This is a genomic window from Veillonella sp. AS16 (assembly GCF_000517785.1).
Classification (GTDB): Bacteria; Bacillota; Negativicutes; order Veillonellales; family Veillonellaceae; genus Veillonella; species Veillonella denticariosi.
Map to the genome: position 1 here is coordinate 1 of NZ_AZYX01000019.1, position 115,343 is coordinate 115,343.

The 115,343-nt window shown below is 44.3% G+C and carries 96 protein-coding genes and 1 other RNA gene (1 of these 97 running past the window's edge); 22 read left to right on the forward strand and 75 right to left on the reverse strand.

What is annotated here, in order from left to right:
- A partial coding sequence (locus HMPREF1521_RS09060) for a subtype B tannase (RefSeq protein WP_051435765.1) occupies nt 1-2,075 on the forward strand: 2,075 nt, incomplete at its 5' end.
- Between the two features lie 209 nt (nt 2,076-2,284).
- Here HMPREF1521_RS09060 and cysK read toward each other — a convergent pair.
- The 14 genes from cysK to HMPREF1521_RS06175 all read right to left on the reverse strand — a co-directional run bounded on the left by cysK (nt 2,285) and on the right by HMPREF1521_RS06175 (nt 15,958).
- Nucleotides 2,285-3,220, reverse strand: coding sequence for a cysteine synthase A (gene cysK / locus HMPREF1521_RS06105; RefSeq protein ID WP_038117152.1), 936 nt, complete (start codon nt 3,218-3,220; stop codon nt 2,285-2,287).
- A gap of 99 nt (nt 3,221-3,319) precedes the next feature.
- The gene (locus HMPREF1521_RS06110) at nt 3,320-3,769 is read right to left on the reverse strand and encodes an Rrf2 family transcriptional regulator (protein ID WP_038117155.1); all 450 of its coding nucleotides are present in this window, start codon (nt 3,767-3,769) and stop codon (nt 3,320-3,322) included.
- Nucleotides 3,770-4,106: 337 nt separating this feature from the next.
- Entirely contained in the window at nt 4,107-4,670 is a 564-nt protein-coding gene (gene ahpC / locus HMPREF1521_RS06115) for an alkyl hydroperoxide reductase subunit C (RefSeq protein WP_038117157.1), read from the reverse strand.
- 184 nt (nt 4,671-4,854) lie between these two features.
- Nucleotides 4,855-5,070, reverse strand: a complete 216-nt coding sequence (locus HMPREF1521_RS06125) for a hypothetical protein (RefSeq protein ID WP_038117161.1) — start codon at nt 5,068-5,070, stop codon at nt 4,855-4,857.
- Nucleotides 5,067-6,677 (reverse strand): CTP synthase, encoded by a 1,611-nt coding sequence (locus HMPREF1521_RS06130; RefSeq protein ID WP_038117162.1) that lies wholly within the window; start codon nt 6,675-6,677, stop codon nt 5,067-5,069. Before HMPREF1521_RS06130 ends, HMPREF1521_RS06125 begins: the two co-directional genes overlap by 4 nt.
- A 15-nt stretch (nt 6,678-6,692) precedes the next feature.
- Nucleotides 6,693-8,426 (reverse strand): arginine--tRNA ligase, encoded by a 1,734-nt coding sequence (gene argS, locus HMPREF1521_RS06135; protein ID WP_038117163.1) that lies wholly within the window; start codon nt 8,424-8,426, stop codon nt 6,693-6,695.
- The gene (locus HMPREF1521_RS06140) at nt 8,392-8,850 is read right to left on the reverse strand and encodes a DUF1934 domain-containing protein (protein WP_038117165.1); all 459 of its coding nucleotides are present in this window, start codon (nt 8,848-8,850) and stop codon (nt 8,392-8,394) included. The genes argS and HMPREF1521_RS06140 overlap by 35 nt, the downstream gene beginning before the upstream one ends.
- A gap of 52 nt (nt 8,851-8,902) precedes the next feature.
- Nucleotides 8,903-9,274, reverse strand: coding sequence for a GIY-YIG nuclease family protein (locus HMPREF1521_RS06145; RefSeq protein ID WP_369759699.1), 372 nt, complete (start codon nt 9,272-9,274; stop codon nt 8,903-8,905).
- Nucleotides 9,264-9,908 (reverse strand): peptidylprolyl isomerase, encoded by a 645-nt coding sequence (locus HMPREF1521_RS06150; RefSeq protein WP_038117166.1) that lies wholly within the window; start codon nt 9,906-9,908, stop codon nt 9,264-9,266. Before HMPREF1521_RS06150 ends, HMPREF1521_RS06145 begins: the two co-directional genes overlap by 11 nt.
- Before the next feature lie 231 nt (nt 9,909-10,139).
- Nucleotides 10,140-10,916, reverse strand: a complete 777-nt coding sequence (locus tag HMPREF1521_RS06155; RefSeq protein WP_038117168.1) for an HAD family hydrolase — start codon at nt 10,914-10,916, stop codon at nt 10,140-10,142.
- 8 nt (nt 10,917-10,924) lie between these two features.
- Nucleotides 10,925-11,161, reverse strand: coding sequence for a DUF1653 domain-containing protein (locus tag HMPREF1521_RS06160; RefSeq protein ID WP_038117170.1), 237 nt, complete (start codon nt 11,159-11,161; stop codon nt 10,925-10,927).
- Between the two features lie 65 nt (nt 11,162-11,226).
- A complete protein-coding gene (locus tag HMPREF1521_RS06165; RefSeq protein ID WP_038117172.1) occupies nt 11,227-12,300 on the reverse strand; it encodes an iron-containing alcohol dehydrogenase family protein in 1,074 nt (357 codons plus the stop codon).
- Between the two features lie 95 nt (nt 12,301-12,395).
- Nucleotides 12,396-13,733, reverse strand: coding sequence for a branched-chain amino acid transport system II carrier protein (gene brnQ / locus HMPREF1521_RS06170; protein WP_038117174.1), 1,338 nt, complete (start codon nt 13,731-13,733; stop codon nt 12,396-12,398).
- A 224-nt stretch (nt 13,734-13,957) separates the two neighbouring features.
- Nucleotides 13,958-15,958: a molybdopterin-dependent oxidoreductase gene (locus HMPREF1521_RS06175; RefSeq protein ID WP_038117176.1), complete on the reverse strand. Its 2,001-nt coding sequence runs from the start codon at nt 15,956-15,958 to the stop codon at nt 13,958-13,960.
- Nucleotides 15,959-16,538: 580 nt separating this feature from the next.
- Here HMPREF1521_RS06175 and HMPREF1521_RS06180 point away from each other — a divergent pair.
- The 3 genes from HMPREF1521_RS06180 to HMPREF1521_RS06190 all read left to right on the forward strand — a co-directional run bounded on the left by HMPREF1521_RS06180 (nt 16,539) and on the right by HMPREF1521_RS06190 (nt 20,949).
- A complete protein-coding gene (locus HMPREF1521_RS06180; RefSeq protein WP_038117179.1) occupies nt 16,539-17,678 on the forward strand; it encodes an Ldh family oxidoreductase in 1,140 nt (379 codons plus the stop codon).
- A 300-nt stretch (nt 17,679-17,978) separates the two neighbouring features.
- Entirely contained in the window at nt 17,979-19,616 is a 1,638-nt protein-coding gene (locus tag HMPREF1521_RS06185) for an L-lactate permease (protein WP_038117182.1), read from the forward strand.
- 145 nt (nt 19,617-19,761) lie between these two features.
- Nucleotides 19,762-20,949, forward strand: coding sequence for a multidrug effflux MFS transporter (locus HMPREF1521_RS06190; protein WP_038117185.1), 1,188 nt, complete (start codon nt 19,762-19,764; stop codon nt 20,947-20,949).
- Between the two features lie 477 nt (nt 20,950-21,426).
- Here the strand turns inward: HMPREF1521_RS06190 and HMPREF1521_RS06195 are convergent, their stop codons facing one another.
- The 22 genes from HMPREF1521_RS06195 to pduB (HMPREF1521_RS06300) form a co-directional block, all read right to left on the reverse strand.
- On the reverse strand, nt 21,427-25,683 hold the full coding sequence (locus HMPREF1521_RS06195; protein ID WP_038117186.1) for a 2-hydroxyacyl-CoA dehydratase: 4,257 nt from the start codon (nt 25,681-25,683) through the stop codon (nt 21,427-21,429).
- Between the two features lie 415 nt (nt 25,684-26,098).
- Entirely contained in the window at nt 26,099-27,217 is a 1,119-nt protein-coding gene (locus tag HMPREF1521_RS06200) for a 1-propanol dehydrogenase PduQ (protein WP_038117188.1), read from the reverse strand.
- Between the two features lie 11 nt (nt 27,218-27,228).
- Nucleotides 27,229-28,662 (reverse strand): aldehyde dehydrogenase family protein, encoded by a 1,434-nt coding sequence (locus HMPREF1521_RS06205; RefSeq protein ID WP_038117190.1) that lies wholly within the window; start codon nt 28,660-28,662, stop codon nt 27,229-27,231.
- A gap of 131 nt (nt 28,663-28,793) precedes the next feature.
- Nucleotides 28,794-29,060, reverse strand: coding sequence for a EutN/CcmL family microcompartment protein (locus HMPREF1521_RS06210; protein WP_038117192.1), 267 nt, complete (start codon nt 29,058-29,060; stop codon nt 28,794-28,796).
- Nucleotides 29,047-29,538 (reverse strand): PduM family microcompartment protein, encoded by a 492-nt coding sequence (gene pduM / locus HMPREF1521_RS06215; RefSeq protein ID WP_038117194.1) that lies wholly within the window; start codon nt 29,536-29,538, stop codon nt 29,047-29,049. The genes HMPREF1521_RS06210 and pduM overlap by 14 nt, the downstream gene beginning before the upstream one ends.
- 1 nt (nt 29,539) lies before the next feature.
- Complete coding sequence (eutJ, locus tag HMPREF1521_RS06220) at nt 29,540-30,376, reverse strand: ethanolamine utilization protein EutJ (RefSeq protein ID WP_038117195.1); 837 nt, start codon at nt 30,374-30,376, stop codon at nt 29,540-29,542.
- A 4-nt stretch (nt 30,377-30,380) separates the two neighbouring features.
- On the reverse strand, nt 30,381-31,010 hold the full coding sequence (gene pduL, locus HMPREF1521_RS06225; RefSeq protein WP_038117196.1) for a phosphate propanoyltransferase: 630 nt from the start codon (nt 31,008-31,010) through the stop codon (nt 30,381-30,383).
- Between the two features lie 6 nt (nt 31,011-31,016).
- Complete coding sequence (pduA, locus tag HMPREF1521_RS06230; protein ID WP_038117197.1) at nt 31,017-31,292, reverse strand: propanediol utilization microcompartment protein PduA; 276 nt, start codon at nt 31,290-31,292, stop codon at nt 31,017-31,019.
- A gap of 26 nt (nt 31,293-31,318) precedes the next feature.
- On the reverse strand, nt 31,319-31,825 hold the full coding sequence (locus HMPREF1521_RS09140) for a BMC domain-containing protein (protein ID WP_051435766.1): 507 nt from the start codon (nt 31,823-31,825) through the stop codon (nt 31,319-31,321).
- 70 nt (nt 31,826-31,895) lie between these two features.
- Nucleotides 31,896-32,744, reverse strand: a complete 849-nt coding sequence (gene pduB / locus HMPREF1521_RS06240) for a propanediol utilization microcompartment protein PduB (protein WP_038117198.1) — start codon at nt 32,742-32,744, stop codon at nt 31,896-31,898.
- 2 nt (nt 32,745-32,746) lie between these two features.
- Entirely contained in the window at nt 32,747-33,028 is a 282-nt protein-coding gene (pduA, locus tag HMPREF1521_RS06245; RefSeq protein ID WP_005385289.1) for a propanediol utilization microcompartment protein PduA, read from the reverse strand.
- 46 nt (nt 33,029-33,074) lie between these two features.
- Nucleotides 33,075-34,082, reverse strand: a complete 1,008-nt coding sequence (locus HMPREF1521_RS06250; protein ID WP_038117200.1) for a nicotinate-nucleotide--dimethylbenzimidazole phosphoribosyltransferase — start codon at nt 34,080-34,082, stop codon at nt 33,075-33,077.
- Nucleotides 34,083-34,100: 18 nt separating this feature from the next.
- Entirely contained in the window at nt 34,101-34,541 is a 441-nt protein-coding gene (locus tag HMPREF1521_RS06255; RefSeq protein WP_038117202.1) for a EutP/PduV family microcompartment system protein, read from the reverse strand.
- Nucleotides 34,542-34,554: 13 nt separating this feature from the next.
- A complete protein-coding gene (gene eutS, locus HMPREF1521_RS06260) occupies nt 34,555-34,917 on the reverse strand; it encodes an ethanolamine utilization microcompartment protein EutS (RefSeq protein WP_038117203.1) in 363 nt (120 codons plus the stop codon).
- Nucleotides 34,918-34,991: 74 nt separating this feature from the next.
- Nucleotides 34,992-35,714 (reverse strand): MIP/aquaporin family protein, encoded by a 723-nt coding sequence (locus HMPREF1521_RS06265; protein ID WP_038117204.1) that lies wholly within the window; start codon nt 35,712-35,714, stop codon nt 34,992-34,994.
- Nucleotides 35,715-35,724: 10 nt separating this feature from the next.
- The gene (locus HMPREF1521_RS06270) at nt 35,725-36,780 is read right to left on the reverse strand and encodes a cob(I)yrinic acid a,c-diamide adenosyltransferase (RefSeq protein ID WP_038117214.1); all 1,056 of its coding nucleotides are present in this window, start codon (nt 36,778-36,780) and stop codon (nt 35,725-35,727) included.
- A 27-nt stretch (nt 36,781-36,807) separates the two neighbouring features.
- Nucleotides 36,808-37,179 (reverse strand): glycerol dehydratase reactivase beta/small subunit family protein, encoded by a 372-nt coding sequence (locus HMPREF1521_RS06275; RefSeq protein WP_038117215.1) that lies wholly within the window; start codon nt 37,177-37,179, stop codon nt 36,808-36,810.
- Nucleotides 37,179-39,005, reverse strand: coding sequence for a diol dehydratase reactivase subunit alpha (locus HMPREF1521_RS06280; protein WP_038117216.1), 1,827 nt, complete (start codon nt 39,003-39,005; stop codon nt 37,179-37,181). Before HMPREF1521_RS06280 ends, HMPREF1521_RS06275 begins: the two co-directional genes overlap by 1 nt.
- An 18-nt stretch (nt 39,006-39,023) precedes the next feature.
- On the reverse strand, nt 39,024-39,545 hold the full coding sequence (locus HMPREF1521_RS06285) for a diol dehydratase small subunit (RefSeq protein WP_038117219.1): 522 nt from the start codon (nt 39,543-39,545) through the stop codon (nt 39,024-39,026).
- An 11-nt stretch (nt 39,546-39,556) separates the two neighbouring features.
- The gene (locus HMPREF1521_RS06290; RefSeq protein WP_105090747.1) at nt 39,557-40,255 is read right to left on the reverse strand and encodes a propanediol/glycerol family dehydratase medium subunit; all 699 of its coding nucleotides are present in this window, start codon (nt 40,253-40,255) and stop codon (nt 39,557-39,559) included.
- A 9-nt stretch (nt 40,256-40,264) separates the two neighbouring features.
- On the reverse strand, nt 40,265-41,926 hold the full coding sequence (locus HMPREF1521_RS06295) for a propanediol/glycerol family dehydratase large subunit (protein ID WP_038117220.1): 1,662 nt from the start codon (nt 41,924-41,926) through the stop codon (nt 40,265-40,267).
- A gap of 21 nt (nt 41,927-41,947) precedes the next feature.
- On the reverse strand, nt 41,948-42,649 hold the full coding sequence (gene pduB / locus HMPREF1521_RS06300) for a propanediol utilization microcompartment protein PduB (RefSeq protein WP_038117221.1): 702 nt from the start codon (nt 42,647-42,649) through the stop codon (nt 41,948-41,950).
- A 458-nt stretch (nt 42,650-43,107) separates the two neighbouring features.
- Here pduB (HMPREF1521_RS06300) and HMPREF1521_RS06305 point away from each other — a divergent pair, with 458 nt between their 5' ends.
- Nucleotides 43,108-43,998, forward strand: a complete 891-nt coding sequence (locus HMPREF1521_RS06305; RefSeq protein ID WP_038117222.1) for a PocR ligand-binding domain-containing protein — start codon at nt 43,108-43,110, stop codon at nt 43,996-43,998.
- A gap of 109 nt (nt 43,999-44,107) precedes the next feature.
- Here the strand turns inward: HMPREF1521_RS06305 and HMPREF1521_RS06310 are convergent, their stop codons facing one another.
- From HMPREF1521_RS06310 to HMPREF1521_RS06330, 5 genes are all read right to left on the reverse strand, one after another.
- The gene (locus tag HMPREF1521_RS06310) at nt 44,108-44,941 is read right to left on the reverse strand and encodes a MetQ/NlpA family ABC transporter substrate-binding protein (RefSeq protein ID WP_038117223.1); all 834 of its coding nucleotides are present in this window, start codon (nt 44,939-44,941) and stop codon (nt 44,108-44,110) included.
- A gap of 345 nt (nt 44,942-45,286) precedes the next feature.
- On the reverse strand, nt 45,287-46,600 hold the full coding sequence (locus tag HMPREF1521_RS06315) for a DUF389 domain-containing protein (RefSeq protein WP_038117228.1): 1,314 nt from the start codon (nt 46,598-46,600) through the stop codon (nt 45,287-45,289).
- A gap of 9 nt (nt 46,601-46,609) precedes the next feature.
- Entirely contained in the window at nt 46,610-47,647 is a 1,038-nt protein-coding gene (locus HMPREF1521_RS06320; protein ID WP_038117229.1) for a nicotinate-nucleotide--dimethylbenzimidazole phosphoribosyltransferase, read from the reverse strand.
- A gap of 289 nt (nt 47,648-47,936) precedes the next feature.
- Nucleotides 47,937-49,256 carry a dicarboxylate/amino acid:cation symporter gene (locus tag HMPREF1521_RS06325; protein ID WP_038117230.1) on the reverse strand — a complete coding sequence of 440 codons (1,320 nt, stop codon included), beginning with the start codon at nt 49,254-49,256 and terminating at the stop codon, nt 47,937-47,939.
- Between the two features lie 132 nt (nt 49,257-49,388).
- Nucleotides 49,389-50,561 (reverse strand): iron-containing alcohol dehydrogenase, encoded by a 1,173-nt coding sequence (locus HMPREF1521_RS06330; protein ID WP_038117231.1) that lies wholly within the window; start codon nt 50,559-50,561, stop codon nt 49,389-49,391.
- 155 nt (nt 50,562-50,716) lie between these two features.
- Between HMPREF1521_RS06330 and HMPREF1521_RS06335 the strand changes: the two genes are divergently transcribed.
- The 4 genes from HMPREF1521_RS06335 (at nt 50,717) to HMPREF1521_RS06350 (ending at nt 56,875) form a co-directional block, all read left to right on the forward strand.
- On the forward strand, nt 50,717-52,270 hold the full coding sequence (locus HMPREF1521_RS06335) for a hypothetical protein (RefSeq protein ID WP_038117232.1): 1,554 nt from the start codon (nt 50,717-50,719) through the stop codon (nt 52,268-52,270).
- Nucleotides 52,271-52,535: 265 nt separating this feature from the next.
- Entirely contained in the window at nt 52,536-54,818 is a 2,283-nt protein-coding gene (locus tag HMPREF1521_RS06340; RefSeq protein WP_038117233.1) for a ribonucleoside-diphosphate reductase subunit alpha, read from the forward strand.
- A gap of 116 nt (nt 54,819-54,934) precedes the next feature.
- Nucleotides 54,935-55,963, forward strand: a complete 1,029-nt coding sequence (locus tag HMPREF1521_RS06345; RefSeq protein WP_038117234.1) for a ribonucleotide-diphosphate reductase subunit beta — start codon at nt 54,935-54,937, stop codon at nt 55,961-55,963.
- A 105-nt stretch (nt 55,964-56,068) separates the two neighbouring features.
- On the forward strand, nt 56,069-56,875 hold the full coding sequence (locus HMPREF1521_RS06350; protein WP_038117235.1) for an alpha/beta fold hydrolase: 807 nt from the start codon (nt 56,069-56,071) through the stop codon (nt 56,873-56,875).
- A gap of 6 nt (nt 56,876-56,881) precedes the next feature.
- Here the strand turns inward: HMPREF1521_RS06350 and HMPREF1521_RS06355 are convergent, their stop codons facing one another.
- Complete coding sequence (locus HMPREF1521_RS06355) at nt 56,882-57,298, reverse strand: GNAT family N-acetyltransferase (protein WP_038117237.1); 417 nt, start codon at nt 57,296-57,298, stop codon at nt 56,882-56,884.
- Nucleotides 57,299-57,821: 523 nt separating this feature from the next.
- Between HMPREF1521_RS06355 and aroF the strand changes: the two genes are divergently transcribed.
- The 6 genes from aroF to HMPREF1521_RS06385 all read left to right on the forward strand — a co-directional run bounded on the left by aroF (nt 57,822) and on the right by HMPREF1521_RS06385 (nt 64,877).
- The gene (gene aroF / locus HMPREF1521_RS06360) at nt 57,822-58,838 is read left to right on the forward strand and encodes a 3-deoxy-7-phosphoheptulonate synthase (RefSeq protein WP_038117239.1); all 1,017 of its coding nucleotides are present in this window, start codon (nt 57,822-57,824) and stop codon (nt 58,836-58,838) included.
- Between the two features lie 17 nt (nt 58,839-58,855).
- Nucleotides 58,856-59,908 carry a 3-dehydroquinate synthase gene (gene aroB, locus HMPREF1521_RS06365; protein WP_038117246.1) on the forward strand — a complete coding sequence of 351 codons (1,053 nt, stop codon included), beginning with the start codon at nt 58,856-58,858 and terminating at the stop codon, nt 59,906-59,908.
- A 40-nt stretch (nt 59,909-59,948) separates the two neighbouring features.
- Complete coding sequence (gene aroA / locus HMPREF1521_RS06370; RefSeq protein WP_038117247.1) at nt 59,949-61,220, forward strand: 3-phosphoshikimate 1-carboxyvinyltransferase; 1,272 nt, start codon at nt 59,949-59,951, stop codon at nt 61,218-61,220.
- Nucleotides 61,221-61,337: 117 nt separating this feature from the next.
- On the forward strand, nt 61,338-62,432 hold the full coding sequence (aroC, locus tag HMPREF1521_RS06375; protein ID WP_038117248.1) for a chorismate synthase: 1,095 nt from the start codon (nt 61,338-61,340) through the stop codon (nt 62,430-62,432).
- On the forward strand, nt 62,419-63,558 hold the full coding sequence (locus HMPREF1521_RS06380) for a bifunctional chorismate mutase/prephenate dehydratase (RefSeq protein WP_038117249.1): 1,140 nt from the start codon (nt 62,419-62,421) through the stop codon (nt 63,556-63,558). Before aroC ends, HMPREF1521_RS06380 begins: the two co-directional genes overlap by 14 nt.
- Before the next feature lie 83 nt (nt 63,559-63,641).
- Nucleotides 63,642-64,877 carry a shikimate kinase gene (locus HMPREF1521_RS06385; RefSeq protein ID WP_038117255.1) on the forward strand — a complete coding sequence of 412 codons (1,236 nt, stop codon included), beginning with the start codon at nt 63,642-63,644 and terminating at the stop codon, nt 64,875-64,877.
- Nucleotides 64,878-64,929: 52 nt separating this feature from the next.
- Here the strand turns inward: HMPREF1521_RS06385 and aroD are convergent, their stop codons facing one another.
- The 3 genes from aroD to HMPREF1521_RS06400 form a co-directional block, all read right to left on the reverse strand.
- On the reverse strand, nt 64,930-65,724 hold the full coding sequence (aroD, locus tag HMPREF1521_RS06390; RefSeq protein WP_038117256.1) for a type I 3-dehydroquinate dehydratase: 795 nt from the start codon (nt 65,722-65,724) through the stop codon (nt 64,930-64,932).
- Between the two features lie 26 nt (nt 65,725-65,750).
- Nucleotides 65,751-66,980 carry an MFS transporter gene (locus HMPREF1521_RS06395; protein WP_038117257.1) on the reverse strand — a complete coding sequence of 410 codons (1,230 nt, stop codon included), beginning with the start codon at nt 66,978-66,980 and terminating at the stop codon, nt 65,751-65,753.
- Between the two features lie 158 nt (nt 66,981-67,138).
- Nucleotides 67,139-67,558 carry an Rrf2 family transcriptional regulator gene (locus tag HMPREF1521_RS06400; RefSeq protein WP_038117258.1) on the reverse strand — a complete coding sequence of 140 codons (420 nt, stop codon included), beginning with the start codon at nt 67,556-67,558 and terminating at the stop codon, nt 67,139-67,141.
- Nucleotides 67,559-67,702: 144 nt separating this feature from the next.
- On the opposite strand from HMPREF1521_RS06400, the gene HMPREF1521_RS06405 reads away from it, so the two are divergent.
- Nucleotides 67,703-69,070 carry an NCS2 family permease gene (locus HMPREF1521_RS06405; RefSeq protein ID WP_038117259.1) on the forward strand — a complete coding sequence of 456 codons (1,368 nt, stop codon included), beginning with the start codon at nt 67,703-67,705 and terminating at the stop codon, nt 69,068-69,070.
- A 148-nt stretch (nt 69,071-69,218) separates the two neighbouring features.
- Here HMPREF1521_RS06405 and HMPREF1521_RS06410 read toward each other — a convergent pair whose 3' ends face one another.
- The 3 genes from HMPREF1521_RS06410 to HMPREF1521_RS06420 all read right to left on the reverse strand — a co-directional run bounded on the left by HMPREF1521_RS06410 (nt 69,219) and on the right by HMPREF1521_RS06420 (nt 71,074).
- Nucleotides 69,219-69,977, reverse strand: a complete 759-nt coding sequence (locus tag HMPREF1521_RS06410) for a hypothetical protein (RefSeq protein ID WP_038117260.1) — start codon at nt 69,975-69,977, stop codon at nt 69,219-69,221.
- 233 nt (nt 69,978-70,210) lie between these two features.
- A complete protein-coding gene (locus tag HMPREF1521_RS06415) occupies nt 70,211-70,573 on the reverse strand; it encodes a MarR family winged helix-turn-helix transcriptional regulator (RefSeq protein ID WP_232203198.1) in 363 nt (120 codons plus the stop codon).
- Between the two features lie 93 nt (nt 70,574-70,666).
- Complete coding sequence (locus HMPREF1521_RS06420) at nt 70,667-71,074, reverse strand: polyketide cyclase (protein WP_038117269.1); 408 nt, start codon at nt 71,072-71,074, stop codon at nt 70,667-70,669.
- Nucleotides 71,075-71,356: 282 nt separating this feature from the next.
- Here HMPREF1521_RS06420 and HMPREF1521_RS06425 point away from each other — a divergent pair, with 282 nt between their 5' ends.
- Nucleotides 71,357-72,799 carry an amino acid permease gene (locus HMPREF1521_RS06425; RefSeq protein WP_038117271.1) on the forward strand — a complete coding sequence of 481 codons (1,443 nt, stop codon included), beginning with the start codon at nt 71,357-71,359 and terminating at the stop codon, nt 72,797-72,799.
- Nucleotides 72,800-72,899: 100 nt separating this feature from the next.
- On the opposite strand, the gene HMPREF1521_RS06430 is transcribed toward HMPREF1521_RS06425, so the two are convergent.
- From HMPREF1521_RS06430 to HMPREF1521_RS06490, 14 genes are all read right to left on the reverse strand, one after another.
- A complete protein-coding gene (locus tag HMPREF1521_RS06430) occupies nt 72,900-73,475 on the reverse strand; it encodes an immunity protein YezG family protein (RefSeq protein WP_038117273.1) in 576 nt (191 codons plus the stop codon).
- A gap of 208 nt (nt 73,476-73,683) precedes the next feature.
- Nucleotides 73,684-74,811, reverse strand: coding sequence for a cation diffusion facilitator family transporter (locus tag HMPREF1521_RS06435; RefSeq protein WP_038117274.1), 1,128 nt, complete (start codon nt 74,809-74,811; stop codon nt 73,684-73,686).
- A gap of 206 nt (nt 74,812-75,017) precedes the next feature.
- Nucleotides 75,018-76,088, reverse strand: coding sequence for an RluA family pseudouridine synthase (locus HMPREF1521_RS06440; protein WP_038117276.1), 1,071 nt, complete (start codon nt 76,086-76,088; stop codon nt 75,018-75,020).
- Entirely contained in the window at nt 76,088-78,676 is a 2,589-nt protein-coding gene (locus HMPREF1521_RS06445) for a 3'-5' exonuclease (protein WP_038117277.1), read from the reverse strand. Before HMPREF1521_RS06445 ends, HMPREF1521_RS06440 begins: the two co-directional genes overlap by 1 nt.
- A 15-nt stretch (nt 78,677-78,691) precedes the next feature.
- Entirely contained in the window at nt 78,692-78,943 is a 252-nt protein-coding gene (locus HMPREF1521_RS06450) for a hypothetical protein (protein ID WP_038117279.1), read from the reverse strand.
- A gap of 1 nt (nt 78,944) precedes the next feature.
- Nucleotides 78,945-79,541, reverse strand: a complete 597-nt coding sequence (recR, locus tag HMPREF1521_RS06455; protein WP_038117281.1) for a recombination mediator RecR — start codon at nt 79,539-79,541, stop codon at nt 78,945-78,947.
- Nucleotides 79,542-79,871: a YbaB/EbfC family nucleoid-associated protein gene (locus HMPREF1521_RS06460; RefSeq protein WP_038117282.1), complete on the reverse strand. Its 330-nt coding sequence runs from the start codon at nt 79,869-79,871 to the stop codon at nt 79,542-79,544. It abuts the gene before it with no gap.
- A gap of 101 nt (nt 79,872-79,972) precedes the next feature.
- Nucleotides 79,973-82,672: a DNA polymerase III subunit gamma/tau gene (dnaX, locus tag HMPREF1521_RS06465; RefSeq protein ID WP_038117283.1), complete on the reverse strand. Its 2,700-nt coding sequence runs from the start codon at nt 82,670-82,672 to the stop codon at nt 79,973-79,975.
- A 257-nt stretch (nt 82,673-82,929) separates the two neighbouring features.
- Nucleotides 82,930-83,029, reverse strand: an RNA gene (ffs, locus tag HMPREF1521_RS08895) — signal recognition particle sRNA small type.
- A gap of 459 nt (nt 83,030-83,488) precedes the next feature.
- On the reverse strand, nt 83,489-88,072 hold the full coding sequence (gltB, locus tag HMPREF1521_RS06470; RefSeq protein ID WP_038117286.1) for a glutamate synthase large subunit: 4,584 nt from the start codon (nt 88,070-88,072) through the stop codon (nt 83,489-83,491).
- A 185-nt stretch (nt 88,073-88,257) separates the two neighbouring features.
- Nucleotides 88,258-89,151: an RluA family pseudouridine synthase gene (locus HMPREF1521_RS06475; RefSeq protein WP_051435768.1), complete on the reverse strand. Its 894-nt coding sequence runs from the start codon at nt 89,149-89,151 to the stop codon at nt 88,258-88,260.
- A gap of 85 nt (nt 89,152-89,236) precedes the next feature.
- The gene (gene eis / locus HMPREF1521_RS06480; protein ID WP_038117289.1) at nt 89,237-90,430 is read right to left on the reverse strand and encodes an enhanced intracellular survival protein Eis; all 1,194 of its coding nucleotides are present in this window, start codon (nt 90,428-90,430) and stop codon (nt 89,237-89,239) included.
- 2 nt (nt 90,431-90,432) lie between these two features.
- The gene (locus tag HMPREF1521_RS06485) at nt 90,433-91,398 is read right to left on the reverse strand and encodes a DUF2156 domain-containing protein (protein WP_369759705.1); all 966 of its coding nucleotides are present in this window, start codon (nt 91,396-91,398) and stop codon (nt 90,433-90,435) included.
- 25 nt (nt 91,399-91,423) lie between these two features.
- The gene (locus HMPREF1521_RS06490) at nt 91,424-92,536 is read right to left on the reverse strand and encodes an efflux RND transporter periplasmic adaptor subunit (protein ID WP_038117291.1); all 1,113 of its coding nucleotides are present in this window, start codon (nt 92,534-92,536) and stop codon (nt 91,424-91,426) included.
- A gap of 226 nt (nt 92,537-92,762) precedes the next feature.
- Between HMPREF1521_RS06490 and HMPREF1521_RS06495 the strand changes: the two genes are divergently transcribed.
- The gene (locus HMPREF1521_RS06495; protein WP_038117299.1) at nt 92,763-93,614 is read left to right on the forward strand and encodes an aldo/keto reductase; all 852 of its coding nucleotides are present in this window, start codon (nt 92,763-92,765) and stop codon (nt 93,612-93,614) included.
- A gap of 158 nt (nt 93,615-93,772) precedes the next feature.
- Here HMPREF1521_RS06495 and HMPREF1521_RS06500 read toward each other — a convergent pair whose 3' ends face one another.
- The 3 genes from HMPREF1521_RS06500 to HMPREF1521_RS06510 all read right to left on the reverse strand — a co-directional run bounded on the left by HMPREF1521_RS06500 (nt 93,773) and on the right by HMPREF1521_RS06510 (nt 96,050).
- Nucleotides 93,773-94,111: a branched-chain amino acid transporter permease gene (locus HMPREF1521_RS06500; protein ID WP_038117300.1), complete on the reverse strand. Its 339-nt coding sequence runs from the start codon at nt 94,109-94,111 to the stop codon at nt 93,773-93,775.
- Nucleotides 94,104-94,769: an AzlC family ABC transporter permease gene (locus HMPREF1521_RS06505; RefSeq protein ID WP_038117639.1), complete on the reverse strand. Its 666-nt coding sequence runs from the start codon at nt 94,767-94,769 to the stop codon at nt 94,104-94,106. Before HMPREF1521_RS06505 ends, HMPREF1521_RS06500 begins: the two co-directional genes overlap by 8 nt.
- 114 nt (nt 94,770-94,883) lie before the next feature.
- On the reverse strand, nt 94,884-96,050 hold the full coding sequence (locus HMPREF1521_RS06510; protein WP_038117301.1) for an iron-containing alcohol dehydrogenase: 1,167 nt from the start codon (nt 96,048-96,050) through the stop codon (nt 94,884-94,886).
- A 279-nt stretch (nt 96,051-96,329) separates the two neighbouring features.
- On the opposite strand from HMPREF1521_RS06510, the gene HMPREF1521_RS06515 reads away from it, so the two are divergent.
- Complete coding sequence (locus tag HMPREF1521_RS06515; RefSeq protein WP_038117303.1) at nt 96,330-97,142, forward strand: MetQ/NlpA family ABC transporter substrate-binding protein; 813 nt, start codon at nt 96,330-96,332, stop codon at nt 97,140-97,142.
- Nucleotides 97,143-97,307: 165 nt separating this feature from the next.
- Here the strand turns inward: HMPREF1521_RS06515 and HMPREF1521_RS06520 are convergent, their stop codons facing one another.
- The 6 genes from HMPREF1521_RS06520 to HMPREF1521_RS06545 all read right to left on the reverse strand — a co-directional run bounded on the left by HMPREF1521_RS06520 (nt 97,308) and on the right by HMPREF1521_RS06545 (nt 104,764).
- Nucleotides 97,308-98,123, reverse strand: coding sequence for a nitroreductase family protein (locus tag HMPREF1521_RS06520; protein WP_038117304.1), 816 nt, complete (start codon nt 98,121-98,123; stop codon nt 97,308-97,310).
- A 413-nt stretch (nt 98,124-98,536) separates the two neighbouring features.
- On the reverse strand, nt 98,537-100,093 hold the full coding sequence (locus tag HMPREF1521_RS06525; protein ID WP_038117305.1) for a nitrite/sulfite reductase: 1,557 nt from the start codon (nt 100,091-100,093) through the stop codon (nt 98,537-98,539).
- A gap of 202 nt (nt 100,094-100,295) precedes the next feature.
- The gene (locus tag HMPREF1521_RS06530) at nt 100,296-101,687 is read right to left on the reverse strand and encodes a cation:dicarboxylate symporter family transporter (protein ID WP_038117308.1); all 1,392 of its coding nucleotides are present in this window, start codon (nt 101,685-101,687) and stop codon (nt 100,296-100,298) included.
- A gap of 156 nt (nt 101,688-101,843) precedes the next feature.
- The gene (locus HMPREF1521_RS06535; protein ID WP_038117310.1) at nt 101,844-102,569 is read right to left on the reverse strand and encodes a lactate utilization protein C; all 726 of its coding nucleotides are present in this window, start codon (nt 102,567-102,569) and stop codon (nt 101,844-101,846) included.
- A complete protein-coding gene (locus tag HMPREF1521_RS06540) occupies nt 102,569-104,014 on the reverse strand; it encodes a LutB/LldF family L-lactate oxidation iron-sulfur protein (RefSeq protein WP_038117312.1) in 1,446 nt (481 codons plus the stop codon). The genes HMPREF1521_RS06535 and HMPREF1521_RS06540 overlap by 1 nt, the downstream gene beginning before the upstream one ends.
- A gap of 12 nt (nt 104,015-104,026) precedes the next feature.
- Nucleotides 104,027-104,764 (reverse strand): (Fe-S)-binding protein, encoded by a 738-nt coding sequence (locus tag HMPREF1521_RS06545; protein ID WP_038117313.1) that lies wholly within the window; start codon nt 104,762-104,764, stop codon nt 104,027-104,029.
- A gap of 557 nt (nt 104,765-105,321) precedes the next feature.
- Between HMPREF1521_RS06545 and HMPREF1521_RS06550 the strand changes: the two genes are divergently transcribed.
- Complete coding sequence (locus HMPREF1521_RS06550; RefSeq protein WP_038117314.1) at nt 105,322-106,986, forward strand: S-layer homology domain-containing protein; 1,665 nt, start codon at nt 105,322-105,324, stop codon at nt 106,984-106,986.
- Nucleotides 106,987-107,080: 94 nt separating this feature from the next.
- A complete protein-coding gene (locus HMPREF1521_RS06555) occupies nt 107,081-108,517 on the forward strand; it encodes an S-layer homology domain-containing protein (protein WP_038117316.1) in 1,437 nt (478 codons plus the stop codon).
- A 228-nt stretch (nt 108,518-108,745) separates the two neighbouring features.
- Here HMPREF1521_RS06555 and HMPREF1521_RS06560 read toward each other — a convergent pair whose 3' ends face one another.
- Nucleotides 108,746-109,600 (reverse strand): hypothetical protein, encoded by an 855-nt coding sequence (locus HMPREF1521_RS06560; protein WP_038117318.1) that lies wholly within the window; start codon nt 109,598-109,600, stop codon nt 108,746-108,748.
- Between the two features lie 12 nt (nt 109,601-109,612).
- Complete coding sequence (locus HMPREF1521_RS06565; RefSeq protein WP_038117320.1) at nt 109,613-111,697, reverse strand: OPT family oligopeptide transporter; 2,085 nt, start codon at nt 111,695-111,697, stop codon at nt 109,613-109,615.
- A gap of 577 nt (nt 111,698-112,274) precedes the next feature.
- On the opposite strand from HMPREF1521_RS06565, the gene HMPREF1521_RS06570 reads away from it, so the two are divergent.
- A complete protein-coding gene (locus HMPREF1521_RS06570) occupies nt 112,275-113,630 on the forward strand; it encodes a lyase family protein (protein WP_038117321.1) in 1,356 nt (451 codons plus the stop codon).
- A gap of 99 nt (nt 113,631-113,729) precedes the next feature.
- Here the strand turns inward: HMPREF1521_RS06570 and HMPREF1521_RS06575 are convergent, their stop codons facing one another.
- Both HMPREF1521_RS06575 and mutY read right to left on the reverse strand, forming a co-directional pair.
- On the reverse strand, nt 113,730-114,911 hold the full coding sequence (locus tag HMPREF1521_RS06575) for a metallophosphoesterase (protein ID WP_038117323.1): 1,182 nt from the start codon (nt 114,909-114,911) through the stop codon (nt 113,730-113,732).
- Between the two features lie 171 nt (nt 114,912-115,082).
- Nucleotides 115,083-115,343: the end of an A/G-specific adenine glycosylase gene (mutY, locus tag HMPREF1521_RS06580; RefSeq protein ID WP_038117326.1), read on the reverse strand. It continues 807 nt past the right edge of the window; 261 of the gene's 1,068 nt are visible here — the last part of the coding sequence; its start codon lies off the right edge, out of view; its stop codon occupies nt 115,083-115,085.

Sequence of the window (115,343 nt, forward strand, 5' to 3'; positions counted from 1 at the left end):
CCCTCAAAGCTCAGCAGGAACAGCTGGCGGCTCAACAGGCTGAAGCGCAACGGCAGGCGGCCCTCAAAGCCGAACAGGAGCGTATCGCCGCTCAGCAGGCTGAAGCTCAACGACAGGCTGCACTCAAAGCCGAACAAGAACGTATCGCCGCTCAACAAGCCGAAGCGCAACGGCAGGCTGCACTCAAAGCCGAACAAGAACGTATCGCCGCTCAACAAGCCGAAGCTCAACGGCAAGCGGCTCTTAAAGCCGAACAAGAACGCATAGCGGCAGAAAAGGCTAAGACTGAACAAGAACGTCTTGCAGCAGAAGAAGCTGAAAAAGCCAAAGCTAAAGCTGCAGCTGCAGAGAAAACTAAAACGGAAGAAGCCGAAAAGGCTAAAGCTGCAGCCGCAGAGAAAGCTAAAACCGAAGAAGCTCAAAAGACCAAAACCGCCGAAAACGCGAAGGCTGAAGATACTCAAAAGGCAAAGGTTGAAGAACCTAAAACAGCTGAAAACAATACATTGCCTCAATCGTATGTAGAAAGCCGCAGCAAAGCTTCTACAAAAGGATCTGCTATAACGGACGAAAAGAATATACTTTCACAACCTATGGATCCGCCGTTGCAGGCAGATACATCCGCGAAGATCAACTTGACATTCGATGCCAAGAATTACGAAACCATGACGGGTACGGTGGATAACAAAACTATCACCTATCGTGCATTTGAATATATTCCGTATGTATCAAATCCGATTGACATCGATCAGCAATACCTCAATATCTATGTGCCGGAAGAATACTTTAACAACGATACGATAAACGGATATACGACACAAACGGCACCTATCTTTATGCCGAACTCGGTAGGCGGTTATATGCCAAGCCAACCTATGGTACCGAAAGCTGAAAATGGCAAGCCGAACAGTGCCCTTTACGCATTGTCCCGCGGTTATGTTGTGGCATCACCTGCTACGCGTGGCCGTACCAATAAAGCATCCGACGGTAACTACATCGGCAAAGCGCCGGCCGTTATCGTCGACTTACAGGCCGCTACGGCTTATTTACATGCAAATGATGCCGCTATGCCGGGTAATGCGAATCGAATCATCACAAACGGTACCAGCGCGGGCGGTGCAGTATCCTTATTGCAAGGGGCTGCGGGCAACAACGTTGACTTCCAGCCATACTTGCAAGCCCTCGGGGCTGCTACGGCACCGACCGATGTATACGCATCCTCTGCATACGCGCCGATTACAAACCTCGATGCGGCAGATATGGCTTACGAATGGAGCTATAACGGTATTACATCATTCGATAAAGTATCAATGGGCCAGGGCGAATTGCCGCAAGCCAATATTTCCGGTAACGCCGCTCCACCGAAACGTACAACGCAGCGTGTAACCTTAAATACGGATGACGTGGCGTACTCGAACTTGCTCAAGGAACACTTCCCTGATTACGTAAACAACTTGCAATTACGTGACTCCATAGGACGTGTCTTGAGACTCGACAAAAACGGTGACGGCAGCTTTAAGGCTTATGTGAAAGCTTTCATCATCGACGCGATTAATAAAGCGCAAGCTAATGGTACGGACGTATCGAAGCATACATATGTGATTCGAGATCCTAAAACAGGTGCTATTAAAGATATCAACTGGGAGGCTTACAATCGTTTTGTAAGTCGCTCGAAAGCACCGGGTGCATTCGACTCACGTAGTAACGACTCCGGTGAAAATAACCTCTTCGGTACAAGTACAAGCGATAATAATCACTTTACAATTACCGCCGCTCTGCACGATACGACATCCAACCAGGATGTATATGTAGAAAACGCAAAAATTGTTACCATGATGAACCCGATGAATTATCTCGGTTCACCTGCGGCAACAAATGCGCGTTACTATCGTATCCGATACGGTACAGCGGATAGTAACACATCCATGGCGATTCCGTTAATCATCGGCACGCGTGCACAAAACCTCGGATACAGGGTAGACATGGCGACGCCGTTCAACGTGGATCACTCCGGTGACTATGACCTGGAGGAACTGTTCAATTGGATGGATTCGATTGTGAAAAACGGTCGTTAACGGATCGCTGATCAAGCAATTATATAGTACATGAAAGTACATAAAAAAAGGACCTCCCTACGGAGGTCCTTTTCTTTCACTCACCAGTTTTTACAAACACTCATCACATTGTAAAAATATATAAGTCTCGGGATATTATATTTTTCAGAAATTATACGTTTATACTTTCAAAATATTACGTTACCGGAAATATTATACGTCCGAGACCATTATGCTTCCGGGAACAAAGGTGTCGACAAATAGCGTTCCCCTGTATCAGGAAGGATCACCACGATGTTTTTACCTTTATTTTCCGGACGTTTAGCCAACTCTTGAGCCGCCCATAATGCAGCACCGGAGGAAATGCCAACCAATACGCCTTCGGTATGGCCAAACGCTTGAGCCGTTTTGAATGCATCATCATTCGCAACCTGAATAACTTCATCGTATATATGAGTATCCAATATGTCCGGAATGAAACCGGCGCCTAAGCCCTGAATTTTATGAGGGCCCGGTTTACCATTCGATAACACCGCGGAATCAGCCGGCTCTACGGCGACCACCTTGACGCCCGGGTTCTGTTCTTTCAAATAACGCCCCGCACCGGTCAATGTACCGCCTGTACCGACACCGGCTACATAGATATCGACAGCACCGTCTGTGTCCTGCCAAATTTCAGGACCCGTAGTTTTATAATGAACTGCAGGATTCGCCTGATTTACGAATTGACCCGCTTCAATCGCCCCCGCCGTAGCAGTTACGATTTCTTTAGCCTTAGCAATGGCGCCCTTCATGCCGAGTGATCCATCGGTCAATACCAGTTGAGCCCCATAGCCGAGCATCAATTTACGACGTTCAATGGACATTGTTTCCGGCATTACAATGACTACCTTATAGCCTAATGCGGCACCTACGGCGGATAAGCCTATACCGGTATTGCCGGATGTAGCCTCTACAATTGTACCGCCCGGCTGTAATTCACCGGACTCTACAGCCGCCTGAATAATAGCCGCCGCGATACGGTCTTTCACGGAGCCGCCGGGATTAAAATATTCCAGCTTGGCAAAAATGTTAGACTCCGCCCCGACTGTTTTACCAAAGCGCGTAGCCGCTAGCAACGGCGTTTTACCGATTAATTCTACAAAAGATTTTGCGATATTAGACATAGTAATCACTCCTTATCTGACGCTATGAACTATGTAACCATACTGGTCATGTTACGAAATATTACGAAATATTATGAATTTAAATTAGAACTTTCTAAGCTAAATAGAGCCATCCCAGTTATCGTATTTAGTATCGAGTTTAGCGTAAGTCCCATCAATTACATCTTGAAGCGTTACACTGCCCAAATAATCGTGAATATAGTTTTGCAACCCGGCCCAGAATCCAACGGTCCGCTCATTGATAACCGCATCGGTAGAAACCCCTTCATCAAGAGTGGAGATAATCGCCATGGATTCCTCTGTGGCGAGTAGAATCTCGATTATGGTGTACTCCTCCGGGGCTTTGGATAGTCGATAACCGCCGTATTTCCCACGAATACTATCCACTAAATCAGCCGCCACTAATCGGGCTACAATGCCTTCCAGATATTTCTCGGATATGCCTTGACGCTCTGCAACGGATCGTAAGGATACAGGCTTCTCCTGCCCCTGCTCCGCCAAATCGATGAGTACCATCAACGCATATCGGCCTTTTGTGGAAATTCTCATATATTTTGCCTTTCTTTGTAAAAGCCAAGACGCTCTAATATATTTAAAATGTAATTCCTATCTACACTTTCAAAAACCTTGTATATTACTAGGAATTAATTTTATTATAAAATAACTGAATAAAAATTGCAAGAACTTATATAACACAAAAGGACCGACCCGAAGGCCAGTCCTTTTGCGTATAGTTTGTAGTTTGTTATATGAGGTTTACCATGATGAATTGGAGAGGGTTCATCAGGTTATTGGGACTTACCGGAATCGATAGGGATACGATCCGCGCCCGTAATATCATTTGAGGAGTTGTCTAAATGGTCTAGATAAAAGGTATATGAGGTAATTAAATTTTACCTACAAGATCAAGACCCGGTTTTAACGTTTCTTTACCCGGTTTCCAACGTGCTGGACACACTTGGTCACCATGTTTAGCTACGAATTGAGCCGCTTGTACTTTACGTACCAGTTCTTCAGCGGAACGACCGATACCCATATCATGGATTTCAGCAGTACGGATGATACCTTCCGGATCCACAACGAATGTACCGCGATACGCCATAGCGGATTCAGGATCAAATACATCAAAGAAATCAGCTAATTCATGTTTCTTATCAGCCAGCATGTAATACTCGATTTTATTGATGCTTGGAGAAGCATCGGACCATGCTTTGTGAACGAATTCGGAGTCAGTGGATACGGAGTATACTTCGCAACCCAATTCTTTCAATTCCGCATAGGAGTCTTGTACGTCTTCCAATTCAGTGGGACAAACAAATGTAAAGTCCGCTGGATAAAATACGAATACAGACCATTTACCCAATACATCTGCAGTGCTTACCTTTACCAATTCAGGTTTTTTGAAAGCATCAAGTGTAAACTCAGGAAGTTTTTTACCGATAATAGACATCATGTCCTCCTTGTATAAATTCCATTTTTAGTTAACATATTTACATTGATGTACTTATCATCAAATCTATATCTATCTTTGTCTATATAATAACAAAAATCATTTAATATTGCAAGTATTATTTTTAAATTTATCGATATATTTTTCTGTAACAGTTTTGACCGCAAAAAAAGAAGGCAGATGCTCATTTCTGAGCATCTGCCTTCTTTTTTCTTACCACAACATTCTTACTACTTACAATACTATGATCGAAAGCGATTAAGCCCGCTAAATTAGCAAGCCCGTGCCGCGCTATATAACCAGTTGTAGACTGTTCTTTACCCGATTTGCCATATACAAATTGTTCAAGCTTAAGTGCAGCTAATATAAATAAACCTATAATAGATATAATCTGCATCATTTTTTAAGTTCCAGGATTGCCTCTACAAAGCCGCGAAATAACGGATGTGCATTGTTCGGACGCGATTTAAGTTCCGGATGAGCTTGCGTCGCCACAAAGAACGGATGATCCTTTACTTCGATACTTTCCACCAAGCGGCCGTCCGGAGATGTACCGGAAATAACAAGCCCTGCATCTGTCAATTGTTGACGGTATTCATTATTAAACTCATAACGATGGCGATGACGTTCATAAATCAAGTCCTTGCCGTACACTTCATGAGCTTTTGTGCCCGGTTCCACCTTACATGGATAGATACCGAGACGCATGGTGCCGCCTTTTTTATCTACGTCAACCTGGTCGCTCATCAAGTCGATAACTTTATACTTTGCATGTTCATCGAATTCGCTGGAGGTTGCACCTTCCATACCGCATACGTTGCGGGCAAATTCCATAACAGCCGATTGCATACCGAGGCAAAGTCCCAAGTATGGAATCTTGTTTTCCCGTGCATACTGAATGGTACGGATTTTACCTTCCACACCGCGAGAACCGAAGCCGCCCGGTACAATAATCCCTTCTACCCCTTCAAATACGTCTGCAGGATTTACAGATGTGTCGTCCAACTCCTCGGAGTCAATCCAACGGATATTCACCTTTGTATCGGCCGCAATACCCGCATGGTCCAACGCCTCTACAACGGAAAGATACGCATCGTGTAATGCCACGTATTTGCCAACGATGGCAACGATAATATTCTTGCTAGGGTTCAAAATTTTATGAACCATGTCCTTCCATGCTTCCATGTCGCAAGGACGATCTTCAAGATCAAGCTTCTTGATAACGATTTCATCAAGGCCCTGATCCTGCATCATCAACGGTACTTCATAGATGGAGTTACACGTTTGATTTTCAATAACCGCTTCCTGTTCCACATCACAGAATAAAGCAAGTTTTTCCTTCATTTCATCAGAAATATGTTTTTCACTGCGGCATACCAAGATATCCGGTTGAATACCGATACTGCGCAATTCTTTTACGCTGTGCTGTGTAGGTTTGGTTTTCAATTCGCCTGCGGCATTGATATATGGCACCAAGGTTACGTGAATATACAGTACATCATTGCGACCTACCTCTTTTTTCACCTGACGGATGGCTTCCATAAAAGGCAAGCTTTCAATATCACCTACGGTACCGCCGATTTCGGTAATAACCACATCGGCATTATCCTCTTTACCTACACGGTACACACTTTGCTTGATTTCATTTGTAATATGAGGAATAACCTGAACCGTACTGCCCAAATAATCCCCTTTACGTTCTTTATTGATGACAGACCAATATACCTTACCGGCAGTAATATTGGAACGTTTGCTGAGATTGATATCGATAAAACGTTCATAGTGACCCAAATCAAGATCGGTTTCAGCGCCGTCATCGGTTACGAACACCTCGCCATGTTGATAAGGGCTCATCGTACCCGGGTCGATATTAATGTAAGGATCAAACTTTTGAATCGTCACATTAAATCCACGATTTTTGAGCAAACGACCTAAAGATGCCGCCGTAATCCCTTTACCAAGAGAAGAAACAACGCCGCCAGTTACGAAAATATACTTAGTTGCCATGATGCCTCCCACCTATTACATTTTTTCCGGAGCGGAAATACCTAAAATCCCCAAGCCTTGACGAAGAACGAGGGCAATCGCCGTAATGAGTCCAAGACGAGCTTGTTGTAATGCCGGATCCACGCCAATAATACGCCCTTGACGATAGAACGAATGGAACATGCTCGCCAAATCATAAAGATAACGGGCAATGCGATGCGGCGCACGATGTTCCGCCGATTGTACAACCTCTTCCGGATATTCAGCTAACTTTTTAATTAACTCTAATTCCATTTCACTTGTAAGCGTTGTGAAATCAGTTTGACTATAATCACCAAATGCAATACCGGCTTCACGCACCTGATTATAAATGCTGTGAATACGCGCATGAGCATATTGGATATAATACACAGGATTATCATTGCTGCGAGATTTCGCCAAATTAATATCGAAATCGAGTTGGCTATCGAGAGAACGCATCAGGAAGAAGTAGCGAGACGCATCGACACCGACCTCGTCAATCAATTCATCCAATGTGACGCTGTCGCCGCTGCGTTTGGAAAGCTTTACGAGTTCCCCGTCACGATATAACGCAACCATCTGTAACAACAGAATCGTCAATTTATCAGGATCAAAATCAAAAGCGGCCATAGCTGCTTTTACACGAGCCACATAGCCATGATGATCGGCACCCCATATATTGATCATCTCATTAAAACCGCGCTCGTATTTATTGCGATGATATGCGATATCCGCCGCCAAATACGTAGGAACGCCGTTATCACGAATAACCACGCGGTCCTTGTCATCACCATAGTCCGTGGATTTCAACCATAAGGCGCCGTCCTGTTCATAAATAGCGCCGAGATTTTTTAACTGGTCTACAGCATATTGAATTTCATTAGTTTCATGCAAGGTTCGTTCACTGAACCAATTATCGAAAGTTACGCGGAAATCTTTCAACGTCGCCTCTAAGCGGGCCAATTTTTCTTTAAGCCCCGCCTCTTTGAACAAGGCAATACGATCCGCCTCGCTCATCGCATTTAACGTATCATAACCCTCTCTATCGGCAATAGCTTTCGCCGTTTCGATAATATCGGGACCACGATAGCCGTTTTCAGGGAACACGAGCGCCCCTTCCGGAACGTTGAACTCCGGTATAGATCCGTCTTCATTGCGCTTAGGCGGGAACACTAAGGTAGCGCCCTGCAGCTCTTGAAAGCGATATTCAATGGAAATCGCCATATTATCAATCTGATTACCCGCATCATTGATGTAGTACTCGGACTGCACATTATAACCGGCCGCACGCAACAGATTAACCAAAGCACTGCCATATGCCGCACCGCGACCATGACCTACGTGCAACGGGCCTGTCGGATTCGCACTCACATATTCCACCTGAATTGTATCTCGTGCGCGTAAAGGCTGCATACCATACGTTTCGCCCGCATTCAAAATGGCTTTCAACGTATCGTATACCATATCGGATTTCAAGAAAAAGTTGATGAACCCTGCCCCGGCCACCTCCGCACGGTCAAGCCAGTCAAAATTCATATGGCTAATCAAAGCCTCCGCAATAGCACGAGGATTTTGACGAGCGACGCGTGCCGATTGCATGGCGATATTGGTGGAAAAATCACCGAACTCTTTTTGAGGTGGCACTTCGAGAACGATTTCCGGATAGTCTCCGGCCGGTAGTGCACCGCTGTTAATCGTATCTTGTAACGCCTGCTCAATCCCCGATTTCAGGATTTCCTTCATGTCCATGCTCTATATCCTCCCGCACGTCTATATCTAACTGATTATAAAACTGCCATTCACCTTCAACGGAAATATCATAGCCAAGATGAACATGACCGCTGCCATCGTGAAAGTCCACTGTTAATTCATGAGTGTTAACAGCCATATGCAGATCACCATATGGCGTTTCATAAATAGATTCTCGCTCTTCACCACGAATATATTCATGACGCATATTCACCGCACCCGTTCTGAGAAGCACGATGGAGTCATCATAAATTTTAATCGTCGTCTTTACCCCGTCCATGCCGGTCACGCTTGATTCTTCATAACGTACATACTGTACATTACCCTTTTCGTGCCACGTACCGGGCGAGATCAATTCAACTACGGTATCCTTGCCATCCATATCTCGTTGTACACTCTTTACGGACACCAGAACCCGCTTCATATCTCAACCTCCAAGGTAGTAATTAACTAATATATTATATCATAACTGCAGATTAATTTGTATCCTTTAAGAGTCTCAACTTCTGTGTCTTCGACATCCGTTTAATGGCGTATTCCCTACGTTGAGCCGCCTGTTTCTCGTGAAAGCTTTCCGCATACACCAGCTGTACGGGACGACGTCCACGGGTATACTTCGCACCACCTGGAACGATTCCGTTATGCGCCTCCAGACGATGTTTTAAATCCGTCGTCCATCCGCAATACAAGGAATCATCCGCACATTTTATGATATACACAAAATGTAAATTCGACTCGATCAAACTGTCACCGGACAGCAAAGCCTCACAATCAACAACGTCGCCACATATCGAGGTGCGTCCCGATTTCTCATCAACAACCGTTGACCAGACCTTTTTACTTGCCACTCTTTGCATCATCAGTAATCGGTTCCAAGGTGATGGAATTGATTACCACCGGCTGTACCGGTTTGTCTTTACTATCCGTTTTAACCTTGCCGATTTTCTCCACTACGTCCATGCCTTGCACAACAGTACCGAAAATGGTGTGCTTATTATCAAGCCAATCTGTAGGCCCTAATGTGATAAAAAACTGAGAACCGCCCGTGTTCGGACCTCTGTTAGCCATGGCGAGAACGCCCATTTTGTTGAAGTGCAGATCGTTGGAAAATTCATCAGGGATTGTATATCCTGGGCCACCTGCACCGGCACCCTCAGGATCACCGCCCTGAATCATAAAACCTTCGATAACGCGATGAAATGTAACACCGTTATAAAAGCCCTTCTTCACGAGATAGTCGAAATTCTTTACTGTAATAGGCGCCTTAGAGCCTAACAGGCGCACCTTAAACTGTCCGTAATTCGTATCAAATACGGCATATTCATCGGCAATCGGCGCATTGCTGAAATTCGGCATTTTTACGGTATCAGCCTGTACGGTATTTCCTTGTGGCTGACTCATCCCGCTCTGACTACCGCAAGCGGTAGTACCCAGCACGGCAATTCCCAACATAGCGCATAATGCCAAACGTCTCCAGTTCATAGCGTCTCCTTTTATATCAAACCGTTGCACAACGTGCACCTAGTTCTTTTATACTAAAATTTATAATAAATCGATATTCACACAGAAAAGCCGCTCAACCCGTGAGCGGCTCTTTTTTAGTATATCATGTTTTCAGAAAAAAATGGTTTAAATAAATATTAAATTTAACGTTTTGCTAAATCCGCATAGACCATTGCATTTTTCGTCTATCCAGCAATTCACTTAAAGTTATCAGTCAATCCATTTAAAATGCTTACATGCGTTATAAATCCCGTCCTTATCACAATCTGTCGTGATGTAGTCAGCCTTTTCTTTCAGCTCCGGCCGTGCATTTCCCATAGCGATGTTAAGCCATTCAGGTCTAAACATGGACAAATCATTATAACCGTCCCCAAACACGACAGCCTGGTTCGGCTTCATGTCGAAGTAATCCAACATATTACGAATGCCTAACGCCTTTTCCATCGGTTCATAAAGAACACATCCCTCACCGTAGCGAATGAGCTTATGCGTCATATGTTCAATATCCTTTTCCTCTTCTTCGCCTTCTTTAAAAAATACGTAGATCTTATAAAATTCATCTACACTGTGAAAGTCAAAATCAGGATCCACCGTCGTTTTAAATACATCCCAGTCGGGATGCCAATCGAGGATTTCCTTATAAGGCGTAATGCGCCCCAATTTATTACGGTCCGTAACAGCCCAGGGAATATTGTGAGATTCTAAGTATTCCAAATAATTAATACACGCCTCACGGTCCATACCGATCATGGATACAAGTTCATTATTTACGGTAATGCTGTGCCCTCCGTCCGCCACAAAATTCGTGAGACCCGCCCTTTCCGCAAAACGCTTAGCATCCACCTGAATGCGCCCCGTCGCCAATGCCACCTGATGACCGCGACGTTGAAGTTCATCCAGACAATATTGTGCACTGTCCGGGATATTGCCTGCCGGCCATACCGCCAAGGTGTTATCGATATCGAAAAAGAAAAATTTCTGTTCCACAGGCCCTCCTAATCGCGTCCGCTCATCAATTTAAAGCGTTCCCGTTGCTCCACTTCAGGATATTTTTCACGATCCACATCACTCAGAAACATCTCAAGAGGACGCACATACATATCGCGCTCATCATACAGCTTTTGATATACTACAAACTTTTCACCCGTTTCGGAATGCGTTGCCACATCCAGCACATAGTAATACATGCCCTTAAAATGTCGATATAAACCGCCTTTTACAATAGCTCTCATCATTAACCTCATTATATAGCAATATTATATAGCATATAGCAATGTGACAACTCGGCCTAAAATCATTATGATAACGACTCTATATATTCAATGGCATCTTTCAACATGTCTCTCGTAATTTCATACGGCGATATTACGATATCGCGAACGGACACGGCCTTTTCAACAATCTGCGGAATATGTGATTCATCAAGATCCAGCTGCGAAAGCTTCGTCGGCCATCCGATAGCTTTATAAACAGGCAACCATCGTTTTAATTCATCCAACTGTTTATCCACCGCAAACAAGATTAAAAGACCATAGGCCACCATTTCTCCATGCAAATGATGTTTCTCCGTTCTTTCATTCGTAGCGCAACCATAACAGATCGCATGAGCTATGTTGCTGTTATAGTCACCGGGCATGCAGCCGGATACGATACCCGTCGTGAAGATAACAGTCATCACCATCATATCAAAGGCTTCACTGCGGTGATGCGCCTCATTATCCTTATAAGCCTGTAATCCATGTGCCAAAATCGGTTCGCTACACATGGAGGAAAGTGTAAGCCCTAATTGCGTGTTATATACCTGTTCACGGTTTCGTGCCGACATAAGTGTTTCATAGTGCTTAGCGATGGTATCCCCCATACCGGCCCAAAGATAGCGGCTCGGTGCATTCACCAAAATATCCGCATCGATAAAACAATGCACCGGCGGATGATTCACAAAGGCTACGTCATCAAAGTTATGATCCGCCGTATATACAGCAACAGCTTCCGACGTAGCTGCACAAGTAGCAGCGATGGTAGGAACCGTAAAAAACGGTTTATCATCGAGTTCAATTGCCACCAGCTTCACCGTATCGATAGCCTTACCGCCGCCGACAGCAAAGAGAAAGTCCGCCACTTTCACCGAAGGCATTTCTGAGATTTCCTTGCTTCTCTGAAATGTGCATTCGCCACCGAATAAAATAACATCAAGAATCTTGATCCCGGCCGCCTTAAAAGCCGACTCCAAATGAGGTAACGCTGCAGCTAATGCCTTTTCACCACCGATAACCGCCACCGTGGATCCATAACGTTTTGTAAATTGAGAGATCAACGAAAATACTTCGTGACCGCCAAAACTGTAACTAGGTAAACAATGAGTACTACGCATAATGTTCTCCTTTCAAATGTCTTTCTATAGATTAATTATAAAAATTCCTCTATCCGAAATCAATGGATAGAGGAATTTTATTTGTCGCTATGAGATTACGCTTTCACAGAATCACTCACTAAGCCCTTGTGAATGAGACCTACGATAAAACCGAGAACTGCAAAGCTCACCCAGCCCATGCCGACCGATTGGAACGGAATATATTGAGTAAACAGATTTTCCAAGAAACCCGGTGCGATTCCTGCCGTTTCGAGGCCGCTCATGAGGGCCGAAATCATGGTGAAAGCCATGGTCCATGCATAGATACAACGACGACCGCCGAATACATTATGACCAAGCGCCAGGAAGATAATTACTATCGTCAACGGATATAGCAGCATCAAAACCGGAATAGCCGCACTGATGATGGTTTTCAAGCCGAACATACTGAACGCAAAGGCGGCGACGGAAAAGATGACTACATATAATTTATAACTGATCTTCGGAGTCAGCTTGTGGAAATACGTTCCGCAGGACGTAATCAACCCGATGCTCGTACTGAGGCACGCCAAAAGAACGATAATCGCCAATACGATTTCACCGAAATCTCCGAATAAATACTGGGAACTGACGGACAACACGGGGGCGCCCGTATCAAACAGACCGAAGCGTTCCACGCTGGTAGCACCGATATTGGCGATAAAGATGTATACCACGCCGAGTAATGCCACGGCAATAGCCCCTACCTCCATCACGGTTTTCGTGATGACGTCGCGAGAAGTAGCACCGCTGAGACGCACAAAGTCGATAACAAGAATGGCGAACACTACCGATGCGAGAGCATCCATCGTGTTGTAACCGTCAAGAAAGCCCTGCAATACCGCCGTCGGTGCATCACCATAGGCCGGTTGCGGCACACTATAGCCGCCAAGAGGAGTAATAAATGATTTTACAATTAACAGCAAAATAACAAGAAGCAATGCAGGTGTCAAAATATTACCGATACGGTTAACCAATTTTTGAGGACTGATGGATAACCATAAGGATAATCCAAAGAAAATAGCTAAAAAAATGGGTTCCATATTCATGTTCAAGCCTTCTGTAAAAGGCTTAATAGCAATTTCATAAGCAACGGTACCCGTACGAGGTATAGCAAACATAGGTCCGATACTCAAGTAAAGAGCAACCGTATATAGCAGTCCATAAATCGGATGTACACGGCCCGCTAATTCCTCTACATCCTTGCAACCGGAGTAACCCATGGCCACAACACCTAGGAGCGGCAACCCTACACCGGTCAATACAAAGCCGAGCAAAGCCCAGCCTACATTATCACCGGCATGCTGACCGAGCGCTGCCGGAAAAATCAAATTGCCTGCTCCGAAGAACAACGCAAATAACATCATGCCTATAGCCCAATACGCTCGGGTAGACAGATTACCTGTTCCATCCATAAAAATTGTACCCCCTTTAGGTCGTATATAATAATACTTTATATTATATACAATTAAGGGGGGTATACACAATATAAAATCATTTTATATGATGTGAATCCGGCAACCTTACTACAACTATTACGGAATTATGAAATTATATCTTTCACAACAAGGCACAGTACTCACCCGTATACTAATGATTCACAAAATCCTCAAACCAATCCATTATAACTTTTATTAAACTACTGTTTGCGTATAAAAACCTGCACATCATAAAATGTGCTGCCCCAGCCTTCATCGGTAGGACGATCGGCGGTCAATACATTAATTCCCGACTGGGGATCACTGCATTGAGATTGCCACCACACGCCAAGTGTCACCAACGTACCGAGTTGGACATCTTCATCATGATAAGCTTTAATCTTGACGGAGCCGCGCTGATTATAAATTTCCACCTCATCGCCGTCTTCGATACCATAAGCCTTTGCATCATCGGGATGAATCCGCAATTTCATCAACTCCGGATCACCAAAATCAAGCTCGCAGAAGCTGGAATCAAGAATTCGTATATCATTTCCGATAATGAGCCAGAACGGTGCATCATCACCATATGGAGACATATACCGGATTAAAGGCTCCATATCATTCGGATTGTATAATTCAATTTTACCTGACGGCGTTTTAAAATCGAGCTTATAATTGTCGGGCACCGTCATTTCTACGGGCTCTCCGTCAAGAATACGATTCTGATCTTTCACCGATACACGGTCCGACGTCCGCACGATGCGCTCAATCAGCTCCCGTTCCGTAAAAGTAAAAAATTCATCATCCAAACCCATACGACGGGCCAGTTCCGAAATGACCTGCCAATTGGAACGGGACTGGCCGACCGGATTAATCGCTTTATAGCCGGTACCGATTGTGTAATGTCCGTACGAATTATATATATCATCATGTTCAACCGACGACGTGGCCGGCAAAATAACATCAGCATATTTACAGGTATCCGTAAAGAACCGCTCGTGAACGACAGTAAACAAATCATCACGCATAAGCCCTCGACGCACTACATTCTGATCCGGCAATGTAATAGCCGGATTTGACGAGAATATATAAAGGCTGTGCACCGGTGTCCCTTTCGGTTCCGTCAACATTGAACCAAGCTTGATCATCGGCATGAGCCGTTTCGACGGAGCATTAACTTGCGGTTGCTGCATTACCTGTTTTCCCACAAACTTACTGCCGCCGGCACTGGATAGAAGACCGCCACCTAAATGCTGCCACGCTCCAATAACAGCCGGCAAAGCATTAATAATCCGACAGGTCATACAGCCATTCCCGTATCTCGACAATCCGCTACCGAGACGAATAAACGGCGCCCGCGCCTTAGCATACGCATGAGCCAACTCCGTCATACGCTCTATGGATACACCGCTGATTTCAGATGCCCTTTCAGGAGTGAAGTCTTTCAATACCTTATCGACCAGATCCGGATACCCCTGTACATATCGCTCAATAAATGTCGTATCATCAAGCCCATCGCGATGGATGATGTGCATCATGCCCAATGCTAGCGCCCCATCCGTACCCGGCTTCACATATACACATTCATGGGCCTGACTGAAGGTATATGTCTTATGCGTATCAATAATCCATACACGAGCACCCTTTTTCTTCGCCACGTTCACATCGTGCAGAATATGAACGTCCGTAGCCGAAGCATTAATCCCCCACAGTATAATAAGATCACTATGTTGTGCCTCTTGAGGTTTAATCGCTAATGTATCACCATAAACGGAACGAAATCCGGCCTGCTTTGCGGGCGAACAGATGCCTCTGTCCTGGTCCGTGGCCCCGATTCGACGAAAAAAATAATCTGCCGCAGCGCTTTGAACAATCCCCATTGTACCCGCATAGGAATACCGCAATATGCTTTCACTGCCGTAAGTCTCAATAGTCTGTTCAAAATTATCCACGATCATGGATAATGCCTCATCCCATGATATGCGCACATATTGATCCTCACCGACTCCCTTCCTGCCGATGCGCTTCATTGGATATCGGAGACGCAACGGCGAATGAATCGTCCGCTCGTAATGAACCATCTTCGGACACAAGGTGCCTCTTGTAAAAGCATGATCCTTATCGCCCCGCACGGATATTACCTTATCGTCTTCCACCGACAGGATAAGGCCACATGCATCGGGGCAATCATAAGGGCATACGGATTTATATTCTTTCATAATAAGCACCTCACTTATAAATTGTACAAACTATAGGATGTATATTTATATTATAATATAGGATTTATATAATAGGTGTAATCTTTGATACAATCCTGTTTCTTTCAGAATATACATCACGCACCGAAATGTATATCAATACATTCAGTTATCACATTATATATATTACCTCATCATAAAATGTGATATATAAATTTGAACAATTCAATATTTATCGATATCTATCCATTATCATTCTTTCTATAATATTGAACAGATATAGTAATAATGCCTATAAAAATTCTGTAATTTTATAAAAAACACGTCCATCGATGACTAAAAGTAATACCTATATGATTTTAGGTATAATCGGACATTATAAGAATGAATTACAGATTTTGTGATGAAAATCACCGTAGCTTATGCGTATTTAGTAATGTTATTCACTATGTAAAACTATTCAACATCACTTGTATCTGTGCTATACTGACAGTGTCATTTGAGAGGATATAGAGCTCACCGGACATCATGTAATGTTCATGGTTGTCGCGAAGCGGAGTTGGCTATATCAGGTACATTTTTCTGAAAAGAGGTTTTAACAATGGCAGACGCAAAAAACACTGTGTTATTCCCTTATGAAACACTAAAAAAATTAAGCATGGACGCTTTCCAAAAATTCGGTTTCACTGAAAAAGAAGCGGACATCATCCAAGATGTACTTTTAACTTCCGACTTGTTCGGTATTCAAAGCCATGGTATGCAACGTATGGTTCGTTACCACAAAGGTATCACTAACGGTTTGATCAAAATCGACGCTAAACCAGAAATTGTAAAAGAAACTCCAATCTCCGCAGTTATCGACGGTCATGACGGCATGGGTCAACTATTAGGCCACAAAGCTATGGAAATGGCTATCGAAAAAGCTAAAAAATCCGGTGTTGGTATCGTATCCGTACGTAACTCCAACCACTACGGTATCGCCGGCTACTATGCTAAAATGGCATCCGACCAAGGCTTAATCGGTTTCTCCTGTACAAACTCCGAAGCAATCATGGTTCCTGTATATGCTCGTAAAGCTATGCTCGGTTCCAACCCTATCGCTTGGACTGTGCCGGCTGATCCTGTTGACTTCTTCTTCGACTGCTCTACTACTGTTGTAACTCGCGGTAAACTCGAAATGTACAACAAAATGGGCAAAGCTACTCCAGACGGCTGGGCTGTTAATAAAGACGGCGTTCCTTCCACTGATGCAGCTGAAGTATTGGGCAACATCTCCCGTCATGAAGGCGGCGGTATCCTTCCTCTAGGCGGTGCTACTGAAGTTCTTGGCGGCCATAAAGGTTATGGTAACGGCATGATTGCTGAATTATTCTCCTCCATCTTGTCCCAAGGCGGCACTTCCAACAAATGTATGGTTGGCGGTAAATCCAATATCTGCCACGGTTTCATGGCTATCAACCCTGAATTCTTCGGCGACCCAGCTGAAATCAAAAAACACTTCTCTCAATTCTTACAAGAATTACGTGAAGCACCTAAAGCTCAAGGTCAAGATCGTATCTACACTCATGGTGAAAAAGAACACGAATCCGTTGCTAAAGTTAAAGCAGAAGGTATCCCTGTTCTTAACGGTACAATGCTTGAAGTTCAAGACCTTTGCAACGAATTAGGCCTTGATTTCAAATCCTACTTTGGCGATTATGTACCAGAAGCTCCTGCTACAATGTTCAAAGGTAACTACTAATACCTTAAGTTAGTATTGGCCCTGACACGGACATGTAGTTAGTACAGAAAGGGGACATAAACACTGTTTATGTCCCCTCTCTTATGTTTTAACCTCTCACAACGATGAGGTTAAAAATTTTTAGAGATTATATCACTTTTTGCGATAAGTATATCTATTAATATGTTGTAGTTTCTTATTTTTGCTGAACTTTTACAAAATTATATAATAGTATTTTACTCATCAAATAATTTGATTAACACTACATCGTCCTGTTAAGCATATAAAAATTTTTATTTTATCGAAAGGATGATCTTAGAAATGAGTGCTATCACCGTTTTGTTAGCGTTAGCGCCTATCATTTGGTTAATCGTAGCATTATCCATCTTAAAATTACCGGCATGGCAAGCAACCAGCGTTGCTGCAATCGGTTCTTTTGTTATCGCTATTACAGCATTCCAATCTGACCCATTCATCATGGTCACCGGTGCCCTTGAAGGTGCCGCATTGGCAATCTGGCCAATTCTATTAGTTATTACAGCTGCTATCTTCGTTTACAACTTGGTAGTATATACGAAAGCTATGGAAACAATTAAAACCATGCTTTCTTCTGTAACATCTGATACTCGCGTACTTGCATTACTATTAGCATGGGGCTTCGGCGCTTTCATGGAAGGTATGGCCGGCTTCGGTACTGCCGTTGCAATCCCTGCAGCTATGATGGTTGCCGTAGGTTTTGACCCGCTAAAATCTATCATTGCATGTCTCGTTGCAAACTCCGTACCGACTACATTCGGTTCCATCGGGATTCCAACAACTACATTGGCATCCTTAACAAACCTTGACCCGAGCCATTTGGGTACATTCATTTCCGTCCAATTATTCTTGCTTAACCTTATCGCACCGTTCTTCGTTGTTATGATCATCGGTGGCGGTATTAAAGCGCTAAAAGGCGTATTCCTTGTAACATTACTTTCCGGTTTAGCATTAGCGGTTCCCGAAACAGTAATCAATGCGGTAATGGGTCCTGAATTATCCGTAATCTCCGCATCCATCGTAATCATGGCGGTTATCATTATCTGTGCAAAAATTATGCCTCCTAATGATCCTGAATACGCGGTTAAACAGACCGGTGAAGTTCCTAAAGTTTCCGGTGGCGAAGGCCTTGTAGCGGCAATGCCGTTCATCTTAATCTTCGTATTATTGCTATTAACTTCCAAATTGTTCCCTGCGATTAACGGTCCGCTTGCATCCATTAAAACATCTGTACCTATTTACCAAGGTCCCGGTGCAAAACCTTATACATTCGTATGGATTGCAACTCCTGGTATCATGATTTTCATCGCTGGTATTCTTGGCGGTTTCATCCAAAAAGCAAAAGCCGGTGAAATCTTCGGTACATTGGGTAACACCGTTAAAAACTTGAAGTTTACATACCTTACTATCATCACAGTTGTTATGACTGCTAAATTGATGACATACTCCGGTATGACTGCAGACATCGCAAAAGCAATGGTCGCAGGTACAGGTTCCCTGTATCCACTATTCGCTCCTATAGTAGGTGCATTGGGTGCATTCTTAACGGGTTCCGGTACAAACTCCAACGTATTGTTCGGACCACTTCAAATCGCAGCTGCTCAAGGCTTGAATCCTACAAACTTCGAAGACCTAGGCTTCTGGTTGGCAGCTGTTAACTCCGGTGCAGCCGGTATCGGTAAAATGTTGTCTCCACAATCCATCGCCATTTCCATCGGCGCCGTAGGTCCTGCTTTGAAAGCATACCTAGAAAGCCATAAGGAAGTCAACGCTGAAGAAGCTCATAAATTAGAGCATGAAATCGAAGCTAGCGTTATCATGAACAGCGCATTCAAATACTTCCTCATCTTCATCATTATGCATGGTTGTATCTCCTACTTCGGGCAACATTTCATCCATGAAATTCATCATATGTTCTTCTAAACATATGAACAAAAAGGAACAGCTCCTACGAGCTGTTCCTTTTTTTGCTCAATCATGATAAAATATTTAAGTCAAAACATTACATGCAGTCTGCGAAGTGCGATTCGCAGGCTTTTATTTTTTCATTTTTATATAGGAGAATACTATGACTCAGCAAAACTCCACCAAGGTCTCCTTTATCCTTGTAGTCTTCCTCGGTCTATTAACAGCCATCACACCGTTGGCGACCGACATGTACCTGCCATCCTTACCGATTATGCCCGGCGAACTCAATACATCCGCCTCAAATATTCAGATGACCATCGGTATCATGACATTCGGCATCGCTTTAGGACAACTCTTCGGAGGCCCTATCAGCGATACGCTCGGCCGTAAGACACCACTTGTTATCGGAAACCTGTTATGCGTTATTTCCAGCGTTATCTGCGCCTATGCGCCGAGCATTGAAATACTGTTACTAGGGCGCTTTCTACAAGGTCTAACAGGCTCTGTAGGCGTCGTTATCGCCAAAGCCATCGCCCGCGACTTTGCATCGGGACAAGAACTGACAAAACTCTTTGCCTTGCTCATGATGGTCAACGGATTAGCCCCTGTATTGGCTCCGCTCATCGGCGGACAACTGCTGTTATTCACCACATGGCGCATGATTTTTGTCATTTTGGCGGTATTCTCCTTTATCTTATTGATAGGATCATTCTTATTTCGTGAAAGCTTACCGAAGAATCAGCGTGTTACCGGAGGTGTGAGCACAGCCTTAGCTAATTATGTCAGACTCATTAAAGACAAAGCCTTTCTGGGTCAGACTCTAATTCAATTCTTTGCATTCGGTGCCTTCTTTTCCTATATCTCTGGTTCATCCTTTGTATATCAAAATATATTCCATCTGTCGGCCCAGGAATTCAGTTACCTCTTCGGTATCAACAGCTGCGGCATCATCTTAGCCAGCTTCATCAGTGCTAAAGCGAGCAATATCATAACGAGTCGCCAACTTTTATCTTTCAGCCTTTGGCAACTCACCATCGGCTCCGCATTGTTTTTAACAGCCATGCTCCTTGAGTGGCCGCTCACCCCTGTAACAATCATCTTGTTCTTTACAGTATGTACGGTCTCCCTATTCGGCTCTGCATCATTTTCCATGGCGATGACAAAATACGGGAAGCTCGCCGGTAGCGCCTCCGCCATACTCGGCTTCGCAAGCATGTTCTCGGCAGGGCTCGTGTCTCCACTCGTGGGGATTGGCGGAGAACATACAGGGGTTCCCATGGGGATAACAATGCTGGTATGTGCAGCACTTTCCTTATTGTGCCTATATGGATTAGTAGAAAAAGAATAATCTCTTTTATACATTTATGTGAGCCCCACAATGGGGCCCGACTACAACAGAATACTATTAGTATATAAATAAGATACCCCTTTCCTTGCTCAGTACGTCACTACGTTCCGTAAAATCGCTTCGGAAATGGGTATCTTATTTATATTAACCTAACTGTGGAGGCGTCCCATTGAGGGGCTATACAGTTAAATTAAAATCGGCTATTTTTTTTACAAATAGACTAAGCACCATAACGGAAAGCGCATGCTCAACTGATTGTAGGGAAAAGAGATGTGGCATAGCCTCATCTCCTCCCTCTACCATCTACACTAGTTATATTTTCAATGGGACTGCTTCATATATACAGTTATAAAAAGAGACTACCTATACCGATGCGCGACTTAGCTCGCTTTGGAGCGCGGAGGTATAGGTAGTCTCTTTTTAATTAAATTATCGATATGTAACGGGACCCCATTGAAAATATAACGGAATACTCATTTACTCGAACATTGTCGACAATAGCAGTTTCAAGCGGTTTGCCTGGTTTACCGCACTGGAGCCCGGGTCGTAGTCGATGGCGGCAATGCGCACGTCCGGATAAGCGGCCGATAGTGTTTTCACCATCCCCTTACCGGTCACATGGTTCGGCAGACAGCCGAACGGTTGCAAGCACACGACCTGTTTAGCCCCCTTTTCAATGAGGTCAATCATATCCCCGGTAAGGAACCAGCCTTCACCGCATTGGTTGCCGAGGTCGATAAAGTGAGACGCTTCTTTCGCCACCTTCGTCATCCGTTGTAACGGATCAAAGTGTTTCGAGGCGGCAACAGCCTTCGCGTATGGCAGACGATACAATTCAAGCGCTTCACGAGCCAATGTACCGAAGAACCCGGACAACCATGTGCCGTCCAAATGCTTAGCACGATAGGTGCTGTCCATTGCACAGTACAGGAAGAAGTCGAGCAAGCCGGACGTAACGACTTCTCCGCCTTCTTTTTCAATGAGTTCATTGATATTATTATTGGCGCTCGGATGGAATTTAACGTAAATTTCCCCTACGACACCGACACGAGGTTTCTGCACCTTTTTATCAACCGGAAGATTATCAAAATCATTGATAATCTCCTTGATGTACTTACTGTACTGACGAAGACTGGCCGAAGTGATATTCTTACGGAGCTTTTCAACCCAGTAATTACATAATGCATCGGTCGAGCCCGGATTCGTTTCATACGGACGTGTAGCCAGTACGCATTGCATGAGGGCATCGCCGTATACGACAGCCTGAATCATGCGATGCAGGAAGCCCTTGGTCAATTTAAAGCCCGGTTGACGTTCCATATCGCTCGCATTGAGGGATAGAATCGGAACCTGTTTCATGCCCGCATCGATGAGGGCTTTACGCAAGTAGCCGATATAGTTCGTCGCACGACAGCCGCCACCTGTTTGAGAAATGATAACAGCTGTTTTATTCACATCGTATTTACCGGATAACAACGCGGCCATGAGCTGTCCTACGACGATAATTGCGGGGTAACACGCATCATTATTAATATACTTGAGGCCTACTTCGATATCGTCCCGAGTCGGAGCCGGCAACAAATCAAAATCATAGCCTTCACTCTGAAGAACAGGTTCTAAGAGGCTAAAATGCAACGGCGACATTTGAGGCACCAGGATTTTGTAAGTCTTGCGCATTTCCTCGGTAAACACGACGCGGTTATAATCATAAGCCGGCGTTTGGTCCACAACGACCTCTTCCGGAGCCTCAGGATTATGATGACGTCGCAAGCTGCGTTCCATTACAGATTGCAAGGAGCGCAAGCGAATCGTAACGGCACCGAGATTCGTGCCTTCGTCAATCTTCAACAATGTATGAATCTTATGTTTTGCTGAAAGTATATCTTTCACCTGATCGGCTACGATAGAGTCAAGGCCGCAACCGAACGAATTGAGTTCAACGATTTGGAATCCTTCCGTACGACTCACAAATTCAGCTGCACGATATAGACGACTATGGTATGACCACTGATCGACAACGCGCAGATGTTTAATTTCATTGCCGAGAGGTGCTACCCCATCCTCGGTGAGGACCGCCATCCCGAGGGATGTAATAAGTTCAGGAATACCGTGGTTGATACCGGAGTCCAAATGGTACGGGCGTCCCGCCAACACGATGGTCGGAATCTGTTCCGCTACGAGACGGGATACAGTTTTCTTTGTAGTTTCTCTGTACGAAGCCTTACACTTTTCCTGCTCTTCCCAGGCCTTTTCGACAGCATCGGCAATATCCTTTTTCTTGAAATCAAGGAAATCCAATGCTTTCACAAGGGCGGGAACAAGAGATTTCTTATCCGCCAACGGCAGGAACGGACTATGGAACGGTGTATCGCCGAGTACATCCTGCATGTTATTTTTAATCAGTTCCGGATAGGAAATAACCATCGGACAGTGATAATTATTGTCTCGGCTGAACTCCTTAGGGCCATGCTGCACACATGGATACCATATAAAGTCCACCTGAGAATTCGCCAAATCGCGAATATGACCGTGTACAGCCTTCGCCGGATAACACGCCGTATCGGACGGAATCGTATCGATAGCCTTGTTATACTGATCCTTGGTGGTGTAATCGGATAAGATGACTTCACAACCTAATGTATTGAAGAATGTGAACCAGAACGGAAAGTCCTCATACATATTGAGCACACGAGGAATGCCGACGCGCAACTTGCCTTCAAATTCCGGAATATTTTTCTTTAAATAGTAGTCGAAATAACGACGTAATTTGACCTCCACCAAGTTCGGCACCGGTTTTCGCGCCTCTTGAATCATATCGCCTGCACCGCGATCACAACGGTTTCCCGTAACATAGGTACGCCCGTCCGAAAAGGCATTGATGGTGAGCATACAGTTATTGGAGCACAGACCGCAATTGCGCATCGTCGTAGACACCTGCAACGATGCGAGGCCTTCACTATCGAGCAATGTGCTGTTCTGAATTTGGAGGTCTTCTGCCGTTTCAGCCGCAAGTAACGCCATCCCATAAGCGCCCATCAGTCCGGAAACATCAGGCCTGATTACCTCTACGCCCATCAATTTTTCAAAGGCGCGCAATACGGATTCGTTGTAGAACGTACCGCCTTGTACGACGATATGGTCGCCCAGTTCTTTAGGGTCTTTTACCTTGAGAACCTTGTAAAGGGCATTTTTAATAACGGAATACGCAAGGCCGGCCGCAATGTCCTGCACTGTGGCCCCTTCCTTTTGAGCCTGCTTTACCTTGGAATTCATGAATACCGTACAACGGGACCCCAGGTCAATCGGCAACGGTGCCAACAGGCCTTCCTTGGCGAACTGATCAATAGGAATGCGCAGACCGGTCGCGAATGTATCGATGAAAGAACCGCAACCTGAGGAACAGGCTTCATTCAATACGATGTCCTCGATATAACCGTCGCGAACTTTACAGCATTTCATGTCCTGTCCGCCGATGTCCAGGATAAAGGACACATCAGGGCAGAAGAAGCGGGCCGCCCGATAATGGGCCATCGTTTCCACTTCCCCGATATCGATACCGAGGGCACGTTTCAAGAAGGCTTCCCCATAGCCGGTAACACCGGAATGAGCGATATAAGCCTTCTTCGGCAACTGTTCATATATTTTTTCAATGATCTCTCGGGATTTTTCTAACGGTTTCCCGTGGTTAGGACCGTAATGAGAAAAAATGATTTCCTTATTGCTGTTAATCAGCACGACTTTCAGCGTCGTCGACCCTGCATCGATACCGAGATAACAAGGTCCTTCAGCATCCTCGATATTCGCCTTCGGCGTCACCGCCTTCGCATGGCGCGCACGGAATGCCTCCAGTTCCTGCTCATTGGCAAACAGAGGATCAATACGGTCCGTCGCTTCCATGGGCTCGCCGATAAGGTTACCGATTTCCTTCGTCAACTGACCTACCGTGATGTCGCGACAGTCTTCTTTCATCAACGCCGCCCCTAATGCGACGAAAAGCTCGCCGTTCTCAGGAATAATGCGATGTTCCTCATCAAGATTCAATGTATCGCAGAAGCATTGACGCAATTCGGACAAGAATGTCAACGGACCGCCGAGAAAGGCCACATTACCTTCAATTTTATGACCACACGCAAGACCGGCAATCGTCTGATTCACAATGGCTTGAAATACGGATTTCGCGATATTCTCATGAGATGCACCTTGGTTCAGCAAAGCCTGCACGTCTGTCTTGGCGAAAACGCCGCAACGCGCCGCAATCGGATAAACCGTATCGGCATTCATCGCCAACTGGTTGAGACCGGATGCATCCGTTTGCAGTAATGTCGCCATCTGATCGATGAAAGCGCCCGTACCGCCTGCACAGGAACCGTTCATTCGGTGCTCAGCGGTTTGACCTAAATAGGTTACCTTCGCATCTTCACCGCCTAATTCGATGATGACATCCGTCTGTGGATATAAAGCCTTAATAGCCCGCGTTTCCGCAATAACCTCTTGTACAAACGGTACACGCACCTTTTCAGCCATAGCCATACCGCCGGACCCCGTAACAGATACATGCACCTGTGCATCTTCATAGCCCACTTGAGCCTCTTGAAGCAAAGTATGTACGGTATCCAAAATATTAGCATAATGGCGAATATATTTTTTATACAAATAATTATCTTGTTCGTCCAATAATACGACCTTAACAGTCGTAGACCCCACATCAATCCCCATGCGTAGCATGTGTTGCATAGATACCTCTCTTTATGATAACCGTATGATTCAATCAAAATCATACTTTCTTACGTGAAAGTAGCGCATATCAACTACACCCTTACATATAATCGAAATTAAACGTAAGTAAGCTTTCACAGTAACACCTAACCTTCACAAGAACATCTAAAATTTTAAATATTCTATACTTATATTATACAACAAATCCAGCTAAAATCTAAGTTTTTCTATATTACAATGAGTTATAAAGAATATGCCTAATTTGATTTACAAAGCCAAATTTATTATAGGTTTTGTAAATTATTATATCATTATAATATAAAAATAGCGTATCTATTGATACCTTTAATTAATCTATAACAAAAAGAGACTTCAATGATTATCATTAAAGCCTCTTTTTAAATAATATTCAAAACATAATTTTACAAATCTTCTAAAGTACATTTTTATACAAACCAATAAGATCATTACGATTAGCAGGATATGGATTAAATCGATAACACATATCCTCTAATGCTCTATCTGCCATAAGTTCAAGCTTTACTTCAGACTGAACCTTATCAATCCCAAAATCGGTAAGACTCATTGGGCATTCTAAAGTATGCTGTAATTTAACAATCGCCATTAATAGAGTACCTATTTTATCCTTATCTGATATATCCGGAGATCCATAACCGAGTTTTATAGATAAATCTGCGTATTTCCGCATCACCGCTGAATTATGAGCACAATTAAAGGCTATTACATATGGTAATAACATACTATTAGCTAGGCCGTGCGGGACATGAAATTGTCCTCCTAGCTGATGAGCCATAGCATGAACTATACCTAATCCAGCCTTGTTAAAAGAAAGACCCGCTAAACATGATGCTTCATGCATAGACATTCTATCATGATCTGTTGCTGTTGATTTATAACATTTTGGTAAATATTCAAATACAAGCTCTATAGCCCTTTGAGCCAAAGCATCAGTAAAGTTATTCGCTTCTATTGCCACATAGGCTTCAAGTGCATGTACAAGAACATCCATGCCACTATATGCAGTAACATTTGGTGGAGATGTCTTTACGAATAACGGTGTTAATAAAGCTTCGTCAGGTAATACCGCATCATCAAGAAGTGGATATTTTATTTGTGTTTCACTATCTGTCAGAACAGCAAAAGATGTTACCTCTGATCCGGTTCCACTAGTAGTTGGAATGGCAATAAAGGTTTTAATGTCCATATGTCTAAGCTTACGCCCAAAATAAGCTACACCCTTACTCATATCAATGCAAGAACCTCCACCGATAGCAATAATTACAGTCGGTTTGACGCTGTCCATAAACTCGATTCCTTTTGCTACATGAGTAATCGGTGGATCAGGTACCACATCAGTATAAACATTCACCTTATTTTGGTCGTCCATAAGTCCAATCACATACAAAAGGTTTGGTGAGTCTTTCAAAAAGGGGTCACATATGATAAGAATAGATTCGTTATTAAATTCTGTAAGACGATCCAACGAATCGGCTCCTGCATAAATTTGCGTAGGAAATGTCCATTGATCCATATACTCACCACCTATCGTATATTAAAACCTGTCGTTAAACAACATCTACGACGGCGCGCGAAGCATCGAGCTGTGGTTGTCGATTCTCCAGTTGGCGTTGCAATAGTAAATGTAGTTGTCCCTTCCCCACTAAAGCCAAGTCCTGCATAAGATGGACCATTTTTAACAAAAATAGATGTTTTCATTTTCTGAGCCATCCGATTAAGTCGTTCCATATTTAGTGAATGCATTGTTGCAGTATGATGTAATCCAGCTTCTAACATTAGACAAACTTCAAGGCCTTCCTCAAAACTATCGACTGTAACAACTGGTAAAATCGGCATCAACATTTCAATAACTGCAAAGGGATGATCTTTTGGGGTTCTTATAATAATCAAACGAGGATCTCCGCTGTATGGAATTTGTGCCATATCAAGGATAACACTAGCATTCTTACCAACAAACTTCTTATTTGGTGTTCCATTTGGCAAGACTGTCAACTCTACCAAACGTTGGATATCTTGTTGATTTTCAACAAGAACACATCCGACTTTTACCATTTCTTGAACAAGTTGTGGTTCAATTTGCCGCATTGCAACTACGCTTTTTTCGGCGATGCAAAGAATATTATTATCAAGACTAGCACCTAGTACAATATCTTGAGCCGCCTTTTTAATATCCGCTGTTTCATCTACAAAAGCCGGCGGGTTTCCAGCCCCTGCGCCAATAACCTTTTTACCACTTTGGAGTGCTTGTTTTACAACGCCGGGGCCACCAGTAACAACTAATAAACTAACATCCGGATGCAACATCATCTCTTGAGCAGATTCAATCGATGGTTCATGAAGTGTGACAATGAGATTCTCAATGCCAATAGATTTTGTAATAATTTGATTTAATTCACTAACAAGTAATCTACTTATATTCTTTGCGCCTGGATGCACACTAAAGAATATAGCATTTCCTGCTGCCAGCATACCAATAGAATTACATATTAACGTTTCTGCTGGATTAGTGCTTGGTGTAATAGCACCAATTACACCATATGCGGACAATTCATATAAGGTCATACCATTGTCACCAGTTTCACATTCTGTAACAAGATCTTCTACACCTGGGGTTTTATCTAGTGTTAGGTTTAATTTCAGCACTTTATCCGCAACGCGACCCATTCCTGTTTCTTGAACAGTTTTCTGAGCGAACTCTTGTACTCGTGGGCGCATAGCAGTACGAATATCTGCTATTACCTTTTCACGAGTTGCCAAAGTGCACTCTTCAAAGCGTGCTTGTGCTGCTTTTGCTGCTTGAATCGCTTCATCTACCGTATCAAACACGCCTGGTTCAGCTTGACGACCTCCAGATACTTGTTTAATAGGTTGCGATGAGGCTATCTCTTGCTTTTGCCCCTGTAATACATCTATAACCATGGAGCGGATCATTTCTTTCAACTGTGTATTGTTTTCCATCATGAACCTCCATATAGGTTGCATTGCTGATGCAATGACCATGTCAACTTACGGTGTACACAATCAGGGATACATTCATGATGTGACACAATAACTAGGTTTAACTCTGGCACCAGCTATTTCCTATACAATTATTTTTCAAAACTATCAATAATACCCACAATAGCACAATCTACCGCAGTGCCTTTATCATCTTCGAAAATATGTCGTGCCGATGAGCCTCGAGTTAGAAGCACATATTCACCTTCACCAGCACATACTGTATCCACGGCGATTTCTATGCGCCCCGTCAACCCTTGCTCTCCATCAAGAATATCTACCATCATCAGTTTCATTCCTTTTAGAGATTCATGCTTTTGAGTAGATACGATACTACCCACCACTTTACCGACTTGCATACTTCTCGTTCCCTTCAATTATTGTGATACCTAAGCGCTCTATCTCATCACGAGCGGCCATGGTGAACCGTTGTCCCCTATATATGACGATAATAGACTGACTTTCACAAGATCGAATAAAAGAGGCCGTTATCCAAGCTTGATGACAAGCATATATAAGGCGACCAGATTTATCTAAAAATTTGATAGGCCAGTTTAAAATGACTGTTGGACTCATTAACGAGGTAACAGGAACTACAAGGCGTATTGTTACCTCACATTCATAAGCTAATGCACGGTGCAAGCAGACAATCCATGGCACCAATGTATCGCTCATTAACTCTCGTATATGACCATAATCTACACCAGTAAAAGAAATGAGTTGGTTCTGCAACAATATATGTTCATCATAGTTATTACACTCTGTGACAATAAAAGTTACCGTGGATGTCATGCGCTTTTCCAGGCGTTCTAGCACCAGTTTAACTAATGCATCCATATTACGGCTCACTTCCCATGGCAATTCCTAAGGGCGTTACAAATTCAGGATAAAGTGGCTTATAAACAGGCAGCCCTATATATTGACTGAAAGTTTTTGTAAACTCCTCAAAATTAGAAGCCCCACCTACAACAACTATAGGCGTTCCATTTTCATAGCCACCCTCTTGCAACGCATGCTTAGAAATAGCTGCCATTTTTTCAACAACAGGGCGTATCGTTGCATATACATCACGTTTATTTGCTTCGTTGCGCTTATAAGCCTCCGCTTCTGGGATAGAGATTCCATAAGCCCCGCTGATAACGAGATTCATATGGGTTCCTCCTGTAGGCTCATCTACGGTATATACAACTCGACCATCCTTTAAAATACTTATGCCCGTAGTACCACCACCGACATCGATAACAGCTCCATCTGTAATTCCTAGCACATTAGCAGCGGCTGTAGGTTCGTCTAGAATACAAGTAACTTCAAAGCCTGCACTTTCTAGCACATGACCTACCACATCTTTATTCTTGCCTATCGTTCCAGGTGGAACAGCTGCTGCGGCATATACAAGATTCGTACCTAAGGCTGTTTCTGCCTTAGACTTTAACGCTTGCGTAATTGTAACAGCTCCCACATAGTCAACTACAAGACCATCTCGAATAGACTCGTTGTATTCATAGGCGCCATATATAGGTTTACCTTTATCGTTAACCACGGATAGGACAATAGATGATGTACCAAGGTCAATACCTACACGCAAATTCTTTTGATTATGAGAACTCACTTGTTTGAATTCAACAAGTTCCGAGAACTCCTGCAATGTATTATTTACCTTTTTCAAGCCTTTCATCGTATCACCTACTTTGCTGTACAATTCTCGCCATCGTTGCACCTTGTACATTGGCAGCATTTGCCTCATCTGTATCAATATGAAGTTCTAGAACAAAGCCAGGTACGACCCGAACAATGACGTCACTAAATACAGTAGTGCGTTCAGTCGTTTGTAATTCAACATTTACGCTATCGCCGTCGTTTACATGGAACCGTTTTGCATCATTAGGCGACATATGAATATGACGCTTTGCAACGATACAAATCGGTCTTGTAACTTCACCATTTTCGGTACAAAGAGTAATCTCTACTGCCGATTCTAGATGACCAGATAACACAATCGGAGGCTTTATACCCAATGTACGAGCATCGGTCAAGGACACCTCCACTTGTGACTGCTTTCTAAGAGGACCTAAGACGCGGACATTCTGAATGACTCCTTTAGGCCCCACTAAGGTAACTGATTGTTCTGAAGCAAACTCTCCAGTTTGCTTCAAGTCACTTTTCTTAGTAATCGCCTGATTAGGAAATAATATATCCCAGTCCTCCTGACATAAGTGGACATGTCTATTGCTCACACCTACGGGAATAGACGATTCGAACATGGCTTCGATCACTTCTCGTACGATAGCACGAATCTGTTCCCGATCCATAAACTATTATCCTTTCTTCGGTAAGATTAATTCTACATCGCTATGAGGGCGTGGAATCACATGAGTAGATACTACTTCGCCCACTTTTTGTGCTGCTCCACAACCTGCATCAACAGCTGCTTTTACAGCGCCCACATCACCGCGAACCATTACAGTTACAAGACCAGAACCAATTTTTTCAGTACCTTCTAATGTAACATTGGCTGCTTTTACCATTGCATCAGCCGCTTCAATCGCGCCTACTAAACCTTTTGTTTCTACCATGCCTAATGCGTTATTCATGATAATCTCCTTTATTAATTACTACATTATTTCTTTTTAGAGCTTTTCTTTGATGCCGTTTTCTTCGTACCGGTCGACTTAGAACTTTTCGGTTCTATAATTGTAGATACGATTTCATCTAATACCTCAACAACCTGTTTATCTGATGCGGATTTTTCTTCCACAGGAGTAATAGCTTCTACTTTTACTGATTCATTATCTACAGTTTTCTTAGCTGCTTTTGTAACATCAGATATCTTAGCCGGCTTATCTGTAAAGTCATCATTAAAGGATTCTACTAAACCCTCTGCAGGTCGAGGAATTACTTTATGAGCTACATAGAGGTTCAAACCTTTTGTAATAGCTACACCAGTTTGAACAGCTGCTTCTACAGCTGCTACATCACCAGCAACCTTAACAGTCATCCAGCCAAGACCTCTTGCCTTTTCTATTCCTAACAGCCGTACATTTGCAGCCTTAACCATTGCATCTGATGCGGTAATAGCCCCCAGTAAACCAGCTACTTCTAGTAACCCTAGTGAATCTTTCACCATGCCACCTCCCGACGTCTATTTCTTTTGATAATTCGCACGTAGGATGCATACATTCCTATAACACGACTTATTAAATTATGTACGAAGGACCTATATTCTTAGGTGTACTTCCCATAGTTTCTAATAAGACTAATCCCACATCGCGTGCTGCTTTTACAGCTTGTTTAACAGCTCCTGAATCCCCACTGATTTCTAAAATAACTTCGTTGCACATAGCTGAACTCGATGGAGATCGATAACCTACCACATCTACATTAGCTGACTTAACTGCTGTATCCGCCATAACTACACCTATAGCCGCTGGTGCACCAACAATCAAGCCAAAGGCTTTGCCTTCTGGCGCACCAAATGCAGTGACTAAGGCTTCACCTGAACGAGCCGTATATTGAACCTCCACATGGCCTGCTTCATTCATATATACTTCGCTGAAAGTACGTTCCAATTCACGTAATGCTACTTCCACAGAACGTCTTACATCAGATACATCATCGCCACCAAATATGATAAGGGAGCCTGCACCGGCACCACCTTTCATATCACGGGCAAACTCAATGCTAACAATCTCTGTATTCGTCGCTTTTACAGCTTCATCAGCGGCCATGATTTGCGGCCCTGCACCTGTACGTGAACCTAAGATACCGATGGATCGATATGACTTAGTGAGCTTCATAGTTTCCAATACTTGACTGTCTACATTTGCAATTACGAGACCAATTGTATCGCCTGTTGTAGTACTACCTACGTGTTCAGTAATCATTGAAGTTTGTAGTTGATTTGTCGTAGATGAACTTACAGGTGACGAAGCATATACACAAGATGCATTACCTGTTGCACCTGTAGTTTTACTTAAATCAGCACCATCGATACGCATCAATACGCGCTTTAAGATCTCATCTACCATACTTTTAGTATCGGCCATAATTATTCACCCTTTGTTGGTAAAATACCCTCTACATCTTTATGTGGTCTTGGAATTACATGAGTAGAGATAACAATGCCTACGCGTTCTGCAGCAGCTGCACCTGCGTCTACAGCAGCCTTTACAGCACCTACATCACCGCGAACCATAACAGTAACAAGACCAGAGCCAATTTTTTCATTACCTACGAGTTCCACATTAGCCGCTTTAAGCATTGCATCAGCTGCTTCAATAGCGCCCACTAGCCCCTTAGTTTCCACCATACCTAATGCTTCTTGTGTCATCTGTTTTTCACTCCTTTTACAAAACATAGAACAACATTCACAAATTTTATTTTTCTAATAGTTCCACCATAGTGCCTATATTCATAAATGCAAAGTGTGCTGTTTTAAGAAGTTGTACCATTAGTACAGCACCAGTCCCTTCGCCTAATGCCATTTGACCATGAATGGGAACTTCATCAAGACGAATGTTTGCATAGGCTAATGCTGCGGCCATCCCTACTTCACGGGAATAATGAGATGGAATACCATATAATGGAGCTTCTCCATTCATTTGAGTAGCACAGGCCATTGCAACTGCTGTAATATATCCATCAATAACAAATGGAATATGTAAATCCGTACAAGCTACCATAGCACCTGTAATTGCAGCTATATCAAAGCCACCTACGCGGCTAATAACTTCTTTGGGACTATTCAAGTGACCCTTATGATGAGATAGTGCAATGCGTACAAACTCTCGTTTTTGATTCATGTACGCCTCTTCATCAGGGCCAGATCCCGGGCCTACAGTTATCCGTGGATCTAGTTTTGTAAGTCCACTTAAGACAGCTGCTGAGGTAGTCGTATTACCGACCCCCATTTCTCCAAAAGAAAATAGGTTAGTCCCCGATTCAGCATAATAGACAACGCGGTTATACCCCGCTTGGTATGCTAAATCAAATTCTTCATCGCCCATAGCGGCACCATCTAATATATTCTTTGTACCTTGAGCCACCTTTCGATCTATACCAATACCTTGTGGACAGGCAATGCCTACATCCACTACTTCATAAGGAATATGGTTAAAGATACAGTAATTAGCGACTGCGCTTTTACCATCAATCATATTCTGGGACTGTTTACGCGTAATCTCATAGTTATAACCAATTAGGCCATCCACAGAGATTCCGTTATCTGCAGAAAAGATTATATGCTGAGCATGAATCTCAGGCACCATATCTTGCCAAGCAAGACACATTTTTTTGAAATATCGCTCCCATAGACCCAAGCTTTTTGGAATGATCGCCTTATTTAAAATAAATTGATTAAGTTGTTCTTCAAAACCCCTATCCATGGAAAAACCTTCTTTCAACTAACCGTATATGTAGTTACATAAATGTTCTAACGACTCCTCATCGTGAACGGATATTTCAAAAATTTTAATGGCTCCCGCTAGTTTAAGATTGCGCCGAGGCGCCTCAACATCTTTTCCCGTATCCACCTTTGATACAACACCTATAACCTCGCGATTTAGAGAATTCCCAAAACTTGGTGGAAATATCGTTGTCATATCACCTGCTGGAATCATGAAAATCACTAAATCCGCATCATAGGCATGCAAGATAATTCCTCGATAGTAGTTAGGATTTTCCATATATTCTCCAGGAGTATCGATAAAATTTCCCACTCGTGTTATGGCTTGTGTCTTGTGATACGTAGCAGAGCCGTGAGTAATCGTATCTGCCAATGTAGTTTTGCCACAACCGCTGCGCCCTACAAGAAGGATGTGCTTTTCTTTCTTTTCGGTACTCATAATTACCCTTTCATTAAGATCTTGTTAAATCCGTCGGAAAAAATCCTAATATACGTTGCAACCCTTCAATTACACTACGCAATGCGGATTCAACAGCAGATACATCACCAGTTATGAGAAGTGCCCCCGAAAATCTATCGATGAAACCGATTTCGATATCACCAGATTTACTTGCAATATCGGCTGCAATAATGGTCCCTTCGCCAGGTGTTATGGTAAGAATCCCAATGGCATTGCGACCTTTTTCCTCGAGACCCATTTTTCTAAATAGATCCGGTTTAGGATTTGCAATAACATGGGCTATCGTAACCTGCTTTCCGGGTACAAATTCCTGTATGATGCGTTGCTTTGCATCAATTACCTCTTGAAAGGCCATATAATCTCCTCCTAATACAAAATCTATTATTCAAACCATAGTTCGGCATCATTTTGTGCACTATAGCAGTCTATTTAAGGTGCCACTAATTGGAAGAACAACACTGCTAATCCTGCACCAATCAAGGGTCCAACAAATGGTACCCACGCATATTGCCAGTTCGCTGTCCCTTTATTAGGAATAGGCAATATGGAATACGCTAAGCGTGGACCAAAGTCACGTGCTGGATTTAATGCGTATCCAGTAGTCGCACCAAAGGACATACCAATAGATGCTACCAAGATACCGATAACCATAGGTGCTAAACCATCCGCCATTTTTCCTAAGCAGAGAATAGCTAACATAAACATAAATGTAGCTATAATTTCGGATATCAAATTGAATGGTTTATTATCAATAGCTGGACCTGTTGCAAAAATCCCTACACAGTTCCCTTCATCAGGCCCCGTTACTTTAAAATGTGGATAATAGAACAGTGCAGCAATGGCGGCACCTGTAAAACCACCTGCAATTTGAGCTATAGACATTGGAATCACTTGATCCCATGGGAATGTTCCCGCCACAGCAAGAGCAAAAGTAACCGCTGGATTCAAATGACCAGGACCACCAAGTGTAATTCCTACATAGACACCAAAGGCTACTGCGAACGCCCATCCGAAAATAATATGTAACCAATTAGTACCAAAAATACTAATGATGGTTTTTTTTAGTAAAATTGATGCATTTGTACTGTTACCAAACGCAATTAAAACGGCAGTACCTACAAACTCACTAATATACATTTGTGTTACATCCATTATTTTCACCTCATTGAGTCAACAAAGATTGTAATGCGTGAGATGCAATGTCCATATCTTGTGCCACGGTACCACCGCTGATGCCTAGTCCACCGACCAGCTTTCCATCAATGATGATGGGATACCCACCACCAAAGGTGCAGATCTTACGATTTACCATGGATTCAATGTTAAATAAATCACCGTCAGGCTGTGCGCTTGGATGTATTTCATGAGTTGCTAATTTAAGCGCCACTGCTGTGTATGCCTTTGCCTGTGCGATGTCGTTGCTGATGAGCAATGCATCTGACATACGTTGGAAATACATTAATACACCGTTTGTATCAACCATAGATACAACGATGGGTACGCCTATGGACTGAGCATAGTCCATTGCCGCTTGTGAAAGCTTCGTCATAATATGCTCTAACACGGTTCCGGTTGTCATATAATTAACTCCATTTTCAGCATTATGCTCTATATGACCTAAGCTTTGATTTGTTTCTGTTAGTATTCCCAAATGACTATTTTCAACGCGCTCTGAAACGCATTCTACAATTGTTTCTACAAATTGTACATAATCTTCCAAGCGAGCCATGATATACAGCGCATCAGATAATCGATTAATAAATTTCCGAACCTCATCTCGGATAGGTTCCACAGAACCTAAGCTAATAAGCAACCGTTCACCACGACGACATATTGTGCGTGCCACATGTAGCTCTGCAGCAGACAGATAATTTCCACTTAATATAAAGCTATGTTGCTGTGGCAATCGCGTCGTATAGTCATCGATCATACGTTCCAAGTCACAAATATCTTGTTGTGAAATTAATTTACTACTTTCACTAAGATTTTCCACATGAGGTGTTGCTATCTCCGCACATAAGCGGAATAGCTGATGTTGTAATGTGTGTAGCACATGTTTATTGTCTGGGGAGACGACTATTTTCTCACATACACTAACCTGTGCATTTAATTCATCAAAGGTTCCATATGTGTCCACACGAAGTGAATTTTTAGGTACCCTCGTCCCATCAAACAAAGCCGTTGTACCTGTATCACCAGTTTTCGTATAAATAGCCATATGCACCACCTCTCAAGTTAGTTGTATTTAAAAAGCTACTTCCAATCGTTGATCTGAAACGAAAGGATTTCCTTTTACAAGGCGAGCTGCATTAACACCTAAGGTGCGTAAACTATCTGGATATTGACTATAACCGCTAAGTCGGTAGATAAATTGATAAGCTGGTATATTTTTATAGGTCAATACAATAGCCTGATCATCAACGCCAATACCTACAGACAAAGCCGAATTACGAGATGCTAAGTCAGCTAATGCCATATGGGTACCACTATGGGACTCAATTACCACAGGAAGACCTTCCTCTTCAATACCGTACAAGAGGGGTTTTAATACGTTCTCACTGATATGTTGTGTTGTATAAAGCAAGATAGTTGGCTTACTAATGATACTTTGATCCATCATGAGCCTCCCTTCTGCGCATAGGATAGAACAAGTCCTGTTGCTACCGCATTACGCGCTCCTTCAACACCTCGAATATTACCTCGACCAGCTACTAATGCATATTGTGAAAGTGCATCAGTCACAAGTTGAGGAATTTCAAAGTCTAGTGCAGAACCGCCTACAATAACTACGAATGGAATGTCTCGTACATTATGAGTGGGACTTACAGATGCCAAAGCACGAAGTGAATTTGTTACAAATACCCGTTTCTTTGCTGTTTGGCGTACGCGCTTAATCGTTTCTAATGGTATATCTCGTTCTACAGGAACGAGTCCATCAGGAGTGACGATAACTACACGACCAAATAATTCCGCAGATAGTGGTTCATCGAAAAATTGTACTGTACCATCTTCGTGACGAATATGATATACACTGAGTACTTGAGCTAATGGATCTCGCTTAATAGCTTCCGCAATATATGTATCTTCAAGACCAAGTTCAGAATTGATGAGCATAGCTACCATATTTCCTGCACCCGCAAGATGAATGGCCTTAATTTTACCTTCTTGGTTAATGATAGATGCGTCGGTGGAGCCTGCACCTAAGTCGAGTATAGCCATCGGTTTCGCTGTTCCTGGTGTTGTTAAGGCACCTAGGATAGCTGATTCAGCCTCTTCACCACCGATTTCAACAGGAACGCCTAGCTCTTTCTCCACCTGCTTCGCAATGATTTCCATTTGTAGATGATCTGATTTAACCATGGATGCAATGCCTACAGCTTGTTCCATAGAGAATTCACCTGCGAGTCCACCTTTTACATTAATAGGAACAGCCACATCTACAGCCAGTAAATCTTGGATATACACGTCTTGAGGTGATTTATTTGTCAATTGCGCCATAGTGAGACGAACCTTTTCCAGCATGCCCCCCACATTCGTACCTGCTTCGCCGCTAATATCCTCAATAGGATGAACAGATTCAAGGGTTTCCATGATTTTCTCCGCCCCAGCAGATACATCAACGGATACAGTTCGGTCATTACCCATAACAATGATGGAACCAGCCGGTATTACACGCTCCTTAACGTCCCCTGCAGGAGTTTTGATAACAACGGCGGAGCGATTGCCGATAATGGCTCTAGCAATAGGCACAATATTTTTTGTCTCTTCTGGTGAAAGCTCAAATACAGTAGCAATCCCATAAGGATTCGATAATTGTGATACTACCTGCCCTGGTTCTACGACCTCTACGGCAGAAAGCATGTCCATTGGAATTTTATCGATATACGCAACCTCGTCTACGATAGGAATTTTGTTATCTAATCGATTGTTGACGAGTACTCCATCATCAGCCTGAAGGATCGCAGCCCGAATATCATAACCTCGTTTACAATACGCATTGATAAGCTGTGCTACCAATTCAAAATCGATAATCTTTGAAACTACCACGATATATGGCTGACCTTGTGGCTTATCGATAAGCTGCTCAATGGGAACAGTATACCCTACGCCAAGGCCTAAGCCACCTGGTGTTTTAGGATTGTGACCTATCATAGTAGATTCTGTGATAATCGTTTCCGTAATAGTTTCCATGGCCACATCGCCAATAACTGGTGTAGCCTCATTAATGCGAACCAAGTCAATATCTCGTAATGTAAGATTAGCAGACCTGATTAGCGACTTGAGGGCATCCATGAGGCCCACGATATTTTCTCGTGTCCCTTTAATACCAGTTGTATTGGCAATCGCGGAAGATAAGAACTTTACCTCCCCATTGCTATGAATTTCGGCCAAGGCCGCTTCTGTTGTAGAATTTCCGATATCGATGCCAACAATTCGTTTCATAATGACATCTCCTATTGGTTAATTATCACCTTTCAGTTTTTTACGACGTTCGTAGTTTTCTGCAGCTTCTCGTACAAAGGTTGCACAAATTGGAGCTCCCAGCCCATCAAGTTCATTAGCAATATCCAATAACTCTTGTTTAGAGGAACGATATGGACGAAGTGCATTGTACATTTCAAGTAAGCGTTTATCACTAACCTTCGTCATTTCTGCAGCGCGAGAAAAGTTGAGTTCAATTTGATCACGTCCGCCAGCCTTAGCGATTTGCCCTTGAGCTTTCAAAATAGAAGGAGAAATTTTCAAATCATCCATTGTAATATGGCCTGCCATTACGTTATCCATTGTAATATAGCTTAGGTCACGACCTTGACCAAGATCAATCCATTCAGGATGTTTCTTCGCAATCGGGTAATCTTCGATTGTAACTACACTATCTACAGTAGTTGTTGTATGTGGAGTAGAGTAATGAGTAGTATTGCCCTTTGCATCTTCTAGTTCAGATACAATCTGCCGAATTAAGGTTTCTAATTCATTAGCCATAGTAAACCTCCTTATACAGTGACACGAACTTCATCAGCCGGCTTACCTTTTACTACATGCTTAGTTTCTTTAATATGAAGCAATGCAGACAATGCTTGGTATTTCGGTCGAGCCATTTGATCGTTCAAGGTGGGTACTGGTGTTGGTGATTCGCCCTTAGCGTATTTAGCAGCATTTTTACCGATAGCACGGTATGTTTCAGCCGTTAATAGTGGTGCTTGAGGGAATAATTCCAAGTTTGAAAGTGGTTGTAAGTCGCGTTGATGAATCAATGTTGTACCTTTAGATTGAATACCGATACATACACCAGATCCAGAAATAGAATCGCCTTCAACGGCTACGGCCGCTACGTCAGAGGATCGATATACACGAATCACGCGAGCTTTAAGTCCTTCCTCTTCAATGCCTGCTACCACTTGGCGAATTACTTCTTGATGCGGTACACCAACAATGGTTTGTCGTTGACTACGACCAAAGGCAGGGCCTACAGCAATAACTACTTCATCGGCGCTTGTACCAGCTTGTGCTGGGCCACCAGTTTGTAGCCAACTATCGTCACCAGTTGGGTCTTCATGTCTAGATGCCGCACTTGGTGCGGTGCTTTCACCAACATTAGCCTTGAATTGTGGTGCCTCATGAACACCACCCATTTCTTGTAATACGTCCAGGATAATAGAGCGTAATACATCTCTGTTAATTTCAGCCATCATGACACCTCCTTATATATCCCGTGGATCAATGGCATTTGGAATATCTTTAATACGTTCCCAATCTTCACCTTCCACACGATACCCTGTGCCAACACCTTGATAGTCATTTCTATTATTAATCGCAGAAATAACGTTGAAATCACGGTCAAAAATGGCCGATGTTTGTAAGTAATCGCCGGTGATTTTTTGTTTTAATAGACTCAAAACACTTTGTGCTACATCAGTATGACCTTCTTTAGCTAATCCTTTTACAAAGTCAACGCCTGTAACACCGCGATTCAACAAGTCTTGAGCCGCTTTAATATCTGCAACCTTGTCGCGAGGAGGCATATCTTTAGACCCATTCGCATAGGTAGCAGCCTCTACCTCTTGATCTGTAATTGGAGGCAAACCTAATGATTTGAACAAAGCTTGAAGCGCACGAGCAGCTTTATTTCGAACTTCCACCACTTCTTCTTCACGAGCAGGAATAAGACCACCATTTACCTTAAGGTCACGTTGAATAACTGTCCAGTCATCATAGTCCTCTGCATCCCAGTTGGAACCAGCAAACATGTTGTCATAGTTTGGTGTAGAGCTATAACCAGAGCAGATAAAATCAGTACCAGGTGCAAATTGCATCAATGTACGTGCTGTTCTGCGCAAATCAGAGTGACTGAATGTTTGGTCATTACTAGATGCACATTCAAGGTCAAGCATAGCTGCTACAAGATTTTCTGCTAATACAGCGCGGATACCAGAAGGTACAGCTGCAGGAATACCGATACAGCTTACAGAACCATTTTGGATACCTTGTACGCCAGCTCCTTTTGTAATGTATAAACAACGGATTTCAAGGTACAACATAGATTTACCTTCCGCTTGGCCCATTTGTACTTCAGAACCCGTACCAGAAGTGAAACGCATTTTTAGGCCCCGAGAAGCATAAGCAGATGCAAGGAAACCTTTAGACCAAGGTGTATCATCACCATCGGTAAATACGTCTTCAGTACCATATACGGAAATTGTTTCTGCGTAGGCTGTAAAACCACGCATGCCAAGTTCCAATTCTGTTGCTTCTTCCAAGGAGCATTGAGTCAATACACCTGGTCGACCACATTGAGAGCCTACAAGTAAGCTAATCGCATTTAGTGGTGCATAACGAGCAACAGCTACAGTGGTTTCTTCTTCTGCAAAACCACGAAGTGCACCTTCTGCTGCATCTGCTGCAATTTGTACTGGGTTATCGTTTACGTTCGTTACATGGGCTTGGTTTGCCATTGTACGACGAGCACGCATTTTTTGCATACATTGCATCATCTCAACAACGTTCATAGAACAAACAACTTCAAGCATTTTAGCAGGAGTAATAGATTTACAAATCTTAACGATTTCTTCACGAGGTACTGATGGTGTGAGCATCATATTAGCAATCTCTTTTGAGTCTTTTGACATTGCTTGTTGAGCACCATCGAGAACGATACCGTAATTTGCAATGAATGTATCGATAAGATCAAAGTCTTCGCGGCGTTTACCGTCAAGTTCAACAATACGGCCCCCTTCGATTACGAGGCTAGGTTTTGGATCTTGAGGAGATTCCATGGCTATAAAACCTTCCTCCACCCATTCCTTTACATAACCATCCTGATTGACCGGACGTTGACTTAAGACTTCGAAACGTTTTGATTTCATAGGGCATACCATCCTTTCAGATTAGATATAGGAAGGGGCTCCGTTCACTGGTTCGTCACCCATCGTACCGAGCAATTGTTTACCTACTTCACGAGCAGAGATAACTGCTTGTCGTACAGCCCCAGAATCACCAGAAATCTGTAAAATTACTTCGTTAGAATTACTTGTGCCTGCAGAAGGAGATGCATAACCAATTACATCAACATTAGCAGATTTAACAGCTACATCAGCCATGACTACACCGATAGCTGCCGGTGCACCTACGATAAGGCCAAATGCTTTACCTTCAGGCGCGCCAAATGCTGTATTTACTGCATGGCTGGCACGTGCTGTATATTGTAACTCAATGTGCCCCGCATCATTTCCATATACATCACCAAAAGTACGTTCCACTTCAGCTAGAGCTACTTCAATAGCACGTTTTACATCAGATACATCATCACCACCAAAAATGATAAGTGAACCATGTCCTGCACCACCTTTTGTATCACGAGGTAGTTCAATACTAACAATTTCAGTATTTGTTGCCTTGACTGCTTCATCAGCAGCCATAATATGTGGCCCAGCACCAGTACGAGCACCTAAAATACCAATAGATCGATATTTTTTCTTCAGTTGCATCGCATCTAATACTTGTTGATCTACATTAGCAATTACAAGACCTATAGTATCACCAGTTTTACTAGTACCTACAAATTCAGTTAATCCACATGTTATCGCCATAATACCCTCCTTAGCCATAATGAAAGTATTTTTCTATAGGGTTTTTCATTTGTATTTCATATATATACAACAAACCACCCCATACACTATATAACTTTATAGAGCATGCTTTGCTATTCAATCTCTGTCCATTGGGCTCAATCCTTTCTCAATTTATGTAACGACAGTATTTATCTACTTTTATTATAAAAATTTTGAAATACAACATTTTTATGTATATTCATAAAATGCAATTTTTCTATTACCAAAATACTATAATCCTGTTATACTTATACATATAAAGGCGAATAAGTATTAATAATAACCTAAGGTTATATGTATATGAATTTTAAGTGGCATATCACTTTTCTCTTTTCTTAGGCTTATAATTCCCCCTACTAAATAAAGAGTAGGTAGAGCTACTATAGCACAGTACGCTTACCAGACCTCTTAATATATTAGTGATTGGAGGTTTCCCTATGATTTGTACACAAGAAGATGCGAAACTTATTAACGAAATCATGCGTGATTTCACAAATATTACAAAAATTGCGGCTATATTTGTCAATAATCGAGGTAAAGTATTATCTCAAGAATATAATTTTTCACCATTTTGCAAAGTAGTAAGACGTAACCCAGCATATGCACGCCGATGCAATCAATGTGATCTATATGGTGGTTTAGATGCTACAAAAGAGTTATCTTCATGTCCATACCGATGCCATATGGGACTTATAGACTTCTCTGTTCCTGTTATGAAAGATGGTGCTATTTTAGGCTTTATCATGGCAGGCCAAGCAAAAACTGAAGATACTACAATTAAACCTATCTTGCCTACGCAAACAAATTGGCACGACAACACAAAACTTCGGACGCTTTACCAATCATTACCAAGCCTGACGGCAGAACAAATCTACAGTGCTACAAAGGTTTTACGTATTCTAGTTGCACACTTCTTTCCATTCAATGATTTATCAGTAGAAGAACTACCTTACGGGAAATTACCAAACTTTGTTGAAACAGAGCGTCCTATTAATCGTCCAGAAATACGAAAGGCAATCTTATACATAGAAAAAAACCTGAGTAAACGCGTTTCACTCAGGCGAATTTCAGAACATATTCATTTAAGCGAGTCCTATTTCTCTAAGATTTTTAAAGATGACACAGGACTTTCAGTAGTTCAATATATAACACTACTACGTATACAGGAAGCAAAAAAATTATTAGTATATTCCCAATTAACGGTCAACCAGATCAGTAAAACACTAGGCTACAACAGGACCAGTTATTTCTGTAAGATATTTAAAATGGCTACCACTGAAACGCCACATTCATATCGGAAGAAATATGCGAAACCAATTGATGCATAATATAACAAAAAGGTGTAACACCAATGGTGCTACACCTTTTTTTGTATCTATAAAGTTATGTCATAAGAGAGTATTAAATTTAATACATATATGTTATTACAATCATTGATTAGAACGCTGGGATGATAGCCCCTTTGTAATGTTCTTCAATGAACTTCTTAACTTCTAGAGATTGTAATGCTTTAGCTAATTTTTGAATAACTGGTTTATTTTCATCACCAGGGTTAACGGAAAGAAGATTTGCATATGGAGAGTCAGCTTTTTCTACGAACAAGCCATCTTTTGTAGGATTAAGACCAGCTGGTAATGCATAGTTAGCATTGATTACAGCTGCGTCTAAGTCTTGAATGGAACGAGGAATTTGGGCTGCCTCTAACTCTGTAATTTGGATATTTTTAGGGTTGCTAGTCACATCAAATGGTGTATTAGTCAAACCAGTTGGGTCTTTCAAAGTTACAAGACCTGCACTTTGCAACAAAAGAAGTGCACGAGCACTGTTTGTTGGATCAGATGGAATCGCTACTTTTCCTCCATTAGGCAAATCTTTCAAATCTTTGATTTTTTGAGAGTAAATAGCCAATGGTTCGATGTGAACTGGTGCAAAGCTTACGAAGTTTGTACCATGATCTTTATTGAAATTATTTTGGTAAGGCACGTTAGCAAAGAAGTTTGCATCTACTTCTTTACTGGACAACGCCATATTTGGTTGGATGTAGTCCGTAAATTCAATGATTTGAAGATCTACACCTTCCTTAGCCAATAAAGGCTTAATTTGATTTAAGATTTCAGCATGAGGTACAGGGTTCGCTGCTACCTTTAACACCTCTGCTTTAGAACTACCAGCACTGCTGGAACTTGTGTCATTTGTGGAAGATCCACAACCACTAATCAATAAGGACGCGCCTAATACGGCCGTCGCTGCTAATGCTAACCATTTTTTCATGTAATCCTCCTATCTACAATAAACACCTACATCTATTGACGAGGACTCACGCGTATACAACACACGTAGATCATGTATCTACATTTAATTATTTAATAATTTCGATGTTGTAAGTATAGCAATTTAAATCCTACTTGTATAATAGTTTTTATATATCAATTAATATAACCAAAATCTATAGCAAGATAAAAGTAATTACATTTAACTATGCCAAGTACATAAAAACGGTACTAAGATGATTCCCCATACTACTAGGTAATATACCTAATAGGTGAAATCAAACTTAGTACCGTTATAAATATTGCTTTATATAATAAACAATCTAATCAAAATCAAAAAATCAACTTATAGAGTTGACGTTGTTTGCTCGATAGAAATAGTTACAGGTGCTGATAATTTAGCCTCTAGCCAAGCTTTTATTCGTTCCAAATCTGCATCAGATACAGTGGACGTGGTATAGATAATCACCATATAGCGATTCGCTTTAGGCTGTTCTAAATTATCTATCAAAGGCATGCCTTCCACTTTACTTACAAATGGGAACAACGCCTTTGCTTCAGCTTCTGTCGTTTTCATAGTATTTATAGTTTCACTTACTAATTGATAAGTCGGCTGGTACAGATTACTCAAGTTTTTATATGTTTCAAGATTCTCTGAAGATTTATTCAAGTTCGTCTTATCCATAGTAGATTTTTTCTCATCTACGCTATTAACAAATCGTAATGTATAAGGCTGCAAGTACTCATCCTTCTGTAACTTGTCATCCAACTGGGCTTGCTCCTCTAAATTCACAGGAGCTCCTATAACTACTAAGTCTACTAGCTTATTCGTTCGATCCAATGAATAATCAATCACTTGTCGACGTCCATCTTGATTAATATCGTTCTTAATAAACTGCTCTATATGATTTGACTCAGAATACTTGATGGTCATATCATAGCCTGCATAAATACTTGGTATAGCCATAATAAGACCAATCACAAGAAATATTAGCTGATTACGACGAATAAGCTCTTCTGCTTGTTTATGGAATGGCAAACTATATACACCCTTTAAAACAATAAAAGATGCAAAGAAGATAAAGAATGCATTTATAAAGAATAGATAGCTAGCCCCAAAGAAATAGTTCCAATTTCCATTAGCAAGTCCAAATCCTGCCGTACATAGTGGTGGCATAAGTGCAGTCGCAATCGCAACCCCTGGTATAACATTATCTAAGGTCTTACGCGTTTGCCCAATAATCCCGGCTAACCCACCAAATATAGCAATGAATACATCAAAAATACTCGGTTCTGTACGCGCTAATAGTTCAGATGTAGCCGTCTGAACGGGAGAAATATAAAAATATAAAGTAGATGCCAAAACAGCAATCATAATCTGTAAGGACAATCTTAAAATAGCACTTTTCACAACTGTAAAATTAAGCGTAGCAAAGCCAAACCCAGTTGCTAGAATAGGTCCCATCAACGGCGATATAAGCATAGCACCAATAATAACTGCTGTACTATTCATATTCAACCCAATAGAGGCAATAAACATAGAGAGGATTAGGATAACCAACGCAGGACCCTTAATCTTAGCCCCACCTATCAACCTTTTAGCAATAGTTGCATCATCAGCTCGCTCAAAATGTATATCAAAGTATTTATTTATTTCCATTCTTCTTCCTTATAATTTCATCAGCTCTGCAAAGGTGCCCACATTTACAAACATATGCTGCGTTGTTTTTAGCATTTGCACCATCAAAATGGCTCCTGTGCCTTCTCCCATCGACATTTGTGCTTGAATAGGAACCATGTCTTGAGTGATTCCCACCTCAGCTAAAGCGATTTCCGTACCTTTTTCTTTAGAATAATGCGATGGCAATGCATAGTCCTTAACACGAGCGTTTATGTGCGTTGCACAAGCAGCTGCCACAGATGTTATAAAGCCGTCAATAATAAAAGGCTTTTCAAAATCTACACAAGCTAGCATTGCACCAAGAATAGCAGCAATATCAAAGCCTCCTACATGAGCTACGATTTTACGAACTCGGTCAGACTCATGTTCAGAAACTATATTGTTCTTATGATGCTCTAAAACAGACCGAACAAAATCAATTTTATGCTTCATCAGCTCTGGTTTGTCTGACCAGGAACCAGGACCTACGGTTTCCGTTGGCTTAGCTCCAGTTAATGCAGACAAAACACAAGCAGAGGTTGTTGTATTACCCAAGCCCATTTCACCAAAGGAGAACAGATTGATTCCTTGTTCTACATAATGTTGAATCCGTTCATATCCAGCTTGAAAGGCGCTATTAAATTCATCCTCAGCCATGGCAGGATGGTTCAAAATATTCTTTGTACCCTTCGCTACTTTGCGATCCACACCAATACCATCATCTGAGGCAATTCCTACGTCTACAACCTCATAAGGAATATTGTTAAAGTTACAAAATTGTGTAGCCGATGAACGCCCTAGTAACATATTACGAGACTGCTTTTGTGTCACCTCGTAGTTATAACCTACATAGCCTTCCATGTTACAACCATTATCGGCAGAAAATATGATATGCTGTGGTCGAATTTCACCATTAATCTCGCCCCAAGCCGTGCAAATTTTGCGAAAATACATTTCCCATAAACCAAGACCTCCTGGGATGAGACATTTCGGTTGAAGAAATTTATTTAATTGTTTCTCTATAGGTAATACTGACTTATCTTTCATTCTAATCTCTAGTCCGCAACTAATATGCCAACTAGCCTTCTGTTAATTCGATATTATTCTATATGAAAGTATAACATAAATTACATATCTAGTAATGTGACTATTGTTAGTTTTTAAAAATATAATTTAGTTTTGAATTTTAGTCTTTTAGCATCTATATTTTTAGTTAAAATTATCATTATATCATTACAATCAATCTAGCAGATAAAAAAGGTTATCCCCTCACAGGATAACCTTTTATTTGAGTTATATAATTAAGTATTTTCTTAAACTTATCTAACCTACGAAATTAAGCACCTTGGAATTGTGGCATATCATCACCACTGGAGTCGTCCAATTTACCCTGAAGGTCATGGTCAACCATGGCACACACAGATGCATCAGACCAAACGTTTTCAGCAGTTTCAATCATGTCGATAATCGTATAGATTGGCAAGATGATACCCAGCAAGCCGATTGGTGCACCGATGGAGCTCATCAAGGACAAGGTCAAGAAATAGCAGCCCATTGGAACCCCCGCATTACCGATAGCGGCGAGAACAGCAATAAATAGCCATGCCACCATCGTACCGATAGTCAACTCAATACCCGCATTTTGCATTACAAACAGGGATGTAACGAGAATGAAAGCTGCACAGCCGTTCATATTGATGGTTGTACAGATCGGCAATACGAAGCGCGCCACTGCAGGATGTGCTTTCAGGTTATCCTCGGCGGATGCCAATGTTACAGGCAATGTTGCGGCCGATGATTTTGTAAATAATGCAACCGCTACGGCCGGAGACATCTTGCGAAATACGTCAACCGGGTTTAAACCGCGGAACAGCAGGAACAACGGAATTACGATAAAGAATTGAATCAAGTTCCCGCCGATAACAACAGCAGTGTATTTGCCTAATGCACCTACGATGACACCGGCTTCGATTTGTGCGGACAATTGCCCCGCAAAGGCAAGAATACCGATTGGCAACACATAAAGCAACGCTTTAATCAAGGTAAACAATAATTCCTGTAAACCGAACAAGACTTTCAATACCGCCTCGCGACCTTCCGTACGAGGCATAAAAGCAAAGGCCAAACCGACAGAAGCGGAAATGAACATCACGGACAATACATTTGCCTGCAGGTACGGTTGCAAGATATTGTTAGGGATTACGGATAAAAAGTGATCGTAATACGTTACGGCGCCCAATTTTTCAGGCACCTGAGCCGCCCCTGCGCCGATTACATCCAATGGTAAATTACCCGGCGCAATCCAGAGGTACAAGCCGAGACCGACGGCGGCGGCACAAATTGTAGTCAACAACGTATAAACCACAGCATGACCGAAGATACGGCCCGTATCCTTTTTAGCGCCCAGCATAGACAATGTGGTAATAACCGCTAATGATACGGTCGGTATCGCAATAAACTGGAACAACCGCGTAAACACAGCGGCAATGAAATTGAAAAGATCATTGAGCACAGGAATATGCTGCCAGCCCAGAATCGCGCCAATGATGAGCGCCCCCATCCACAAGATAAACTGGCGCAACTTACCTTGGCCTCGGCTCTTTAAGGTAATCTCCTGCGCTAAAGCATCAACTTTTTTATTATTCTGCTCTGCCATAAAACACCTCACAATAAACTACTAAGGGAGACTATAAAGCTCCAATCCTATAAACCGGAAAACATAAATTTTTCGGTCTCTTTGTAAAACCTATTATAAAGATATGCTTTAATGATGTCAATAATAACAAAATCACATCATTTTCTCATACAACATTTCAATATCCTCACGGCTCACATCAGCCATAGTATTTGCCAGATTCCCCGCCGCTACGACGTATACATTATCGACGAGCCAGGGGATATCCTGTTTGGTAAATCCTAGTTTCGTAAGGTTCGTGGTTAAGTCCAGCTCATCCACCACGCTTCGTAATGCCTCACCGAGTTCAGATCCGTCCCCATGATTAAAAATACGTGCTAAAGCGCCAAATTTCTCCGGATTCCCGTTCCATGTATAGTCCACCACAACAGGTTCAATCACGGCCAGACCGACGCCATGCGTAATGCCTTTAAGGCCACTGGCCGGATGCTCCATGCCGTGTCCAAGTGTTACACCGGCCGTATTGATGACCATACCGCCGATCGTGCTGGCAAGGGTCACCGATTCCCACGCATGTTTACATTGTTCATCAGATAGTGTACCGGCCTGTCCGTTAGCAACGGCTTTCACATGACGATAAAGAGGCACCAGGCATTGTGCCAACAATGTTACCGCATGGTGTGCCAACGCATCCGTAAAAGGCTGCGCCGTTTTCGATGTGTACGCCTCGATATTATGACACAACGCATCAAATCCGACAGATGCCAATACATGCGGCGGCATCGTTCCCATTACACCGGGATCCACTATGGATACCTTCGGTACGATGGCATTGCAACGCAAGGATTTTTTATCACCCGTCTCCGGATTCGTCAATACGCCAAAGCCGTTCCCTTCAGATCCAGTGCCACATGTCGTCGGGATGACTACGAGGGGAAGTGCATTCTCACTCGTTTTCCGATTGAAAATATAATCGTTAATATCCCCGTCGTTCACCGCCATGAAGGCAATGCCTTTCGCACAGTCCATGATAGATCCCCCACCGATAGCGAGGACCATGTCACATCCTTCAGACTTGGCTAATGCGGCGCCGTCCAAAGCCGTCGTTGTCAACGGATTAGCATCGACCTTGTCAAACAGTACATGATCAATATATGCCGCATCAAGCTTTGCCACTACGCGGTCATATAAACCGGACTTTTTGGCACTGGTCCGCCCCGTCACGATGAGTGCTTTGTTGCCGTATGCTTTCACATACTCGGAAACACTGTCCACCTTATTCCAACCGAATTCAATATGCACCGGCAAAAAATATGAAAACTCCATTGCGCTACCTCTTTTCTATTAACATCCATGTCTTACCGCTATTGTAATGTAATTCACTATACATGTAAAACCTCAAAAATCTCATAGGACTTTCACCACAAAACAAGTATACTATGTATAAGCGGGAGACTATATGTTTAGAAGGAGAACAACCTATGAAATTTGCACTGACGCATTTATGGTCATCATTGAAAAACCTGGCAAAAGATTCGCCCCTGTTATTAATTCTGATCATTCTGTTTTCTTGCACGCCGTTCTACATTAATACTGACTGGTTTGCCCAGATAAATACTATATTCTACATAATGTATTCGGTCATCATCATATTACAATCATATATAACGCGCGAACGAAGGTATTCCCTATTATTCACCATAGTCAGTATTATCATCGCCGCAGGATTACATACAATTTATAAAACATACCAGGATATACCTGGCATTAAAATGGCCATTGAAAACATGACAGCCCTCTGGCTGTATTCCATGATTACCCTCTATTTCACGTCCGCCGACGGCCACTATATAGGGGAAATCATCAATCGGCTCAAGCGTATCGGTATCACCATCGTTTCCTCCCTGCTGTACAACATCATCATTGCCATGAGTTTGTGGTTCTTATATATCATTTTAGGCGATGTCTTTCCCTTTAAGGAGACCACGTTCAAGATATTGGTATCAATCAACCTGTTTATCTGTACGACCATGATCTGCTCGTACAGGGAATCCCCTGAAGGTCCTCCCGAACCGGGTTCATTCTTTACCGTTGTGTTCGGCGTTATTATCCCTAAGGCGTCAATCATAACGGGCATCCTTGCGAACATCTATCTAGTTTTAATTCTGTTGGGTCTTCGCGATGACACGCGATTCCTCTACACGTATTATCCGTATGTGTCGCTGTTCTATCTGTTCTACTTGGCCAGTTTCAGATCTACTGAAAGAAGCAAAACACAGCAGCTACTCTGTTTCTTTTTCATTACGTTGACACTGTTGTGCTTATGCCTCATCGGCAAACGCGTTATTAATGAACCTGTGCTTTGGCTCAACACGATTTACGTTGCCGCCTTCAACTTGATTTTCCTCGCCTACAACCTCTATTCCCTTGTAAAACGATTAACGCCGTCAGTACATACGTCTATCATGGCACTCGCGTTAGGGGCTGTCCTCTTAATGCCTGCTATCGGTTACACATCCTATATGGAATTTACCACCTACGATTACGATGGTGAAAGCTGGCAGCCGCATCTGGATATTGCCAGAACCTTCTCACCGGATTACAGTGCCTACAAAGTACAAAAAGACGATGAAATGAAAACGAAACAGGAGGAATCTGAAAATACGATCAAGCTGCAAACAATCAACTTCAAAGCGATTGAGCAGCCCGAGGTTGTTTCCATCGGGGACTACAATAATTTCATTTCCCATAAAGAATTAAAATTATATGAGCCCACCACACGTACAGCGGAAACAGCTACTGTCGACTTCAGTACAATCAAATTCAATCTGGTCAATGACGGGAAGGATTTAGAGGTATTTTTACCGAACGGCATCATGGAAACTCACCATATCTATGATACGCTCCTTACTGTCGACAAAAATTCTACAAAACCGGTCGTCATCGAAGGTACCGACTATAGACTTTATATCTATTCCTACTTCTTTAACGAGTACGGAACGCGTAGCATTACATTTAATGTACTATACAAATAAATGATTAAGTGATTCTACCTGACATTCTCAATCCATATCGATTACTGTGAATTAACTTTATTGATATTTTTCTAAATGTCAATATTGAATATATAGAATTTTTTCGCTATAATCGTAACATACTGTATAAACCAAATAAGAAAACTACCATATATAGTAGTTTTCTTATTTTTCTGATTAGACTTTCATTAAAGATAGTTTATATTTTTCAGTCTAATCTTATGTATGCTTTAAGTAACAGTTTTAAGACGTAAGGGGAACCATAATGGAGATTATGATCAAGAAACGGGATGGCCACGTCGAGCCGTTATCCGTTGAAAAAACAAAACGCATGATTGCCTTCGCATGTTTGGGGTTGGACTCTTGTGATCCGCTTGAGCTGGAAATGGATGCGAAATTACAGTTCGTTGACGGCATGACCACCAAGGAAATTCAAAAAACGCTCGTTCAAACGGCCATCGAAAAGGTTATCTCAAAGAAAGATGACGGTTTCGGCAATCAAGTCAACAAGATGAATCAGGATTGGCAATTCGTGGCGGCGCGCCTCTTCTTGTTCGATCTCTACAAGGAAGCTGCTATCACACGCCGTTACAAGGCATTCGGTTACGGCAACTTCCCGAACCTCGTGCAAATGTTGGTGGATGAGAAAAAATACGCCGACTTCTTCGTTACGGAATATACGCCTGACGAACTGCAGGAATTGGGCGATTACATCAAACCGAAGCGGGATTATCTCTTTAACTATGAAGGCCTTAAATTATTGGCGGACCGCTACCTGGTGAAAGGCTTCAACAAGGAAATCTACGAATTACCACAGGAGCGTTTCATGGCTATCGCCATGCATCTTGCACTCGTCGAAGGCGACAAAAAAGTAGAATATGCTAAGAAGTTCTACGACTTGATGAGCCAGTTAAAAATGACGACGGCCACCCCTACATTGGCAAATGCGGGCACGCCGTTCCATCAATTATCCTCCTGCTTCATTTCCGGTGTAGATGATAATTTGTGGTCCATCTATGATGTAAACAGCAAATTCTCCCGCGTATCCAAGCACGGTGGCGCCCTCGGTATCTATCTCGGCAAAGTTCGCGCATTGAACTCCGACATTCGAGGCTTTAAAAACTCCTCCGGCGGCGTTATCCCTTGGATTCGCCTATATAATGATACGGCTGTTGCCGTAGATCAGTTAGGCAAACGTAAAGGCGGTGCAACGGTAACGCTCGACATTTGGCACAAGGACTTCTACGAATTCGTAGAACTTCGCACGAACAATGGCGACGATCGTCGTAAGGCTCACGATATTTTCCCGGCCGTATCCATTCCGAACATCTTCATGGAACGCATGATAGCACGCGAAAACTTCACGCTCTTCGACCCTCATGAAGTATTGTCCGTAAAGGGTTACTCCCTCGAGGACTACTTCGATACGGATGACGAAAAAGAATTTACGAAACGCTATATCGAGTGCGAACAGGATCCCAACTTGCACGGCATCGAAGTGCCGGCGCTGGACATGATGAAAAAAATCATGCGTTCCGCCGTTGAAACGGGTACGCCGTTCATCTTCTTCCGCGATACGGTAAATGCGGCAAACCCTAACAAGCATGCGGGCATGATTTACGCATCCAACTTATGCCATGAAATCGCTCAAAACGTGGGCTTTACAAATCTCAATGAAGAAATCATCAACGAAGACGGCAGCATCACGACGAAAACAAATACGGGCGACATGGTAACGTGTAATTTGAACTCCATCAGCTTGGGACGCATTACGGATGACGAATTGGAGGCGAACATCGCCCTTCAGATCCGAATGCTCGATAATGTTATTTCCATCAACCAGGCACCGGTACCGGAATCCCGCATAACATCCGATAAATACCGCGCCATCGGCCTCGGTACATCCGGTTATCACCACTACCTCGTCAACCACAAGATTCAATGGGAATCCGACGAACACATCCAAATAGCGGATAAACTCTTCGAAGACATCGCTTTCTATGCGATCAAAGCGTCTATGGAACTGGCAAAGGAAAAAGGTGCCTACCCTGCTTTCAAAGGATCTGAATGGGAAACAGGCGAATACTTTACACGCCGCGGCTATACATCCGACCGCTGGAAGCAGTTGGCTAACGATGTGGCTAAATACGGCATCCGCAACGGTTATCTGATGGCGGTGGCCCCTACGGGATCCACTTCGAACATCGCTAATACCACGGCCGGCATCGACCCGATTTTCAAGAAATTCTTCATCGAAGAGAAAAAAGGTTCTTTCACACCGAAAACAGCGCCGGATTTGAACAACGAAACATTCTGGCTCTACAAAGAGGCTCATACAATCGACCAGCAATGGTCCATCAAGGCTTGCGGCGTTCGTCAACGTCACATCGACCAGGCGCAGTCCTTTAACCTGTATATCACGCCGCAAATGAAGGCGAAAGAAATCCTCGACCTTTACATTGAGGCCTATAAACAGGGGATTAAGACGATTTACTACATCCGCAACCAGTCCCTTGAAATGGACGAATGTACGAGCTGTTCTTCTTAATTGATCAGCACCGGTTTCTGTGAAAGCCGACGTTCTATCGATGCTTTCACCCATACTATAAATCTGATGACGACCTATATTTCTATAGGTCGCATCGCTGTATACAGGAGATTATCATGGATAAAAAACTCATATTTAACGAAAACGGCGACCGCGGCACACAGGCCATGATTGGCGGCAACACGACCAATCTGCGCGAATGGAACCGCATCAAATACGACTGGGCGAACCAAATGTATCGCACCATGCTCAATAATTTCTGGATTCCTGAGGAAATTTCCCTGAATGAGGACGTAAAACAGTTCCCATACTTAACGGACAATGAACGTCGCGCCTTCGATAAAATCATTTCCTTCCTGAATTTCCTCGACTCCATTCAGTCGGAAAACCTGCCTAACTTAAGTCGCTACATCACGGCCGCCGAAGTGGCATCCCTCTTGAACATACAGGCGTTCCAGGAGGAAATTCACGCGCAAAGCTATTCCTATATTCTAGATACCGTGACAAATCCGATTACACGCGACAAGATCTATGACGAATGGCGTACGGACAAGACTCTGCTCGCCCGTAACCGCTTCATCGCCGACGCATACCAACGCTTCAGCGACGATCCGAGCGAAGCAAACCTTATTCACACGATCATTGCGAACTATATCTTGGAGGGTATCTACTTCTACTCCGGATTCAGCTTCTTCTACACCTTGGCACGTCAAGGCAAGATGACCGCTACATCCACAATTTTTAAATATATCAACCGCGATGAAGTGACGCATCTTGTATTGTTCCAAAACATCATCCGCGAGTTGCGCCGTGAACGCCCTGATCTGTTCACGCCTGAACTGGAAGCAAAAATTACGGACATGATTCGACAAGGTGCGGAAAATGAAATCGAATGGGGTCAATACATTACGGACGACAAAATCCTCGGTCTCAACAACGTCCTCATCGAGCGCTACATCAAATACCTTGCGAACATCCGCTTAGAAGCGATCGGTTTGCCTCATCTATATCCTGAAATCAAGGAAAACCCTATGGAATGGATTGAAAGCTTCTCCAATTTGAACAGTACGAAAACGGACTTCTTTGAAGCGAAAGTGACAAATTATACAAAGGCGGCGGCATTCGATTTTGACGATTTAGAATAATATAGTCCATTTTCCCATAATTAAACACTTATTAATATAATCAGCATATTAAAGATAAATTAAGCACATAACTACAAGAACGCAGATAAATATATCGAGAAAGACATGAAAGAACACATACTACACACAAAATGGGGTTCTATATATTACTGGACCAATAATCTATGGCAAACAGATAAACCGACTATTTTCTGTCTTCACGGATTGACAGCGGATCATACTATGTTTAATCAGCAATTTAGTTTCTTCAATGCCTCTTATAATATGATTATATGGGATGCACCAGGACATGGTAAATCAAGACCTTTCGCTCAATTCTCCATGGATATTGCGGTAGAAATCATATATTCCATTCTACAAAAACACAATATCTCACGATTTATTGCCATAGGGCAATCATACGGCGGCTATATTGCTCAAGCGCTTATGTGTAGATATCCTGATATAATCAGTTTATTTATTGGTATTGGAACTTCTCCTTACGGTACAGATTATTATAGTAAAATGGACTTCTTTTTATTGCGCAATATGAAGTCAATTATAAAATTCTATCCATGGAAAACATTAAAAACAGCGGCCGCAAAAAAGGCCGCTGTTACAAAAGACGGATATGATAATATGACTCAAATGATCAGTATTTTTTCAAAAGGAGAATATTCGGAACTATTGCAGCAATATTATAATGCAATGATGGTAGATAACAGAAATCTACATATCACCTGTCCTGTTCTTATTATGATAGGTGAACACGATAATCTGGGCAAGGTAAAAGAATATTGTCATAAATGGCACAAAAGAACCGGATTCGATTTAGTAATAATTTCTCATGCAGGTCATAATGCCAACGTTGACAACCCAACTGAAGTAAATAAAATTATCAATAATTTTATAAAACAGTCCCTCCACACATAAATTCCCCTACAACTCTTTTCTCATCAAAATATGCGGACATCCTTCATCGAGGTATGTATCGCCCTCCGCTACATATCCCAAGGATTCATAAAACGGTTGTGCCTGCACTTGTGCGGACAATGAGCATGTTTTATAGCCGTCTCGGCGCATGGCCCGTTCCGCGGCTTTCATAATTTTCTCGCCCAGATGTTGGCCTCGATGGATTTTACGCACCGCCATTCGTCCCACATGCGCTTCTCCCGGTTCCGTCCCCGGAAAAAATCGACAGGTGCCGACCGCTCTGCCGTCACTCCACAGGAGAATGAATTTAGCTATTGCATCAATTTCATCGAATTCCTCTTCGAAGCCCTGTTCTTTTATAAACACGTCTGTGCGGATCTGCTTAATATCATCGTTAATGGTATCTAAAATCTGAATGATCATAAATGTTCCTTCTCGTATAACGTCCCTATGAAATATGTACATGAAAGCAGTAACATATATGTTAAGTAAAATATAGGTTAAGTAAAATAAATACGCCCGATAATCATAACGTATTTAACGCATCAAAATACACTATTTCTATTATAGCAAAGTCAATATGGCTTTCACATTAAATTACATGCTGCATAGTATATATTCTTGCACGAGTTTTTTAAAAGTTAGATGAACTTTAATTTTTAGCTTGCATATTATTCTCAAATGGGTTTATACTGTACTCAATAAATTTAGAAAGGAGCAACTAACGATGATTAACCAAATCAACGCAGCAAAACAATACTTTTATTGGTTCTTTATCCAGCGTACGGGTAAAGAACTATTTGAGCTGCACTGATTTAGATGTCATCATTGGTGGCTTGGAATAGTTAAAAGGGCTACCCGTATTAGATATACGGGTGGCCCTTTTTATTTGCCATCCCGTATGGTTAGCCCTACTATTCACTGGTAGTCGATAAGGAGGTTTATCATGATTATTACATTGAAACAAAACGCAGCAGCGGAAGAAGTATCCCGTTTACGCAGTGAATTAGAGGAACAAGGCTTCATCATCCATCCTGTAGAAGGTACTCGTTACAATATCCTGGGTCTTATCGGCGACACGGCATCTCTCGACGCGCGACAGATTGAATCTCTTGATTTTGTAGATAAAGTAACGCGTATACAGGAACCGTACAAAAAGGCAAATCGCAAATTCCATCCGGATGATTCCATCATCAACGTTGGGGGCGCCCTCATCGGCGGCGGTCACTTTGTCGTAATGGCGGGGCCTTGCTCCGTGGAAACTCCGGAACAGGTATTAGAAACCGCAAAGGCTTGTAAGGAAGCGGGTGCCACGATTCTTCGCGGCGGAGCTTTCAAACCGCGTACATCCCCATACTCCTTCCAAGGCATGGGCCCTGAAGGTCTCGAATTACTGGAGCTTGCTAAAAAAGAAACGGGGCTACCTATCGTTTCGGAAGTAATGGACATCTCCCAACTGCAATACTTCGACAATGTGGATATGCTTCAAATCGGTGCACGTAACATGCAGAACTTCACACTACTTAAAGAAGTGGGCAAAATGAAGAAACCGATTTTGTTAAAACGCGGTTTGTCCGCTACTTACGAAGAATGGTTGATGGCTGCCGAATACATCATGAGCGAAGGAAACGAACAAATCGTCCTTTGTGAACGCGGTATCCGTACATTTGAACCTAAAACGAGAAATACATTGGATGTGACGGCCATTCCGATGATGCACGAGCTGTCCCACTTGCCGATTATCATGGATCCGTCCCATGCAGCGGGCATGAGCCGTATGGTACGACCACTTTCACTGGCATCCGTAGGCGGCGGAGCGGACGGACTCATGATTGAAGTACACAACAACCCGTCCAAAGCATTATGCGACGGCCCTCAGGCGTTACGTCCCGATCAATTCAACAGCCTGATGAAAGAGATACAGGCATTACACAACGCATTAAGAGAGTGCACCAACTGCTAAATCAGAAAGGATTTCCTATGTTTCGCATCCATATTAACGCGTCCGAACCGTATGACGTGGTTATTGAAAATAATTCATTATCGCACATTTCAGACTATATTCGCCCCCTCAAGGAACCGTGCCGGGCCATCATCGTCAGCGATGATAATGTGGCCCCCCTCTACCTGGAAATGGTGAAAGCCAACCTCACCGAGGCGGGATACAACGTATGTGAGTACGTATTTCCTCACGGCGAAGATGAAAAAAATGCAACCCGTCTCGTCGATTTGGCAGAGTATATGGCAGATCAGTCCTTAACGCGCAAGGATCTATTAATCGCCTTGGGCGGCGGTGTCGTCGGCGATATGGCGGGCTTTGCGGCGGCCACCTATCTACGGGGTATCGATTACGTACAGGTACCGACATCCCTGTTGGCTGCGGTCGACTCCTCCGTCGGTGGCAAGACAGCGGTCAATCTGAAAGCCGGCAAAAACCTCTGGGGCGCTTTCAAACAGCCTATCCTGGTATTATGCGATCCGACGACGCTCGATACATTACCGCGAAAAGAATGGATTAATGGATGCGGAGAAATCATCAAGTACGGATTTCTCGACGTACCCGGTCTGTTAACACAATTGGAGAACAAACCGCTGTTAGAAAACCGGGAAAAGGCGATTGATATCATTGCCCGCTGCGTACAGGCAAAAGCGGATATCGTCGAACAGGACGAACGGGAATCAGGCGTACGGGCCTTACTCAATCTGGGGCACACCTTCGGTCACGGTATCGAAAAGGCGAGCCATTTTAAAATTCCTCACGGAAATGCCGTAGCCATCGGCATGGTCTTAATGGCACAGGGGGCCGTACATCATGATGACCTCAATCCTACCGTCGTAACGAAATTAAAGAACCTGTTAACGGCCCATGAATTACCTACAGAAACAACCATTACGGCAGATGAATTACTGGAAGCGGCCAAACATGATAAAAAAAGTCAGGGAGACACTATCAAAATCGTCGTTCCTACCGACTACGGTCACAGTAAGCTCAAGGTGGTTACGCACGAAGAACTCAGAGGTTATCTTATGTAACAGATGTTAAATATGATGTATTATCTACAAAGGAGATACCATGTATTCCGTAACGAACACCCTCTTGCGAGGTACCATCGACTCCATACCGGCTAAGGCGCACGCCCATCGGGCGCTCATATGCGCCGCATTGGCACCGACACCGTCTACAATTTTATTGAGCCGTACCTCAAGGGATATCGATGCTACGATGGATTCATTACGCGCCCTCGGTGTCGATATAACCTATAAACAGCAAATCGTTACCGTCAATCCCAGTCCGCCCCCTGCAGCAGGCAAAATACTGCCCCATGAGTCGGGTACCACGTTGAGGCTCCTATTGCCGGTATCCTCCTCTCTGTGCGCTACCGTGGAGGTCGATGCGAAGGGACGCTTGCCGGAGCGCCCCCTGGAGCCTTTATTAAGCGAAATGAAACGTCACGGTGTGCATTTCTCAAAGGATGCGCCGCCATTCACGATGAAAGGTCTCCTCAAAGGCGGCGATTTCAGCATGGTCGGTGACGTGAGCAGCCAGTTCTTCTCGGGATTACTGTTAGCCGCTCCTCAACTGGGACATACGGCAATTATATCAACCACACCTCTACAGTCGCGGGATTATGTGACATTAACATTGACGACGATGGCGGATTTCGGTATCACGGTTAAACATCAGGAGGCAACAGCCACGCAGAACGAGACTTTCACCATCAATGATATGTCTACATTCATAGGACGAAACCATTATCAGATTGAAGGTGATTGGTCCAATGCGGCTATTTGGATGGTCGCTGCGGCCATGACAGGCGAGTCCATTACGATTACGGGCATGAATCCGGACTCCGTACAGGCGGACCGCCGCATCATGGATATCATCACCGCCTCGGGTGCGACTATTACATGGAACGGCTCAAATCTCACCGTATCGGGTCGCTCTACTGCGCCGTTGACGGTCGATCTCGAACAATGTCCCGATTTATTGCCGGTTCTGTCGGCCCTCGCCTGTTCTATCTCAGGTGAAAGCGCCTTTATCAACGGTGCCCGACTGCGCCTCAAGGAATCGGACAGGCTGAACGCGGTGGCAAAACTCGTGTCCGATTTAGGTGGCACGGTGCGCCAGGAAGGTGATAATATATATATTACAGGTACAGGAATCCTCACAGGAGGCCTTGCGGACTGCGTCAATGATCACCGCCTCGTCATGGCCGGCGCATTGATGGCGCTCATCAGTACGGATTCGGTACGGCTCAAAGACAGCGAAGCCATCACGAAATCCTATCCAGATTTCTTCGCGGACTGGAATCTCTTGGGCGGTTCGGCTACGCCGATCTGTTGAACTCATTTTAAAGTGCAATTGAAAAACACGGTTTACCATAGAAATACTCTGTCAATTACCCGAATTTCAATCACCTCATTTCAATATAAATGCTTTTCAATCACATCAGGAGGACATATGTCATCGAGTTTCGGTAAAACAATTCAGGTATCCACCTTCGGTGCCTCCCACGGCTATGCCATCGGCGGTGTCGTGGACGGTCTGCCTTGCGGCTATCACATCGACAGGGATGAACTGCAGGCATTTCTGCGCCGTCGTGCGCCGGGGCAAAACCAATTACAGACGCAACGTAAAGAGGCGGATGTACCGGAATTTTTATCGGGTCTCGTAGATGATATGTTGAGCGGCTCCCCGCTGGCCTTCATGATTCGCAATACATCACAGCACTCCGGCGATTACAATAATTTACGGGATGTCCCTCGCCCGTCCCATGCCGATTTTACAGCCCGCATACGCTACGGCGACAAGGTGGATATGCGCGGCGGCGGACATTTCTCGGCCCGTCTCACGGCACCTCTTTGCGTTGCCGGCGGCATTGCATTACAGTTGCTCGCCCGGAAAGGCATCCGCATTCACGGTCATCTAAAACAGGTGGGCACCATTCAGGATTCACCTGTCGACATGGTACACCCCGATATGGACGCCCTCGCTCATATTGCATCTGAGCCGATTGCCATGCTGGATGAATCTAAACGACAAGAGGTTGAACGTCTCGTACTGAAACTAAAAAACGAAGGCGACTCCACCGGCGGTATCGTCGAGGTCATAGCCACAGGCTTATCTGCAGGGTTGGGAAATCCGAATTTTGACGGCGTTGAAAACCGCCTGGCCCGCGTTATATTCGGGGTGCCTGCCATAAAGGGCATATCATTCGGAGGCGGCTTTAACATGTGCTCCGCCTTAGGGTCCGAGGTGAACGATGCTTTCACCATGAACGGCCATACCGTAACGACCACGACGAACAACAGCGGCGGCATCCAGGGCGGCATTACCAACGGTTTACCGCTCATCATGCAGGTGGGCATCAAGCCGACCCCGTCCATTTACAAGGAGCAGCACTCCGTGTCATTATCAAAAGAAGCGGACACACTGCTCACCATAAAAGGGCGCCACGATCCGTGCGTAGCATTGCGCGCCGTGCCCGTCATCGAAGCCGTTACGGCCCTCGTACTGTTGGATTTCCTAGGAGATATTGACCATGAACTTAGATGAATTACGCGTTAAAATCAACGATATCAACGAGCAGATGCTGAGCCTATTCAAAGAACGCATGGCGCTCTCCAAAGATGTGGCGAAGGCAAAAAAGGAAATGAACAAGGCCGTATACGATCCGAAACGGGAACGCGATATTTTAGACAAGGTCACGTTGGAAGCGGGCCCGGACATGGATCTGTACGCCCGTCGATTCTTTGAATCTCTCTTCAGTTTAAGCCGCACCTATCAGGCGGAACAGTTATTCCAAAACACGGAATTCACGCAGAAGATGAAAGCCGCCGTCGAGGCATCCCCTACATTACCGCCGCAGCGTGGCAGCGTGGCCTGTGCCGGCGTATTCGGCAGCAACGCCCAGATGGCATGCGACCGCTTGTTACCGCTCAGCCAGATTCATTATGTAACGGGATTTCATGCCGTATTTGATGCGGTCGAATCGGGCGAATGCGAATTCGGCGTGTTGCCTATCGAAAACAGCTCCAACGGTTCCGTAAAGGAGGTATACGACCTCTTGGAGGAACATAAATGCTATATCGTACGCGGCACACGCCTTTGGATTTCTCACGACTTACTCGTAAAAAAGGGAACTCAATTATCCGATATTCACACCATCATTTCACACCCGCAAGCACTGGGGCAATGCAGTCAGTACTTGGAAACCCTGTCAGGTGTTACCCTGCGTTCCTTTGATAATACGGCACGTGCCGCACAGCTCGTAGCCGCCAGCGATGATCCGGGTGTAGCCGCTATTGCGGCGCCGCAATGTGCGGAGCTGTACAATTTAACTCCGATTGCTCGCAACATTCAAAACAGCGACAATAATTATACGCGGTTCATCTGCATCAGCAAAAACTTTCATGTATACCCGGGGGCCAACAAGATATCCGTGGTAACCTCGGCAAACCATGCGCCGGGAGGGCTCGGAGCCTTGTTGACAAAGTTTGCCAATATCGGTGTCAACTTGACGAAGCTTGAATCAAGACCGATCGTGGGTCATAACTTCGAATTCCTCTTCTACCTCGATTTGGAAGCCTCCTTGGCGGATCCGAAGGTGCTGTCCGTCCTTGCGGAACTGCACACATCACAGGATAAATTCCGCCTGCTCGGAAACTATCCGGAAAATTAACGCATACAATAACCAAAAATGGCTAATAGAGGTACTAGTCTCTATTAGCCATTATCTACTTATAAACCTGATCAGGAGGTCCTATGAAATTCGGTTTACTCGGCCGCACCTTGAGCCACAGCTATTCCCCGCGCATTCACGGGGCATTGGGAAACGACAATTACGAATTATTTGAACGCGAACCCGGTGAGCTGCGGGACTTCTTTAATGACCCCGATTTACAGGGCATCAACATTACCATTCCCTATAAAATCAACGCCCTCGAAGCCTGCGCTGTCGTAGATCCTCGGGCGGAGCGCATCGGATGCGTCAATACCATGGTGCGCCGCGACGGACGTTGGCATGGATACAATACGGACTATGACGGATTTGTGTTCACATTGCAGCACGCAGACATCAATGTAAAAGATAAAGAGTGTATCATCCTCGGCGACGGTGCTTCATCCAAAACGGTTCATATCGCCCTCGATGATTTAGGGGCCCGCTCTATCATCCACGTATCTCGCCATGAACCGCCATTCTATGACGATATCGATCAATTCAAGGACACCGCTCAGATTATCATCAACTGCACGCCGGTCGGCATGTATCCGAACAGCCCTCAGACGCTGATTGACATAACGAACTTCACGGCCCTCACCGGCGTGGTGGATCTCATCTACAATCCGCGCCGCACCGTGCTCCTGTTGCAAGCTGAGATGATGGATATTCCTTACAGCGACGGCCTGCCGTTTCTCGTGGCACAAGGCGTTGAGGCGGCCAAGCATTTCCAAGGTGAAAGCTTCGGTTCCACAGAAATTGAACGGATTTTACGCGATATACGTCACGAAAAGGAAAACATCATCCTCATAGGTATGCCCGGTGTCGGTAAAACGACGATGGGCAGGGCCCTCGGCAAGGCTCTGAATCGCAAATGGTTTGATGCAGACAAGGAACTGATAAAGGAAATCGGCAACATTTCCGACTATATTACAACTCACGGAGAGGAAGCCTTCCGAAAGGAAGAAACAAAAATGCTTGCCAAATTGGGACAACAAACGGGACTTGTCATCTCAACAGGAGGCGGCTGCGTTACGGTACCGCAAAACTTCACCCATTTGCGCCAAAACGGCCGCATCTACCAACTGACCCAACCGGTCGAAAGACTTTCCACGGAAGGACGTGTGCTCTCCCAGGGCGGTATCGACCGATTGCGCGAATTGGAGTCAGTCCGTACACCCATGTACGAGGCCTTCGCACAATGCATCATAAAACACCGTCGCAATATACCGGAAACGGTAAAGCGTATCATAGAGGATTTTGAAGCACACCTGCTCTAGAAATCTTCACACAAGATATAAATATATAAAAAGTCGGCTTTCGCCGACTTTTTTAATGCACTTTTATGCGTGTATGTTGTTGTTCATCAAAGACTCCGTCCACATCAATGATATCGAGGATACGCTTTAATGCATGTACATCGATTTGACCAGGTGCGGATGTTTTTCCTGCGGCGGCGAATGTCATGGCGTTGCCGAACAACGCCCCTGCAGTACGTGTCACAGCCCCCAAGGGACCCATCGCGATAGTAATGACGGGATCCGCCGGATAGAGAGCTTTCACCTCGGCCGTCGCCTCCAAAAGGGTCAACACATCTCCCGTTGTATGCGGCATAACCGCAATTTTAGGCACATCCGCCAACAGTTCTTTCATTTGCAACAATCGATTGACGATAACCTCACGGGATGGTGTTCCGTTGAAATCGTGATTGCTCATGACGACCGTAACGTGATGCATCTTTGCAAATTCAATAGTTTTCAGCATGCGTTCCTGATCAAGGAAGAATTCTATATCAATCGCATCGACGAGCCCCGTCGGGATGAGCCGTTCCAACATGGTGAAATACGCCTCTGTCGAAATAGCGCGCTCGCCCCCTTCCCCCCTGGTACGCCACGTAAATAGGAGTCCTCGACCGTTCAGCTGAGGTTTGACGAGCATCAGCAGTTCAATGATGGCATCGATGGAGTCGGCCCGTTCATAATAGTCAATGCGCAGCTCCACCACATGACATGGCGCCTGGCAGGCCAAGGCCGTCGCATCCAAAATATCTTTCATAGTCGTACCCACAACGGGCACGCAAATTTTTGTACCCCGTTCACCGAGTACAACTTGACCGATACGGGCCATAGTAACTCCTTTCCGCCCCACAGGCATCAATCATGACGCGCCGATAATCGTCGCGCCTGAAAGCCCAGGTAGAGCAGCAATAATCCGGTAATGCTGAACACATAAGCAATACCCATATATGTGGACACAACGCTGGCAAATACAGGTCCGACCATGGAGCCGAACTGCTGTGCCGTCGTGGTCATGCCGAACATCCGCCCTCTGAAAGCCGGCGCCGTGTTGAGCGTTACCGCCGCACTCAGGGACGGGTTGATACCTACGATAAAGGAACCGATAATTACCTGTAAACTACCGAACCACCAGATACCGACAGGCAAACTTTGCAGTAATAAAACGATGCCGCTACCGATCATGCAGTAAGAAATTGTCTGAAAGTACCCTTTTCGCTCACCGATACGCACCCAGATATTCGTTGTCAAAGCCCCTGCCAGTCCACCGATACTGAGGATGGATCCGGCGATTATGGCGGCCCCTTCCATCGTTCCCTGCATATCACCTACATAGAGCGCCAAAATCGGCTGCAACATCATGATAGCGCATTGCATAAAGAAAAAAATCCATAATAATCGCACCAGCACAGGTTGCTGTCGTACAGTTTTAAAGTCATCGCGCAAAGACGTCGTTTTAGGTGCGGATTTACTGTCCCGTACATCATCATTCTCCGCCTGTACCTTCGGTTCTTTCACAAAAAGCCATACGGAAACGGTCGCTAAGAATACGGCCACACCGGACACGTAAAATACGGGCCTCATGCCGACGATGCTTTCAACAGCACCGCCCAAAAACGGTCCCACTACATTGCCGAGAATAAGGCCGGTCTGAAATATGCCGAGAGCACGGCCCACCTTTTTCTCGTCCACGCTGAGGGACACCATGGTCATCGCCGCCGGATAGAATCCGTTCGCAAAGCCCTGAAATGCACGGCCCAGCAAAAGTTGATACTGATCCGTCACCATCCCGATGAGAAAATAAGAAATGGCAATAGCAAAACCCGCACGAAGCGCCATCATCTTCTTTCCTTTATTGTCGGCGATTTTACCCCAAATAGGAGCCATAATGCCGGCAATGAGGAAGGTAATCCCGAACACCCATCCGGACCAGAGCGCCACATCACCCTTCGGCACGCCAAGTTCCAGGAGGTAAATCGGCAGGAACGGAATAATCATGGTATAACAGATGGCGAGTACCGTCATACTGATGGTGATAATCCACACATTGCGCATGCCCCCTCGAGCATCTTGTTCTGTTGAATACATAGTGCCTCCCTACTCCATGCACATATAAAGAAGAGCCGCATAAGAATACGCGACTCTTAAGATCTGACAGCCAAACAGTCAAAAATTTAACCCGCATGTATACACACGCTATACCGACATGTATCTACATGCCATTAATGCCGTCATTATGACTTCCTTTATTGATACGGAAGCTTTTGATCCATCACATCTTGCAATGAAACCCGCTCCATTACATGACGGAACTCGTCCTGCAGATATTTCCAAAGCGGAGCCGTCAGACAGTCGTTGAACATCGGACATGGTTCCACATCATCATCCAGACAGGATACGAGGGCAATGGAGTCCTCGGCAGCATATAAAATTTCATATACATTGTATTCGGACGGCGATTTTACCAAACGATATCCGCCATATTTGCCGCGTCCGCTCTTAACGAGGCCGGCCGCCGACAGGCGAGATACAATACCTTCTAAATATTTATCGGAAAAGCCTTGACGTTCTGCGATTTCACGGATGGACACATTTTTCTCCACCCCGTGCTCCGCAATATCCGCCAATATCCGTAAGGCGTAGCGCCCTTTTGTAGATATTTTCATAACATAACCTCTAAATCGATTAAAATATACTATTAGTATATCACAAATTCATACAAAAATTGTTGGGAAATATGGTACACTATAACTATATCGAAATATTTTATTAATGTATTGTTTTAAATTTCATATGGGGGATGTTATCTGATGTTAGATAAGCTTTTTCAACTTAATGAGCGCAATACTACCGTCAAGACCGAGATTCTGGCGGGTATCACCACGTTCATCACCATGGCGTACATACTCTTCTTGGCGCCAAATATTTTAAGCCTCGCCGGCATGGATAAGGATGCGGTTCTCATCGCCACAGCTTTGGGTGCCGGACTCGTAACGATCGCCATGGGTGTTCTGGTAAACTATCCGATTGCCCTAGCTCCCGGCGTCGGCCTCCTTGCCTTCTATTCGTTTACGGTCGTACTCGGCATGGGTATCTCCTGGCAAACAGCGTTAGGTGCCGTCTTCATTTCCGGCCTCGTATTCCTCGTGCTCACCTTGACGTCGGTGCGTCAAATGATTGTCGAGGGTATTCCGGCCTCTATGAAAGTAGCCATCACGGTCGGTATCGGTCTCTTCATCGCCATCATCGGCTTAAAGCTATCCGGCTTAATGGCCATTTCTATCAGCTTGTCACCGAACTCATTGGGACAAGTGGTTCAAACTCACGGTAACTTAGTGCCGCCGCCATCAGAAGCGCTCCTCACATTGGGCAATCTGCATAGCGGAGATACATTGCTAGCCCTCTTCAGTCTAATCTTTACGGCTCTATTAATGGCTCGCCATATTCAGGGATCCATGCTCATCGGGGTCCTCGTGACGACTATTATCTCCTATGCTACGGGTCTATCCACATTTCCGGACAACTTCAGTCTTCTCGCTTTACCTGATTTTTCCAAAGCGGCCTTCTTTGAACTGGATATTCCCGGTGCCGTGCACATGGGGCTCATCACCATTATCTTCTCATTCACGTTCGTAGAATTATTTGACTCCATGGGCACCCTCATCGGTACCGCAACGGAAGCAAAAATCGCCGATCCTAAGACCGGTACATTCCCGGGTCTCGGCAAAGCGATGACCGTCGATGCTATAGGTGTCAGCGCCGGCGCTCTGCTCGGTACTTCTACGATTACCGCCTTTGTTGAAAGTGCCGCCGGCGTCGGGGCCGGTGGTCGCACAGGCTTAACAGCGCTTACCACGGGCATTCTCTTCTTACTTGCGCTATTCCTTGCGCCGTTGGTATCTCTTGTACCGAATGCGGCAACATCTCCCATCCTCATCCTCGTAGGCGCCCTCATGCTGGGCGCTATCCGCAATGTCGAATTCGATGATTGGACGGAAGCATTCCCTGCTTTTCTCGTTATCGTATTGATGCCGTTCACATACAGCATCGCCAACGGGATTTCCGCAGGTCTTATCGCATACCCGCTACTAAAAATCGCAGCAGGTCGCGCTAAAGAAGTTAACTGGATCATGTACGTATTAGCAATACTCGTCATCATTCGATATGTATTTTTCTAATATGTAAACACAACAAAGAACCTACCCTTTTACATCACAATTAATCGTATGATGAAAAGGATAGGTTCTTTATTACATATTCATATTTATTTAGATATCTCTACGATAAGATTAAAACTCTTATGTCATGTCATCTCAACTTATACTATCAGTAAAGTTTCTCTACCGGTTTGATTACATCCTTCAAATCTTTGAATAAAGTCACCTTCGGCTTAGCATCCAAATTCGGCCTCATCGGAGCCCCCAGCAGATCATATCGATCCAACGCAATATCTTTCATAGCGCCCACGTAGTCAATAAGATTTTCTACGTCCTGTTGTATCATCGTTTGTTTGAAGAAAAACATATATGCTCGATCATTATGCATCCAATAAGCACGGCGAACCATTTTCTGTTTATCGTCTCCCTCTAACGTCACAATATAACCTTTAGATGACGTATACGTCCAAGTTCTATCTCCTTCAGCGTGAGGATTATAATTCATGTCACTCAATACATCATCTGCAGATAGCCCCATTCGATATATGATATCTTTATTAATCCATTTTTTTTGTGTCACAGTGGCAAAATCCCCGGTCATAGTCTCAGAATTCGAAAATTTGCGATACTCAATTTCGAGAATATGATATTTTCTTACCTTCACCTGCACCAACTTATAATCTTTCGGAATAAATTGAGGTACATCTATAGCGTATGGCAAGACCTGCCAGGCATACCCCAAATTCGGCAATATGGTATCGCCTTCATTCAGATTATAAGGCCATTCTGATAATGATGTGGTTTCCTCCGCAATCGCCACCGGATGTCCGGATGCGACATCATGTTCCCCTGCGGCCGATGCCGCCAGTACGGCTACGGACAACAGTGCAGATGTCCATAAAACACGCTGCACCAATCGTTTCTTCATATGATTCTCCTATATAAAATAAGATCTTACTACGTGCCTCTCTCACACAATAGTATATTTTCTTATTTATATCAGAAACAACAAAGATAATCCGTATCTTTAGCTACGTTGGTATAACTTTTATAATTCAGCTCCACCAAATAAAATACCCTTTGATGCGTCATCAAAATCTATAGCCATGCGATCCTGATGTCTCATATCCACCTCCACGGAAATTATGGATATAATATTCCTTATTCTTCATTTAATTTAGTAAGAAACTCATTAAAACGATTTTCATTGTTTTTCAACTTTCCGAAAAAGAGTTCATCAATCTGCTCAACTATCGGAACCGCTTTTTGTAATATCGCTTCTCCCTTTTCATTTAATATAACCGCTTTTGCTCTTGTATCTCTAGAATGTTCTTTTCGCTTTACAAAACCGTGTTTCTCCAATAAACTCAATATTTGAGATATCGTCATAACATCTATTCCTGAAAGTTTTGAAATCATGACTTGTGTAACTTCGTTATCATGTTGCGATAGATAAGCAAGAGATGTTAGAACAACAAATTGAGGATGTGTTAAATTCAAATTTTTTAACTCTTTTTTTATCATGAAATGCCATTTATTGTACACCCTCATGAACAACAATCCTGTTGACTTTTCTGAGTTATCTTTATACTTTGATACAAACAAACAGCAGTCACCTTATCTTTCTAAACAATTTTTTAGAATGAATATAGATTGAGGAACATCTGAAAAAACTTGACTTAAAAATTCCAAATGTTGCTTATCTTCACTTTCTAAACTTACAGTATGTTTTACAGTTACACTTCCGTCATGATTATCAATTATTTGATGCCCGAAAACGATATCGCCAAACGGAGTTCCAGTCTTATCCCAAAACTCTTCAAATGGTTTGACAAGGGTAAGTTGATATTCCATTGGAGGCATCCCTTCAAGCTCCATAGTTCCATGTGATCCGGTCTCAAATTTACCATTTAATGTAATATTTTTTAAATCTTCTTCCCAATCATACCATTTTTCAATATTTGCATAGTACTCCCAAACCTTTTCTTTTGCTGCTTTTATTTTCAAACTGAAACTGAATTCCATTTTATTTCCTCCTTTTATTATAAGTGTACTTATTATAATTTATTTTATAATATTCGTCAATATATTTTCATTTTGGAGGATTATTCTTTTGATTTTATAAATGAATAGTATACTTTCATCACAAAAATATCGCCTTAATTTGTCTACTGTAAAAATACATTTGACATCTTACAATAGATACTGTATGATAAGACAATAGTTTGATATGTCCCATACATTGTGAAAGCTATGGCCCTCCATGGCTTTTTCCATTTATGGGTAGTTTAGAAAAGAGGTCTTATTATGTCTGATACGCACCAGTTAAAACGGGGTCTTAAGAATCGACATGTACAGTTGCTCGCCATCGGCGGCGCCATCGGTACAGGTCTATTCTTGGGCTCCGGCCGCGCCATTCATCTGGCGGGTCCCTCCATCGTATTCGCCTATCTCATCACGGGTATCATCTGTTTCTTTGTCATGAGAGCCCTCGGCGAATTACTGTTGTCCAACCTAAATCATCATTCCTTTATCGACTTTGTCGAGGAATATTTAGGTGATCGCGCAGCATTTATTACAGGATGGACTTACTGGTTCTGCTGGCTGTCTCTGGCCATGGCGGATTTAACTGCGGTCGGTCTTTATATGCAGTACTGGATACCTTGGATGCCTCAATGGATACCGGCACTGATCGTCTTAATCGCACTGCTGTTAATGAATTTAACAGCAGTAAGACATTTCGGCGAAATGGAGTTCTGGTTCGCCATGATCAAGGTCATTGCTATCGTATCGCTCATCATAATCGGTATCATCATGATCGCCACAGGCTTCTCGACCGATGCAGGTGTTTCCGCATTCAGCAATATGTGGAACTACGGAGGATGGTTCCCGAACGGAACCATGGGCTTTATCCTGTCATTCCAGATGGTCGTATTTGCTTTCACAGGTATTGAACTGGTCGGCCTAACGGCAGGCGAAACGGAAAATCCTGAAAAAGTCATCCCCATGGCCATCAACAATATTCCGTTGCGCATTATCCTGTTCTATATCGGCTCTCTAGCCATCATCATGAGTATTTACCCATGGACCGCCGTTAATCCCGCTTCCAGCCCATTTGTAGCCGTATTTACGGCGGTAGGAATTACGGCCGCTGCAGGGATTGTCAATTTCGTAGTTCTCACATCCGCCGCATCGGCGACGAATTCCGGCATTTTCAGCACGGGCCGTATGATTTATGCCCTCGCAAAACGCGGGCACGCACCGCGTTCCATGCGCCGTCTCACACATAGCAGCGTTCCCTACCAGGCGACGATCTTTTCCGCATCGGTATTGCTCATTACGGTCGTATTGAATTACGTAATGCCTGAAGCGGTATTCGTTATGATTACATCGATTTCTACATTCTGCTTCATCTTTATCTGGTCCATGATGGTCATCTGTCATCTCAAATATCGTCAGAGAAATCCTGAACTGGCGGCACAATCTAAATTCAAGATGCCGTTATATCCGTTTATTAACTATCTGATTCTCATCTTCTTTGCATTCATTCTCGTTATCCTCGCCCTCAACGAAGATACACGGGTGGCACTGCTCTTTACACCGATTTGGTTTATCATCCTCTGGGCATTCTACTCCATGCTCAATACGGATGATAAGGACTCTCTCGAAGAGGAATTAATCGACATGGCAGGCGTCAAAGAACATTATAGAAAAACATCCAATGATGATCACGATGATTATGTAATTTAAGAACACGACGATTATGTAATCTGAAAAGGAGCCTCCATAAATCGCAATTATGCCGAATAGGCACGAAGCGAATGTATGGAGGCTCCTTTAATCTGTTTTTTTACTTTACATCAGGAAAGGTCTCTGATTCATATTGTTGGTAGTACAGCATAACATTTGCAGTATCTTCACCGTAATTTAACCGCGTTTTAGTCCGTTGACCACTTTGAGTAATGATAATATCGATTGAGGACGGCAATTCCTGACCGCCCTTTTTTAAATGCGTATATAGATTCTGAAGATCCTGCACTTGACGTGAGGCTCCTGTCAGATAATTGTTTTTCGATAGGCCCGTATTCTTAAGTGTTTGACCGCTATAAAGCTGACCTGTTCTGTCCGTAAAATAGAAACGGACAGCACCCTTATCCGCTGATAGAACAGCCTTTATATAAATGGTTTTCCAATCTTTCTTAATCATCAACTGTGTGGATTCCGCTAATTTAGCGACTAACTTCTGTGTTTTTTTATTAAACTCTCTGGAGGCCCCGTTATTCTGACGGATCTCATCATTAAGAGGAACTTCAATCGTCGCCATAACAGGCTCTTCCTGCTGTACCTTTTTCGCATCTGCCGGTTGAACACATACAGTACCGACAACGGCCAACACTGCTAATGATGTTACAACTAACTTCTTCATTATAGGCTCCTTGTACATAATACGGAACTAAATTATATTTTACAAAATATATTATATTCATTTTATATTCATAAATCAACCCCTAATCTAAGAAAACATGTATAATCGCTTTATGCCCATACAATATCCATATATGATTAAATTCCGACCAGTCGAAAAGAGACCGTACAGAATACCTTCGTAGTATTCCATACGGTCTATAAATATTTTAATTACTGAAATCCGCATCCACAACGGCGAATTGCGTATAGTCAGGGTATCTCTTATGTAATTCTTCTTTAATTTTCTCTAATGTACCATGAGGATCTTCTTCATCAAAGTTGAAGATAACGTCATAATAAATAACTTTCTTTTCCTGCTGTACGTAAAAAGCGTGAACCTGCACAACATTCGTATAGAGACTCAATACCTTATCCAGTTCTTTTTTAATTTCCAGAACCTCTACACTCGGTTCATTTTCAGCATACACACCGACGGTCATGGCGATGCCGAATTTATTATATAAATGAACTGCAATCCCTTTTGTTAAAGGATGAATTTCACCTACCGTCAAATTCTCCGGCAAAGAAATATGTACAGACCCGATTGTTTCCCCCGGGCCGTAACTGTTGAGCACCAAATCGTATACGCCGCCCACTTGAGGATGTTGCGCAATGGTTTCCTTAATTTCACGAATCAGCTCATCATCGGCACGAACACCGAGAAGATGGTTATACATGTCCCGCAAAATATCAAAGGCCGCTTTCAAAATGAAAAGAGAGATAATCGCCCCCACGTATCCCTGAATATCGATATTTAAGAAAAATACGAGACCGGCGGACACCAAGGTTGCAAAGGTAATCACCGCATCAAAAAGGGCATCCACGCCGGATGCTATGAGCGCACCGGACTGATATTTCTTACCTTGCCCCTTGATGTAATACCCCATTACAACCTTCACAACGATTGCGGCGGCGATAATCGCCAAGCCGGGAATATCGAAGGTCGACACCGCAGGATGAATTATTTTTTCTATCGATTCCTTAAGCGATCCGATACCGGCACCGAGGATGATAAACGCGATGGCCATCGTCGTCATATATTCAATGCGACCATGACCGAACGGATGCTCCTTATCCGCTTCCTTCGAAGCCAATTTCGTACCGATAATCGTCAATACCGACGAAAGGACATCCGTCAAATTATTAACCGCATCAAGTATAATCGCAATAGAGTTCGATGCGAGTCCGACTATCATCTTAAAAATAACGAGAATAACATTGCCTATAATCCCTTTGATGCTGGCCAGCGTAATCCCCCGATTACGTGCCGCACCGGCATTTTCCTGTAAAATCATAACTATACTCCTTACATTTTATATAATCCCAAATGAAATCTAACAATATAGATGTATTTCTATATACATTATATCTTATCGATTATCATTTGTCACTCATTTTTAGTAAGAATATTTTAAAAATCACTTGATTTTACTGAATTATCAATAATTCTCATTTATCAATTAGATGATTGATGAATATATTTTGAGACTATACTTACAAACTAAGCGGTCACGGTAATTCGTTCTCCGGTCCGCATATGTGTAAATACAATTTTCTCGGCACGCAACTTGAAAGCAGTTCCTGTCGACGTTGCACCGTACAGCGTATCCCCTGCAAGAGGGTGTCCTATATGACTGAAAGCCACGCGAATCTGATGTGTTTTTCCCGTATATAAGCGCACAGATACCTCCGTATATGCATCCGGCAAACAGTTATCCACCACATTATCCACAATTGAACCTGTTTTATCCACATTTCGGTGTGCTATATCCACATTTTCATCTACTCTATCCACAGGTTCTTGACGGTTATTCACAGAGTTATCCACAAATTGTGACGCACATCTGTGCAGAACGATAAAATCGGTGCGCGTATTCTTTCCGTTCGGACTGACTTCATAATGAATGCCGTCAGAGGATTTATCCATAGGAAATTCAAGAGAGCCGGAATCATCGGCTATAATACCTTCCACAGTGGCAACATACCATTTTTCAAATACATCACTATCCATCTGCTGTTGATATAAGCTTTGCGCCAGACCGCTCTTAGCGATGACGATACATCCCGTCGTATCCCGGTCAAGGCGATTTAAAAAACGTACTTTTCGTTTGATACCGTGCGCTTTGAAATAATGAGCTATCCCATTCGCAAGTGATACCTGCCCCTTTGAATTCACCGTCATCCCTGCAGGCTTGTCCACAACGAGCAAATCATCGTCTTCATACAAGATCACTAAGTCCATAGAAACCGGCTCGTAATCGATTTTCTCCTTCGCCATGGCAATCCGGATTTCATCACCTGCAGCGACCTCATCCCGGGGCGTAGCTTTATGTCCGTTGATGTGAATGAGCTTTTCTTCAAAAAGTTTCACGATGGACTTACGCGGGTATTTCGTATCCAGCAGACGACCTAGAGTAACAGTATCTATAACATCTGTCTTATTATTACCAACAATACCGGCATCATTTACAGCATGATGTAAATTGTCTCTGTCACCATAGGACGATGCCTGTATATCCGCTGTACTGACAGCCCATAATATATCATCGGGACGATGAGTTTTTCGCGCCATTAACTGCTCCTTTCCACGAGATCCGCATCTGTCGGCATATAATTCAGCAATATGCTCGGTTGAACGCCACGACCCCGCTCATTTTCATGTTTATAAGTGATGACCAGTTCCCGTTTCGGTCGCGTAATCGCTACATAGAACAGGCGTTTCTCCTCATCTTCACGACCTTCGTCAACAGCAAAAGGACTCGGGAATACACCTTGATTCATCCCCGCCAGGAATACGTAATCAAACTCGCTGCCCTTTGCCTGATGAACCGTGATAATCGGAATCCGCTCATCATTTCTCACCTGTTGAGCCGGCTCACCGGCCGTAAGGGCCGCCATCTGCAGAATCTGATTCAATCGCGCCAATCCGGGCGGTCCGTCATAATCGGCGTCCAGCTTTTCCATGATGCGGTATAAATCTCGAATATGCTCCACCTTGGCCGCTTCTCCATGAGATTTATAATATTCAAGAACGTCCATATGATTCATGATATACGCCAAGAGTTGTGTGGGGATCTCCGTCAACGCCTTGCGGCGCAATGTCGCCATTTGCGAGGCGATATTGGTGAAAGCCGCCTTATACTTATTGATTGCCACCATGCGTCCCGTCGTGGTAGGCATGATGTTTTCTTTCACCGCATAGATTAAAAGCTGAGCCGTCGCCAGAATATCATCCATCGCATTATGTGTCGGCTCATGATGAATAGGAAAATGAGATGCCAGAAACCCCAGCTTATGGTTCGAAAGATTCGGATAGAAGCGCCGGAATATATCCAATGTATCATACACGGCCTTGAACTCGGGCTGACCTAAATTATGGCGGGCCAGTTCATTCGTAAAAATGCTGATATCGTAATTCACATTATGTCCCACGATAACGGCATTTCTGGAAAACTCCTTAAATGCGCCAAGAACGGTTACAGGATCTTCGCCATTCTCCGCCAAATACACATCGGAAAAGCCGTGAACCTCTTCGGACTGCCCTACCGGCCGTCCCGGATTGATAAAGCGCTCAAAGGTCTCTAATACATGCCCCTCCTCGTCAATGCGAATCGCCGCGATCTGTATGATACGGTCCTGCGTCGTATCCGTACCGGTACTTTCAACATCGAACACGATTACTTCTCGGCGCTCTAAACCTTGTACGAGCTTGGCATACGGTTCATCTTCGAAAATAGGCATATCCATAAAATCCGTTAACTTTAAGCCTACCTGCCTTGTTTCAGGGCTTTCGATAGCGGCGATACGATTATCGCCGATGCCCGCCACATATCGCTTGATAATGCGCTTGGCGCTGACCGAATCATTAGGATTCATGAGAAGCTTGAAATAGGCCATCACATCTTTAATTTCCTGTCTGCGGAAGAATTTATACTCGTCGATAATCATAAATTGACGTCGTTCCGCTTCCGGCTTCTCCGCATTGAGCCTTTCAAAGGACGAACTGAGGCGTTGCGCCGTCTTATTATCCCGCACGAGGACACCGATATTCGCATCCTTCGGCAACGCGCAGATGGACTCGTAAATATATCGCCCCTCCTGATACTGATTTTTACAACCCTTGATGAGCACAGGTTTACCCGTGCTTTCACTATTGGCACGCGGCAGCTCATTATAGACAGAGCCCACTAAATCGGGGAACATGGCCTGTAATGTCCTGAAGGCCATCGTAAAGAGCGTCCGATTCGACCGATAATTCTCGTAGAATATGATTTTCAAAGGCTTAAAATCTTCATCGAACCGCTTTAACAGGCGGAACGGGTCTGAACCGCGCCATTCGTAAATAGTCTGAAAGTAATCGCCGCATAACAGCACGTGACTGCCTTGCCACAGCATTTCAAGAACCTTATACTCCAAAAGTCCCGTATCCTGCATTTCATCAACCGAAATATAGCTATAACGACTGCGCCATCGCTCGCGCACCACAGGATCCTGAAAGAGGCGATGTACGCCGCAGATAAGGTCCGTAAAATCCACACCGTGAACGGCACGTAAACTTTCATCATAAGCACTCAACCATTGATGACCTTCGGCCCAGAATAGCGACAACTCATCGTAGAGAACCTTATTAAAGCTGCTGAACTGCGCCTCTACGGCCTTATAATTCTCCGTGCGGAGGCGATAAATCGTATTCTTGTAATCCGCCGCCGTATCATCCGTATAAAATCCGTACAGCGAGCGGTATTCTTTCACCATAGCGATTACATTGGCGAAATTAATATCCCGCAGCTGTTTCGGCTTGTACGGCCCGTATAATTCCTTGCAGTCCTCTTCATCAAATATGGTCACATCCGTATATAAGGACTCGTTTCGCTTTCCTTCCTGCTGCAACACGAAAAAGCAAAAGCTGTGGAATGTACTAATTTCCACAGCCTTTGCGGGGCTGCCTACAAGGGATCGGATGCGGTCCTTCATCTCATTGGCCGCCTTATTTGTAAAGGTCATGCACAAGATGTTATCCGCCTCTGCAAAGCCACCTTCAATAAGATGCGCCACCCGATAGGCAAGTGTATTCGTTTTTCCCGTCCCCGCGGACGCCAACAGGAGGATATTCCGTTCTACCTCATCAATAACGCGTTGTTGCTCACGATTGATAATCATAGAATCCTCCCCATTTTATAATAAGCCGTACCATAAAGCGGCAATAACCATCGGTATAGGTCCTAAAATAGCCGTCAACACCCATACGCCCCAACCGATATCCATCGGGATGTGTAGGACATTAACGCATACCCAATAGGTAGCAAAGCCTGCTATCACGTTGAAAGCAACGCTCTTAATCGTAAAGAATGCCACTTTAAAAAGAATATAGGCCACAACGATTGAAATTACCACAGATATAATCGGCGATGCTAATAGCACTTCCATATTATCCTTTCATTTCCTGACGGTTTACAACGGCACCGCCAAGAGTTAACTCATCGGCATACTCAATATCGCCGCCCACAGGAACACCGCGTGCGATACGCGTTACCTTGATACCGCTCGGCGCCAAGAGACGCGCCAGATAGAGAGCTGTCGCTTCCCCTTCCACATCGGGATCCGTAGCGAGAATCACTTCTTGCACCACGCCATCCCGCAAGCGGGCAATAAGTTCTTTCACGCGAATATCGTCGGCACCGATGCCCTCCATAGGGGACAAGGCGCCTTCCAGCACGTGATAAAGGCCCTTGTAATCACCGCTGCGCTCGATGGCGATGACGTCACGAGATGTTTCCACCACCATAATCGTCGTCCGGTCCCGATTCGGATTGCTGCAGAACTCGCACGGATCCTGTGCAGATAAATTAAAGCATATAGAACAGTGTCGCGTAGCGCCCTTCGCTTCGACGATGGTTTCCACAAGACGATCCACCTCCTCCTGAGGCATCTCCACCAAGTGATAAGCCAATCGTCTCGCCGACTTCGAGCCGATGCCCGGCAAACGGCGCAACTGTTCTACAAGCCGTTCCAACGCATTTGTCATTTAAAATAAACCTGTAGGCAAGTTAAGACCGCCCGTCACTTTGCCCATTTCCTGCGCCAAGAGATCATCAACCTTTTTACCGGCTTCATTTACGGCGGCCATCACCAAATCCTCAAGCATTTCCACATCCTCCGGATCTACGGCGGACGGATTCAATTTCAAGGATTCGATGATCTTTTCACCATTCATGACAACCGTAACGGCACCACCGCCTACAGTCGCTTCTACAGTGCGGGTCTTTAGCTCTTCCTGCATCTTCTTCATATCGTCCTGCATCTTTTGGACTTTCTTCATCATGCCCGCCATATTGCCCATACCTTTACCAAACATTATGTTCCTCCTTCCGGACTTCATCGTCCTCATTACAATCGGATTCGCTCGTCGGAATACCGTGAAAGCATTCCTATCCAGTCGAACCGGTCCTATCTATACTATTCTTCAATGACCTCGACGATGATGTCGTGATCTTCTGATAACTTACCTAATGTTTCCGCCAATAAGGGATTCCTTTTTTCCTCATCGGTCATATGCTCCGGGTCCCACGGATATTCCCGCGCCACCTCTACACTGTCAATAGGCTCCACCTCTACGGTCTTTTGTGAAAGCTGAATGTTTTCACCGTTCGCCGATAGCATTTTATCCCCGGCGAAACCAGACGCCCCGTTACCGTTTGCGGCTTCCGTTACACGGCTGCCGCGCTCAGGCTTTAGGACAGTTTCCACCTCGATATGTGCACCGCTGTCCATAGGCCGTTCCAGCACTTCACCGTCATCACTGATAACGGTGACACCGGCCAAGTCATGAGGCGGCACATCATCTAAGGACGGTATATACTCCTCATCCAGAGATTCAATGGGGATACCATCAAAGGAACTGACAGGTATATCGTCCTCAGAACTTTCCGGTCTCTGAGAATGTCCATCAGTGTTAACACCGTTGGAATTATCAACCTTTTCAGCTTTATCCGAACCATCGGATTGAGGTTTTTCATCAAACCCCGTTACATCTACATGCCGTGACGAAACCGGCTCTGTCGCCGATGATAAATCAGCGGCTTCCTGCAGTACTGCCTTCGGCTGTTGTTGCACACTGCTTGCACTTTGCTGCTGTTGTGCGCTATCGGCACTTTGCTGCTGTTGTGCGCTATCGGCACTTTGCTGTTGTTGTGCGCTGTCGGCACTTTGCTGTCGTTGTGCACTGCCAGCCCTTTGCTCTCCTCGTGTGCTGCCGGCACTTTGCTCTCCTTGTGCGCTGCCGGCCCTTTTATAATCTTTATAGGCCTGTGTGAGTGCATCTACAACCTCGACGCGAACGGCATATCCCAGCATATACGCAAATGCATCGGCCACCTCGGCAAGATTGTTTTCATTGCTCAATACATTGAGATGCAATTTATTTTTAAAGGCCATAACCGCTTTCGTCGAATCCACATAGACCAGCTGACCTTGCCCCAACACGGTTGAAGTCATATTGCGATTGCTGTCCTTTAAATACTTGATAACATTGGCCTGTACATTCCGATACTCCTTAGCGGACAGGATATTATCGCCAATAACCGCCTCCGTACTGATACCGGAACTATTTTTCCGTCCCGTCTGACTCTTACTTGCCGCTATCGGGCTCCCCGTCGGAGGCACCATTCCAGGAGGCGGAGTCATGCCCACCGCTCCATGAGGTGGAGGAGTCATCCCCACTATACTGCAAGGTGGCAATGCAGCCCCCGGTCTACCATTCAAAGGTGGCGGAACAGCACCGACTCGGCCTTGTGGAGGTGGCGTCCGCCCTACATCAGGTATAGTCACCGGATCCATAGCGGATGCGGACATACCATTATCACTATGATAAGCCTCTACAGGTTCTTGCAAAAATTCTTTACCCATAGGGTTTTGAGACGCTACAGAATCGAAAGTTCCATATGTCGGCATAACGGGGACCGCAGGCCCTCTCTGCTCCAACCGGGCCATTCTGTTAAGTAAGTCTTCACGCTCGGTTCGTTCCGCCGATTCAAGAGCATACACGCGCTCCTCTAAGCTTTCATCGACACCGCCTAACTGCGCACAAAGAGCAAGAAGCCCCATCTCAATGATGGTTCGCGGATTATCCACCTGTTTTGCGTCATTCATGATGGACTGAGCGCTGCGGATATATCGATTGAGCCGATTAAAATCTATGGACTCGGCCTGTGCCGAAAATTCACCCTTGAACGCATCATATACCTTTAATTCATCCGCATCAGGAGCCACCTTGCCCACGAGCAGGGCCCGCACATGCTGAATTAAAGCCTCCATAATCTGCGTTGCATCACGACCTTCCGAAATCGCGTCCTGAATATAGGACAACAACTTAGGCCCGTCACCATTCTGCAGGGCATCGAGGAAGCGAATAATCCATTCCTTGCTGACGAGACCGATGAGCTCCTCTACAACTTTCGGTGTAATGTCACCGGTCGCCATACCTGCACATTGATCCAGGATGCTCAACGCATCACGCAAACCGCCGTCCGCATGCACCGCAATAAGCTGTGCCGCCGCCGGTTCAAGGCCGAAGCCTTCTTTATCCGCCACATAGGATAAGCGCTGTGCGATATCATCGGACGTAATTCGTCTGAATGTATACCGTTGACAACGGGATACGATAGTAACCGGCAATTTTTCAATTTCCGTAGTGGCAAAGATAAACATCACATGTGCCGGAGGTTCCTCAATGGTTTTTAACAACGCATTCCATGCCTCCGTCGTGAGCATATGGGCTTCGTCGATAATGAATACCTTTTTGCGCCCCTCAACAGGCATAAATTTGACGCTTTCACGAAGAGCACGGACCTCATCGATACCACGATTCGATGCGGCATCGATTTCAAGGACATCCATGGACTGACCGCTCAAAATTGACTTGCAGACACTGCATTCATTACAGGGGTGATCCGTCGGACCATGTTCGCAGTTAATAGCACGCGCAAAAATCTTCGCCATACTCGTCTTACCTGTCCCACGCGGACCGGCAAACAGATACGCATGGGCCACCTTATCCTCGCGGATAGCGCGCATCAACGTATCCGACACCTGATTTTGTCCCACTACATCGGTAAACGTCTGCGGACGGTACTTGCGGTATAATGCGATATACGCCATGAGAACACCTCCTTTCGTATAATGTGAAAAAACATAAAAATAACATACAAAAAACATCAAAATAATATAAAAAACAATACTTTATTATACCATATAAATATAAAAGGCGGGCCGTTTTCAAACGACTCGCCTGAGTTAGATGTCATAAGTCTATCAATGATTTATTCATTGATTTCCAATATGCCAATATGATTGATTCTATATAGCGACATATAAAAAAGCGACCTTTCGGTCGCCCCTGCAATATTCGATCACGACAGCCCCCGGGGGCCCCGTGGCACATGAAAGTTACCGCTTAGTGCTGCTACCTCTCAGTCCTGACACGATTCACAGGCCTCCATTGCACGGGCCCGAGAACTGCCATGATCCAATATTGCAATATAAATATTATACATTACGCAATACAGGAAGTCCAGTAAGACACATTAACCTCTATCCACTTTTCATAAACCTTTATATATCGCTTTTTGAGAAAAATCAATTCAGCTATACTATATTTGAGAGTCATCAACGTGAGTTAGGTTCATCACCGAAAGGTGGTGATACTATGAACAATTATGAAATTTCTATGATTTTAATTTCTCTATTGTCATTAGTAGTATCCATCATTACTCTTTCTAAATAGAGTAATGAAAACGCCTAACGTAAAAGCATTCGCAGTGCTTACACGTTAGGCGAAATCATGTTTTCTGAATTCAGATGAGCCTAACGCCACCACACGTTATGGCTCTCTTTATATTTATATAGTAACACATACTCAATATAATCGCAAAATTACAATAGTTAAATAAGTAATATCAAATTACCCATTTTTAACTACTTCGCATATTTCTCTTTAAATGCCTGTAATTGTGCTTCTTCAAGGGACAATCCTTGGCTCAAGAATCGTTCAATCGCCGCATGCATTTCTTCGTATGCTACAGGTACGACCTTCGTAAAACGACCGGTATAGGTATTCCAGTTTTCCAGAATGTGACGGCCTTTTGTGGAGCCCGTATGCAACACATGTTGTTCCACCAGTTCCTTGATGCGTTTTAGATCATCATTATTGGCAGAACGTAATTCTACAAGGCCGATATTGACATAGCGTTCATCGCAATCGAGGATATACGCATAGCCGCCGGACATACCGGCGCCGAAGTTACGGCCGATGTTACCGAGCACGAGGACTTCACCGCCGGTCATGTATTCACAACCGTGGTCACCAAGACCTTCTACAACGGCGGTGATACCGCTGTTACGTACGGCAAAGCGTTCACCGGCCACACCGTTGATATATGCGGTACCCGACGTGGCGCCATAGAAGGCCACATTACCGATAAGGATATTTTCATCCGCTTCAAAGATTGAATTTTTAGGCGGATAAACCGTAATCGTACCGCCGGACAAGCCCTTGCCGAGATAATCATTCGCATCCCCTTCAAGTTCAAGGGTCATGCCTTTCGGGATAAAAGCACCGAACGACTGCCCCGCAGAGCCTTCGAAATTCAATTTGATAGTGTTGTCCGGAAGTCCGCTTTCACCATATTTACGAGTCACCTCGGACCCCACCAACGTGCCTACGACGCGATTGATATTGGTGATGGCCAATTTTGCGCGAATCGGTTTCTGTTCCTCAATGGCAGGACGACACATACGCAAGAGCTTGGACATATCCAAGGTGCGTTTCAATTCATGATCCTGGTCAATCATATGCATATGTCCTACCGATGCATCAATGTACGGACGGAACAGGATGCGTTTTAAGTCAACGCGGGACAATTTAAAATTATCGCCTTGCGATTTCTGGCGTACGAGATCGATACGACCGACGAGTTCGCGTACGGAGCGAATCCCCAAGCGCGCCATGATTTCACGCAGTTCGCGCGCGATGAAAAGCATCAGATTCTCGACATACTCAGGTTTACCCGTAAAGCGGGCACGCAATTTTTCATCCTGTGTCGCTACGCCGTAAGGGCACGTGTTGAGATTACATACACGAGCCATTTTACATCCCACGGCTACGAGCGGCAATGTGCCGAATCCGAAAAGCTCCGCCCCGAGCATAGCCGCTACGGCCACATCGAAGCCGGTCATCAATTTAGAGTCCACCTCCAATTGAACACGATCGCGCAAACGGTTGAGCATCAGTGTCTGATGGGTTTCTGAAAGGCCCAACTCCCAAGGCACGCCGGCATGTTTCACGGACGTACGACCTGCCGCACCGGTGCCGCCGTCATAACCGGAGATCAGGATATTATCCGCTTTTGCCTTCGCCACACCGGCGGCAATAGTGCCGACACCGGCTTCGGATGTCAATTTAACGGAGATACGGGCATCTTTATTGATGCATTTCAAGTCATAAATCAGTTCAGCCAGATCTTCGATAGAGTAAATATCGTGATGCGGAGGCGGAGATACGAGTTCAACGCCCGGTGTGGAGTGACGAGCCTTCGCAATTTCAGGATATACCTTCTTGCCCGGCAACTGACCGCCCTCGCCCGGTTTCGCCCCCTGGGCGCATTTAATTTGCAATTCTTTTGCATGGATCAAATAATTCGCCGTTACCCCGAAACGTCCCGATGCGATCTGTTTTACTTCGGAGTTCATGCTGTCCCCGTTCGGCAACGGTTTAAATCGCGCCACATCTTCGCCGCCTTCACCGGAGTTCGACGTGGAACCGAGACGATTCATGGCAATCGCAATCGTCTCATGCGCTTCCTTACTGATGGCGCCGTAACTCATCGCACCCGCTTTAAAACGCTTAACGATGGATTCTTCGGACTCAACCTCTTCAATAGGAATACCGCCGCCTACAGGGTAATTCAATTCCATCAAAGACCGCAATGTAACGTGGTAATCGTTCCGAATCGCATTGGAATATTCCTTGTACTTCGCATAATCGTTGTTGATAAGGGATTCCTGCAGCAAATCGATAGTCTTAGGGTTGAACAAATGCTCTTCCCCGTCTTTCACAGGACCATACCAGCCGCCCGGTTCAAGTACTTTTTCTTCCGATTTGAAAGCACGGTTAAAACGCTCCAATGCTTCATGCGCTACCCCGCCGAGGCCGATACCGCCGATGCGGGTCGGCGTATTCACGAAGAATCTGTTGATAAAGTCCGAATTCAAGCCGAGGGCTTCAAAGATTTGCGCCCCGTGATAGGAACGAACCGTGGAAATCCCCATTTTGGACATAACCTTCATGATACCGCCTACGGCCGCTTTGATATAGTTCTTTTCAGCCTCTTCAGCCGTAATATTGCCGAGGCGTTTACGGGCCTGTAAATCACGAACCGTTTCAAGCGCCAAATACGGATTGACAGCCGTTACGCCGTAACCGATCAATGTACAGAAATGATGTACTTCACGAGGTTCACCGGATTCCAGGATAAGCCCCATCTCCGTACGCAACACCTTGCGGATCAAATGATTGTGAACGGCCGCTACCGCCAGCAAGGCGGGAATCGGTGCATGATTTTCATCAACGCCGCGGTCGGACAAAATCAATACATTCTGATCCGTACGCGCCGCTTCTTCCGCCTTTTCGCATAATTCCAGCAATGCATCACGGAGGCCTTCCGCACCTTTGGACGGGTCGAATAGAATCGACAAGGTCACGGATTTCATGCGACGACAATCAAGGGCCTTAATCGATGCCAGTTCCTGATTCGTAAGAATCGGCGTGCGCATCGATAACGCATAGGTACCTGCTTTATTAGGATCCGTTAAGTTACCTGAATTACCGAGCATTACGCGCGTAGATGTAACCATTTCCTCCCGGATGGAGTCAATCGGAGGGTTCGTTACCTGCGCGAACATCTGCTTGAAGTAGCTATACAACAATTGCGGCTTATCGGACAGAATCGCAAGCGGCGCATCGGCACCCATAGCGCCTACAGGGTCCTTGCCGTCTTTCGCCATAGGTGCGATCATGCGTACAAGGTCTTCCTGTGTATAACCGAAAGCCTGTTGCTCCTTAAATAAGTCATGTACGGTAGGAATCGCGCTTTCATCGGCCTGAGTAATTTCAGACAGATGAATAACATGTTCCTTTACCAATTCATGGTATGGAAGTTCAGTAGCAACGCGCTGTTTAATTTCTTCATCGGAAATAATGCGTTGTTCCTCCGTATCGATAAGGAGCATTTTCCCCGGTTCCAAACGCCCTTTTGCACGGATATTTTCGGCATTTTCATTTACGACGCCAACCTCGGACGCCATGATTACACGGTCATCGGTGGTCACATAGTATCGAGCAGGGCGCAAGCCGTTGCGGTCAAGAACACCGCCGATAACGGTACCGTCCGTAAAGCCTATCGCTGCAGGGCCGTCCCACGGCTCCATCATAAAGCTGTTGAACTCGTAGAAGTCGTGTTTTTCCTGGCTCATGAGATTGTTGCGTTCCCAAGGTTCAGGGATCATCATCATAATCGCATGAGGCAAGGAACGCCCCGTCATGTGAAGGAACTCCAATGTATTATCGAACATGGCCGAATCGGAACCGCTGTCATCTACAACGGGAAACACCTTTTTAATATCCGGGAACAACGGAGATTCCGCCTTGCCTTCGCGGGCATTGATCCAGTTTACATTGCCGCGAATCGTATTGATTTCGCCGTTATGCACGAGGAAGCGGTTAGGATGCGCCCGAGCCCAGCTTGGGAATGTATTCGTGCTGAAACGGGAGTGAACCATCGCCAACGCCGATGTGAAATCAAGATCGCTCAGATCGAGGTAGAAATCCCGTAGCTGCCCCGGCGTCAACATTCCTTTATATACGATTGTCTTGGACGACAGGGACGCAATATAGAAGTCGCTGGATAATTCCTTGCTCAACGGAATGATACGCTTTTCAGCCACCTTACGGATGACGTACAGTTTGCGTTCGAATTCTTTATCATTCATTACATCCAGGCCTTTGCCGATGAGGATTTGAATCATCCACGGACGGATGAGCGCCGCTTCCTGACCGACTGCGGAGGAATCTACAGGAACTTCACGCCAGCCGAGCACGATTTGCCCCTCTTCGCGTACAACCTCTTCAAAGATACGCTTTTGCTCGTTACGAAGGCTTTCATATTTATGAGCAAAAACCATACCGACGCCATAGGAGCCGGCCGGCGGCAAATTAATCCCCAGCACTTCGCATTCACGTTTGAAGAATTCATGGGGAATTTGCACCAGAATACCGGCACCGTCACCGGTATCTTTGTCCGCACCGGCGCCGCCGCGATGTTCGAGTCTCTCCAAAATCCGCAAGCCGTCATCGATAATATCATGAGATTTCTTACCTTTAATATTAACGACGAAGCCCATGCCGCACGCATCCTTTTCAAATCGGCTGCTGTACATGCCATTGGCCTCCATGTTCGCCTGCTCTAATCGCTGCTGTTCAATTGTGCTCTGTTTCATATCCATAACGTGCACCCCTTCGTATATCACTTGATTAATCCCAAGCACTGCGGTATCGTTCCGTTCGGTCTTGGTGAAAGTAAAACTACAAACCATTCTGTAAATTGAAATTCTATAGAATTTTTTGTCTATGCACAGTATACCACTGTCCATTGGGAAATGATAATATAAAAAAAACATGGTCTATGCATTCAACGCATAGACCATGACTTTTTATCAAGGTTGTTTTTTGTATACAAAGGCGCATCACTCAAAATCGTTACCGCCTCATTCTTACCATACGGCACAAACGTTAATTCCGATGCATGCAAGCATTGTCTCGTATAAGGTTTAGTACGGGTGCCATACATAGCGTCCCCCACGATGGGATGACCCAAATGTGCCATATGAACACGAATCTGATGGGTTCGCCCTGTGAGCAGTTTAAATCGCAACAAGGTATGATTTTCTTCATAACCCAATACGGTATATTCCGTTTGAGCAGGCTGTCCGAATTCATCGATAATACGGCGATTATCGAATACAGGATCTACACCTATCGGAGCATCTACAGTACCGGATGTATCAATATGTCCCTCCACAATACCCGTATATATCCGCTCAATACGTCCCGCTTTCAATTCATCAGCATAATACTGCTGAGCGGTCTTCGTCTTGCCGAACAAAATACATCCCGATGTATCGCGATCGAGGCGATGGACGGGCCGCACCTTATGAACTACACCTTTTTTAGCGTAGTATCCCGCCACATAATTGCTCAATGTAGAGGACTTTGTCTGTCCCGCCGGATGGACCAGCATGAATGGAGGCTTATCGACTACAAGAGTATGCTCATCCTCATAAAGTACAGTGAGAGGCCCGTTTCCTGCCTCTACACCGTAAGCCTTGTCCTGCGGCAGTTCAAGCGTAATGACATCACCTTTTTTCAACAAACGCTGCGAATGAGCCACACGACTGTTAACTTTCACCCGTTTCTTGCGAAACAGCATCTGAATATCGCGGGACGACAGAGAAAAGCGATCTTTTACATATTTAGATACGGTCAGTTCCGTCGGTTCCTTTACCGTATAGGTTTTCCAACTCATATAGACTCCATGTAGCAATTTAATTTACATCGTACAGAGAATAATGCACATAATATATCAGATATATTATGTGCATTACCGCATATTACCACCATTCGTTGATATATGTTTTTTGTATCGGATAGAGAATATCGAAATAATCGAGCCATTCCGCTCCGCCTTCCAATTTTCCTTCAAAGGCGAGATCGCGGGCGCTCAATGTGCCCATAAGTAATTGACTCAAAGCTCCCACCTCTATGGTGATATCACCCTTTTCATCGACTACTTTGCTGAGTTTTTTCACAGACGGAGTCAATGACGCTCCGAACTGAACCTCATACAGTCCTTTATTCCAAGGGCAGAGAGAATCTTTCACAGCAAAGGTGAGGGAAATGGGCATCATCACCGCATCAAGATTGACAGGGATTGCTTCAAGCGCCGTTTTCACATCTACGATACGGCTCATCATGTACGGCATCGTCGTATGGCCCGTTTTACCGTCCGGATAGAAGCGGTAATACGTATCATGCAGGCCTTCATTCCAGCGAATCGTCGTACCTTGAGAACGATGGTTATAGAAATAATTCAGCAATGCCCGTTGAGCACGACGCGTAGTGTATACAAATTCCGTTACGGGAATTTCAGGCTGACCCAAACGATACACCGCATACCCTTCAACGATGCCTTCATCGTTATGAACGACGGCCATATTGACACCTTCCGCAAAGAAGCTGCCCAACAGACGCGTCCATTCCTTTTCACCGCGCTCCGCATAGCCGCAAAGCCCCTTAGTATACGCTTTATATACGGGATCGAGCAAAGTCCATTGATCAACGCTGTTGAGCAATCCGAATTGCAATGATTTGTCCGTCAAAGGACGCAACTCTTCAAGCGGCATGGTCTGTACCCACTGATGGGCGTACAATTCCCAGCCGTACTGTTGATAGAAAGCCGCCTTCGACGGCATCAGAATGGTCATCGCCTGACCGCGTTTACGCAGTTCTTCAAGGGCTGCGGTCAGCAAAGCACCGCCTACGCCGCCCCTGCGAGCAGCGGGATGTGTCGCCACACCCACCATGTAACTCGTCGGCAATACGGCACCGCGAACATTGAGATTGTATTGTCGCAAGTGAACCGTGCTGAGCAATTGCCCCTGCTCAACACCGATAACCGTATTCTCCGGTTCATAGCAATTAGAAAAATAATATTGAAAAAAAGGATCTTCCTTCGGTTCAAAGCAGTACGCCCATAGGTTCTCTACATGGGGCGTATCCTGAGCCGTAGCAATTCTAAACTCCATAATTATTTACCGCCTGTCGCATTGTCCGCTTCATTCGCATATACCGCATCATACTTTTCCGCAAAGTGATCCGGATTATAAGACTCTTTGGCCTGACGTAAACCCGGCAAGCCCATATCCTCTTCACGATTAATAAATTCAGTATCGCTGAATTCATGACGAATGAACTCGTTATTGATCGCCTGATATAGACCGCGAATATCCGGATTCGCCTTTTCAATATGAATAAGCGCTATCTTTTCATTCAATAATTCACCGATGCTGAAAGCTTCAACACGTCCGAATAATTTGATGGCACCGCCTTTTAGGCCTAATACATCCCAATTGTCGAAAAGCAGATTGATAGCTGACAATTCGTCCTCGATGCCTTCTTCATGATGGGTTTCCACCCAGGATTCCGCTGTTTCACGGCATAACGGAATGATATCTTCCGTAATCGGCACATACTCATAATTAGAATATTGCATACGGAACTGATTCAAATGATTTTTCTTCTGTCGGAATTTCTTGCCCGATAAATTGATGAGGTCTTCCGTTTTATAAATATATTCGTAATTATCGCGGTCCGGTGTAAATTCATATCGCCCCGGACAGAGTTCCTCCATCCGTTCTTTCATAATCTTGCTGATACCCTTAAAACGGAATGGCAAATTGTTTTCTACAAACCACTCTTTAGCACGCAATAATCCGTCTAAAAATTTAGCGTCCTTGCCGGCGAACGGAGGCAACAGAAACGGTTCGCGCTTCCCGCCGCCCTGAATATACAACACGCCTTTTTCTTCAGCCCAACGAATCCCGTACGGATCCTGCCACATATATAATGTGGTAAAACAATTATCCGACGCTTCATAATGATGTTGCTCAAAGTATGAGTCAATCAGCGGCTTATCACTCAATTCAAAACGTTTAAATTCTAAAATAATAATCCCTCCCGTCAAATAGCGCCCGCGGCTTATGTAATAATTCAATTACATAATGACCACAGACTTCATGTTATATTTTTACGGATTCGCCCAACTCAAAGGTTCCGCCGGTTGTAATAACCCGGTCCCCCTCATTGAGCCCCGAAACGATAGCGACTGTATCATCTTCAGTGATACCGACCTCGACGACACGAACGTCAACGGTGTTATTTTCCGTCACCACATAGACATATTTACCGTCCTGATTCTCTCGAATTGCCGCAGCCGGCACTGTGAGCATTTTCGCTTTCACGTCGGATTCTATCACCAATGTATAGAATTCACCGGCTTTAATGAGGCCCTTATCATTGTTGAAAGTAGCTTTTACCAGCACGCTCGGTACCGATTCCGGCTGATTCGTATCTATATACGTGAGCTCGCCGGGTATTTCCTGGTCGCCCACCTTTAAAAATACCTTCATACCGTTTTTCGCGTCCGCACCGGACAATTTCATCGCCGCATCGCGCGGAATGCTGAGGGATGCCACCATCGGAGTCGTTTGCTGAATCATCATAAACGGACGGTCCGCGATTGCCATCTGACGATCTTCATTATAAATAGCCGTTACGGTTCCCTCCATCGGTGCCACAATCGTAGACGCCCCGATTTGAGCGGATACCTGTGCGATTTGCGCCTCTATAGCGGCCGTATTGGCACCTCCACCACCGCCGGACGAAGTAACAGTCGTCTGTGGTTGAGACCGCTCTACAATACGGTCATATTCCTTCTGTGTAATCACACCCGCTTCACGCATACGCTGTGCTTGCGCCAATTGTTCACTCCCGACGGATGGAGCCGTCGTCGTTGTTGTTACAGCCGGCGTATATGACTGAGCTTGTGCCAATTGTTCCTGAAGGGCCGCTAACGATTGTTGCAATGACGATGTATCCACGGTCGCCAAGGTCTGTCCCTGCTCGACGTGGTCGCCTACTTTCACAGCATATACGACCTGCCCCGTTAAGGTCGGCGTTACCGTCGCCTTGTTCAAGGCTGTTACATTCGCGTCATTATGTATCTGTAAAGGCATATCCTTATATGTCACGTCCGCAACGGATACATTTTTCGCACCGCAACCGGCAATGGCAAGCGCCATACATACAACACATAAAATAGCCAGTACAGAATATATACGATTTCGTTTCATTCTGTCACATCCTGTCTAATATTGATTTTTATCAATATCTTAGTATATCACAAATTCGATTAGAATTATATGAAAGTCCGGTCACTTTCCCTCCACAGCATCAGCTGAAATTAATTTGTTATAATACTTTTGTTATAATACTAATAGAATCTAAAATATCAATATCAAAGAATCAAAGACTATACCATTCACATACTCAATCATACTCAATATAGAGGAGGTTCCCATGGAAGAACGCATGGATTTTAGAATTTTAAATAACGGCAGCTTCATTCCATCTATCGGTTTCGGCACATACAAAACAGGAACGGCCGATGAAACGGAGCAAGCCGTGGCAAATGCACTCTCCGCAGGATATCGCCTGCTCGATACGGCGGCATACTACGACAACGAGGAGGCCGTCGGCAAAGCCATCAAATCATCCGATATTAAACGGACCGATATTATTATCTCCACCAAGATATGGCATTCCGATGCGGGCTACGATAATACGATGCGTGCCGTTGAAAGTTCTCTGAAGAAACTGGATACCAACTATATCGACATCATGCTCATCCATCAACCGATCGGCGATTACTACGGATCATGGCGCGCCATGGAGGAATTGTACGATCAAAACGTCTTGCGCGGACTCGGCCTTTCCAATTTCTACGAAGACCGCCTCATCGATCTGCTCTATCACTGCAATATAAAGCCCGTAGTAAATCAGATTGAATGTCATCCGTTCAACCAACGCCAATCCCTCTTACAGGTCATGAGAAAACATCAAGTTGTCGGCATGGCGTGGTCTCCGTTCACAAGGGACAGACAGCCGATTTTTGACCATCCGATTATCAAAAGTCTCGCTGAAAAATATAATGTCACAAAACATCAGGTCATCCTCCGCTGGCACATCCAGCGCGGCATCATTCCACTACCGAAAGCAAGCACATTAAGCCATATAGAATCTAACTTCGATGTGTTCGATTTCAAGCTCACCAATATCGACATGGACGTAATGGAACTGTTGGATCAGCGGGCATTTTTAGAAAATCATCATACCGTAGAAGGGCTTGAGCGGATTTTAAAGCTTAAATAGATTTTTACTTATGATGACCTGCTTTCCTATCCGAGCACTATTACAAAACTAATAAACTCCCCCTTCCGTCAAGCCTATTAATAGAAAAAGAACCGACTGATATTCAAAATACTTCGACTCCAAGAAGCGCATAACTTTATCAATCGGTTCTTTTTACGTTATTTCGGCACATTAAATACGAGTTGTATAAGCACCATGTAAGTAATAGTGCCCGCCACAATGGAAAGGAACATATTACGCTTCCACAGGTGCAACACCACCGTAATCATAACAGCGATAAATTCCGGTATGCCGTATGGATAGGAAAGCACTTCGGTTTCTTTCACAGTATAGACCACAAGCATACCCATTACGGCAGACGGCAAGGCTCGTCCCAAAAACAGAACAAACGGTGGCGCCGTCTTGCCGGGCGGGAATATGAGAAAAGCGCCGAAGCGGGTCAATAAGGTACCCGCCACAACGATAGCGACGGTCATAACCATTTCCATATCAGTCAAGGCGCACACCTCCCCACTTATACGCCACATAGCAGACGATGAGCATCGCGGTCATCGATAATAGCATAAATGCCGATTTACCAAAGAGAATCAGCATTACGGCAGCTACCGCGGCACCACACAAGCCAAAGATTTTAATGGTCCTGTTTTTAGCGTTTAACAGCATTTCTAAAAAGACCACGATAAACAGTCCGGGCAGAACGAAATCGATACCGCGCAAATCAACGGCGGACAATAAATTTCCAAAAAGTCCACCGACAAAGGTGCTGAACACCCAAAAAACATAATTCAGCCAGGACACGTGAAAGTAAAACCACTTTTTATCCACATCGTCAGGTAATGTTGTGGTCGCATTGATAGCGAAACTTTCATCACACATCCAGGCCACCGTAGGGAACCATTTCCACCCCATATCTGTATAACGCTGTAACATCGACAGGCCGTAGAAAAAGTGACGACCATTTACAAACATGGTCAACAAAAACGCATTAAACGGATCAAAGCCGACCATGAGCATTCCGATGGTAACAAATTCCATCGAGCCTGCAAAAATAGTTGCCGCCATAACGGGCGGAACCCACCACGGAAAGCCTTGACTCGTCGCATACAGCCCGAATCCGAGCCCGATAAAGAAAAAGCTGATACCCATGGGAATCATAATGGGCAGCGCAAAGGAAAAAGGACTGCGTTTTTTCACAGTCACCCTATGATGTTCATCAGGCTGAGATATATTCATCGACTCGACTCCATTTTCTTAAAACACAAAATACTATTACAAAGCACGTTTCAAGATTTCCCGCGCCACATCCGGAGTAATGTCACCATGTTCGCCAAGGGCTACCATTCCATGCTCTTCCAGTTGTTTAACGATGCGTTCAATGGACGTTTCGTCCAAATCATAATCTTTCAAATGTGTAGACACGCCGAGCGATTCAAAGAACTCGCGGGTCTTCGCGATAGCCGCATCAGCCTTTTCATCCTTCGTCCCCTCGTCGATATGCCATACGCGCTCCGCATATTGAGCCAATTTATCGAGCTTGTCCGCCTTTTTCACCGTTAACAGTGCAGGCAACACGATTGCCAGTGTTATACCGTGGTCCAAATGATATGCGGCGGTCAATTCATGTCCGATGAGATGTGTCGCCCAATCTTGCGGCACACCGGCACCGATGAGGCTGTTCAGCGCCAAGGTCGATGCCCACACATGATTCGCTCGAACATCGTAATTATCCGGTTCTTCGACGGTTTGACGTCCGATTTCAATCATGGTTTGCAAAATACCTTCCGCAAATCGATCCTGAATGCGCCCGTCCACGGGATATGTCAAATATTGTTCCGTCGTGTGTACAAACGTATCAATAACACCGTTTTTCACCTGTTTCTCCGGTAATGTGAAAGTAAGTGTCGGATCGAGCATGGAGAATTTTGGAAACACCAACTCACTGAACACCGGAAATTTACCGTTTCCATAGGTGATAACGGCGCCATTATTCATTTCAGACCCCGTTGCAGGCAGCGTCATAACCGTTCCGAACGGAACCGCTTCAGGCACCATAGACATCGGTACTGCAGGAACCCCTGCTTTCAATACGTCCAGAACAGGTCCGTCATACTTTGCCCCTAACACGATGAGCTTCGTCGCATCCACGACGGATCCGCCCCCTACGGCGAGGACAAAATCGATATCATTGTCCTTGATAAAAGCAACCGCCCGTTCACACGTTTCAAGGGACGGATTCGGCTCAATGCCGCCGAACTGTTCCACCTTGCGATTACCAAGTGCCTTTATGATTCGATCAATAAGGCCGCTGCGCACTGCAGAACCGCCGCCGTAAGTAATTAAAACATTGGCATCCTTCGGCACCAATGTATCCAATTCACCCAATCTATCTTTACCAAAAACAATATGTGTAGGATTGTAGAAATCAAAATTAAACATAGGCCCTCCTAAACATCGTATAAAAATCGTTATATAAATAAGATTAAATATTATTGCTCCAAACGGCCAAAAATACCCAAAATATTTATAGGCATTACATTATATAGTATAATGCATAATGATCTATAACTTTCAGTATATCATAGTTCAATAAGACCACTATGCATTATGTCATAACTAAAATCTATAGCAAACAGGTATATTTTAGTCTATATACAAGAACCCATTTCAATGATAGGATATAAAAAAATAATCTATTACAGAAAGGGATATGTATATATGAAACTCAAAAATTTACTCGCGCCTGTCCTCATCGGCATTTTAGCATTCGCCATTGCGGGATGCGGCAGCAACGAACAATCAAATACGCCTAAAGAAATCAAAATCGGAGCTACAGCCGGGCCGCATGCGCAGGTAGCCGAGGCGGTGGCAAAGGAAGCAAAGAAACAGGGTATTGATCTCAAGGTAGTCGAATTCTCCGATTACGTAACACCGGATAAGGCACTTGCGGACGGAGACATTCAACTCAATGCATACCAGCATCAACCGTATCTGGAAAACTTCAATAAGCAAAACAATACCAACCTGGTTCCTATCGGTAAAACGGTGTCACTGCCAATGGGTCTATACAGTAATTCCGTGCACGGCGTAGCGGATGTACCGGAAGGTGCCATCGTAGCGATTCCAAATGATCCGACTAACAGCGGCCGCGGTCTTGCATTACTCGCTAAGGCGGGTCTCATTACATTGAAAGACGGCGTCGGCTTCAAAGCGACCGTAGCGGACATCACTTCAAATCCTAAGAAACTTCAAATTCAGGAACTTGAAGCGGCTCAATTGCCGCGCAGTCTCGACGATGTCACAATCGCCGCTATTCCGATGAACTACGTTCAAAGCGCAGGCCTCAATGTAGATAAACAGGGCTTCTTCTGGGAAGGGAAGGACGAACTGTTAACAATTATAGTTCTCGCCGTTCGCGAACAGGACAAGGATAATGAAACCTACAAGAAAATTGCGGATATCTATAAATCCGATGCAATTAAACAGTTCATCAAAGATACATTCAAAGGATCCATTACATCCGCCAACTAAGCATACTCCAAAACACTAACACTATATACGAAGAGGGCTGTACGCTCAATATGTTTTCATCATATCGAGCGTGCAGCCCTCTTATTATGAATTCCGAATTCATTCCGGATTATAGGCAAAATCAGTACCAAATATTTATTACCTATTACCTATTATCTATAATCTTTATTCTTCTGTATCGAATGTGACCTCTAACGGTTGTCGTTCAACAATATTGCGATATCGCACTTTAGGATATCCCATCAGAACAGCACCGGCAATGACCTTATCATCCGGTACACCTATCAATTCCAGCAACGGCTCATACTCCGCTTCACCGGCGTGTTCAAAGAACCCCGCCCAGCACGTCCCGAGACCGACAGTCGGCGCATATAATTCCGCATAAGATAAACAAGAATGCCCGCTATCATGAGTTCGGTGTACATCTTTTTTCGACCCTATGGCCACCACCAATGCCGGAGCATCCCGCAGGATATAATCCTTGCCCTTATCCACTTCGGCTTGGGCCGCTCTAGCGTACAGGCGCATAATCGGCACTGTTTTTGCCGCAAAATGCATCCACTCAAGAACAAGGTCCGAAATACGATGCAACGTCTGCTTGTCGCGGATTACAATATATGAAATGCCCTGTGTATTTGTTGCCGTTGGTGCCATACGCGCCACGTTTAAAACCTGACGAATCAGCTCCACAGGCACCGGTTTATTCTGATAATTTCGGATAGATCGACGACTGCGCAAAAACAGCTCCGCCTGTTGTGGCGTCAGCTTTTGCTCTTTTGTAATGTCAACTTGTTCATTTCTCGGTGTCATATCACTGTCTAAAGCAAGTGTAGGACATACGGAAACACAATGACCGCAAGAAATACAGCCCCCTTTACCCGTTACCGGCCCATTCTCGGTCATCACTAGCAGTCCTGTAGGACAGTCAGCTACGCAGAGGCCACATCGAGTACAGACTTCTGTATTTACTGTAAATAACATCTGATTAATCCTCCAAACACATACTATACCGCCTATTATATCACATACAATCAAATTATATCTACATTTTGATTTTTCCATAGCTATATAGCGGCCATATAACCGGCGTTATATCTGGACTTAAATTTCCCCATATCAATACAGCATCCGTACAGACGTTATCTCTAGATTTTGATTTTTCCATAGCCATATAACAACCATACAACCAGCGTTATCTCTATTTAACGCCATCAGCTAACTGTATCACAAATAAAAATACCCCTTATACTCGCCTGCGCCATGATTCATTAAATTCAGGTACGAGTATGAGGGTATATTTTATTTATATAGCTTATATATTTTTATCCGTATTTTTTGTCGTATATTCCAGATATATAGTCGTACATTTCGGTCATATAATAATCTATAAAATTCTATTCAAATGATTTAATAAGATTCATATACTCCGATTTATGCGTCAATCGCCAGGAACCGAAATCAGGTTCCGGCGCTTCATTCAGAATATTTGCCAACGCTTCCATAAATTCAGGGATTTTCGTAAATACGATGTTCCCGGCCATCTTGCCGAAGTTTTCAGAGCCCATATGTTCCGAGCCCCCGTCCACAAGGATAAACGCCGGTTGCGGTTTCTTGTCCACCAGTTTTACGGACCCGTGAAAGCCTATTTCTCCGATCTGATGTGTTCCGCAGGAGTGAGGACATCCTGAGATGTGCAGACGCGGCAACTTTTTCGTATCGATACCCTTTTCATCTAAATGGGTAAAGATAGCTTTCAAAAGGCCGTTGGAATCCTGCATACCGATTTGACACACCGTCGCCCCTACGCAGGACACGGATCTGCGGAAATCATTCACCGCACTATCATCCGTGAGAGAAGCAATTTTTCGAGCTTCGTCCGCGGTAAGATTGATGAAAAATATCGCTTCATCCGGTGCAATGCGAGCCTCTACCTGATCCAAGGTAACCGCATAATCCAATGCCGCCAGCAGATGTTCTACATCGGCATCGCCACCGACCGGATGATATTCCACATAATACAGCCCTTCTTGTTTTTGTCGATGAATACGATGATTCAGAACAGAATCGTCACGCTTGCCGGACTTCGTGATTTCATAAGCATATCGAGCCGGATCAACGGTCAGATTTTCTACTTCTTTCACCATGTTCAATGTTTCTTCATAGACCTTGATGAAAGCCTCCGCACCGCCCATATCAGCCGGCATATATCGCGTACGAGCCTTACCGCGATTCTTGAAGTTTCCGTGATTTGCAAAAACCATGAGCATAGCTTTCACATGATACAATACATCCTCAGGCGCCACATCACGGGCCACGGGAATACCGATGCGAGGATTGGGCCCGATGCCTCCGCAGGCATATACATCAAAGGTATTATGTTTATTTAAATTGAAACCCAGATCCTTAAATGTCGCATGAGGCGTGCTGTCAAACCCGTTATCGATGCCCATCTTGAATTTACGGGGAATCTTAATGAAAAACATCTGCTCCAAAATATATTCCCCGATAGCCGTTGCATACGGCGTAATATCAAATGTTTCGCGAGGATCAATACCCCTCAAAATGCTGGCTACCAAGTTAGACGGATTATCTCCGCCAGCACCACGATTGTAAATACCGTGTTCATAACATTCTTTAAAAAGGCTGAGAATCGTCTCCCCGTCAAGGCCATGCATTTGCAGACACTGGCCCGTCGTAAAATGCACATGCTTTAAATTATATTTACGAATAGCACCCGCCAGAAACTGCATCTGGTCCCGAGTTATACGGCCTCCGTTAAAGCGCCAGCGGCTCATGCCCGTCTCGGCACCGCGCTCCGCATAACTGCCGAATGCACCGGATTGTCCTTTATAATCAGCAATGGAGATTTCCTTTTTATAAAACTTGCGCGTCATATCCTCAAACTTAGGATAATCCGCAATCAGGCGCTCTTTCACTTCTTGTGTAATCATAATACTTACCCTCTTGGCTTATATCTATTAAGCATAATAAACAACTTTGTATCGATTTTTATATCGTATACTCATACCTATTATAGTATTACCGATGACACTTTTCTCATACCGATTAGAAATATATCGATTTACAATTTGTAATAATTATTGCTTATTTTTATGAAAGAAAAAAGAACAGCCCGAAAGCTGTTCTTTCACTTTATACATTCTCTTGATTGAGATTATTATACGCATCCTTATCGATGGTACCCATGATCTTATCCACCACCAATGCATTCGTCAAGGAACCGGATACATTAAGGCATGTACGCCCCATATCTATCAACGGATCGATGGCGAGAATCGGACTGATGGATGTGAAGTATGCACCAAGTCCCGTACCGCTAAGAGATACGGAGGCCGCCATCGTTGCCGTCCCCGGTACGCCGGCGATGCCGACGGAGCCGATAGCGATAACGATAACACTCATGATGTACATGGTCAAATCAAAAGGAATATTTGCCACGTTGGAAATATATACAACCACTAATGCAGGGAATACGCCCGCACACCCCTGCATGCCCGCCGTTGTACCGAAAGATGCCACGGTATTCGCCGTCGTAGGATTAACACCGAGACGTTTCGTCAAAGTTTCCACCGTAAGCGGCAATACGCCCATGGAAGAACGGGATGTAAACGCCAACAATAACGGTGCTTTAGCCTTCTTGAAATATGTAATCGGATTATACCCGAAGCTTGTAATCAAAATGGCCTGGATAACGAACATGATCAAAAGGCCTGCATAGAGAAGAACTACGAAAAGTCCCATGTCCAAAATCGCCTGTAAACCGCGCGTAGCCAATGTGGATGCCAGGAGCGCCACCACACCGTATGGCATCAAGCCGATAATAAAATCAGCTACCCACGAAATCAATTGATGTAGTTCATCAAACAATTTCGTGAATATTTCCATGGAATTTGTACCGGTCTGCTTCAAGAGACGGGCAACGCTGCCTAGGATAATGGCAAACACAACGATACCGATAACATTCGTCTCTGCCGCCGCCTGAATCGGGTTACTTGGAATTAAGGCGCGGAATGTATCCACCATCGGTTTGATATCGCGAATCTTTTTACCTTGTTCCACAATATCGAAACCTTGACCCAATCCGAACGCATTGCCGAGGACGAGACCTACTATAGCAGCCACCGCTACCATACCGAGGTTTGTACTCACCATAGCCACCACCAACTTTTTAAGATTAGCACCGGCCTCCATGTGCAAAATAACATGAACAATAGAGATAAATACGATAGGAATAACGAGCATGCGAATCAAATCAATAAATCCGCCCCCTACAAGAGAAAACCATTTCGTACTTTCTTTAATATATACGACCTGTGAAGGATCATCCGGAAATCCCGCAATGATTTGAATGGCCACACCGATAATAGCACCTGCGATGGTGCCGATAATAACTAGATTACCAAAAGACGTGCCCTTGCGCTGCAATCTGTATATGCCGAATAATACCAATATAAATACGGCAATGATTCCCAGACTCAACGGATTACTGAGCATCAGGTAATCTTGAAAAAATGGAATATTCATAATTGCTCTCCTTTAATTCATATCTTAATAATAGGTTATAAGAAAAGTATAGCATATATCGAAAAAATTGCAACAAAAAAATCCTCCTGAAAAGAACTTCTTTCACAGGAGGATTTACTATCCGAACGAGCAGGTTCAAATAGGTTTTACAGGAAATTAATCCACTAAGATATATGTTACTTGAATAGGACCATGCGCACCATCCACAGTGACCAGCTCAATGTCAGCTGTACGGGACGGGCCGGAGATCAAGCAAATATTTGTAGGGAAATTAGCAGGATCGTTGTTATAACGTTCCGTCAAATGTTCCATGGTCTGTGTCATACGAGGATTGATGCTGTTAGTGTATAAAACGGCAATATGCGTTGTCGGCAACAAGCTGATGGCACGTCCGGATTCAACACCGGAAGCCTGTACTACAGTAGCGGTTTCAGCGATACCGCAATATGGAAATGTAATACCGATATCAGCATTAGCGGTGTTAGAAATATTTTCTTCACGGCCTTTAGATGCATCCCATTGAAAATACGTACGTTTACCGCCGTTAGAAGCCTCATCCTGCTCAAACAATTCTTTTAATTTATATTGTTCAACCTCAGGAGAGCTTGGGAATACAACCTTACCGTTACCCCAATCCTCAATAGCCGCCAATATAGTTTCGCCCAATTTATCAGGCGTAGTATTTACGTATTTTGTACCTACACGGTCACATTGTTCCTTGAACATAGTGATAACTTGTTCACGAGATAAATCCTTGAACATAGTTTCTTGAGGACCATGGCTGTAATCAAAATCTTCCACAAAAGCTGGGCACATTTCCTGATCACGGCCTAATGCACGAGATAAACGTGCAATAAATTGTTTACGTTTAGCTTCATCCATTATTTATTCTCCTTCTTTTTATTCTTTTCATGTTCAGCATATAAATCACGGAATTTCTTGAACTTCAAGGAACCCAATTCTTTAGACTTGGTCCAGCCGTTCATTACAGGCACAGCTTGTGTCCATTTAGGCATGTTACCTTCACTATTGCTGATTAAGTTCATACCGATAGCCCCTGCTTTTGTACCGAGGTCGAATAATGTAGCATTACCGAACATTTTCGCAGCAGCAGTAAAGATAGCTTCTTCCGCTTTCGGACGAGTCTTTTCAATATCAGCCATAACATGACGATGTTCCATCAATAATTCATGCAACGGAATCGCTACCGGACAGTTTTCCGTACATGCGCCGCACAATGTGGATGCATATGGAAGATCGCCCGCTACATCATAGCCTTTGAACAATGGAGTCAATACGGCGCCCATCGGACCCGGATATACGGAACCGTAACCGTGACCGGATATATGACGATATACAGGACAGATATTCATACATGCACCGCAGCGGATACAACGAAGCATATCCTGGAATGTACCGCCCAAGATGCCGGAACGGCCGTTATCGATGATAATGATATGTGTTTCTTCAGGACCATCCGCTTCGCCTTCACGAGCTGGGCCGGTCATCATGGAGAAGTAGTTGGAAATCTTAGAACCTACTGCGGAGCGGTTCAACATTTCCATCATAACGTCAAGCGCTTTGAAATCAGGAACGATACGTTCCGTCCCCAAGAAAATCAATTGGGTCTTAGGAATTGAACTGGCCATACGACCGTTACCTTCGTTGGAAACGATGGTACATGTACCGGAGGAAGCAACGGCAAAGTTACAGCCATTAACGCCTACATCGGCTTTAAGAAAGCGTTCACGCACATAGCCACGTACGAAATGCGTCATTTCTGTAGGATTTTCCGTGCCTGTATAGCCTAATTTTTCAGCGAAAATTTCACGAATTTTATTACGTTCAAAGTGAAGACCGGGTACAACGATATGAGATGGTGGACTTACAGCAGTTTGCAAGATAAATTCAGCCAGGTCCGTTTCGTTAACTTCGATACCCGCTTCTTCCAACACTTCATTCAAACCGATTTCTTCCGTCAAGATTGTTTTGGATTTTACGATCATCTTAGCTTCCCGTTGACGAAGAATATCCAATGCAATTTGAGTCGCTTCTTTGTCATCAAAAGCAAAGTGAACTTTAGAGCCCGCTTTTTCGGCATTTTCAGCAAACTGGTTTGTATAATAGTCAAGATTGTTCAATACGTGGTCGCGTATACGCGCTGCTTCAGCACGGAAATCCAACCATTCAGGAACATCCGCAACTACGGTATTACGTTTATCATAAAACACGTCTTGTGCTTTTTTGATGGCTGCAACTTTGAAATCGTCAGCCAAGCATTCTTTTATGCGTGTCTTATAGGGGCGATTGTCATATATAAGTGCCATGTCGTCTCCTCCTTAACGGCAGTTCAAGATTTCAGCAATATGCATTACCTTAATACGGCGGTCGATTTCCCCTTCTTTATGAAGGCGATCAAGCATACCGGCGATGTTCATCAGACACGCCTGGTCGGAACCGGAAATAACGTTGGCACCGGTACCGGCGATTTCCAATGCTTTTTCACGTGTCATCACTTCGCTGATTTCAGGATTTTTAACCGAGAAAGTACCGCCGAAGCCACAGCAACGGTCCGCACGAGGTAATTCGATCAATGTCATATCTTTTACATTGCGAAGGAGTTTGAATGGAGGCTCTTTAACGCCCATCAAACGGGTAACATGGCAAGATGTATGATATGTAACGGTTTCGTTAAAACGAGCCCCTACATCCTCTACACCTAGTACATCCGTAATGAATTCCGTGAATTCATAGATTTTAGAACTTAATTTTTCAGCTCGCGCTTGCCATTCAGGCTGACCTTCCAAGAAATGCTGGTATTCATCGCGAATTGCAAATGCGCAAGAGCCGGACATGCTGACTACATATTCAGCGTTCTCAAAGCATTCGATTGTGTTCTTGATGGCATCCATAGCCGCATCATTATAACCGGAGTTTGTAAACATTTGTCCACAACATACTTGTTTCTTAGGAACCACGAGTTCGCAGCCCAATCTTTCAAGTACTTCTACCCCGGCCATCCCTACATGAGGGTAGAACATGTCAATCAAACACTGTTGGAAAAGATGAATTTTCATATTATCGTCCTCGTCTTTTCTAGTACTTAACCTAATAAAAAATTTTGATATGTATGTATGATGACAAGATCTCTTGTAAAAGCAACCCACAAAAAATCTGCCCTGAACATTACTTATGCTTTCAAATAGCTATTCGAAAGCCTTATCGTTATAATTATAAATTAATAATGCATGAAATGTCCAAAGGATTGCTATATTAGTATGAACCCATTTATTTAAACTATCGTTATGCGTTTTTCTCATAGTAAACATTGAATTTTATCACATATATTGTAAATGCCATTAATTTTTTCTGTAAAAGCCTTGTAAAACCTGTATTTTGCAAATATTTATCATTTGGCATACCAGCAATATTCTATACCTTATTCAAACATCCATTCATTTGCTTTTTTGTATTTATATTTCCGGACTTTCATCATACATTTATATAACTCCGACGACACGCTCAAATTCATGTAATTTTTATGCTCATATATTACATTTTCTTATAGTAGTCCATCAATTTAAAAAGTGCTATAATTTTACTTATATAAGTATAGTTTGAAAGGAGCCTTTTCATGAAACTAAATAAATTATCCTTATCCTTGGCAATCACATTGGCCTTGGGATCCACATTCGGCATGGCTCACGCTGAAACAACCGCAACGCAAAACAAAACGACAACAGTGACAAACACAACTGTTAAACCACTCCCTGTAAAAGCAACAACTGCAAAAACCGCTCCAAAAGCGACTGCTCAGAAGGCTGCCTCTACAGACAAAATGACCGCTGAAAAAAATGCGGATACTGAAACCAAAGCAGCTACTGCGACAAAATCAGCAGCAGGTACTAAGGCAACAGCTCACACTGCGGCTGCAACCAAGGCCGAAGCCAAACCTGCAACCGGTGCCAAAACAGCGGAAACTGCAACGGCACATAAAACGGTAAAAGAAAATTTACCGGTCGGCGTATATTCCGATACGAAAGACAGCTGGGCACGTGATGCAATTCAAGCGATGACACAGGCCGGATATTTATCGGGTTACTCGGATAACACATTTAAACCGAGTCAACAAATCACACGTGAACAAGCGGCCGCAATTTACGGCAAGGTGTTACAGAGCAATTTAAATACTCAGGATTTAACCGCTCTTACAGCAAAGGAAGAAGCGGCTGCGTACTCCGATGTAGCCGCTGACCGTTGGTCTAACTCCGCTATCAAATTGGTAAGTGCCGCAGGAGTTATGGAAGGTACGTCTAAAACGGCATTCAATCCTACAAAGACAATGAATCGCGAAGAATTCGTCGCATCTGCTGCCAACTTAGCGAAAAAGCTCAACATCTCCCCTGCTGTAAAAACCGAAAAAGTGGCTTTCAAAGACGAAGCAAGTATCTCTAAAGAATATTTAGCCGACGTACAATACATGGCGCAACGCGGCATCGTATCCTCCGGTGCGACAGAAAGTTTTAACCCGAAACAACCTGTAACACGTGCACAGGCGGCAACGATTTTACATCGTCTACTTAACGGCGCCGGCTTGGCAACAGCTAAACAAGGTCCAACAGAAGCAGCCGGAATGGATGCCGGTACTGTAGCGGAAGACATGTCCAAATCCGACAAAACGGTAGATGCATCAAAAAAGCATAAAGACATGAAATCGGATGCGGAGAAATCTGAAAAAGCCGCTAAAGAAGATGCTAAAAAAGCAAAGAAGGAAATGAAGGACGTTAAGGCTGCAAAAGAGGTTAAGGAAACAACTAAAACCGAACCGGTTTACAACGTACGCCCCGTTCGTCGCAGCACATTAAAAGCATTGGATCAGAAGCAACAAGCCGCTTTAGAAAACAAAGTATTCACGGAATTAAATAAAACATACAAGACCGATGATGCTTTCCAAGATTATGGTGTCATGTATTGGCGCGACAACCAATTACATGTGGCATTGAAAACGGACAACGACATTCCTACTGTAAAAGCAAATCTTGCAGCCCGCGGTGATTCCACTATAAACAACTACGTTGTGGTGGAACCGTCTCAATACAGCCAGGCCGAATACGATGCAATCGATGCGAACTTCCGCAACTACTACAGCAAAAACGAAAAAGCCGGCAATATTCTGGCTACATTCCCTGATGTGGAAAACAATCAACTCTATGCAGTAGTATCTACCGCATCGAAAGAAACGCAACAAGGCATCGCCAAATTGTTCGGTTCCAAAGTAAAAATGACAGTTAAACGCTAATCACGTCTATACTCAATCACCTAAAGCAGCGTATACCATGTAGTATTACGCTGCTTTGGTATATCCTAGTATCCAAAGATCAGGAAGGATTTTTATGAACAAGAATACTAAGTATGCATTGCACGCTCTCGTTTTAGGAACCTTGGTAGCGACTACCGGCCTGACGGCAGCTAATACAACAACTACTGCAACAACTGCCAATACGGTTTCATCGACAGTTCGTGCGGCTACACAGCCGGCACACGCGGATGCGGCCACTGATACATCAGCTACAACAAATGCTAAATCCCCTTTACCATCAGCTGCAACCAATCCACAAACAGCTTTAGCAACAAGGGAATCAATCACGGAAAGGGCTCCACAGAGACCTACAAATAATGATTTATCCACGGGAACACAAACCCCTGTTGTAAATAAGCAGTTACCTGTCGGTGGTCCTGCTGATATCCAGAATGTACGCCCTTATATCTTCTCCGACGTACCGAGTGATTTCTGGGCAGCTAACTCCATCAGTACCGTCACAAGAGCGAATCTCATGAAAGGCTATTCGGACGGTACGTTCAGACCGAATCAACCGATGACACGCGAAGAAGTGGCGAGTCTTTTCAATAACATTACCAATGACGGGCAGGCCGCCTTTTTATCGAGCAAATTCAAGGATATCACGTCTGACAGATGGTCCGCCCTCGCAATCGAATCGGTGGCACGGAAAAACATCATCAGCGGCTACGGCGATGACACTTACAAGCCGGAAAAATACATGTCCCGCCAGGAATTTGCCGTAGTAGCGGATAATTATATACATTATCTAGGTTATACCACTGAGGACCCTACCGTTCTCGATACGGTCGCATACGGTGACCAGAAATTCGTCGCTCCTTGGGCACAGGACGCCGTGCGCGAGTTGGCATACTTAGGCTTTACAAACTATGCACCGGGCACCTTATTTAATCCTGAAAAATACATTACCCGTGCAGAAGCGGCGGAAATCACCTATCGCATGACACAGACGGAACAGGCCTTAGCATTCCACAATACATTATTCAGACAACAGGTGGAAAATAAAACGGTCCGTATCATCGACAACACATTAAATTACGGCAATGACTTTACGAAATTCCGCAATGACGGCGCCCTCTTCTGGGAAGCAGGCCAACTATATGCATCCTTGACGGATCAAAAGAAAGTAGACCTCGTTGCCAAGGCGATTGCCGATGCTCACGATTTGCAATTAGATAAAACCGTAGTCGTATCGAAAGGCAAATTGACACAGGCGCAGCTGGAAGATTATCAGTCCGATGCCATCGCCCTCTATCAGGAGAAAGAACCGAAAGGAAAAATCATCTCCATCTATCCGAACACGGATACGAGTGCACTCATCATTACCGTTGATTCCATCCAAAAATCGACGATGAAAGCATTTAAAAAGAAATTCCATGATAATGTCTTCTTGCAGTTGCCGCCTGAACCGCTCACAAGCTCGGACGGGAACATTCACTTCCCATTGCCGCAGCGCAATACAAAAAAATAACTCTTAAAACAGCGGTGGAGCTAGTATTACTAGCTCCATTTTCTATACCTTCATATGCATACAACCCAGACATACTATAGCCTTAATATGTATATAACGGACACATAAAAGCGGTCGCACCACATCAGGTACGACCGCTTTCATAATAAACTTTCACAATAAAACAGTACTGTCTATACACGTAATGAATCTAACCGACACACAAGGTTAGATTATTTTTTTGTTACATCATTTTTTTGTTACATCATTTTCATGATCCCGCAAATTGCCGACCGGAACGTATACGGTACCGGCGCTATGAACGGAGTCCACATCTTGTTGCAGAATCATCACAACGGAATAATCGTCAGTCGTATAGAATTCGCTAGGTAATTTGTCAATTTTAAAGTCGTTGCCGAGCTTGTCCTTCACATCCTGATTATTGTTGATGGCATTTATCAATTCTTTCTTGTTGATGCCGCCAAGATCATATAAGGAAATCTGACGACCTGTTGTGGTATTGAAAGTAAAGCCTTTTACAAAATTCACACCGTTCGCATCATTGTCGCGCATCGTATAGGTGTGAATCAAGACGCTGAGAATGCCGTTCTTATCCGTTTTTACATCGTAGTACATCACTACATTTGTCTTATCGGATTCCTTCGCATTTAATTTTTCCACATCATTTTGTACCTTGGAAACGTACTTTTTGATGGTCGTATTGATCGCTTTTTCCACGACAGGGCTGACGGATTTCACCTCAGGGAACACGAGATCCAGGTGATCCGTAGTGGATTCGATCGGAGATACGCCGACTTCCTTGCGGTCCATATAGCGGTCCGCATTGGGAGCTACCACTTCAACGGTTCCGCGGTCAACTTTACCGGCTACGGCGCGTAATGCACGATTTTGTTCCGGTGTAGCGGTACTGGAAATGCGATACGTCAAATCATTGCGATTCACCTTACGGGCGGATGTATCGACTTGTTGTTCGGCCTGCACGGTTCCGTTATCCTTCGTAACAGGAATAACATCGCCTGCCGCCAAGGATGTGAGCGGCAACGCCGCCGTCATCATGATGAGTACAGTCTGTTTTAGTTTCATTGCAATAACCTCTTATTTTTCTAGTTCCTGTTCAGCTTTCATAGCGAGAGCCTCTTCTTTATTGAATTTGTGTGTTACAACACGACGAACCAGATATAGACCTGCAAAGATGAAAGCAAGCAACCCTAACCAACCTGCCTTACTTTCAAATTCAGGACCGACCAATTGAAGTGGAGATTCTCCACCACCGGTTGTAACTGACAATACAATAATAACAGCTATGAGGACACCAATCAAGCTTTCACCGACAATCAAGCCGGATGCGAAGAGAACACCACGGCGGTTCGATTGCTCCACATCGTACTCGGCAAGCTCGCCGGCACGCATTTTAGCACGAGCCACAAGATAACGGCCTACGAAATAGCTGATGAAAGAGCCAATAATAAGCGGTACTTCTAAAGTAGGCGGTAAATAAATACCCATACCGACAGCCAATGGAGGCAATGTTAAGGTAGCGGTTGTGCTCTTGAGGATCAAATTAACGATAATCGCCACAACGCCGACGCCAACGCCGATCAGGATGTAATCCCAGTCCATGCTGGAGTTGAAGATACCTTGCGCAATGGTAGTCATCAACGTCGCCTGTGGAGCGGATAATGCAGCACCCGGGTCCATGTCGGCACGTGGCAACGCACCTGTGAAGCCGTATGCCTGGTAAAGCAGATTAAGTACCGGAGCGATTGCAACGGCACCGGCTACGGAGCCGAGCAACAAGGCAATCTGTTGACGCCAAGGTGTCGCACCGACGAGCTGACCTGTTTTCAAGTCCTGCAAGTTATCATTGGAGATAGATGCAATCGCGATAACCACGGATGTCATGAAGATAGCCATAGCGGTAGCAAATTGAACACCTGCTTCGGTAGCGAACAAGTTATTCTCCGATGCGATGAAGTATACAACAAGAGAGGAAATAATCGTCGCCAAAATACCGATACCGGAGATTGGAGATGCAGATGTACCGATAAGACCGGCCATGTAACCGCATGCAGCAGCTACGAAGAAACCGATAAGCAATGCTACAATAATCCCCACCACAACGAGAGTCCACATCAAGCTTGTACTGATAGGCACAGCGGATACGAAATCCCAGAACGTGAACACTAAACCGACAAGGATGATTGCGAACACGATCAGAACAGATTTAGTATTCATATCCGTATCCATGCGATGTGTTTCGCGTTCTTCAGCACTGCTGTTCATGGATTTCACTGAGATTTTCATGCCTTCGATAATAGGCTTAATCAATGTGATCAAAGTCCAAATCGCCGCAATACCGATGGTACCGGCACCGATAAAGCGAACCTTTTCTTTCCAGATGCCCATAGCGAATTTAGCAGTTGCACCGCCATCCGGAGCATATAGATTCGTTAAATACGGTACGAAACCTGCCCATGCGACAAGAACACCGACCAGGATAGCGATACCGGATGCGATACCGATAAGATAACCGGCACCCAGTAATGCTGTGGAGAAACCCAACGGGATTTGAGTAATACCTTTGCTACCTACAGGGAGCCAGAAGCTCATGCTGTCGCCAAGTACTTTGAAACCGTTCGCACAAAGGCTGATAAGACCGGCTACAAAACCGCCGGATACGATATCTTTCATACCGGAGTTAGATTGTGTCCCGTCATCGCCGTTATGAGATCCGACCTTCAAAATTTCCGCCGCCGCACGACCTTCCGGATACGGCAGATCACTGTTCACCACCATGGCCCGACGCAACGGAATGGTGAATAACACACCTAGAGAACCGCCGCAGGCGCAGAGCAGGAATGTTTGCCAGAACGGGAAACCGTTCCAATATCCAAGCATAAGCAGACCGGGTAAAATAAAGATAATAGCGGACAAGGTCCCAGCTGCAGAAGCCTGAGTTTGTACCATATTGTTTTCAAGTACGTTAGAGTCCTTGAAAAAACGCAAGATCGCCATAGAAATAATGGCCGCCGGAATGGATGACGAGAATGTCAAACCTACCTTCAAACCGAGATATACGTTAGATGCTGTAAAAATAACAGTAATCAATGCACCAAGTAGCATCCCACGCAATGTCAGTTCCGGCAGATGAAGGTCATGGCTCATAAAGTCATGTTTCATAAGTACTTACCTCCTCTGTGAAATCATAAACTTAAAACAATATACTAAGCTACTTCCATTTTATCGTGTTAAAGCGATGATTTCAATATATATGCGGTATTTATAATGTATACATATGAACATTATAAATTTAAGTTTTCCGACAAATATCTTGAAAGGTCTATTCTATATTCAAAACACTTTATTAAGCGTGGTAGCCCTCCAAAAGCCTCCAAAGCCACCCACCCTGCTTCGCAGGGTCGCTAAGTCGTTTTTGGAGGACCACCACGCTAATATATACCTAATCGTTTACACTAAGAATAGACCTTTCATTATTCACCAAATAAAATATTTAATTTATAATTTTTCTACATATAACGCATTATCAATCTTACATATAGATTGAAATCATAAAGGTATGGGGAGAAGGAAAGCGCAATATACTTTCCCTTTCTTATATGCGCATTATGCATATACACCTATCAATTATATGAAAATAGAAATCATTCTCTTTTATTCTGTACAAATATACAGGATTTTATATAATTAAAGTACCGACAGTAGGGTCGGCATGTCTTTTAAGGAGGTTGTAAACATTATGGAAACAAGAATTGAATACGATTCAATGGGACCAGTCGAAGTCGACGCTAGACGAATTTACGGACCTCAAACGCAACGCTCGTTCAATAACTTTAAGATCGGTGAGCACCGCATCCCTATTGAACAGATCAAAGCGCTTGCGCTTGTCAAAAAAGCATGTGCTTTAACTAATGCGAAATGTGGCGCCGTAACGGAAGAAAAAGCGAAACTCATCGCTCAGGTAGTTGATGAAATCGTGGACGGCAAATGGGATGAAGAATTTCCCCTAACCGTATTCCAAACCGGTTCCGGCACGCAGACTAATATGAACGTGAACGAGGTTATCGCGCACCGGGCCAAACAATTGGATGAAAGCAACCCGCTCCATCCGAATGACGATGTAAACCGCGGTCAAAGTACAAACGATACCTTCCCTACGGCAATGCATATCTGTGCGTATTTTGAAATCACTAAACGCGTTATTCCTGCATTGGACGGCCTGATCAAATCATTCGAAAAACTACAGAAAAAAGGTAAAGGTCTCCAAAAGGTAGGTCGTACACATCTGCAAGATGCGACTTTCATCATGGTGGATCAGGAAATCAGCGCCTTTGTGGACGGTCTCAAAACGGCCAAAACTATGCTCGTTCAAAATGCCGATTACCTGCTCGATGTGGCCCTCGGCGGCACCGCGGTCGGTACGGGTGTAAACACGCCGAAAGGCTATTTGGACGTTATGGAAACCGTGTTACCTGAGGTAACAGGCGCTCCATTCCGCGTGAAAAACAACAAATTCCAAGGATTGTCCCTGAAGGATGCTTTCATGATGGCCCACGGCGCACTCAATACGTTGGCGACAACCTTATTTAAAATCGCCAACGATGTGCGGTTCCTGGGCTCCGGACCTCGCTGCGGTTACGGCGAATGGCATCTACCTGAAAACGAACCGGGCTCCTCCATCATGCCGGGCAAGGTTAATCCGACACAGTGCGAAGCCCTCGCCATGGTATGCGCTCAAGTATTCGGCCATAACACGACGATGACGCTCTGCGCAGGTAGCGGTGCCTTCCAGTTGAACGTATACATGCCTATCATGATTTATGACTTTGTTGAAAGCTGTCGTCTACTGGCGGATGCAATGAATTCTTTCACAACCCACTGCATCGACGGCGTAGAGTTCGTACCGGAAAAGCTCAAATTCTTCGTTGAACAGTCCCTCATGATTGCTACATCCTTAACGCCGTACATCGGCTACGATAAGAGCGCCAAGGTCGTAAAAGAAGCATACAAACGCGGCTGCTCTATTAAAGAAATCATCTTGGAAGAAAAACTCATGACCGAAGACGAATTCGCCGAAGCAGTTCGCATGAAATAACCTCCTCTCTACTTTGACATAACTATAAGATCCTCTCATACCTCAAATGAACGTATAAGAACCCCGCTACGGCAAATCCGTATCGGGGTTCTATTATTTCTACGCTATCCCATCAAAGAATGTAATGACCGTAATTTCTCTCGGGCAGTTTATACGAATCGGGAACCAATGGCCGGATCCGTTATTTACATAGCACACGCTATTTTTTTCCACATAGCGGCCCTTGACGTACGGTGTTCCGATCGGCACCATAGGCATACCGAAGAGAACAATCTGTCCGCCGTGTGTATGGCCCGACAACGTAAGCGGTATATTACGTTCAATGGCTTCTTCAAAGAACTCAGGATGGTGCGCCAACAGGATGACAAAGGCATAGTCGGGAATACCGGACAAGGCTTTTTCCATGAACCGCTCCCGTTCCTCCTTTTCGCGTTTATTATCGTACGCAACACCCGCGATATAGACCGGCTGTCTGCCGCCCATGATTTGAATATTGCTGTTCACTAGAACATTCATAGGCGTGTTCATCTTCAACTCGTCCAGCACCTTATTCACGTCGTGATGATATTCATGATTGCCCAGAATGTAATCGACACCGTCAGGGATTTGTTTTGTGAAAGTCGTCAGTCTTTCACAAACCTGAGGCAACCAATCCAATCTGTCGATCAGATCACCGGTGATTACGACGCGATTCGGTTTTTCTATGAGCGCCATTTTCAGTATTTCATCGAAATCATCGAGGTCGATGCATGGACCGATATGAATATCGCTGAGCTGTACAATTTTATAGTTCTTAAGTCCCTCAGGTAAATTCGTATAACCGAAAGACTCATGGGTAACAACTATCTCATGCTGCCCCGCAAAGGCCGCATAACTCGACCCGCCCACCGTCGCCAACGGCACCAGTGTCGCCGCCGTTCTGAAGAAGGCTCGGCGCCCCGTTCGATTCTCTTCAGGTGTTTTGTCAAATATCTTATTAACAATCCAATACAATATGCCTAAGAGTATAAATACGGGAATAGCCAGGAATAAGCCCATCAAAAAACCGTAGCTTTCAGTTCTAAACAGATTCATTAACGGATAGTACTGCGTACCGAACAAGTCCGCCTGATACATCATATAGTATACGACCGCCGCAAGCCATCCACCGATTATGAGAATATAGCCGATCCATGCAGGCCACTGCTTTTTAGGTTTCCACAAATTGAGAAATAGAATCCAAAAGCCCACCAATCCTACAGAAAGGATGGTGAAAAAGATTATATTAAATAGTAGTCTCATACGTTCTCCAACTATGCCGATTCAAAACCGGCCAATCCAGCACCGTATATTCCATATACAGCCATACATACCGATAAAATACCATCGATATCATCTAATTATATCGCAATTTATCAATGCAATCTAATATCTATGATGCAAGAATATATTCATGCCCAACTACAAGGCAGTTTATCTTGCAAGCTCCGTCAGTTTACCGTGCGGGCCCGCCCATGCGTAATCGGAAAACTCTTCGCGTTTGATGAGCATCCAGTCCTTCGGCAAATCGCGGTCTATAGATTTCGTCAAAGTTCCGCGAAAGGCTTTCATAAACCATTTTCTATGAGAAAACACATGGGTCAGTTCCTTTGCGAGAACGGGCTGCAGGGATAGTTCAAAGCCTAAGTCCGCTACCAGTTTCGATAGAGCCTGTTCACCGTCATCAAAGTCAGA

What these genes read in the sequence shown, in the direction of transcription:
- HMPREF1521_RS06420 (WP_038117269.1), bottom strand. Translation starts at nt 71,074, where the DNA reads ATGGAATTCAGTTTCAGTTTGAAAATAAAAGCAGCAAAAGAAAAGGTT.
- HMPREF1521_RS06530 (WP_038117308.1), bottom strand. Translation starts at nt 101,687, where the DNA reads ATGAATATTCCATTTTTTCAAGATTACCTGATGCTCAGTAATCCGTTG.
- HMPREF1521_RS06270 (WP_038117214.1), bottom strand. Translation starts at nt 36,780, where the DNA reads ATGGCTATTTATACGAAAACTGGTGATACAGGTACAACGGCTTTGTTT.
- HMPREF1521_RS06410 (WP_038117260.1), bottom strand. Translation starts at nt 69,977, where the DNA reads ATGAAGAAACGATTGGTGCAGCGTGTTTTATGGACATCTGCACTGTTG.
- HMPREF1521_RS06575 (WP_038117323.1), bottom strand. Translation starts at nt 114,911, where the DNA reads ATGAGACTACTATTTAATATAATCTTTTTCACCATCCTTTCTGTAGGA.
- brnQ (WP_038117174.1), bottom strand. Translation starts at nt 13,733, where the DNA reads ATGGATGGAACAGGTAATCTGTCTACCCGAGCGTATTGGGCTATAGGC.
- HMPREF1521_RS06380 (WP_038117249.1), top strand. Translation starts at nt 62,419, where the DNA reads ATGAACTTAGATGAATTACGCGTTAAAATCAACGATATCAACGAGCAG.
- HMPREF1521_RS06290 (WP_105090747.1), bottom strand. Translation starts at nt 40,255, where the DNA reads ATGATGGCTGAAATTAACAGAGATGTATTACGCTCTATTATCCTGGAC.
- HMPREF1521_RS06190 (WP_038117185.1), top strand. Translation starts at nt 19,762, where the DNA reads ATGACTCAGCAAAACTCCACCAAGGTCTCCTTTATCCTTGTAGTCTTC.
- HMPREF1521_RS06550 (WP_038117314.1), top strand. Translation starts at nt 105,322, where the DNA reads ATGAAACTAAATAAATTATCCTTATCCTTGGCAATCACATTGGCCTTG.
- HMPREF1521_RS06130 (WP_038117162.1), bottom strand. Translation starts at nt 6,677, where the DNA reads ATGGCAACTAAGTATATTTTCGTAACTGGCGGCGTTGTTTCTTCTCTT.
- aroD (WP_038117256.1), bottom strand. Translation starts at nt 65,724, where the DNA reads ATGGCCCGTATCGGTCAAGTTGTACTCGGTGAACGGGGTACAAAAATT.
- HMPREF1521_RS06185 (WP_038117182.1), top strand. Translation starts at nt 17,979, where the DNA reads ATGAGTGCTATCACCGTTTTGTTAGCGTTAGCGCCTATCATTTGGTTA.
- HMPREF1521_RS06140 (WP_038117165.1), bottom strand. Translation starts at nt 8,850, where the DNA reads ATGAAGCGGGTTCTGGTGTCCGTAAAGAGTGTACAACGAGATATGGAT.
- HMPREF1521_RS06175 (WP_038117176.1), bottom strand. Translation starts at nt 15,958, where the DNA reads ATGAAAGAATATAAATCCGTATGCCCTTATGATTGCCCCGATGCATGT.
- HMPREF1521_RS06265 (WP_038117204.1), bottom strand. Translation starts at nt 35,714, where the DNA reads ATGGATGTAACACAAATGTATATTAGTGAGTTTGTAGGTACTGCCGTT.
- recR (WP_038117281.1), bottom strand. Translation starts at nt 79,541, where the DNA reads ATGACAAATGCGTTGGAACGGCTTGTAGAACAGTTGCGCCGTTTGCCG.
- HMPREF1521_RS06475 (WP_051435768.1), bottom strand. Translation starts at nt 89,151, where the DNA reads ATGAGTTGGAAAACCTATACGGTAAAGGAACCGACGGAACTGACCGTA.
- HMPREF1521_RS06125 (WP_038117161.1), bottom strand. Translation starts at nt 5,070, where the DNA reads ATGATGCAGATTATATCTATTATAGGTTTATTTATATTAGCTGCACTT.
- HMPREF1521_RS06385 (WP_038117255.1), top strand. Translation starts at nt 63,642, where the DNA reads ATGAAATTCGGTTTACTCGGCCGCACCTTGAGCCACAGCTATTCCCCG.
- eutS (WP_038117203.1), bottom strand. Translation starts at nt 34,917, where the DNA reads ATGGCCTTTCAAGAGGTAATTGATGCAAAGCAACGCATCATACAGGAA.
- HMPREF1521_RS06250 (WP_038117200.1), bottom strand. Translation starts at nt 34,082, where the DNA reads ATGGATAGGGGTTTTGAAGAACAACTTAATCAATTTATTTTAAATAAG.
- HMPREF1521_RS06430 (WP_038117273.1), bottom strand. Translation starts at nt 73,475, where the DNA reads ATGAAGAAGTTAGTTGTAACATCATTAGCAGTGTTGGCCGTTGTCGGT.
- HMPREF1521_RS06415 (WP_232203198.1), bottom strand. Translation starts at nt 70,573, where the DNA reads ATGATAAAAAAAGAGTTAAAAAATTTGAATTTAACACATCCTCAATTT.
- HMPREF1521_RS06495 (WP_038117299.1), top strand. Translation starts at nt 92,763, where the DNA reads ATGGAAGAACGCATGGATTTTAGAATTTTAAATAACGGCAGCTTCATT.
- HMPREF1521_RS06350 (WP_038117235.1), top strand. Translation starts at nt 56,069, where the DNA reads ATGAAAGAACACATACTACACACAAAATGGGGTTCTATATATTACTGG.
- HMPREF1521_RS06555 (WP_038117316.1), top strand. Translation starts at nt 107,081, where the DNA reads ATGAACAAGAATACTAAGTATGCATTGCACGCTCTCGTTTTAGGAACC.
- HMPREF1521_RS06165 (WP_038117172.1), bottom strand. Translation starts at nt 12,300, where the DNA reads ATGCGTAGTACTCATTGTTTACCTAGTTACAGTTTTGGCGGTCACGAA.
- pduL (WP_038117196.1), bottom strand. Translation starts at nt 31,010, where the DNA reads ATGGATCGGGAACAGATTCGTGCTATCGTACGAGAAGTGATCGAAGCC.
- dnaX (WP_038117283.1), bottom strand. Translation starts at nt 82,672, where the DNA reads ATGGCGTATATCGCATTATACCGCAAGTACCGTCCGCAGACGTTTACC.
- pduB (WP_038117198.1), bottom strand. Translation starts at nt 32,744, where the DNA reads ATGGCCGATACTAAAAGTATGGTAGATGAGATCTTAAAGCGCGTATTG.
- HMPREF1521_RS06180 (WP_038117179.1), top strand. Translation starts at nt 16,539, where the DNA reads ATGGCAGACGCAAAAAACACTGTGTTATTCCCTTATGAAACACTAAAA.
- HMPREF1521_RS06405 (WP_038117259.1), top strand. Translation starts at nt 67,703, where the DNA reads ATGTTAGATAAGCTTTTTCAACTTAATGAGCGCAATACTACCGTCAAG.
- HMPREF1521_RS06275 (WP_038117215.1), bottom strand. Translation starts at nt 37,179, where the DNA reads ATGGATCAAAGTATCATTAGTAAGCCAACTATCTTGCTTTATACAACA.
- pduB (WP_038117221.1), bottom strand. Translation starts at nt 42,649, where the DNA reads ATGGCGATAACATGTGGATTAACTGAATTTGTAGGTACTAGTAAAACT.
- aroA (WP_038117247.1), top strand. Translation starts at nt 59,949, where the DNA reads ATGTATTCCGTAACGAACACCCTCTTGCGAGGTACCATCGACTCCATA.
- HMPREF1521_RS06325 (WP_038117230.1), bottom strand. Translation starts at nt 49,256, where the DNA reads ATGGCAGAGCAGAATAATAAAAAAGTTGATGCTTTAGCGCAGGAGATT.
- eis (WP_038117289.1), bottom strand. Translation starts at nt 90,430, where the DNA reads ATGGAGTTTAGAATTGCTACGGCTCAGGATACGCCCCATGTAGAGAAC.
- HMPREF1521_RS06305 (WP_038117222.1), top strand. Translation starts at nt 43,108, where the DNA reads ATGATTTGTACACAAGAAGATGCGAAACTTATTAACGAAATCATGCGT.
- HMPREF1521_RS06460 (WP_038117282.1), bottom strand. Translation starts at nt 79,871, where the DNA reads ATGTTTGGTAAAGGTATGGGCAATATGGCGGGCATGATGAAGAAAGTC.
- HMPREF1521_RS06515 (WP_038117303.1), top strand. Translation starts at nt 96,330, where the DNA reads ATGAAACTCAAAAATTTACTCGCGCCTGTCCTCATCGGCATTTTAGCA.
- HMPREF1521_RS06295 (WP_038117220.1), bottom strand. Translation starts at nt 41,926, where the DNA reads ATGAAATCAAAACGTTTCGAAGTCTTAAGTCAACGTCCGGTCAATCAG.
- HMPREF1521_RS06400 (WP_038117258.1), bottom strand. Translation starts at nt 67,558, where the DNA reads ATGAAAATATCTACAAAAGGGCGCTACGCCTTACGGATATTGGCGGAT.
- aroB (WP_038117246.1), top strand. Translation starts at nt 58,856, where the DNA reads ATGTTTCGCATCCATATTAACGCGTCCGAACCGTATGACGTGGTTATT.
- HMPREF1521_RS06440 (WP_038117276.1), bottom strand. Translation starts at nt 76,088, where the DNA reads ATGGCGCGAAAAACTCATCGTCCCGATGATATATTATGGGCTGTCAGT.
- HMPREF1521_RS06535 (WP_038117310.1), bottom strand. Translation starts at nt 102,569, where the DNA reads ATGGATGAAGCTAAACGTAAACAATTTATTGCACGTTTATCTCGTGCA.
- HMPREF1521_RS06345 (WP_038117234.1), top strand. Translation starts at nt 54,935, where the DNA reads ATGGATAAAAAACTCATATTTAACGAAAACGGCGACCGCGGCACACAG.
- HMPREF1521_RS09140 (WP_051435766.1), bottom strand. Translation starts at nt 31,825, where the DNA reads ATGGTGAAAGATTCACTAGGGTTACTAGAAGTAGCTGGTTTACTGGGG.
- HMPREF1521_RS06565 (WP_038117320.1), bottom strand. Translation starts at nt 111,697, where the DNA reads ATGAAACATGACTTTATGAGCCATGACCTTCATCTGCCGGAACTGACA.
- HMPREF1521_RS06255 (WP_038117202.1), bottom strand. Translation starts at nt 34,541, where the DNA reads ATGAGTACCGAAAAGAAAGAAAAGCACATCCTTCTTGTAGGGCGCAGC.
- HMPREF1521_RS06335 (WP_038117232.1), top strand. Translation starts at nt 50,717, where the DNA reads ATGAAATTTGCACTGACGCATTTATGGTCATCATTGAAAAACCTGGCA.
- HMPREF1521_RS06315 (WP_038117228.1), bottom strand. Translation starts at nt 46,600, where the DNA reads ATGGAAATAAATAAATACTTTGATATACATTTTGAGCGAGCTGATGAT.
- aroF (WP_038117239.1), top strand. Translation starts at nt 57,822, where the DNA reads ATGATTATTACATTGAAACAAAACGCAGCAGCGGAAGAAGTATCCCGT.
- HMPREF1521_RS06205 (WP_038117190.1), bottom strand. Translation starts at nt 28,662, where the DNA reads ATGGAAAACAATACACAGTTGAAAGAAATGATCCGCTCCATGGTTATA.
- pduA (WP_038117197.1), bottom strand. Translation starts at nt 31,292, where the DNA reads ATGAATAACGCATTAGGCATGGTAGAAACAAAAGGTTTAGTAGGCGCG.
- HMPREF1521_RS06160 (WP_038117170.1), bottom strand. Translation starts at nt 11,161, where the DNA reads ATGAGAGCTATTGTAAAAGGCGGTTTATATCGACATTTTAAGGGCATG.
- HMPREF1521_RS06395 (WP_038117257.1), bottom strand. Translation starts at nt 66,980, where the DNA reads ATGTATTCAACAGAACAAGATGCTCGAGGGGGCATGCGCAATGTGTGG.
- HMPREF1521_RS06355 (WP_038117237.1), bottom strand. Translation starts at nt 57,298, where the DNA reads ATGATCATTCAGATTTTAGATACCATTAACGATGATATTAAGCAGATC.
- HMPREF1521_RS06525 (WP_038117305.1), bottom strand. Translation starts at nt 100,093, where the DNA reads ATGATTACACAAGAAGTGAAAGAGCGCCTGATTGCGGATTATCCTAAG.
- pduA (WP_005385289.1), bottom strand. Translation starts at nt 33,028, where the DNA reads ATGACACAAGAAGCATTAGGTATGGTGGAAACTAAGGGGCTAGTGGGC.
- HMPREF1521_RS06435 (WP_038117274.1), bottom strand. Translation starts at nt 74,811, where the DNA reads ATGATTTTACAGGAAAATGCCGGTGCGGCACGTAATCGGGGGATTACG.
- HMPREF1521_RS06490 (WP_038117291.1), bottom strand. Translation starts at nt 92,536, where the DNA reads ATGAAACGAAATCGTATATATTCTGTACTGGCTATTTTATGTGTTGTA.
- HMPREF1521_RS06560 (WP_038117318.1), bottom strand. Translation starts at nt 109,600, where the DNA reads ATGAAACTAAAACAGACTGTACTCATCATGATGACGGCGGCGTTGCCG.
- eutJ (WP_038117195.1), bottom strand. Translation starts at nt 30,376, where the DNA reads ATGAAAGGCTTGAAAAAGGTAAATAATACATTGCAGGAGTTCTCGGAA.
- HMPREF1521_RS06200 (WP_038117188.1), bottom strand. Translation starts at nt 27,217, where the DNA reads ATGGATCAATGGACATTTCCTACGCAAATTTATGCAGGAGCCGATTCG.
- HMPREF1521_RS06340 (WP_038117233.1), top strand. Translation starts at nt 52,536, where the DNA reads ATGGAGATTATGATCAAGAAACGGGATGGCCACGTCGAGCCGTTATCC.
- pduM (WP_038117194.1), bottom strand. Translation starts at nt 29,538, where the DNA reads ATGGATGCATTAGTTAAACTGGTGCTAGAACGCCTGGAAAAGCGCATG.
- HMPREF1521_RS06330 (WP_038117231.1), bottom strand. Translation starts at nt 50,561, where the DNA reads ATGGAGTTTTCATATTTTTTGCCGGTGCATATTGAATTCGGTTGGAAT.
- aroC (WP_038117248.1), top strand. Translation starts at nt 61,338, where the DNA reads ATGTCATCGAGTTTCGGTAAAACAATTCAGGTATCCACCTTCGGTGCC.
- HMPREF1521_RS06310 (WP_038117223.1), bottom strand. Translation starts at nt 44,941, where the DNA reads ATGAAAAAATGGTTAGCATTAGCAGCGACGGCCGTATTAGGCGCGTCC.
- HMPREF1521_RS06195 (WP_038117186.1), bottom strand. Translation starts at nt 25,683, where the DNA reads ATGCAACACATGCTACGCATGGGGATTGATGTGGGGTCTACGACTGTT.
- HMPREF1521_RS06570 (WP_038117321.1), top strand. Translation starts at nt 112,275, where the DNA reads ATGGAAACAAGAATTGAATACGATTCAATGGGACCAGTCGAAGTCGAC.
- HMPREF1521_RS06150 (WP_038117166.1), bottom strand. Translation starts at nt 9,908, where the DNA reads ATGAACTGGAGACGTTTGGCATTATGCGCTATGTTGGGAATTGCCGTG.
- ahpC (WP_038117157.1), bottom strand. Translation starts at nt 4,670, where the DNA reads ATGTCTATTATCGGTAAAAAACTTCCTGAGTTTACACTTGATGCTTTC.
- HMPREF1521_RS06320 (WP_038117229.1), bottom strand. Translation starts at nt 47,647, where the DNA reads ATGAAAGATAAGTCAGTATTACCTATAGAGAAACAATTAAATAAATTT.
- HMPREF1521_RS06505 (WP_038117639.1), bottom strand. Translation starts at nt 94,769, where the DNA reads ATGATTCCCATGGGTATCAGCTTTTTCTTTATCGGGCTCGGATTCGGG.
- HMPREF1521_RS06540 (WP_038117312.1), bottom strand. Translation starts at nt 104,014, where the DNA reads ATGGCACTTATATATGACAATCGCCCCTATAAGACACGCATAAAAGAA.
- HMPREF1521_RS06210 (WP_038117192.1), bottom strand. Translation starts at nt 29,060, where the DNA reads ATGCAAGTCGGTAAAGTGGTGGGTAGTATCGTATCTACTCAAAAGCAT.
- HMPREF1521_RS06450 (WP_038117279.1), bottom strand. Translation starts at nt 78,943, where the DNA reads ATGGAAGTGCTATTAGCATCGCCGATTATATCTGTGGTAATTTCAATC.
- cysK (WP_038117152.1), bottom strand. Translation starts at nt 3,220, where the DNA reads ATGTCTAATATCGCAAAATCTTTTGTAGAATTAATCGGTAAAACGCCG.
- HMPREF1521_RS06425 (WP_038117271.1), top strand. Translation starts at nt 71,357, where the DNA reads ATGTCTGATACGCACCAGTTAAAACGGGGTCTTAAGAATCGACATGTA.
- HMPREF1521_RS06445 (WP_038117277.1), bottom strand. Translation starts at nt 78,676, where the DNA reads ATGATTATCAATCGTGAGCAACAACGCGTTATTGATGAGGTAGAACGG.
- HMPREF1521_RS06110 (WP_038117155.1), bottom strand. Translation starts at nt 3,769, where the DNA reads ATGAGAATTTCCACAAAAGGCCGATATGCGTTGATGGTACTCATCGAT.
- HMPREF1521_RS06285 (WP_038117219.1), bottom strand. Translation starts at nt 39,545, where the DNA reads ATGGCTAATGAATTAGAAACCTTAATTCGGCAGATTGTATCTGAACTA.
- HMPREF1521_RS06520 (WP_038117304.1), bottom strand. Translation starts at nt 98,123, where the DNA reads ATGTTATTTACAGTAAATACAGAAGTCTGTACTCGATGTGGCCTCTGC.
- HMPREF1521_RS06510 (WP_038117301.1), bottom strand. Translation starts at nt 96,050, where the DNA reads ATGTTTAATTTTGATTTCTACAATCCTACACATATTGTTTTTGGTAAA.
- HMPREF1521_RS06280 (WP_038117216.1), bottom strand. Translation starts at nt 39,005, where the DNA reads ATGAAACGAATTGTTGGCATCGATATCGGAAATTCTACAACAGAAGCG.
- gltB (WP_038117286.1), bottom strand. Translation starts at nt 88,072, where the DNA reads ATGGATATGAAACAGAGCACAATTGAACAGCAGCGATTAGAGCAGGCG.
- argS (WP_038117163.1), bottom strand. Translation starts at nt 8,426, where the DNA reads ATGGACATGAAGGAAATCCTGAAATCGGGGATTGAGCAGGCGTTACAA.
- HMPREF1521_RS06545 (WP_038117313.1), bottom strand. Translation starts at nt 104,764, where the DNA reads ATGAAAATTCATCTTTTCCAACAGTGTTTGATTGACATGTTCTACCCT.